The organism is Corynebacterium sp., from assembly GCF_030538285.1.
GTDB lineage: Bacteria > Actinomycetota > Actinomycetes > Mycobacteriales > Mycobacteriaceae > Corynebacterium.
In genome coordinates this window covers 1-86,300 of sequence record NZ_JAUNUG010000006.1, presented here as the reverse complement: position 1 = coordinate 86,300, position 86,300 = coordinate 1, and the positions used below count along the sequence as shown (strand labels likewise).

Annotated in this window: 80 protein-coding genes, 4 tRNA genes, 1 pseudogene and 1 riboswitch; of the genes and pseudogenes, 34 read left to right on the top strand and 51 right to left on the bottom strand. The window is 66.1% G+C overall.

The window, feature by feature from the left end:
- The first annotated feature begins 79 nt into the window (after nucleotides 1-79).
- Nucleotides 80-1,450, top strand: a complete 1,371-nt coding sequence (locus Q4G50_RS03680) for a sensor histidine kinase (RefSeq protein ID WP_303376293.1) — start codon at nucleotides 80-82, stop codon at nucleotides 1,448-1,450.
- Nucleotides 1,447-2,115 (top strand): response regulator transcription factor, encoded by a 669-nt coding sequence (locus tag Q4G50_RS03675; RefSeq protein ID WP_303376289.1) that lies wholly within the window; start codon nucleotides 1,447-1,449, stop codon nucleotides 2,113-2,115. Before Q4G50_RS03680 ends, Q4G50_RS03675 begins: the two co-directional genes overlap by 4 nt.
- Here Q4G50_RS03675 and Q4G50_RS03670 read toward each other — a convergent pair.
- Genes Q4G50_RS03670 through Q4G50_RS03650 form a run of 5 tightly spaced genes read right to left on the bottom strand, consistent with a single transcriptional unit; the run spans nucleotide 2,100 to nucleotide 6,944 of the window.
- Complete coding sequence (locus Q4G50_RS03670; protein ID WP_303376288.1) at nucleotides 2,100-2,957, bottom strand: alkaline phosphatase family protein; 858 nt, start codon at nucleotides 2,955-2,957, stop codon at nucleotides 2,100-2,102. The two genes, Q4G50_RS03675 and Q4G50_RS03670, sit on opposite strands and share 16 nt — an antisense overlap.
- The gene (locus Q4G50_RS03665) at nucleotides 2,954-4,057 is read right to left on the bottom strand and encodes an ABC transporter ATP-binding protein (protein WP_303376287.1); all 1,104 of its coding nucleotides are present in this window, start codon (nucleotides 4,055-4,057) and stop codon (nucleotides 2,954-2,956) included. Before Q4G50_RS03665 ends, Q4G50_RS03670 begins: the two co-directional genes overlap by 4 nt.
- Before the next feature lie 9 nt (nucleotides 4,058-4,066).
- Nucleotides 4,067-4,900 carry an ABC transporter permease gene (locus Q4G50_RS03660; protein WP_303376286.1) on the bottom strand — a complete coding sequence of 278 codons (834 nt, stop codon included), beginning with the start codon at nucleotides 4,898-4,900 and terminating at the stop codon, nucleotides 4,067-4,069.
- A complete protein-coding gene (locus Q4G50_RS03655) occupies nucleotides 4,885-5,802 on the bottom strand; it encodes an ABC transporter permease subunit (RefSeq protein ID WP_303376285.1) in 918 nt (305 codons plus the stop codon). The genes Q4G50_RS03660 and Q4G50_RS03655 overlap by 16 nt, the downstream gene beginning before the upstream one ends.
- 2 nt (nucleotides 5,803-5,804) lie before the next feature.
- The gene (locus Q4G50_RS03650) at nucleotides 5,805-6,944 is read right to left on the bottom strand and encodes an ABC transporter substrate-binding protein (protein WP_303376284.1); all 1,140 of its coding nucleotides are present in this window, start codon (nucleotides 6,942-6,944) and stop codon (nucleotides 5,805-5,807) included.
- Between the two features lie 232 nt (nucleotides 6,945-7,176).
- Here Q4G50_RS03650 and Q4G50_RS03645 point away from each other — a divergent pair, with 232 nt between their 5' ends.
- The gene (locus Q4G50_RS03645) at nucleotides 7,177-7,836 is read left to right on the top strand and encodes an HAD family phosphatase (protein ID WP_303376283.1); all 660 of its coding nucleotides are present in this window, start codon (nucleotides 7,177-7,179) and stop codon (nucleotides 7,834-7,836) included.
- Here Q4G50_RS03645 and Q4G50_RS03640 read toward each other — a convergent pair.
- The 6 genes from Q4G50_RS03640 to Q4G50_RS03615 form a co-directional block, all read right to left on the bottom strand.
- Entirely contained in the window at nucleotides 7,823-8,566 is a 744-nt protein-coding gene (locus Q4G50_RS03640; protein WP_303376282.1) for a GntR family transcriptional regulator, read from the bottom strand. The genes Q4G50_RS03645 and Q4G50_RS03640 overlap by 14 nt on opposite strands.
- 67 nt (nucleotides 8,567-8,633) lie before the next feature.
- A complete protein-coding gene (locus Q4G50_RS03635) occupies nucleotides 8,634-9,833 on the bottom strand; it encodes an alkylhydroperoxidase domain protein (protein WP_303376281.1) in 1,200 nt (399 codons plus the stop codon).
- A gap of 2 nt (nucleotides 9,834-9,835) precedes the next feature.
- Nucleotides 9,836-11,461: an ABC transporter ATP-binding protein gene (locus Q4G50_RS03630; protein WP_303376280.1), complete on the bottom strand. Its 1,626-nt coding sequence runs from the start codon at nucleotides 11,459-11,461 to the stop codon at nucleotides 9,836-9,838.
- 1 nt (nucleotide 11,462) lies between these two features.
- A complete protein-coding gene (locus Q4G50_RS03625) occupies nucleotides 11,463-12,305 on the bottom strand; it encodes an ABC transporter permease (protein ID WP_303376279.1) in 843 nt (280 codons plus the stop codon).
- Nucleotides 12,302-13,243: an ABC transporter permease gene (locus tag Q4G50_RS03620; protein WP_303376278.1), complete on the bottom strand. Its 942-nt coding sequence runs from the start codon at nucleotides 13,241-13,243 to the stop codon at nucleotides 12,302-12,304. The genes Q4G50_RS03625 and Q4G50_RS03620 overlap by 4 nt, the downstream gene beginning before the upstream one ends.
- Nucleotides 13,244-14,878 carry a TIGR04028 family ABC transporter substrate-binding protein gene (locus Q4G50_RS03615; protein ID WP_303376277.1) on the bottom strand — a complete coding sequence of 545 codons (1,635 nt, stop codon included), beginning with the start codon at nucleotides 14,876-14,878 and terminating at the stop codon, nucleotides 13,244-13,246.
- A 122-nt stretch (nucleotides 14,879-15,000) separates the two neighbouring features.
- Between Q4G50_RS03615 and Q4G50_RS03610 the strand changes: the two genes are divergently transcribed.
- Entirely contained in the window at nucleotides 15,001-16,878 is a 1,878-nt protein-coding gene (locus Q4G50_RS03610) for an FAD/NAD(P)-binding domain-containing protein (protein ID WP_303376276.1), read from the top strand.
- Here Q4G50_RS03610 and Q4G50_RS03605 read toward each other — a convergent pair.
- Nucleotides 16,865-17,578 carry an SDR family oxidoreductase gene (locus Q4G50_RS03605; RefSeq protein ID WP_303376275.1) on the bottom strand — a complete coding sequence of 238 codons (714 nt, stop codon included), beginning with the start codon at nucleotides 17,576-17,578 and terminating at the stop codon, nucleotides 16,865-16,867. The two genes, Q4G50_RS03610 and Q4G50_RS03605, sit on opposite strands and share 14 nt — an antisense overlap.
- Nucleotides 17,579-17,625: 47 nt before the next feature.
- Here Q4G50_RS03605 and Q4G50_RS03600 point away from each other — a divergent pair, with 47 nt between their 5' ends.
- Entirely contained in the window at nucleotides 17,626-18,534 is a 909-nt protein-coding gene (locus Q4G50_RS03600) for a DMT family transporter (protein WP_303376274.1), read from the top strand.
- 237 nt (nucleotides 18,535-18,771) lie between these two features.
- Here Q4G50_RS03600 and Q4G50_RS03595 read toward each other — a convergent pair whose 3' ends face one another.
- Nucleotides 18,772-19,956 carry a cystathionine gamma-synthase gene (locus Q4G50_RS03595; protein ID WP_303376273.1) on the bottom strand — a complete coding sequence of 395 codons (1,185 nt, stop codon included), beginning with the start codon at nucleotides 19,954-19,956 and terminating at the stop codon, nucleotides 18,772-18,774.
- 49 nt (nucleotides 19,957-20,005) lie between these two features.
- Nucleotides 20,006-20,779, bottom strand: coding sequence for an ABC transporter ATP-binding protein (locus tag Q4G50_RS03590; RefSeq protein WP_303376272.1), 774 nt, complete (start codon nucleotides 20,777-20,779; stop codon nucleotides 20,006-20,008).
- A 25-nt stretch (nucleotides 20,780-20,804) separates the two neighbouring features.
- Here Q4G50_RS03590 and Q4G50_RS03585 point away from each other — a divergent pair, with 25 nt between their 5' ends.
- Nucleotides 20,805-21,215, top strand: coding sequence for a globin (locus Q4G50_RS03585; protein ID WP_303376271.1), 411 nt, complete (start codon nucleotides 20,805-20,807; stop codon nucleotides 21,213-21,215).
- Here Q4G50_RS03585 and ald read toward each other — a convergent pair.
- Nucleotides 21,172-22,263, bottom strand: coding sequence for an alanine dehydrogenase (ald, locus tag Q4G50_RS03580; protein WP_303376270.1), 1,092 nt, complete (start codon nucleotides 22,261-22,263; stop codon nucleotides 21,172-21,174). The two genes, Q4G50_RS03585 and ald, sit on opposite strands and share 44 nt — an antisense overlap.
- Nucleotides 22,264-22,333: 70 nt before the next feature.
- Between ald and chrA the strand changes: the two genes are divergently transcribed.
- Entirely contained in the window at nucleotides 22,334-23,512 is a 1,179-nt protein-coding gene (chrA, locus tag Q4G50_RS03575; RefSeq protein ID WP_303376269.1) for a chromate efflux transporter, read from the top strand.
- Here chrA and Q4G50_RS03570 read toward each other — a convergent pair.
- The 6 genes from Q4G50_RS03570 to Q4G50_RS03545 form a co-directional block, all read right to left on the bottom strand.
- Nucleotides 23,415-24,239: a tryptophan-rich sensory protein gene (locus Q4G50_RS03570; protein WP_303376268.1), complete on the bottom strand. Its 825-nt coding sequence runs from the start codon at nucleotides 24,237-24,239 to the stop codon at nucleotides 23,415-23,417. The genes chrA and Q4G50_RS03570 overlap by 98 nt on opposite strands.
- 60 nt (nucleotides 24,240-24,299) lie before the next feature.
- On the bottom strand, nucleotides 24,300-24,917 hold the full coding sequence (locus Q4G50_RS03565; RefSeq protein WP_303376267.1) for a hypothetical protein: 618 nt from the start codon (nucleotides 24,915-24,917) through the stop codon (nucleotides 24,300-24,302).
- Nucleotides 24,917-25,366, bottom strand: a complete 450-nt coding sequence (locus Q4G50_RS03560) for a thioesterase family protein (protein ID WP_303376266.1) — start codon at nucleotides 25,364-25,366, stop codon at nucleotides 24,917-24,919. The genes Q4G50_RS03565 and Q4G50_RS03560 overlap by 1 nt, the downstream gene beginning before the upstream one ends.
- A gap of 162 nt (nucleotides 25,367-25,528) precedes the next feature.
- The gene (gene ettA, locus Q4G50_RS03555) at nucleotides 25,529-27,199 is read right to left on the bottom strand and encodes an energy-dependent translational throttle protein EttA (RefSeq protein WP_303376265.1); all 1,671 of its coding nucleotides are present in this window, start codon (nucleotides 27,197-27,199) and stop codon (nucleotides 25,529-25,531) included.
- A 63-nt stretch (nucleotides 27,200-27,262) separates the two neighbouring features.
- Complete coding sequence (locus tag Q4G50_RS03550; protein WP_303376264.1) at nucleotides 27,263-27,799, bottom strand: single-stranded DNA-binding protein; 537 nt, start codon at nucleotides 27,797-27,799, stop codon at nucleotides 27,263-27,265.
- A 133-nt stretch (nucleotides 27,800-27,932) separates the two neighbouring features.
- Nucleotides 27,933-30,101: a cytochrome c oxidase assembly protein gene (locus Q4G50_RS03545; protein WP_303376263.1), complete on the bottom strand. Its 2,169-nt coding sequence runs from the start codon at nucleotides 30,099-30,101 to the stop codon at nucleotides 27,933-27,935.
- Between the two features lie 120 nt (nucleotides 30,102-30,221).
- Here Q4G50_RS03545 and Q4G50_RS03540 point away from each other — a divergent pair.
- Nucleotides 30,222-30,294 (top strand) — tRNA-Arg (locus Q4G50_RS03540).
- A gap of 69 nt (nucleotides 30,295-30,363) precedes the next feature.
- Here the strand turns inward: Q4G50_RS03540 and Q4G50_RS03535 are convergent.
- Nucleotides 30,364-31,719 carry a Na+/H+ antiporter family protein gene (locus tag Q4G50_RS03535; RefSeq protein ID WP_303376262.1) on the bottom strand — a complete coding sequence of 452 codons (1,356 nt, stop codon included), beginning with the start codon at nucleotides 31,717-31,719 and terminating at the stop codon, nucleotides 30,364-30,366.
- A gap of 46 nt (nucleotides 31,720-31,765) precedes the next feature.
- On the opposite strand from Q4G50_RS03535, the gene cmrA reads away from it, so the two are divergent.
- The 3 genes from cmrA (at nucleotide 31,766) to Q4G50_RS03520 (ending at nucleotide 33,323) form a co-directional block, all read left to right on the top strand.
- Nucleotides 31,766-32,569 carry a mycolate reductase gene (cmrA, locus tag Q4G50_RS03530; RefSeq protein WP_303376261.1) on the top strand — a complete coding sequence of 268 codons (804 nt, stop codon included), beginning with the start codon at nucleotides 31,766-31,768 and terminating at the stop codon, nucleotides 32,567-32,569.
- A complete protein-coding gene (gene orn, locus Q4G50_RS03525) occupies nucleotides 32,566-33,201 on the top strand; it encodes an oligoribonuclease (RefSeq protein ID WP_303376260.1) in 636 nt (211 codons plus the stop codon). The genes cmrA and orn overlap by 4 nt, the downstream gene beginning before the upstream one ends.
- Nucleotides 33,202-33,250: 49 nt before the next feature.
- Nucleotides 33,251-33,323 (top strand) — tRNA-His (locus Q4G50_RS03520).
- Nucleotides 33,324-33,437: 114 nt separating this feature from the next.
- Here the strand turns inward: Q4G50_RS03520 and Q4G50_RS03515 are convergent.
- Nucleotides 33,438-36,242, bottom strand: coding sequence for a DNA methyltransferase (locus Q4G50_RS03515; RefSeq protein WP_303376259.1), 2,805 nt, complete (start codon nucleotides 36,240-36,242; stop codon nucleotides 33,438-33,440).
- A gap of 188 nt (nucleotides 36,243-36,430) precedes the next feature.
- Between Q4G50_RS03515 and Q4G50_RS03510 the strand changes: the two genes are divergently transcribed.
- Nucleotides 36,431-37,612, top strand: coding sequence for an acetyl-CoA C-acyltransferase (locus Q4G50_RS03510; protein ID WP_303376258.1), 1,182 nt, complete (start codon nucleotides 36,431-36,433; stop codon nucleotides 37,610-37,612).
- A gap of 6 nt (nucleotides 37,613-37,618) precedes the next feature.
- Here Q4G50_RS03510 and Q4G50_RS03505 read toward each other — a convergent pair whose 3' ends face one another.
- A complete protein-coding gene (locus tag Q4G50_RS03505; protein WP_303376257.1) occupies nucleotides 37,619-38,890 on the bottom strand; it encodes an LLM class flavin-dependent oxidoreductase in 1,272 nt (423 codons plus the stop codon).
- Nucleotides 38,891-38,893: 3 nt separating this feature from the next.
- Nucleotides 38,894-39,670, bottom strand: coding sequence for a 3-oxoacyl-ACP reductase (locus Q4G50_RS03500; RefSeq protein ID WP_303376256.1), 777 nt, complete (start codon nucleotides 39,668-39,670; stop codon nucleotides 38,894-38,896).
- Nucleotides 39,671-39,690: 20 nt separating this feature from the next.
- Nucleotides 39,691-39,789: riboswitch (TPP riboswitch) on the bottom strand.
- 38 nt (nucleotides 39,790-39,827) lie between these two features.
- Here Q4G50_RS03500 and Q4G50_RS03495 point away from each other — a divergent pair.
- On the top strand, nucleotides 39,828-40,457 hold the full coding sequence (locus tag Q4G50_RS03495) for a hypothetical protein (protein ID WP_303376255.1): 630 nt from the start codon (nucleotides 39,828-39,830) through the stop codon (nucleotides 40,455-40,457).
- Here the strand turns inward: Q4G50_RS03495 and Q4G50_RS03490 are convergent.
- Nucleotides 40,454-41,629: a hypothetical protein gene (locus tag Q4G50_RS03490; RefSeq protein ID WP_303376254.1), complete on the bottom strand. Its 1,176-nt coding sequence runs from the start codon at nucleotides 41,627-41,629 to the stop codon at nucleotides 40,454-40,456. The genes Q4G50_RS03495 and Q4G50_RS03490 overlap by 4 nt on opposite strands.
- A 53-nt stretch (nucleotides 41,630-41,682) precedes the next feature.
- On the opposite strand from Q4G50_RS03490, the gene Q4G50_RS03485 reads away from it, so the two are divergent.
- A complete protein-coding gene (locus tag Q4G50_RS03485) occupies nucleotides 41,683-42,594 on the top strand; it encodes a RimK family alpha-L-glutamate ligase (RefSeq protein WP_303376253.1) in 912 nt (303 codons plus the stop codon).
- On the opposite strand, the gene Q4G50_RS03480 is transcribed toward Q4G50_RS03485, so the two are convergent.
- The gene (locus Q4G50_RS03480; protein WP_303376252.1) at nucleotides 42,584-43,537 is read right to left on the bottom strand and encodes an MsnO8 family LLM class oxidoreductase; all 954 of its coding nucleotides are present in this window, start codon (nucleotides 43,535-43,537) and stop codon (nucleotides 42,584-42,586) included. The two genes, Q4G50_RS03485 and Q4G50_RS03480, sit on opposite strands and share 11 nt — an antisense overlap.
- 79 nt (nucleotides 43,538-43,616) lie before the next feature.
- Between Q4G50_RS03480 and Q4G50_RS03475 the strand changes: the two genes are divergently transcribed.
- Nucleotides 43,617-44,501 carry an SDR family oxidoreductase gene (locus Q4G50_RS03475; RefSeq protein ID WP_303376251.1) on the top strand — a complete coding sequence of 295 codons (885 nt, stop codon included), beginning with the start codon at nucleotides 43,617-43,619 and terminating at the stop codon, nucleotides 44,499-44,501.
- On the opposite strand, the gene Q4G50_RS03470 is transcribed toward Q4G50_RS03475, so the two are convergent.
- A complete protein-coding gene (locus tag Q4G50_RS03470; protein WP_303376292.1) occupies nucleotides 44,502-45,656 on the bottom strand; it encodes an Ig-like domain-containing protein in 1,155 nt (384 codons plus the stop codon).
- 251 nt (nucleotides 45,657-45,907) lie between these two features.
- Between Q4G50_RS03470 and Q4G50_RS03465 the strand changes: the two genes are divergently transcribed.
- Nucleotides 45,908-45,983, top strand: a tRNA-Lys gene (locus tag Q4G50_RS03465).
- A 47-nt stretch (nucleotides 45,984-46,030) separates the two neighbouring features.
- Here Q4G50_RS03465 and Q4G50_RS03460 read toward each other — a convergent pair.
- From Q4G50_RS03460 to Q4G50_RS03445, 4 genes are read right to left on the bottom strand one after another with little or no spacing between them, the layout of a single operon-like run.
- Entirely contained in the window at nucleotides 46,031-46,693 is a 663-nt protein-coding gene (locus Q4G50_RS03460) for a hypothetical protein (protein ID WP_303376250.1), read from the bottom strand.
- Nucleotides 46,690-47,013, bottom strand: a complete 324-nt coding sequence (locus tag Q4G50_RS03455) for a hypothetical protein (RefSeq protein ID WP_303376249.1) — start codon at nucleotides 47,011-47,013, stop codon at nucleotides 46,690-46,692. The genes Q4G50_RS03460 and Q4G50_RS03455 overlap by 4 nt, the downstream gene beginning before the upstream one ends.
- Nucleotides 47,013-47,312 carry a hypothetical protein gene (locus Q4G50_RS03450; RefSeq protein ID WP_303376248.1) on the bottom strand — a complete coding sequence of 100 codons (300 nt, stop codon included), beginning with the start codon at nucleotides 47,310-47,312 and terminating at the stop codon, nucleotides 47,013-47,015. Before Q4G50_RS03450 ends, Q4G50_RS03455 begins: the two co-directional genes overlap by 1 nt.
- On the bottom strand, nucleotides 47,312-48,562 hold the full coding sequence (locus tag Q4G50_RS03445; RefSeq protein ID WP_303376247.1) for a glutaminase: 1,251 nt from the start codon (nucleotides 48,560-48,562) through the stop codon (nucleotides 47,312-47,314). Before Q4G50_RS03445 ends, Q4G50_RS03450 begins: the two co-directional genes overlap by 1 nt.
- A 33-nt stretch (nucleotides 48,563-48,595) precedes the next feature.
- On the opposite strand from Q4G50_RS03445, the gene Q4G50_RS03440 reads away from it, so the two are divergent.
- The 4 genes from Q4G50_RS03440 to Q4G50_RS03425 all read left to right on the top strand — a co-directional run bounded on the left by Q4G50_RS03440 (nucleotide 48,596) and on the right by Q4G50_RS03425 (nucleotide 51,389).
- The gene (locus Q4G50_RS03440) at nucleotides 48,596-49,090 is read left to right on the top strand and encodes a gluconokinase (RefSeq protein WP_303376246.1); all 495 of its coding nucleotides are present in this window, start codon (nucleotides 48,596-48,598) and stop codon (nucleotides 49,088-49,090) included.
- 9 nt (nucleotides 49,091-49,099) lie between these two features.
- Nucleotides 49,100-49,654, top strand: coding sequence for a nicotinamidase (locus tag Q4G50_RS03435; RefSeq protein ID WP_303376245.1), 555 nt, complete (start codon nucleotides 49,100-49,102; stop codon nucleotides 49,652-49,654).
- Between the two features lie 4 nt (nucleotides 49,655-49,658).
- The gene (locus tag Q4G50_RS03430; protein ID WP_303376244.1) at nucleotides 49,659-50,150 is read left to right on the top strand and encodes a histidine phosphatase family protein; all 492 of its coding nucleotides are present in this window, start codon (nucleotides 49,659-49,661) and stop codon (nucleotides 50,148-50,150) included.
- Nucleotides 50,151-50,261: 111 nt separating this feature from the next.
- Nucleotides 50,262-51,389, top strand: a complete 1,128-nt coding sequence (locus tag Q4G50_RS03425; RefSeq protein WP_303376243.1) for an HNH endonuclease signature motif containing protein — start codon at nucleotides 50,262-50,264, stop codon at nucleotides 51,387-51,389.
- Here the strand turns inward: Q4G50_RS03425 and Q4G50_RS03420 are convergent.
- Nucleotides 51,386-51,970 (bottom strand): DUF305 domain-containing protein, encoded by a 585-nt coding sequence (locus Q4G50_RS03420; protein ID WP_303376242.1) that lies wholly within the window; start codon nucleotides 51,968-51,970, stop codon nucleotides 51,386-51,388. The genes Q4G50_RS03425 and Q4G50_RS03420 overlap by 4 nt on opposite strands.
- Nucleotides 51,971-52,013: 43 nt before the next feature.
- A complete protein-coding gene (locus Q4G50_RS03415; protein ID WP_303376241.1) occupies nucleotides 52,014-52,292 on the bottom strand; it encodes a DUF3618 domain-containing protein in 279 nt (92 codons plus the stop codon).
- Between the two features lie 88 nt (nucleotides 52,293-52,380).
- On the opposite strand from Q4G50_RS03415, the gene bcp reads away from it, so the two are divergent.
- Genes bcp through Q4G50_RS03385 form a run of 6 tightly spaced genes read left to right on the top strand, consistent with a single transcriptional unit; the run spans nucleotide 52,381 to nucleotide 55,005 of the window.
- Nucleotides 52,381-52,857 (top strand): thioredoxin-dependent thiol peroxidase, encoded by a 477-nt coding sequence (gene bcp, locus Q4G50_RS03410; protein WP_303376240.1) that lies wholly within the window; start codon nucleotides 52,381-52,383, stop codon nucleotides 52,855-52,857.
- Nucleotides 52,857-53,492, top strand: a complete 636-nt coding sequence (locus Q4G50_RS03405; RefSeq protein WP_303376239.1) for a TetR/AcrR family transcriptional regulator — start codon at nucleotides 52,857-52,859, stop codon at nucleotides 53,490-53,492. Before bcp ends, Q4G50_RS03405 begins: the two co-directional genes overlap by 1 nt.
- A 51-nt stretch (nucleotides 53,493-53,543) precedes the next feature.
- The gene (locus Q4G50_RS03400) at nucleotides 53,544-53,984 is read left to right on the top strand and encodes a hypothetical protein (RefSeq protein WP_303376238.1); all 441 of its coding nucleotides are present in this window, start codon (nucleotides 53,544-53,546) and stop codon (nucleotides 53,982-53,984) included.
- Entirely contained in the window at nucleotides 53,948-54,286 is a 339-nt protein-coding gene (locus Q4G50_RS03395; RefSeq protein ID WP_368660623.1) for a winged helix-turn-helix domain-containing protein, read from the top strand. The genes Q4G50_RS03400 and Q4G50_RS03395 overlap by 37 nt, the downstream gene beginning before the upstream one ends.
- A 33-nt stretch (nucleotides 54,287-54,319) precedes the next feature.
- Nucleotides 54,320-54,448 carry a hypothetical protein gene (locus tag Q4G50_RS03390; protein WP_303376236.1) on the top strand — a complete coding sequence of 43 codons (129 nt, stop codon included), beginning with the start codon at nucleotides 54,320-54,322 and terminating at the stop codon, nucleotides 54,446-54,448.
- A gap of 2 nt (nucleotides 54,449-54,450) precedes the next feature.
- Complete coding sequence (locus tag Q4G50_RS03385) at nucleotides 54,451-55,005, top strand: hypothetical protein (RefSeq protein WP_303376235.1); 555 nt, start codon at nucleotides 54,451-54,453, stop codon at nucleotides 55,003-55,005.
- Here the strand turns inward: Q4G50_RS03385 and Q4G50_RS03380 are convergent.
- From Q4G50_RS03380 to Q4G50_RS03365, 4 genes are all read right to left on the bottom strand, one after another.
- A complete protein-coding gene (locus Q4G50_RS03380) occupies nucleotides 54,980-55,399 on the bottom strand; it encodes a holo-ACP synthase (RefSeq protein WP_303376234.1) in 420 nt (139 codons plus the stop codon). The genes Q4G50_RS03385 and Q4G50_RS03380 overlap by 26 nt on opposite strands.
- 62 nt (nucleotides 55,400-55,461) lie before the next feature.
- Complete coding sequence (locus Q4G50_RS03375) at nucleotides 55,462-58,029, bottom strand: Cna B-type domain-containing protein (RefSeq protein WP_303376233.1); 2,568 nt, start codon at nucleotides 58,027-58,029, stop codon at nucleotides 55,462-55,464.
- A 187-nt stretch (nucleotides 58,030-58,216) separates the two neighbouring features.
- Nucleotides 58,217-67,294: a type I polyketide synthase gene (locus tag Q4G50_RS03370; RefSeq protein WP_303376232.1), complete on the bottom strand. Its 9,078-nt coding sequence runs from the start codon at nucleotides 67,292-67,294 to the stop codon at nucleotides 58,217-58,219.
- Between the two features lie 374 nt (nucleotides 67,295-67,668).
- Nucleotides 67,669-67,750, bottom strand: a tRNA-Leu gene (locus Q4G50_RS03365).
- A gap of 79 nt (nucleotides 67,751-67,829) precedes the next feature.
- Between Q4G50_RS03365 and Q4G50_RS03360 the strand changes: the two genes are divergently transcribed.
- On the top strand, nucleotides 67,830-68,261 hold the full coding sequence (locus tag Q4G50_RS03360; protein ID WP_303376231.1) for a hypothetical protein: 432 nt from the start codon (nucleotides 67,830-67,832) through the stop codon (nucleotides 68,259-68,261).
- Nucleotides 68,258-68,611, top strand: a complete 354-nt coding sequence (locus Q4G50_RS03355) for a DUF3817 domain-containing protein (protein ID WP_303376230.1) — start codon at nucleotides 68,258-68,260, stop codon at nucleotides 68,609-68,611. Before Q4G50_RS03360 ends, Q4G50_RS03355 begins: the two co-directional genes overlap by 4 nt.
- Nucleotides 68,612-68,613: 2 nt before the next feature.
- Here the strand turns inward: Q4G50_RS03355 and purU are convergent, their stop codons facing one another.
- Nucleotides 68,614-69,531 (bottom strand): formyltetrahydrofolate deformylase, encoded by a 918-nt coding sequence (gene purU / locus Q4G50_RS03350; protein ID WP_303376229.1) that lies wholly within the window; start codon nucleotides 69,529-69,531, stop codon nucleotides 68,614-68,616.
- Nucleotides 69,532-69,687: 156 nt separating this feature from the next.
- On the opposite strand from purU, the gene Q4G50_RS03345 reads away from it, so the two are divergent.
- Nucleotides 69,688-71,184, top strand: coding sequence for an HNH endonuclease signature motif containing protein (locus tag Q4G50_RS03345; protein WP_303376228.1), 1,497 nt, complete (start codon nucleotides 69,688-69,690; stop codon nucleotides 71,182-71,184).
- Here the strand turns inward: Q4G50_RS03345 and rdgB are convergent.
- The 9 genes from rdgB to clpS all read right to left on the bottom strand — a co-directional run bounded on the left by rdgB (nucleotide 71,159) and on the right by clpS (nucleotide 77,219).
- Nucleotides 71,159-71,773 (bottom strand): RdgB/HAM1 family non-canonical purine NTP pyrophosphatase, encoded by a 615-nt coding sequence (gene rdgB, locus Q4G50_RS03340; protein WP_303376227.1) that lies wholly within the window; start codon nucleotides 71,771-71,773, stop codon nucleotides 71,159-71,161. The genes Q4G50_RS03345 and rdgB overlap by 26 nt on opposite strands.
- A gap of 1 nt (nucleotide 71,774) precedes the next feature.
- On the bottom strand, nucleotides 71,775-72,503 hold the full coding sequence (gene rph, locus Q4G50_RS03335) for a ribonuclease PH (protein ID WP_303376226.1): 729 nt from the start codon (nucleotides 72,501-72,503) through the stop codon (nucleotides 71,775-71,777).
- A 22-nt stretch (nucleotides 72,504-72,525) separates the two neighbouring features.
- Nucleotides 72,526-73,293 (bottom strand): MBL fold metallo-hydrolase, encoded by a 768-nt coding sequence (locus Q4G50_RS03330; RefSeq protein WP_303376225.1) that lies wholly within the window; start codon nucleotides 73,291-73,293, stop codon nucleotides 72,526-72,528.
- A gap of 69 nt (nucleotides 73,294-73,362) precedes the next feature.
- The gene (gene murI / locus Q4G50_RS03325) at nucleotides 73,363-74,175 is read right to left on the bottom strand and encodes a glutamate racemase (RefSeq protein WP_303376224.1); all 813 of its coding nucleotides are present in this window, start codon (nucleotides 74,173-74,175) and stop codon (nucleotides 73,363-73,365) included.
- Nucleotides 74,176-74,185: 10 nt separating this feature from the next.
- Nucleotides 74,186-74,692, bottom strand: a complete 507-nt coding sequence (locus Q4G50_RS03320) for a MarR family winged helix-turn-helix transcriptional regulator (protein WP_303376223.1) — start codon at nucleotides 74,690-74,692, stop codon at nucleotides 74,186-74,188.
- Nucleotides 74,693-74,774: 82 nt separating this feature from the next.
- A complete protein-coding gene (locus Q4G50_RS03315; protein ID WP_303376222.1) occupies nucleotides 74,775-75,434 on the bottom strand; it encodes a rhomboid family intramembrane serine protease in 660 nt (219 codons plus the stop codon).
- A 16-nt stretch (nucleotides 75,435-75,450) separates the two neighbouring features.
- Nucleotides 75,451-76,395 carry a P1 family peptidase gene (locus tag Q4G50_RS03310; protein WP_303376221.1) on the bottom strand — a complete coding sequence of 315 codons (945 nt, stop codon included), beginning with the start codon at nucleotides 76,393-76,395 and terminating at the stop codon, nucleotides 75,451-75,453.
- Nucleotide 76,396: 1 nt separating this feature from the next.
- Nucleotides 76,397-76,921, bottom strand: coding sequence for a DUF2017 domain-containing protein (locus tag Q4G50_RS03305; protein ID WP_303376220.1), 525 nt, complete (start codon nucleotides 76,919-76,921; stop codon nucleotides 76,397-76,399).
- Nucleotides 76,922-76,931: 10 nt separating this feature from the next.
- Nucleotides 76,932-77,219: an ATP-dependent Clp protease adapter ClpS gene (clpS, locus tag Q4G50_RS03300; RefSeq protein WP_303376291.1), complete on the bottom strand. Its 288-nt coding sequence runs from the start codon at nucleotides 77,217-77,219 to the stop codon at nucleotides 76,932-76,934.
- Between the two features lie 184 nt (nucleotides 77,220-77,403).
- Between clpS and Q4G50_RS03295 the strand changes: the two genes are divergently transcribed.
- From Q4G50_RS03295 to Q4G50_RS03285, 3 genes are all read left to right on the top strand, one after another.
- Nucleotides 77,404-77,937, top strand: coding sequence for a CAP domain-containing protein (locus Q4G50_RS03295; protein ID WP_303376219.1), 534 nt, complete (start codon nucleotides 77,404-77,406; stop codon nucleotides 77,935-77,937).
- A 71-nt stretch (nucleotides 77,938-78,008) separates the two neighbouring features.
- Nucleotides 78,009-79,322 (top strand): nicotinate phosphoribosyltransferase, encoded by a 1,314-nt coding sequence (locus Q4G50_RS03290; protein WP_303376290.1) that lies wholly within the window; start codon nucleotides 78,009-78,011, stop codon nucleotides 79,320-79,322.
- Nucleotides 79,319-81,289 carry an ATP-dependent DNA helicase gene (locus Q4G50_RS03285; protein ID WP_303376218.1) on the top strand — a complete coding sequence of 657 codons (1,971 nt, stop codon included), beginning with the start codon at nucleotides 79,319-79,321 and terminating at the stop codon, nucleotides 81,287-81,289. Before Q4G50_RS03290 ends, Q4G50_RS03285 begins: the two co-directional genes overlap by 4 nt.
- Here the strand turns inward: Q4G50_RS03285 and Q4G50_RS03280 are convergent.
- Nucleotides 81,277-82,035: a hypothetical protein gene (locus tag Q4G50_RS03280; protein WP_303376217.1), complete on the bottom strand. Its 759-nt coding sequence runs from the start codon at nucleotides 82,033-82,035 to the stop codon at nucleotides 81,277-81,279. The two genes, Q4G50_RS03285 and Q4G50_RS03280, sit on opposite strands and share 13 nt — an antisense overlap.
- A gap of 160 nt (nucleotides 82,036-82,195) precedes the next feature.
- Here Q4G50_RS03280 and Q4G50_RS03275 point away from each other — a divergent pair, with 160 nt between their 5' ends.
- Both Q4G50_RS03275 and Q4G50_RS03270 read left to right on the top strand, forming a co-directional pair.
- Nucleotides 82,196-82,852: a Crp/Fnr family transcriptional regulator gene (locus tag Q4G50_RS03275; RefSeq protein ID WP_303376216.1), complete on the top strand. Its 657-nt coding sequence runs from the start codon at nucleotides 82,196-82,198 to the stop codon at nucleotides 82,850-82,852.
- Nucleotides 82,853-82,992: 140 nt separating this feature from the next.
- Nucleotides 82,993-84,070: pseudogene (locus tag Q4G50_RS03270) on the top strand (cation-transporting P-type ATPase); the annotation flags it as partial.
- Here the strand turns inward: Q4G50_RS03270 and Q4G50_RS03265 are convergent.
- Together Q4G50_RS03265 and serB are read right to left on the bottom strand one after the other, a co-directional pair.
- Nucleotides 84,025-84,768: an aminoacyl-tRNA hydrolase gene (locus tag Q4G50_RS03265; RefSeq protein WP_303376215.1), complete on the bottom strand. Its 744-nt coding sequence runs from the start codon at nucleotides 84,766-84,768 to the stop codon at nucleotides 84,025-84,027. The pseudogene Q4G50_RS03270 and the gene Q4G50_RS03265 overlap by 46 nt on opposite strands.
- Nucleotides 84,768-86,075 carry a phosphoserine phosphatase SerB gene (serB, locus tag Q4G50_RS03260; protein WP_303376214.1) on the bottom strand — a complete coding sequence of 436 codons (1,308 nt, stop codon included), beginning with the start codon at nucleotides 86,073-86,075 and terminating at the stop codon, nucleotides 84,768-84,770. Before serB ends, Q4G50_RS03265 begins: the two co-directional genes overlap by 1 nt.
- Nucleotides 86,076-86,300 lie beyond the last annotated feature (225 nt).

Genomic DNA, 86,300 nt, shown 5'->3' with positions numbered 1-86,300 from the left:
TGATGACTGGGATGACGACGACGATGATGACTGGGATGACGATTAAGTGAACACTCCCCGTTCGCTGCGGTGGCGCATCATGTTCTGGATCACGGCTGTGGTGGTGGTGGCGTTGACGAGTGTCATTGTCATCACCCGGGCCGTGATGTTGGGGCAGGTCGCTGACGCGGCGAACCTGGCTGTGGAGCAGGAGATCGAGGAGTTCCGGCATTTCGCGGCCGATAGCACCGACCCGGAGACGGCGGAGCCCTTCGATAACCCGGCGCGCCTGGTGGAGGAGTATCTGTCGCGGCAGATCCCGGACCCCCGGGAGTTGCATCTGGGGCTCATTGACGGGCGTCTTCTGCAGATGGATACGTCCAGCCTGAGCGGGGCGTTTCCGGCTCCTTTGGATCCGGCGGCGCCGTTGGTGGGTGAGATCCTGGATAGTCCGGCGCCGGCTGGCATCGCGAATGATCCGGAGCGTGGCACCACGCACTGGGGTCGGGTGGCGGTGGATTTCGGCACGGGTGAGGTGGCGTTGTTTGCGGTCGCGTATTTCACGGACGGTGATCGAGCCCAGGTCACCGAGCAGATCCGCACCCTGTCGCTGTTGGGCCTGGGTGGTGTGGCTGCGAGCATGGTGATCGGTTGGCTGATCGCCGGGCAGATTATCGCGCCGTTGCGCAGGCTCCAGTCGGTGGCGGGCGAGATTGAGGACACGGATCTTCAGCGTCGGGTCCCGGTCGTCGGTCATGATGAGATCGCGGAGTTGGCCACGACGTTCAATGCGATGCTGGATCGCATTGAGGAGGCTTATGACAAGCAGCGTCAGTTCGTCGACGATGCGGGGCATGAGTTGCGCACCCCGATCACGGTGGTGCGTGGCCAGTTGGAGTTGCTGGAGACGTCGCCGCCGGAGGAGCGGCCGCGGTCCATCGCGCTGGCCACGGCCGAGCTCGACCGGATGGCGCGGATGGTCAATGACCTGCTCACACTCGCGGTCGCCGATTCCGGTGAGTTCGTGCGACGGGAGCTTATCGACGTCGCCGAACTCACCATCGACATTGAGGACAAGGCCCGCACCCTCGATGAACGGGTCACGCTCGTGGCTCTGGAGGAAGGCCAGGTCATGGCCGATGAGCATCGGGTCACCGAGGCGATCCTTGAGCTGGTCGGCAATGCTCTGCGTTATAGCGAGGGGCCGGTGGAGTTGGGCTCGGGTTTCGTCGATAAGCAGTGGCGGATCTGGGTGCGCGATGAAGGTCGCGGCGTCCCGGAGGAACAGCAGGCGACGTTGTTTAGCCGTTTCCACCGCGGTGAGCAACGGGCCGGCGGCGCCGGGTTGGGCCTGGCGATCGTGCAGGCCATCGGAGAAGCACACGGAGGCCGGGCCTTCGTGGAGTCACAGGTAGGTGTCGGGTCCGTGTTCGGCCTGGAACTGCCAGCACACAAGGAGAAGGAACAATGAGCCGGATTCTCATCGCCGAGGATGATCGCGGCATCGCTGATTTCATTGATCGTGGGTTGAAGGCCGCGGGTTATGCCTGTGATGTCGTCGACTCCGGCGCCCTCGCCTTCGAGATGGCGCGCAGTGGCGATTTCGACCTGATGATCCTCGATCTGGGGCTGCCACACATGGACGGGGCCGATGTGCTCGAGCAGTTGCGCGCCCTACGGGTGAGCCTGCCGATCATCGTGCTCACCGCTCGCACGAAGCTCGCCGACCGGCTGCGCTCCCTGGAGGGCGGGGCCGATGACTATATGCCGAAACCCTTCCAGTTCGCCGAGCTTCTGGCCCGGGTGCGCCTGCGCTTGAGCGACCGGGCGCCGCAGGAAAGCTCCGAGGCCTCCTTCCTGCTGGTCCGCGGGGACCTTTCCCTCGACCTGCGCACCCAGCGTGTCGACGTGGACGGCAAGCAGAAAGATCTCTCCCGCCGCGAGGTCGGCCTGCTGGAGACCTTCATGCGTCACCCCGCCCAGATCCTCTCCCGCGCCCAGCTGCTCAGCCAGGTGTGGGGCATGGATTTTGATCCCGGATCCAACGTCGTCGACGTCTATGTGCGGACCCTGCGGAAGAAGATCGGGGCGGAGCGGATCGAGACGATCCGGGGTTCGGGTTACCGGTTGGTGTAGCGGGCGTCGAGAAGCATGCCGCACAGCTCGTGCGGGGCGATCTCCGCAGGCCACTCCGGGAGCACACCGGACGGGGACCAGGCCAGAACCCAGGACTCGCGCTCGCGGGGATCGGCGCCACCGTGGCCGCCTTCGTCGAGGTGTCCGTGATCGGTGGTGAGCACCACCAGCCAGTCCTCCCCTGCCGCGGCCCGCTCGGTGACGGTGTCGATGATGCGGGAGACGTGGGCGTCGATACGCAGTAGTGCATCGCTGTAGCCGGTGCCCGCCACCAACCCATAGACGTGACCGGCGTCATCGGCGTCGCAGAAGTACATGAAGCCGACGTCGAAGGCTGCGGCCCGCAGTTTGGCGAGGGTGATGGCGGTGATCTCGGCGTCGATACGCTCGTAGCCGTGGGTTTCGCCGTCACGGACGATGACATTGTGCAGGCCCGCGTACTGCTGCTCAACGCGCGGATGGATGACCGGGCCCAAGCCCTGCGGATCCACCAGCACCGGCCAGCCGGCGGCCGCGAAAGTACGCGTCGACTGGTCGCGGTAAAAGGCCTTGCTCAGCAGGTCCGGGTGCTGCCACAGGCGCGCCCCGATGAGCGAGTTGTCGCGCACCCCGTGCTCGGCGTGGGTGGTACCGGTGAGGATGGACGACCACCCGGGGCCGGAGATCGTCGGAACCTCCATGGTCATGCGGTGCCAGGACCCTGCCGCCGCCAACTCACGGATCCGGCCTTCCCGGGGTATGAGCTCCCAGCGGGCACCGTCGATACCGATGAGCAGGATGTGGCGGGCCGCGGAACGCTCGCCCGGGTAGACGCGATGCTCGGCCCGCTCGATCGAGTTCATCGGTAGGTGCCCACCTGGGACAGCACTGCCGCGGCCGCGGCCTCCGATTCGCTGGCATAATCGACGACCGTGTCCGGGCGCTGCACCAGCATCTGCACACCCATGCCGACCTGGAACTGCTCGGCCGCGCGGGTGGGCAGATCGATGCGCAGCGGCTGCTCGAGAACCTCATCCTGGACCATGACGGCCGTGAAGATGCCGCGCAACTGCTTGTCCATCACCTTGAAGCGGGCGGAGTCATCGTGGCGGATATCAATGTCCTCCGGGCGGATGAGCGCGGTGGCGGCCTTCCCGGCGGCCAGCTTGATGTCGCTGTTGACCACCTCCATCTGGGCGCCCAACACCTGGACATAGCCATCGGCGATGATGCCCGGAATGCGGTTGACGATGCCCACGAAGCTGGAGATGAACGGGGTCTGCGGGTGGCTGTACAGCTCGGCGGGGGTGCCGATCTGCTCGATCTGCCCCTCGCGCATGACGCCGACGCGGTCGGCCATGATGATGGCCTCCTCCTGGTCGTGGGTGACCAGCAGGGTGGCGATGCCCTGGGACAGCTGGATGCGGCGGATCTCGTCGCGCAGCTGGCCACGGACCTTGGCGTCGAGGGCGGAGAGGGGCTCGTCGAGCAGCAGGACGTCCGGCTCGATGGCCAGGGAACGGGCCAGGGCGACGCGCTGCTGCTGGCCGCCGGACATCTGGTTGGGGTACTTGTCCATGTGCTCGTTCAGGCCGACGAGCTCCAGGAGTTCCTCGGCGCGGCGGGTGCGCTCCGCGGCCTTGACCTTGCGGATCTTCAGGCCGTAGGCGACGTTCTCGCGGGCCGTGAGGTGCGGGAACAGGGAGTACGCCTGGAAGACGATGCCCATGTTGCGCTCGCGGGTGGGCTTGCGGGAGACGTCATTGCCGGCGATGAGGACCTCGCCGGCGTCGGCGTTCTCCAGGCCGGCGAGAATGCGCAGCGAGGTGGACTTGCCGCAGCCGGAAGGACCCAGCAGGGCGACCATCTCGGCCTCGCCGATGTGCAGGTTGAGGTTGTTGAGCACGGTCTTATCGCCGTACTGCTTGACGATGTTGCGCAGCTCGACATGCGGATTAGTCATGATGGTTCCTTAAGACTTGCGGACCTTGTCCGTCCGGGACAGCGCTGAGATGGCGACCAGCAGCAGCCAGGTGATGATGATGGTGATGAAACTCAAAGCGGCAATACCGCGCGGGTTGTTGTTGGACACCTGCACCAGGAACACCGGGAAGGTGTAGTGCAGCAGCAGGGAGGCCATGGCGTACTCGGCCAGCGACATCGCGATCGACAGCAGCGAGGCAGAGAGCATGGCCACGCGCATGTTCGGGAGCACCACCTGGGTGAGGGTGGTCCACGTGGAGGCGCCGAGGGAGGAGCTGGCGGCGAACATGGTGCGCAGGTCGAGGGATTTCACGCCGGCGTCGATGGCGCGGTAACACAGCGGCATCGCCAGGATGACGTACAGCGGCACCAGCGACCACAGCGAGTTGATGAACGACGGCGCCACCACCCGGTAGAACTGCGAGACACCCGAGACCAGCGCCACCGCCGGCACCACCATGGGCAGCACGGAGAGCACCTCGGCGACCTTCGCCAGCTGCGGGGCCTTCATGTTGAGGAAGATGATGGTGGGCACGAGGAGCACCAGCATGAGGATGGTGGAGGCGACGGTGAGCATGAGCGTGTCACGGATCGCGGGCCAGGCGCGCGGATTCTGCAGGGACTCCAGCAGCGGTTCCAGCGTGAAACCGACACCGGGCCGGGAGAAACCGAACATCGCAGCTGCGACCCACGGGGCGAAGAAGAACACAAGTGCGACGATGAAGATCGCGATGGTGGTGTTGTTCGCTCCCCAGCGGTTGCGGGGTGTGCTTATCGACGCCGCGGTCGACTGCGGCTTATCCAGGACTAGTTGCTGAGCCACTGGTCACTCTTTCGGGTCAGGTAGAAACGGATGCCCATGGCGGCGAGGATGATGATCATCATCCAGGTGACCAGCGCGGCGGCCAGGCCCGGGTTGAGCAGGACGTTGCCGCTGATCAGGAAGCCGATGACGATGGGCACGAGATTGAGGGAACCACCAGAAAGGGCATAGGCGGTGGCGTAGGCGGCGAAAGCGTTGGCGAACAGGAGCAGCAGGGAGCCGATGATGGAGGGCCACAGCACCGGAATGGCCACGTCCCGCAGGTACTGCGACTTCGTCGCCCCCAGGGAGGAGGCCGCATCGTACCAGGCCTTCTTCAGTCCACCCATGGCGGGCAGCATGAGGATCGCCATGAGGGGGATCTGGAAGTAGAGGTAGACGATGGTCACGCCGAGGAAACCGGTGATGCGGAAATTGGACAGAGCACCCGGAACAAGCCACTCGATCATGCCGGTGAGCACACCCTGCGTGCCCAACAATGCCACGAACGCGAATGCCAGCTGCACGCCACCGGACTGGGAAGCCAGGGCGGAGAAGCTGCTAACCAGGGACTTGAGCCACCGAGGGCGTTCGGCGGAGACAAGGGCCCACGCCAGAATGAGGCCGAAGACACCACCGATGAGGGAGGTGATCAACGACAGTTGCGCGGTGAGCAGGAAGGCCGGACGGTAGATAGGACCAGCAGCCTCGGCCATGGTGGCAAAGCTGAGGTTGCCCTGCGGGTCCTGGAAGGCGCGCACCACGTTGGCGATGATCGGGATGAGCAGGAAGGCGGCGACGAAGGCGAAGAAGGGCAGCGCACCGAGGACGGACCCGGAGGAAAGGGTCCGCCAATTAAAGCGCGTCGACTTCTTCTTCTCCGGCTCCTGCTTGTCCACGAGGACAGGAACGGAGGCGGTCATGGTTAGATGCGCACCTTCTGTGCCCACTCGGCGGCGATGATCTTGTTGGCGGCATCACCCTGCGCGGTGGTGGGCAGCTCGACCTGCTCCACGATGGCCGGATCCGGGAGGTTGGCCAGGGCCTCGTCGGAAAGCTTGCCGGCATCAGCCAGCTCGTTGAAGCGCGCCGGGACGGCACCACCGAGGGCGTACTGCTCGGAGCCCTCGTCAGAGGTGAGCCAGTCCACCCACAGGCGGGCGGCGTTGGGCTGCGGGGAGGAGATGGTGACCGGCTGGGCGTAGTAGTTACCAAACACGCCGTCCTCGAGGACGGTGTATTCGAAGTCGACGCCGTCGGTGACCAGCTGCTCCTCACGGCCGAGCCAGTTGTAGTTCCAGTCGAAGACCACGGCGGCCTGGCCGGTGGTCAGCGCGGAGGACTCATCGGAGATGGTCACCAGGTTACCCAGCTCGGCGAGCTCGGCGAAGTACTCGATACCCGGGGTGATGTCGTCGAGGGAACCACCGTTGGCCAGCGCAGCGGCGAAAACCGTCGCCACCGAGGAGGCACCGGAACGCGGGTCACCCGGCAGGGCGACCATACCCCTGTACTTCGGGTCCTTGAGATCTTCGAAGCTGGTCGGGACATCGGCGCGACGCTTGTCGACGCCCACGGACAGCACGCCGAAGTAGGCGCCGACCCAGTAGCCGTCGGCGTCCTTGAGGTTGTCCGGAATGGAGTCGTAGTTGGAGGGCTTGTACTGCTCGATGAGGCCCTGATCAATGGCCGGCTGGGTGAAGGAGTAGCCGATGTCGAGGACATCCGGCTGGGAGGGCTGGCCCTTGAGGTTCTGCACGGCCTGCAGCTCCTCGGCGGAGGAGGCGTCCGGGGAGTCGACGATAATCTCGACGCCGTACTTCTTGGTGAACTCCTCGAAGTGGCCCTTGTAGTTGGCCCAGGTCTCCGGGTAAGCGATGAGGCGGACGGTGCCCTCTTCCTGGGCGAGGGAGATGATCTCGTCGAGGTCCGCGCCGATCTGGGCGGCCTCGGTGGAGGTTCCACCGTCACCGCAGGCGGCGAGGAGGGGGCCGGCGGCGGCCAGGCTGGCGCCGATACCAAGGGCGCGGAGGAGGGTACGGCGGGAGAGGATGAGGTCGGACATGGTGGTGGGCCTTTCACAACGAGCGCCCCGGGGGGCGCCGGGGAAGAGGGGAAGGATTCACCGACTTTTTGCCGGTATGTCACGTAGATTGCCAGAGCTAAATGGCCTGCAGGTCACCCGAAAATGAACATAAGGAGACAAATTACATAGACCTTTACCTTCAAGTCCCGTACCTTTCCTACCAGGGCTTATAGTGATGGCCTACACACGTTTAACCCGAAGAAGGCTTCCCATGACACCCACTTCCGGCCACCTCCTCGACGGCGTACGCGGCATCCTTTTTGACTTCAACGGCACCCTCTCCGACGACGAGACCGAACTCGAACTCGCCTACGGCCAGGCCCTGGCAGACCTCGGGCTCGACCCGCTGACCCCCGACGAGTACGCCAGTCTCCTGGGAATGAGCGAACCGGATATCGCCGCCGCACTCATCGCCAACCGCGGCGCCGATCCTGCACTGGCGGCCCCGCTTCTCGACGCCGTCTGCCAGCAGTACGTCCGCATCTGCGCCCGCCAGCCCCGCGTCTCCCCCACCACCGTCAACTTCGTCCACTGGCTGCACGACCACGGCTGGCGGGTGGGCATTGTCACCGGCACGCTGCGCCGCCTCATCGAACCGGTGCTGTCTGAGCGGGGACTCAGCGAGCACATCGAGGCGCTGGTCACCGTCGAGGACGTCAGCGAGGGCAAACCTTCACCGGAGGGTTTTCTGCGGGGCGCCGAAATCCTCGGCATCGACCCGAAGGACATCCTCGCCTTCGAGGACTCCCCCGCCGGGGCCCGCGCGGCCCGCGCCGCCGGCATGAGCGTGATCGGGATCGGCCCCGCCGCCGACTGCGAGCTCACCTATCCCACCATGGAAGCGGCGGCCGACGCGCTCAGCGCCCGCTGACCTGCGTGTCTGTCACCACCCGAATGTGCGCGATATCGGAACGCAGCACATCCTCGGAGTATTCGATGGGCTGCCCGTCGGCAGTACTCGCCGTGCGCGAGATACGCAGCAGCGGGAGGTTGCGGGTGATACCAAGAATTTCCTGCTCCCAGCTGGAGGCCACCCCGGGGATGATGGTCTCGGATTTACGGACGGGGCGTAGGTCCCACTCGGCGTCGAGAAGCTCGTACATGGAACGTGAAAGATCGGCATCCAGCATGCCGGGAACCCGAAACGACGGGAAGTAGGAGCTTTCCACGATGAGCGGGACAGCGTTGACCGACCGGACCCGGACAATCTGAAAGACCGGGTCGTTGACCCCGATGCCGAGGGCCTCCGCGACGACCTGCCCGGCGCGGCAGAGGTTGGATTCGAGGATCTCGGAACTGACTTCCAGGCCGTGTTCGCGCAGCTGCGGCATGAGACCTTCCATGCGGGTGAGCTCGACCACCGGTGGGACGGAACGGACAAAGGTGCCGCCGGTGCGGCCGCGACGGCGCTCGATGAGGCCCTCGAGCTGGAGGATGTCCAGGGCGTGACGGACCGTCATGCGCGCGACCCCGAACTCCTGGACGAGCTCGCGCTCGGTGGGCAGTTTGTCGCCGCCTGTGAGCTCGCGTCGCTCGATGCGACTGCGCAGCTCATCGGCGATGGACTGGTATGCCGGGAGGCGACGGGACGAGGAGTTCACACCTCTAGAATAGACATACCTATAGATAATGTCGCATATGGGGCGCTTAACGGGGACTTCATACGTACTACCTGTGACGGTAGCGGGCGGGTACGTCAGCTTCCCCCAGCACCAGCATGAGCCGGTTTGCCCAGTTGAAGAACGCACTGGCATAGAGGTGATCGAGCAACGACGCCTCATCGAGCCCCACGCCCCGCAGCTTCTCGACGTCCCCCGCCCCATACCGGACGGGGGTGGCCGTCAGCGCCAGCGAGGCGTCACGCAGCACGCGGGAACGTTCCGCCGCCAGGTCGGCGTCGACTCCCTCGGCAAGGAGCTTATCGACGTCGCCTTCGTCCCCGCCCTCCTCCACAGCCCGGGCTGCGTGGACGGAAACACAGTATTCGCACCCGTTGTAGCGGGAGGTGACGGTCGCGGCGAACTCCCGGTCCGCCCGACTGAGACCGCCCTCGGTGTTGTAGAAGATATCCAGGTCGGTGAGTGTGCGGGCACGCAGCGCAGCGGGGTCCCGGGCCAGGAGCCGGAAATACGGCATGGCGGCCCGCTCAGGACGGATGAGGGAGTCGATCTGTTCCGGAGTGAGCTCGTCCTGCGCGACCGGCTCCACCCACGGCACCCACCCCAGTGGATGGCGTACGAAATGCTCGGGCGGGGTCGCTGCCGGCCCGGTGACCGGCGGCCACGCCGGGGTGACCCCGGTGAGCCGCGTGCGCTCCTCCACCACCACGTCCCGCCCGGCGAGAACCTGCAGTCCGTGGACCACCCGCAGCTGGAAGCTGAGGAAGGCGACCAGCTGGGTGAGACTGACGATGTCATCCTCCGACCAGCCGGCCCGGCGCAGGTGGGCCATGGCCGCCGGGGAGGCGTCGCGCGGATGAAAGACCATGAGGTGCGCGATGTCGAAGGCAGCGGCCAGGCGCACACCGAGGGCGGCGGCGTCGTGAAGCACAAAGCCGCCATCGGAATAGGGGCCGCGGGAGGAACCGTGACTGATGGCCGCGTCGATGTGGTCGCGGAGGGTGGCGGGGGCGTCGTCGAGAAGCAACTCGCCGTAGAAGGTGCGGGCGTTGACCGCACCGTGGACGCCGGCGACGTAGGTGGCCACGGCATAGCGCTCGCCGTACGTGAAGGAACCGGGGTTGACGGGTTCGAGCAGGGCCTCGAAACTGCGCTCGGCGTTGAGCAGGGCGTCGGGGCGCTGTTCGCGCAGGTGGGTGAGCGGATGGTCGGGGCCGAGGGCGGCCAGGAGGTTGATCACGTTGGTCATGTCTAAAGTCCCAGGTTGAGTGCGCCATCCCGGTAGTTGCCCCCGGGGATGGCGTCGATGAGCTGACGGGTGAAATCGGAGGTGGGGTGGTCGAAGACGTCGGCGGTGGCCCCGTACTCGACCTGTCGCCCGCGGCTCATGACGGAGACGGTGTCGGAGATCTGCCGCACGACAGCCAAATCGTGGGAGATGAACACATACGTCAGTCCGAGCTCGGCCTGCAGCTGGTCGAGGAGCCGGAGGATCTGCGCCTGGACGGTGACATCGAGCGCCGACACCGCCTCATCGAGAACGACGAGCTCCGGTTCGAGGATAAGCGCCCTGGCAATGGCGACGCGCTGGCGCTGGCCGCCGGACAGCTCAGCCGGGCGGCGCTGTGCCGTGGCCCGGTCGAGCGCCACGAGGTCGAGATGACGCTCGACCTGCTCCGTGGCCTCCCGTTGCGAGGCCCCGGTCATATTACGCAGCGGCTCCGCGATAATCGCACCGATGGTCTGGCGTGGATTGAGCGAGGAATAGGGGTTCTGGTAGACGAGCTGGACGTCCCGTCGCAGGGCGCGGCGCTGGCGGTGGTCGGCGGTGGTGATCTCGCGGCCGTCGATACGGATGGACCCGTCGGTGGGCCGGTTGAAGGCCGCGATCGAGCGCCCGAGGGTGGTCTTGCCGGAACCGGATTCACCGACGATGGCGTGGGTGGAGCCGCGGGCGACGGTGAAGGAGACGTCATCGACGGCGGTGAAGTCTCCGTAGCGCTGGGTGAGTGACTCGACCTCGAGGAGCACCGGGGCCTCCGGCGCGACGACGTGCCGACGATCCCCGGCGGCGGTCGCGGTGGCCAGGGAGGGGGCATCGGCCAGCAGCTGGCGGGTGTAGGCGTGCTGCGGGTCGGTGAGCACGGAGGCGGCATAGCCCGATTCCCGGACCTCCCCGCGTTCCATGACGACGATGTGGTCGGCCCGGTCACCGGCCACCGCCAGGTCGTGGGTGATGAACAGGATGCCCAGGTTGAGTTCACGGCGCATCTCGTCGAGGAGGTCGAGGATGACCTTCTGCACCGTGACGTCGAGAGCACTGGTGGGCTCATCGGCGATGATGAGCTCCGGCTCAAGCGCCAGGGCGGCGGCGATGAGGGCGCGCTGCTTCATGCCGCCGGACAGCTCGTGCGGATACTGGTCGTGGCGCTTAGCGGGCTGGTCGATACCGACCTGATCCAGTAGCTCAATGACGCGGGCGCGCCGGGTGGCGGCGGTGCCACGGCCGTGGATGGCCAGCCCCTCCCCCACCGATTCACCGATGGTGCGTACCGGGTTGAGGGAGTTGTTGGGGTCCTGGGGGATGAGGCCGACGCGCGTGCCCCGGAGCGAGCGCCACTGGCGTTCGCTGAGCTCGGCGACGGACGTGCCGGACAGGTGGATGGACCCGGCGTCGATACGCGCATTCGGTGCGAGCAGACCGATAGCGGCCTGCGCCGTCGTCGACTTGCCGGAACCGGACTCACCGACAATCGCGGTGATCTGGCCGGGGTGGACCTTAAGGCTCACACCGTTGACGGCCGGGACAGGCCCGTGGCTGGTGTCGTAGGAGACGACCAAGTCCTCAACTTCGAGGAGGGGTGGTGTGGTGGTCATATCAGGACTCCTTCCGGATCGCGTGGCTGAGATAGTTGGCGGCACAGACCACCGCGACGATGACCACACCGGGCAGCACCGTCAGCCACCAGGAGGTGGCCATGTAGTCGCGCGCGTCGGCGATGATCAGGCCCCATTCCGGGGTCGGCGGCGGGGCGCCGTAACCGAGGAAGCCCAGGGTGGACAGCTGCAGGATGGCGGAGCCGAACTGCAGCGCCGCCAGCGCCAGCACCGGGGTGAGCGAGTTGGGCAGGATGTGGCGGAAGAGCACCTGGGTGCGGGTGCCACCGGAGCCGTAGGCGGCCTCGACAAAGTCGGCTGCCGCGACGGACAGCACCTGGGAGCGGGCCAGGCGGGCGAATGTCGCCACCGAGGTGACACCGACAGCGAGGGCGGCATTCATCGTGCCGAAGCCCAGCAGGATGATCACCGAGAGGCTGAGCAGCAGGGCCGGGATCGATAACAACACGTCGACCAGGCGCATGAGGGCCGAGTCGATCCACCCGCGCTGGGTGCCCGCCAGCAGCCCGATCAGCGTGCCGACGACGAGTCCGACGAGCACCGCGATGAGCGCACCCGCCAGGGATTCCCGGGCGCCCCACACCACGCGGGTGTAGAGGTCGCGGCCCACGGAATCGGTGCCGAACCAGTTCTCCGCGTTCGGCGACAGCAGGGGTGCGAAGGTCCCGGAGTTGGGATCGTGGGTCGTAAACCAGCCCGGTACGAGCGCCCAGGCGATGGCCACGAAGAGGATGAGGGCGGCGAAGGCAGTACCGACGGTGATGCGGCGGTTCCGCCGGGTGCTCACAGCGCGGGGACGGATGAGGGTGGTGAGGGTGGTCATGCTCGGGCCTTCCTGCGCAGGCGGGGGTCGAGGACCGGGTAGAGCAGGTCCACGAGGAGATTGATGAGGACGTAGAGGGTGGCGGCGATGACGACGACGGCCAGCAGCACCGGGGTATCACGGTTGGCCACGGCCTGGACGGTCATCTGACCGATGCCGGCGCGGCCGAAGACGGCCTCGGTGACCACGGCCCCGCCGACGAGCTCACCGAAGAGCAGGCCCGCCATGGTCAGCGCGGGCAGCATGGCGTTGCGCAGGACGTTGTGCCAGAAGATCCACGCTTCACCGGCGCCGCGGGCGCGGACCGCCTGGATGAAGGGCTGGCGCTGGACCTCATCGATGGAACGGATGAGCACCTGGGCCAGCGGCGCGGAGATCGGGACTGCCAGGGTCAGGGTCGGCAGAATGAGCGCCTGGACGGTGGAGGCCCCGATGATGGGCACCCACCCCAGCTGGAAGGAGACGATCTGGATGATGACGATGCCCAACCAGAACGTCGGCAACGAGACCATGAGCGCCGGTAGGGAACGGACGGCGTCGCCGATGAAGCCGAAGGTGCGGGTGGTGGCCAGCACCGCGATACCCAACGCCAGGATCACGGCGAGGATAAACGCGGACACCGAGAGGGCGATGGTGCCGGGCAGGGCTTCGACGATGAGGGTGGACACCGGGGTGCCGGTCTGCACGGAGTACCCGTAGTTGCCGGTGAGGAACCCGCCCAGGGCCCCGAGGTATTGGATCAGCAGCGGGTCATCAGCCCCGTAGGCCTCGCGGATGCGGGCGATCTCCTCGTTCGACAGCGCCAGGTCGGGGCTGGCGTAACGGGCCATGACACCGTCGGAGGGCAGGGCGGTGAGCAGGATGAACGCCAGGGTGTAGGTGATGAACAGGACGAGGACGGCCTGTCCGATGCGGCGTAGGATCTGGTTGCGGGTCACTTAGTTCGCCTCCTGGGTGTCGAGGGAGACGCCGTAGAAGGACGGGCGTCCGATGGACTCGGGCTGGAAGCCGTGGACGTGGGGCTGGACGCCGTAGACGACGGGCTCCTCGAAGAGCGGCAGGATGTAGGCCTGCTCCGTGAGGTAGTCCTGTACCTCGCGGGTCTTCGCGGCGCGATCCTCTTCCGCGGCGAGGGAGGCGATGTCGTGGAGCATGTCGTCGAGGCGCTGGTCGTGGACGGTGTCGTCGGAGCCGTTGAGCAGCTCGTTGCGGTTGGTGGAGTGCCACATCGACTTGATCACGTCGTAATCGGCGCGGCCGACCATGGTGTGGCGGATCTGGATGTTCTCGTAGTCCTTGGAGTCCGCGTTCTGGGTGGCGTTGTCACCGGGGTTGAGGTGGATCTCCACGCCGATGCGGCGCAGCTGCTCCTGGATTTTGGTGATGATCTCCCGGGAGCGCGGCTGGGGAACGGCCTCGTTGATGGTGAAGGCGAGGCGTTCGCCGTCGCGGGTGCGGATGCCGTCCGGTCCCGGGGTCCAGCCCAGGTCGTCGAGAAGCTGCTCGGCGCGCTCGGGATCGTGGTCGTACGCGCCTTCCTGCTCCTGGTAGCCCAGCGCGGTGTGCGCGAGGGCGGAGGTGGCCAGGACATAGGAGTCGGAGAACAGCGTGTGCATGATCTCCCCGCGGTCGATGCCGGCGATAAGCGCCTGCCGCATACGGATGTCCTGCAGGTGCGGGTGCATGAAGCGGAAGCTCAGCGAGTTGTTCACGCCGTTGGTGCCGTGCCAGATGACGTTGATGCCCTGGTCCTGGAGATGCTTCTCGACGGGCGCCTCAATCTGCCGCGCAACATCCGCCTGCCCGGCGACGAGTCCGCCGACCCGGACGGAGTCCTCGGAGGCCAGCACGTAGTCGATGCCGTCGATCTCGGCGCGGCCCTGGTGGGGGTGTGCGGGCGGGGCCCAGTCATAGTCCTCACGCGCGTCGAGGTTTAGGCGGGTGCCCAGCTCCTCTCCGGTGATGACAAAGGGGCCGGAGCCGATGACGCCGGTGGCATTACCCGGGGCGAAGCCATCGTTGGCGAGGTCGAGGGTGGCGTCGGCCAGCAGGCCGGCGTTGAAGGAGCTGGTGGCCTGCGCGAAGCCGGGGGCGGGTGCGGAGAAGTGGAAGCGAACGGTGTCGTCGTCGATGACCTCGCCGCGTTCGTAGTTAGTGATCTGCTCCGAAGAGGTGAGCATGCGCTCGGAGTCGCCGAGGCCGTAGAGATCGAAGTTACGGACCACGTTCTCGGCCGTGAGCGGGGTGCCGTCGGAGTAGGTGACGTCAGTACGGATGTCGAAGGTGTACTCGGTGGCATCGGCGTTGACCTCCGGGAGGCTGGTGGCGATCCACGGGGACAGCTCCAGGGTCTCCGGGTCCTGGTAGAGCAGGCGGTCCGCGATGTTGGTCACCACGGCACCGTTGGGGTAGAAACCGGCGCCCGGTGGGTAGAGGGTGGCAAAGAAGATGGGCTCCAGGTAGGTGAGCCGGTTGTCCTGCGGGGCGCGGGCGCTGGTGCCGCTGACGCAGGCACCGACCAAGCTCAGGCCGGTGACCAGTGCTAGGGCGGCGAGGAGGCGACGGGAAATCACGGGGTAGTGCTCCTGTTTAAGGTGGAAGTATGACTATTGTTGAGCAACGTAGCACACAGTAGACTGTCCAGTACCAAATCACTAGACCGTACTGTCTAAGTACATCTCCGAGGAGACTTCCCTTGCCCACCCCCTCCATCGCCGTTGTCGGCCTCGGCCCCCGCGGCATCTCTGTCGTCGAGCGCCTCGCCGCCGCCCTGGAACCCGGCACCACACTCACCCTCCACCTCATCGACGACGCAGCTCACGGGGCCGGGCGCGTGTGGGATCCCGCCCAGACCCGCACCCTGTGCATGAACACCCTCTCGGCGGCCGTCACCTTGTTCACCGAGCCCGGCGCAAGCGTCACCGGCCCGGTCGTGGAGGGCCCGATTCTCCATGAATGGATTCAGCATCTGCGCGGCGAGGAGATCGACCCGGACCGCGCCCGGCTGCTGCACGAGCACCCGCCGCGCCCGGAGGTGGCCGCCTTATTCGCGGAGGAGATCGCGGTGACCCGCCCGGAGTCCAACCCCTCCCGCGCCCTGTACGGCGCCTACCTGGAGTGGGTCTTTGACGTGGCCCTGGCCCGCCTGCCCGATTCCGTCACGGTGGTGCGGCATCATTCCCGCGCGATCGAACTGCGCGAGGTCGGCGAGCAGGACGCCATCACTCTCGATGACGGCAGCACCCTGCTCGCCGACGCCACCGTCCTTGCTCTGGGATGGCAGCTACCCGGACCCACCCACGAAGAGTCGGAGCTGGCCGCCTCCGGCCTGACGTGGATCCGCCCGGACAACCCCGTAGAGCAGCAGGTGGCGTTGATCCCGGAGCAGGGCGAGGTCCTGGTCCGGGGCCTGGGCATGGGCTTCTTCGACATCATGGCGCTGCTGACCTTCGACCGCGGCGGGCAGTTCCACGCGGATCCGACGACCCGCTCGGGCCTGCGCTACGAGCCTTCCGGCCGCGAGCCGCACCTGGTGCTCACCTCCCACCGCGGCTACCCCTACCTGCCGAAGTCCGATTACGGCGGCCTTCCCCCGCGCGTCAAGGGCCCACGCCTACATCAGGTACTGCGTGATCTCGCCGAGGCCGAGCGCATCGACTATGACACGCAGGTTTTCCCCGCCGTCATCGCCGACGCCTTCGAGGCCTACTACCGCACCCTGGCCCGCGTCCGCCCGGAAGCCGTGGACCTGCCAGCCGATGACTTCGCCGCCCTACTCACGGGCGACCTGGAGGGGGACGAGGGGCTCGTCGATAAGCACACGCGGGAACCGTTCTCCCTGCGTGCGCTCATCGAACCGCTGGCCGGAGTACACGGCTCGCGCGCCGAAGTGACCGAGCACATCGCCCAGCGCATGGCCGGTGACATCGCGGAGGCCGCGCTCGGCACGGAAAGCCCGGTGAAGGCCGCGCTGTGGTCGATCAACGCTTCCCGCAAGCCGACGGCCGTGCTCGGCGCGCAGGACCGCTACACCTACGAATCGCGCCGCAACCTTTTCGCCACCATGTCCGCGCTGGGACAGATGGTCGGTTCCGGCCCGCCGTTGTTCCGTTCCCGGCAACTACTGGCGCTTATCGACGCCCACCTGGTCACCTTCCTCGGCGCCCACCCACAGGTGCGCACCCAGGACGGGCAGTTCATCGCCACCTCCCCCACCACCACGCAGCCGGCCCACTCCCCCGTGCTCGTCGACGCCTGGATGCACAGCCCCGACATCCGCCGCCCGGCCGATCCACTGGCCGTGTCGCTACTGCAGGCCGGCCGCGCCCGCCCCTATCAATTCAGCACCTCGGGCGGGCAGCCCATCGCCAGCGGCTCTCCGGAGATCGACCCGGAGACGAGGTTGCTGGTGGGTGAGGGGGGCGTCGATAAGCGGGTGTCCCTGATTGGCATCCCAACGTGGGCCCAGATGGCCGACACCACCATCTCCCCCATGCCCGGCACCAACCCGCTCATGCTGCAGGAAACCGACCGGGCGGCGCTGACCGCGCTGCGGATCGCTACCGCTCGCTGAGCTCAATGCGCGGGCGTACCGCCACATCCGTGATCTGCGTCGACTCCCCGGCGTCGACCACCAGGCGGATCGCCCGGGCCACCTCCCCCGGCTCGATGTAGTGCTCGGCCCGGTACTCCTTGCCATCCTGCGCGAACAAGCCCTCCAGCATCGGCGTGTCCGTCGGGCCCGGCGCGACGGTGCTCACGCGCACCTGCTCAGTGGATTCCGCCTTGCGCAGGCCATCCGCCAAGGCGTACAGCGCATGCTTCGTGGCGGCGTAGACAATATTGTCGCCATAGGAACCGCGCCCCGCGCCCGAGTTAATGAAAATCACCGTGCCCCGCGCCTGCCGCAGCGCCGGCAACAGCCGCCGACTCAGCTCCGCCGGCACGTGCACGTTGATGTCCATCGCGCGGCGCCAATCCGCCGGGGCCGCGGATTCCACGCTGAACTTGGTGGCGATCGCCGCCGCATGCACCAGCACATCTACCCTGGTCAGCTCCGTCAGGCGGGTCAGGCAGGTCGAGCCGGTGGTCTCCAGCAGATCGGCCACCAGATCCGTGTTGATCGGCGTGACATTCGCTAACGCCCCCAGCTCCGCGAGCGCGGTGTCATTGCGCCCCAGCGCATAGACGTGGTGGGTGCGGGCCAGGTCAGCGACGATCTCGCGACCCATGCCGCCCGTGGCACCCGTGACGATGGCAATCCGTTCGCTCATACCCTGGACTCTAGCCCGCGTTAGTCTCGGGCGTGAAGGAGGTAGGCATGCTGGCTGCAGTTTTCGGAGTCCTCGTCGGATTGGTCATGCCGATCCAGACATCCGCCAACTCGCGCCTCCGGCTCACGCTGGGCTCGCCCTTCCAGGCGTCACTGGTGTCATTCGTTGTCGGGTTGGGCGCTTTGCTCGCCGCCGTCATGGCAATCGACGGCCACCTCCCACCCCTTTCCGCCGCCCTCCACATGCCCGCCTGGATCTGGTCCGGAGGCGTACTCGGCGTGGTCGTGCTGACCGGCAACATCTTCTTATTCCCCCGCCTGGGTTCCGTACAGACCGTCGTCCTGCCCGTGACCGGCCAGGTGATCATGGGCCTGCTCATCGACCATGTCGGACTGTTCGGCGCACCCGTCCACCGCCTGGATGCGCTGCGAGTTCTCGGCGCTGTACTGCTGATAGCCGGCGTGCTGGGCACCATGGTGCGCCCTGGCCAGAGGCTGCTCGGCGGGCACTCCTCCGGGGTGTCCCTGTGGGGCTGGCGGGCTGCGGGGGTGGTGTTCGGGATGTTCTCTGCCGCGCAGACCGCCATTAACGGCCAGCTCGGCGTGGCGTTCGGCTCCGCCGTGGGCGCCGCGCTGGTCTCCTTCGCGTTCGGGGTGGTCACACTGCTGGCGATCAACCTGGCGTTACGCAACCGCCTGGCGCCTGGCGCGCCGGCCGGGCCCTGGTGGATGTGGATCGGCGGGTTCCTCGGCGCGATGTTCGTCTTCGGCAACGCCTTTTTGTCGCCGCTGATCGGCACCGGGCTGACCGTGATGACGATCCTGCTCGGGCTCATGGCCGGCAGCCTGCTCATCGATCACTTCGGGCTGCTCGGGGCGCACCGCAAGCCGGTCACCTGGCTGCAGGCGCTGGGCCTGCTGCTCATGCTGGCGGGCGTGGCGGTCATCCGGTTGTGATCTGACAGCACATTGGAAAATGTGACAAATGACGAGTGCACGTATTTTTATAGGCCCAGTTCGCTGCCGTTTATAACAAATACGTCTGCCAGGAAAAGCCGGCAGGCGTCATTTGTGACCGGGGCGCGCGGAGCGGTGCCCGCAAATACGACCATAAGGCCCGGCGCATGCGGAGATTCACCAGGCCTTATAGTTTTCGATTGATCAATCGGATTAACGCATTTGCGATCGTCGTAATTACGACCGCACGGACACCTCAGCCGCGGCCGTGGAGGCCGCCACGGCCTCGAGCGCGACGTCGATATCAGCGATCAGGTCCTCGACGTCCTCGATGCCGATGGAAATGCGCACCAGTTCACGCGGCACCTCGAGCTGGGAGCCAGCGGCGGACTGGTGGGTCATGGTGGCGGGGTGTTCGAGAAGCGACTCGACACCGCCGAGCGATTCCGCCAGACAGATGAGCTTGGTGTTGAGACAGAACACGCGGGCGGCTTCCTCGGAGTGGAAGCGCACGGAGATCATGCCGCCGAAGCGCTTCATCTGCCGAGCCGCCACCTCGTGCCCCGGGTGAGATGCCAGGCCGGGGTAGAGCACGGTCGCGACCTGGTCGGAGGCATCGAGGTGGGCTGCGATGGCCTCGGCGTTGTCGCAGTGGCGGTCCATGCGCACGGCGAGGGTCTTGATGCCGCGGGCGGTGAGGTAAGCGTCGAAGGGCGAAGGGATCGGCCCGACACCACCCTGGAACCACAGGAGCTGCTCGTCGAATTCGGCGGAGTTAGTCACCACGATGCCACCGACGACGTCGGAGTGCCCGCCGAGATACTTGGTGGCCGAATGCAGGACGTGGTCGGCGCCGAGCGCCAGCGGCTGCTGCAGGTAGGGGGAGGCGAAGGTGTTGTCCACGACGAGCGCGGCCGAGCCCTTGACAGCGGCGATGGCGGCGATGTCAGTGATCGACAGCGCCGGGTTCGTCGGAGTTTCCAGCCAGATGAGTTTGGTGTTCTCACGCAGCGCGGCTTCGACGTCGGCGACGTTGGTGGTATCGACGACGGTGTAGGTGATGCCCCATTGCCCGAAGGCTTCGTCGATAAGCCGCCAGGTGCCGCCATAAGCATCGTGGCCGAGGATGAGGTGATCGCCCGGGCGCAGCAGAATGCGCAGGATGATGTCGGTGGCGGCCATGCCGGAGGAGAAGGCGCGGCCGTACTCGGCGCCCTCTAAAGCGGCGACGGTTTTCTCCAGGGCGGTGATCGTCGGGTTGCCGCACCGGGTGTACTCGAATCCGCCGCGGAGCTCGTTGAGGCCGTCCTGCGCGAAGGTGGTCGACGCGTAGATGGGCGTGTTGATCGGGCCGTACAGGCTGTCGGGCTCGTATCCGGCGTGGATGGATCGAGACGAGAAACCGTTGAGTCCGTGAGTCATGTCGGCCACTATAGACTAAGCGGTCCATAATCCCCGCACGTCCCGGGAATTATATGCAGAGTGCGAACCAGCGTCCGCTGACCTGCTGCAAAGACACCTCCAGCCCATAAAGGGCAGACAGATTCTCGGCGCTCAGCGTCGTACCGATGGGGCCCGCGGCCAAGACCTGGCTGTCTTTCATGAGCAGAACATCGCTTGTCGACGCCGCGATCTCCTCCACATGGTGCGTCACCATCACCGTCGTTAAGTCTTTGCGCTCCCGCAGCTTATCGATGACCCGCAGGAGCGTCTCCCGGCCGGGGAGATCGAGGCCGGTGGTGGGTTCGTCGAGAAGCAGTAGTTCCGGTTGGGCGATGAGCGCCCGGGCGATGAGCGTACGCGCGCGTTCGCCCTGGGAGAGCTGCATCCAGCGGCGCTGCCTTTTGGCCGCCATGCCGGTCAGCTCCAGGAGTTCTTCCAGGCGCTCCAGCTCCGCCGGGGTGGGTGACCAGCGCGGCAGCACTCCGTTGGAGGCGGTGAGCCCGGACAACACCAGCTCCGACACGGAGTAATCGCCGAGACGCTGGCGCGGATCCACGAAACCGATGCGGCGGCGCAGCTGGGCCAGCTCCACCCGGCCCAGGCGCTCGCCGAGGATGTCGACGGTCCCGGTCGTCGGATACCACCAGCCCCCGGCCAGCTTGAGCACCGTCGACTTACCCGCGCCGTTGGGCCCCAGCACCGCCCAGTGCGAACCCGTGGGCACCCGCCACGTGACACCATCGATGAGGTGGGTGGAGGCGCGGCGGACGGTGGCGTCGATAAGCGAAAGGGCGTGGGACATGCCTGCCAGCCTAGACTGGGGTGCCATGAGCAGCCTTTATGACGCAGTGGGCGGCGACGCCACCTTCACCCGCCTCGTCTCCGGGTTTTATGAGCAGGTGAAAACCGATGACATTCTCGGGCCCATGTACCCCGATGATGACTGGGAAGGCGCGGAGAACCGTCTCAAGTGGTTCCTTGCCCAATACTGGGGCGGGCCGAGCACCTTCAATGAGCAGCGCGGCGCGCCGATGCTGCGCCGCCGGCATTTCCAGTTCCCCGTCGACCGGGCCGCCGCGGTCCGCTGGCTGGAGCTGATGAAAGACTCCCTCGACCAGATCGACGAGGAAACGATCCCGCCCGCCTACCGCCACCAGATGTGGGAGCACATGGAAAGGGTGGCGGCGATGCTCATCAACCGGGAAGATCCGGGAACGCCTCCCGGACAGGCTCGCTGAGCAGCTGGCCGCCGCGGGTCATCAGCCCCGGCGCCAGGCCGGGATGCTTATCGACGGCCCCGTCCACCCCGTCCGCGGCAATCGCCCGGACGTAGGGAAGCGTCGCCGAAGTGAGCGCGCGGGTGGAGGTGTTGGCGACGGCACCGGGCATGTTGGGCACACAGTAGAAGAGGGAATCGTGGACCCGGTAGGTCGGCTCCGCGTGGGAGGTCTTGCGGGAGGACTCGAAGCAGCCGCCCTGGTCGATGGCGACGTCGACAAGCACGGATCCGGACTTCATGCGGGAGACCAGCTCGTCGCTGACCAGCGTCGGGGCCTTGGCACCGGCGACGAGGACGGCGCCGATGACGAGGTCGGCGTCGAGAAGCTCAGCCTCAATCGTCATCGGATCGGAGATGAGGGTGCGGACGTTGCCCTGGTAAAGGTCATCGAAACGACCCAGCACCGCCGGATCCAAGTCGAGGACCGTGACCGAGGCGCGCAGGCCCTGCGCGATGGCAACTGCCGAGGCGCCGACCTGGCCGCCGCCCAGCACCACGACCTTCGCCGGGGCAGTACCGGGCACACCACCGAGCAGGACGCCGCGCCCACCCTTGGAACTCATAAGGTGGTGCGCGCCCTCCTGCACCGCGAGACGACCGGCGACCTGGGACATCGGGGTGAGCAGGGGCAGCCCACCGCGGGAGTCCAGGACGGTTTCGTAGGCGAGGGAGGTGGTGCCAGCGTCGATAAGCGCCTGCGTGCACTCACGCGAGGATGCCAGATGCAAGTACGTGAACAGGATCTGATCCGCCCGGAGGAAACCGTATTCCTCCGGCAGCGGCTCCTTGACCTTGAGCACCAGGTCAGCGGACCACGCTTCCCCCGCCGTATCGACGATGCGCGCACCCTGCTCGACGTATTCACTGTCCGCGAGGGAGGAACCCGCACCGGCCCCGGCCTGGACGATGACCTCATGGCCATCCGCCACGAGCGTGCCGGCACTGGTCGGGCCGAGGGCCACGCGGCCCTCCATGTTCATGATTTCCTTCGGGATTCCGATGCGCATGGGCATTGACTCTAGTCGGGCGGCACGGCTCACACAGCGAAAACCCCGGCGCAGGCTTAGCATGTCGAACGTGAGCCAGCGACCGCTACTTGAAGTCATCCGCAGTTTCGGCCTCCTCGGGGTCAGTGCCTTCGGCGGCCCCACCGCCCACCTGGGCTATTTCCGCGAGGAGTTCGTGGCGCGTCGCACATGGCTGTCGGAGCGGGCTTATGCAGACATCGTGGCGGTCGCGCAGTTCCTCCCCGGGCCTGCCTCCTCCCAGGTGGGCATGGCGCTGGGGTATCACCGCGCCGGCTGGCTCGGCATGCTCGCCGCGTGGGTGATGTTCACGGCGCCGTCGGCAGTGTTGTTGACGGTGTTCGGGTTATTCATGGCTTCTGCGGGTATCGACGCCGAGCACGGATGGATCCGCGGCCTGCTCGCCGCGGCCGTCGCTGTGGTGTTCCATGCCGTCGCCGGCATGGCCAAGAACATGGCGAACACGCGCCTGACGGCCACTATCGCGGTGCTTGCCGGGTTGCTCGTGCTCGCGGTGCCCAGCCCTTTCACCCACATCAGCGTGATTATCGCCGCTGGTGTGTTCGGCGTGGTGCTCCTGCGGGGTTCGCTTGACGACGCCGCCGACCCCGACCCCGAGCCCATCCGCGCGGTCAGCGCCCGGGCAGCAATTATCGCCTTGGCTTTGTTTTTCGTGCTGCTTGGTGGGTTGTTACTGGCCGCCACCACGGTGGGTGGCTACCTGCTGACGCGGGTGGCGGCGTATGTCCAGGCCGGTTCCCTGGTGTTCGGCGGCGGGCACGTGGTCCTGCCCCTGCTGGAGCAGCTCACCGTGGCGCCCGGCTGGGTGGAACAGTCCGAGTTCCTCGCCGGTTATTCTGCTGCTCAGGCCGTGCCGGGGCCGCTGTTTACCTTCGCCTCCTACCTGGGGGCGGTCGACGGCGGTTGGGCGGGCGCCTTGGTGGCGACGGTGGCGATCTTTATCCCCTCGGCCCTGCTCATGGTGGCGGGCCTGCATTTCTGGGGGCGCTGGCGCCACTCCCCCACCCTGCGCCGGGCGTTCACGGCGATCAACGCGGCAGTGGTGGGTTTACTTGGCGCGGCGTTCTGGGACCCGGTGCTCAGCCATGGTGTCACCGGCATTGCCTCGCTGGTTATCGCAGCTTTGTGCTGGCTGGGCCTGGCTCAGTGGAAGCTTCCGCCGTGGTCGATTGCCCTGTTCGCGGCGCTCGCCGGCTGGGTAGTGCTCTAAGCACCACGGCCACCAGGATGATGACGGCGGCTGCCGTGGCGGCCGTCCAGACGAGCGCCTCGTTCTCGAAGGCACCGTCCGTGCGGGCGATAGCGATCCAAGCCAGACCCCAGGCGGTGGCCAGGGCCGGGGCGATACGTCCGCCGTTGAGCACGGCGGCAACCACGGCCACCACAGTCGCGACGACGATGCCCACCAGGCCCACCGGGATCTCCTCGAAGGCGCTGAATCCCTCAGCGACGAAGGTGGCCCAGGTGTTGGCGAAGGTGGCGGCCAAGACCCAGCCGAAGTAGAGGCCGAAGGTGCCGTCGGTGAGCGCGAGCTCGACGATGCCGCCGGTACGCGGGCGGCCGAGGATGTAGAGGATGCGGATGAGCACGGCCAGCAGGGCGACGATGACCAGCACCGACAGCCACAAAGCGCCGAGCTGGACGGTGAACAGCCAGGCGGCGTTGAGCAGCGCGGACAGGATCGCCCAGGGGCGCAGCACCCGCTGGCGTTCGGAGGCCCGGGCGGTGGGCGTCAGCTGCCACACGGCGTAGGCAGCCAGGCCGAAGTAGATTACCGCCCAGATGGAAAAGGCCGGGCTACCCGGGGCCAGGGGGGTGGCGTCGGCGGATAGGGCGCCACCGGCGGCCTCAGAAACCTGGTCACCGACGAGCGCGCCACTGCCCAAATAGGCCATCGCGATGGCGGCGGCGACACCGAGGACCGTGATGATGGACATCGGCCAAGGACTGGAATTTTCTCTTATTGTCGACATCTTATACATCGACTATAGCGAAAATCAGAACAACGACAATGAGGTGGAGCGGTAGACGGTGCCGAAGGGGGCGTCGATACGCACCCAACGACCGCTGATGGACACCCGCAGATGACGCGGCACCTCCATCGGCGCGGCGAAGCCCGGGATAAGCCCGAGCGAGGTGCACGTGAAGATCATGCGCATCGGGACCTCAGCGGTGCCGGCCTCACCGGTGACAGTGAGCACGGTCTGATCGAGCAGGCTGGCGGGCGGGCCGAGCGGGCCGGAGAACTGCCGCGCGAGGGCCTGGCCCTGATCAGCCAGGTCACGGACGACGTCCACCGGGACCTCATCGAGAAGCTGGAAACCCGTGGCCGGGGGCAGGGCACCCGGCCAATTCGGGTCGCGGGCCGGGCCGATGTGTGGGGAGCTGGTGCGCAGGGCGTCGAGAAGCGCGGTCGCCGCCACCACCGCACCGTCACGGGAAGCCTCGCCCTCGATGCGGCGTGCGGCGACCACCTGGAAAGGCGTGGTGACAAACACATCCACCTGGTCGCCGAGCTGGCGGAAACGAGCCGAGGCGGAGGCATCCAGATCCACCGCCCGACCCACCAGCGACTGGAGCCCCGGCGCGCCGCCGAGGATCCGCAGAGACTCCATCACTTGTCTGAATCGCCCGGCTCAAGCTCATCGACATCCGCGGCGCGGGTGAGGATCTTGACTTCCTTCTCCGTGATCGAACGCGGACGCTCCGTGTTCAGATCAATCGCCACCTGCACACACTCCACGACGCAGGCGATACGACCCTGGCGGTCCTTGATCTCCTGGCGGGTGGTGAAGGAAGTGTTGCCGATCTCCACGACCTGGGTCTCAATGAGCAGCTCGGTGGTGTCCGGCAGCACCGGGCGCAGGAAATCAGCATCAATGTGGCGGACGAACACCGCGAAGTCATGGCCCCGGGCGGTGAACTCATCCTCCGCGAACTGCAGGCGCGCCTCCTGGGCGACCTCAATGTAGTTCGCGTTCATGATGTGACCGTAGCGGTCGAAATCGGACCAGCGCACCGGGACGGTGGTGACGTGAAGTGCGGTGTTCTGGTCAGCAGTCATGCCGTACATACGGGTGAGTTTCCTTTTCCATGCGGTAACGCGTTCATGCCCCGTCCAATCTATACCGCGCGGGCAGGTTTGGTCAGTTCTCGCGCGGAGCGGGGTAGAAAGCAGCAACGTCCGGCCGCCTCGGGTGAGGCAACCGGACGTCGATAAGCGGGGCTAGCGAGTCAGGCGACGGTGCGTGACACGCGAGGGGCGTGCGGCATCCGCGCCGAGGCGCTCGATCTTGTTCTTCTCGTAGTCACCGAAGTTACCCTCGAACCAGAACCACTGCCCCTCCTCCACATTGCCCTCCCAGGCCAGGATGTGGGTACAGGTGCGGTCCAGGAACCAGCGGTCGTGCGAGATGACCACGGCGCAACCCGGGAACTTCTGCAGGGCGTTCTCGAGGGAACCGAGCGTCTCGACGTCGAGGTCGTTGGTCGGCTCATCGAGAAGCAACAGGTTGCCGCCCTGCTTGAGGGTCAACGCCAGGTTGAGGCGGTTGCGCTCACCACCGGAGAGCACCTTGGACGGCTTCTGCTGGTCCGGGCCCTTGAAACCAAAGGCCGACAGGTAGGCGCGGGACGGCATCTCATTCTGGCCGACCTGGATGTAGTCCAGGCCATCCGAGACGACCTGCCACACCGTGGCCTCCGGGTCGATGTTCTCACGGCCCTGGTCGACGTAGGACAACTTGACGGTCTCACCGACCTCGACGGTGCCGGCATCCGGCTCCTCCAGACCCACGATCGTCTTGAACAGGGTGGTCTTACCCACACCGTTCGGGCCTATGACGCCGACGATGCCGTTACGCGGCAGGGTGAAGGAGAGATCCTTGATCAGGACGCGGCCATCGAAACCCTTGTGCAGGTTGTTGACCTCCACGACCTTGTTGCCCAGGCGCGGCGGGGTCGGGATCTGGATCTCCTCGAAGTCCAGCTTCTTGTACTTCTCGGCCTCGGCGGCCATCTCCTCGTAGCGCTCCAGGCGGGCCTTGTTCTTGGCCTGACGTGCCTTCGGGGAGGAGCGGACCCACGCCAGCTCATCCTTGAGGCGCTTCTGCAGCTTCTGGTCCTTCTTACCGGCGACCTCGAGGCGCTCGGCCTTCTTCTCCAGGTAGGTGGAGTAGTTGCCCTCGTAGGGGTGCAGCTTGCCGCGGTCGACCTCACAGATCCACTCCGCGACGTGGTCGAGGAAGTAACGGTCGTGGGTGACGGCGAGGACGGCGCCCTTGTAGTCGGCGAGGTGCTTCTCCAGCCAGAGGACGGACTCGGCGTCGAGGTGGTTGGTGGGCTCATCGAGGAGCAGCAGGTCCGGCTCGGACAGCAGCAGCTTCGCCAGGGCGACGCGACGACGCTCACCACCGGAGAGGTGGGTGACCGGGGAATCGGACGGCGGGCAGCGCAGCGCCTCCATGGCCTGCTCGATCTTGGAGTCGACCTCCCACGCATCAGCGGCGTCGAGATCCTCCTGGAGACGACCCATCTCCTCCATGAGCTCATCGGTGTAGTTGGTCGCCATTTCCTCGGCGATCTCCTCGAAGCGCTTCTTCTTCTCGAAGATGTCGCCGAGGCCCTCCTCGACGTTCTCGCGGACGGTCTTCTCCTCGTTGAGCGGCGGCTCCTGCAGCAGGATGCCGACGGTGGCGCCCGGATCGAGGAACGCCTCACCGTTGGACGGCTGGTCGATGCCCGCCATCACCTTGAGGACGGAGGACTTGCCGGCACCGTTGGGTCCGACGACGCCGATCTTGGCGCCCGGGTAAAAGGCCATCGTGACATTGTCAAGGATGACCTTGTCGCCGACGACCCTTCGCACATTCTTCATCGTGTAGATGAACTCGGCCATTTTTCCCCTATGTTTCTAGTGCGGTAAAGACACTCCACAGGGTACATGACCGGCCCGGACGAGCTAGAAGGGGACATCCTCCTTCTGCTCGACCACCGGCTCCGGCGGCGGGCCGAATACCGAGGAGTTGTCCTCGTTGCCGTTCTCCTTGTCCGGGTGGATCCGGTCGCACAGGCTCGCCGGATCCACGTGCGCGGGCAGGGCCGCCCCGATGAGGTTCTTCTCCGCGGCCTCAATGCGCTGCGAGGCGATGACGTAGCGGTTGAGGTCCAGGCCCACCGAGTAGCCGCGCAGGCGCACCACCTGACGCTTTTCGTCGGTGCCCTTGACCTCCCACTCATCAGTGAACAGTGAGCCGTGCACGAGGACCGGCATCCCCTTGGTCAGCGACTTCTTGCAGTTGAGCGCGAGCGGACCCCACACCTCAACGTCGATGTAGAGCAGATCCGAATCGTTCCATATTTCCGGGTTGTTCTTATCCCGCGTGCGGCGGGAGGAAGCGATGCGGAACCGCGCCTTGTAGGTCTGGTTCTTCTCGAAGAACTGCAGGCTGGGTTCCTCGGTGAGATTGCCGATGAGTGTCGTAGGTGTCTGGGCCATGTTTTCCCCCTTGTGGTGTGTGGTGTCGTGGTGACACCTCGCAGCCTGGCAGGGGTGTGGGAGGGTGACAAACGCGGCGTCGATAAGCCTGTGGATAACTCGAGTTATCCACAGAAAACGGCCGGTTTCCGCATCAACGTTTGCGGCGCGAGCGAAGATCGAGTACGGGCCCTGCAGGCTCCTCCGGGGAGCCATCAGAGTCCGCAGCTGCGGACTCCGCAGCCTTGGGGAACTCCTTCTCCTCGAACTCCGAACGCGCCGTCCCACCTGCGGAGATACGGGCCAGCATGTCGTTGTAGGCCTCAAAGTCCTGGTCCTCACCGGCGGCCACGCGCTCCTCGTAGGCGGTCTCCGTGGCGCGATCATCGCGACGCCAGCCGATAAACAACAACAGGAACACCAGGCCCATCGGGAAGGAGCCTGACGCCCAGCCGATGCCGCCGCCCACCCGCTGATCCTGCAGGAGATCAAGCTCCCAGGGCAGGCCGAGGCTCATGTAGAAATCCTCGCCCATCACCGTGGTCAGCTGCATGAGGTAAATGCCGGCGAAGAGGTGGAAGGGCATGGAGCCCACCAGCCAGGCCAGGCGGATCGCCGTGGGGCGGCGCACCGGGGTCGGATCCACCCCCACCAGCTCCCAGAAATACAGGTAGCCGGAGATCAGGAACGCCCAGTTCATGGCCAGGTGGCCGGCGTGCTCCGAGATCGCCAGCTCATACAGGGGGATAAACAGGTAGAGGACGTAGAAGACGAAGAGGAACTGCAGCGTATTCACCAGCGGATGCGTGAGGAACTTCAGCAGCGGAGCCTTGGTGATCGCCAGCGCCCAATCATGCGGACCTGGTTGGCCCGGCGCACCCGGCGCATAGGCCGTCATGAGCAGCGTCAACGGGCCGCCGAGCACCAGGAACAGCGGCACCACCATCGACAGGATCATGTGCACGATCATGTGCATCGAGTAGGTGGCCGGCATGTTCATGCCCAGGCCCGAACTGGTGGTGACGAACAGGCTGCCCGTGCCCAGCAGCCACATCGTGGTGTACAGCGGGTTCCACCGGCCGCCCTGGCGGTGCACGCGCCACACGCCGTAGAGGTAGCCGGCGGTGATCAGCAGGGCGATGGCGCCGAACATCACGTCAAAACGCCACATGGTGAACACGTTGGCCAGGGTGGGCTTCTCGTAGAGGTCATAGCCCATCTGGATGGCCATCTGGGAGAGGTTCGGATCGCGCGGCGGGGGCGGCGGCGTACGCCCCATCGTGATGGCCACACCGGTGACCGCCGCCATGAGGATGACCTCCACGAGGGCGAAACGCATAAACATCCCCGGCTTCGAGTCGATCACCGGGATGGTGATCATCCGGTGCACGAAACCCAGGAAACCCAGCAGCACCAGGCCGACCGTCTTGGTCACCAGGATGAAACCGTAGGTGGTGGTCAGCCAGTCCTCCCACTCCACGCGGACCGCGGCGTTGATGAGGCCGGAAACGGTCATGGCGATCAGCGCGAACAACGCCACGCTGGAGTAGCGCCGCAGCCCGATCTCCATGTCGGGGCCCAGTCGGCGGCCGTGCGCGATGAGCGCCATGAGGCCACCGACCCACACCGCCATGGCGATGAGGTGCCACAGGTAGGAGTTCGTGCCGTAGTCGTGCGCGCCACCCGCCGCGGCGTGACCTTCCATGCCCAGCGGCACAATGGTAAGGATCGCACCGACCAGAAGCAGCGGCTGCGCGATCCATTTCCGGAAGATCAGCCCCGCCACGCCCACGACCAGCGAAATTCCCGCCACCACCGACCATGCCAGGGCGGTGGAGACCTGGCTGATCGCCACGCCCCACATGTCGATGGCGAGCGTGTTGCGGAACGGGGTGCCGGAGACATCCGAGAGCGTCAGCGGGATCATGAGCAGGGCGATGAGCCCGAAACTCAAGGTCGCCAGGGCGCCGGTGCGTGCGGCGATATCCCCGTCAACACTCAGCGGGGCCTCCACCAAGCGCGAGTTGTCGCCCCCCGGCACCTTCGGCGAGATGTAGAACGCCGCGAACATGAACGAGCCGATCGCCAGCGCCGCCAGCATCCAGCCCACCGCACGGAAGAATGGTAGCCCCCACGTGGTCACCGGCCCGGGATCCGGAATGCCCAGCGCCACGAGCGAGTCCGTGAGGAACTCGAAGGAGATCGTCGCACCCACCAGGCCCGCGACACCGAAAAACAGCAGGTAGAGCGGCCACGTCGGCCGCACCTTCTTTTCGCTTATCGACGCCCGCGTGACTGTCTCCGTTGCCTGTGGTGCTGACATGCGCTCTACCCTAATCCGCGAAACGCTGAGGTCCTAGCCAGGGTACGTGGGCGTGAATCTGCTCACTACCTGGGAACTTTTCCGGTTCCGCCGGGTTGTGCGTTAGGATTTAGCGCGCATGCCTCCGTAGCTCAGTGGATAGAGCACCGGACTTCTAATCCGTCGGTCGTTGGTTCGAATCCAATCGGGGGCGCCCCTGAGGTAGATCGCCGTGCAGCAGTGGCTTTTTCAGGCCCATTTTTGGGCCCTCCTGCACGGCGATCTACAGCACCATCGCGGCGGCGAAGCCGGCGATGAGTAGCGGGATGTTGAAGTGGATGAAGGTCGGGATGACCGAGTCCCGGATGTGGTCGTGCTGGCCGTCGGCGTTGAGACCCGAGGTGGGGCCCAGGGTGGAGTCGGATGCCGGGGAGCCGGCGTCACCGAGGGCGCCGGCGGTGCCGATGATGGCGACGGTGGCTACCGGGGAGAAGCCCATCGCCAGGCAGAGGGGGACGTAAATGGTGGTGATGATGGGCAGCGTCGAGAAGCTGGAGCCGATGCCCATGGTGACGATGAGCCCGACCACCAGCATCGCCACCGCGGCCGCCGCCTTGGAGCCGGCGAAGAGTTCGGCGGAGGCGGTGACCAGGGAGTCGACCTCGCCGGTGGCGGACATGACGGCGGCGAAGCCCTGAGCGGTGATCATGATGAAGCCGATAAGGGCCATCATCTTCATGCCGGCGGTGAAGATGTCATCGGCCTGATTCCACTTGACTGCACCGGTGGCCAGGAAGATCGCCAGGCCGGTGAGCGCGCCGATGAGCAGGGAGTTGGCTTCCGTACCCAGGGACTGCATGACGACCTGGACCGCAAACGTGGCGACGATCGCGATGAGCGCCACGATGATGCGGTAGCGGGAGATCGGTTCCTCGGCGGCGTCGGTGCCGACGGTGATGGGTTTGTCGGCGTAGGTACGGGGGCGTCGATAAGTGAAGAACACCGCGATGAGCAGACCAACCACCATGCCGAGCGCCGGGATGGTCATCGTGGTGAAGATGTTGATGTTGCTGGTGTCCAGGCCGGCGGTCTCGATGTTGCCCAGCAGGATGTCATTGAGGAAAATGTTGCCGAAGCCGATCGGGATCCACATGTACGTGGTGACCAGGCCGAACGTGAGCACCACCGCGATGAGGCGGCGGTCGATCTGCAGGCGGTTGAACACGGCCAGCAGCGGCGGGATAATCAGCGGAATGAAGGCGATGTGCACCGGAATGAGGTTCTGGCTCATGATCGCCATGGCCAGAATGCCGGCGATCATGCCCCACTTCGTCAGCGCGATCGTCTTCGTGCGCGCCGAGGTCGAATCCACCCCCAACTTCCCGATCAGCCAGTTGGCCAGCAGATTCGGCAACCCCGAGCTGGCCACCGCCATGGCGAAAGCACCGAGCAAGGCGTAGGACAGGGCGATCTGCGCACCCCCGGACAGGCCGTCCTGGAAGGCGACCATGGTGCCGTCGAGGCCGAGGCCACCGAGCAGACCACCGACCAGGGCACCGACGAACAGGGCCAGGACCACGTGGACCCGGGAAACAGCGAGGATGAGCATCACCAGCACGGCGATTAACACGGCGTTCATGGGTTTTAGATTAAAACAGTCAACCCAGGCGACTAGCCTTGACCCCATGACTCTTCCCTCCCCCAGTCCGGACAACTTCGCTCTCGTCACCGGCGCCAGCCAGGGTATCGGCATGGCCATGGCGCGTGATCTCGCGTCGATGGGTCACAATGTGATTGTGGTGGCGCGTCGAGAAGCGGTGTTGCGCGAGCTCGCCGACACCCTCGAAAACGCCCACGGTGTGACCGTGAAGGTGTGTGCAGCGGATTTGAGCAAGCACGACGAGGTCAGCCGGGTGATCGAGCTTATCGACGCCCACCGGGTCAACATCCTCATCAATTCCGCCGGTATTGCCTCGTTCGGGCCACTGATGAAGCAGGACTGGGATTATGAGGTCGATCAGTTCCACCTCAACGCCACCGCCGTGCACCGGCTCACCCGCGCGGCGCTCACCGGGATGCTGGAGCGGAAGTCCGGCGCGATCTGCAACGTCGGTTCCGCGGCGGGCAACGTGCCGATCCCCAATAACGCCACCTATGTATTCACCAAGGCCGGCGTCAATGCTTTTACCGAGGCACTGCACTATGAGCTCAAGGGCACCGGCGTGACCTGCACCTTGCTCGCGCCGGGGCCGGTGCGGGAAGCGGAGATCCCGGAGGCGGAGAAGTCGATCGTGGACAAAGTGGTGCCCGATTTCCTGTGGACCACCTACGAGTCCTGTTCCCGCGAGACACTGGAGGCGATGGCCAGGAACCAGCGCCGCGTGGTGCCCGGCCCGCTGAGCAAGGCGATGAACGCCGTGTCCAAGGTCGCGCCGACGGGCCTGCTGGCTCCCCTTATCGGCCGTTTCTACGCCAAGATGGGGGAATGAGCATGGATATCGCAGCGAAGAATGACCGCCTCGTGTGGGTCGACCTGGAGATGACCGGCCTCGACCTGGAGCGCCACGTCATCGTGGAGGTCGCAGCCCTGATCACCGACGCCGACCTGCAGATCATTGGCGAAGGTGTGGACCTGGTCGTCCACGCCACCGAGGAAGAGCTGGCGCAGATGGATGATTTCGTGACCAACATGCACGGAACGTCCGGCCTCACCGAGCAGATCCGGACTTCCACCGTGTCATTGCAGGAGGCCGAGGACGCGGTGCTGGCGCTCATCGCCGAGCACTGCTCCCCCGATCATCCCGCCCCGCTGGCCGGCAACTCCATCGCCACGGACCGGGCTTTCATCCGCGAGCAGATGCCGCGCCTCGACGCCGCCCTCCACTACCGCATGGTCGACGTCTCCTCCATCAAGGAACTCGCCCGACGCTGGTTCCCCAAGGCCTACTTCAACCAGCCGGAGAAGGGCCTGGCGCACCGCGCGCTGGCGGACATCGTCGAATCAATCCGCGAGCTCGATTACTATCGACGCGCCATCTTCGTCCCCACCCCCGGCCCCCAGTCGTCTGTCGCCGCCGAGTGCGCCACCGCCTCCACCGAGCACTACCAGCGGTTTTTGTAATTTGCGTGCGGTAGGTTAATCTGTAATCCGCTGCAATTAAGCAGCGATGGTGGCTGTAGTTCAGCTGGTAGAGCACCAGGTTGTGATCCTGGGTGTCGCGGGTTCGAGCCCCGTCAGCCACCCCGAAGAATAGCCCCCGACCTTGGGAAACAGGGTCGGGGGCTAAGTCTTTCCCGCAGACTGGATCCCCTGCCTACGCTCTAGACGACGCGGAGGCCTTGGGGTTCCGGGGCAGCTTAGGCCTGGACAGCCTCACCGTAGAGCTGGAACAGGTGCTCCACGATCACCTTCTCCTCGCAACCAGGCTCCAACCCGTAGGCCTTCTCCACGGCAGAGTCGAGGGCTTGGTGGGCGGCCACAAGTTGCGGGAACAGCCAGCCATGATCCGGGTCATAGAAATCCTTCAAGGCAGCATCAGGGTAGGCCGCGCGGGCTTCCAACACTGCTTGTGCTGCAGCCTCGATCTCAGCCCGCTGCTGGTCATCCACCTCGGGCCAGACGAAATTGTTGTAGACGATGGTGTTCGCATAGTTGTAATCGGACTTGAGCCGACCAGCGACTGTCCTCATCCACGCATTGTGAACGCGAGACGCGACAATCCCGAAATCATAGACAGTGGCGTTGGGAACGAAGTAGAGCTTGTTCCCAGGGATCATGCCTTCGGTGACAAATCCAATCGGAATGTACTCGCGACGTTCCGACGAGACCGCCGGAACGGCCAGGTAGTCGCCATCGCCGTCGTATCTAATTTCGTCGAACAACCAGGGGGTTGAGGCCTTCTTCTGCGTCGCCACCTTCTTCGACGACAACCGCATCTCTCTCACCTGCTGAACACGATTAAGCACCATTGGCACTGTCTTCAACTCGTGTGGTGGACAGTCCACCAGCCACAGACAGAACCTCTCGATACCTCTGATGAACTCCGCGCCCATAGAGAACGGACGGATCCACTTCTCGGCAGCAGGCTCCTTCTTCACCAGCTCGTCGCGCTCAGATCGGGACAGGAGCAAGTGCCCACCATCAGTTGGTTTCCCGCCGGCAATCATCTCCGGGACAGCCGAGATCGGTTTGCTCCTCCGCGTCACGTACACATTCGGTGCATCGACCAGATACCCGTTGATGTGCTTCGGGTGATCCACGCGCTCCAGCTCACGCCCCCGGTACGCGAACAGCAGCTTGTCCTTCCGTTCGACGTAGCTGAACCCCACGATGACCACGTGTACTGCGGCGTAGTCCGCTGCTTCGTTGCTCCATGAGAACGTCCGGTGGGCGAAGTTGATGAACAACCCACGGCTCAACAACGGCTCCCATAGAGGCTGTACCTGCTGACCCTGGGTAATCGAGTTGGTGGAGACTAGCGCTGCTTCAATCTTCGTGCCCTTCATGTAGTCAGCGGCCAGCTTGTACCAGCAGGCCACATAGTCGAGGACACCTCCGGACTTCCCGAAGATGACTGCTCGTTCAGCCTTCTGATCGTCACTGAGGTTTGAGTAGCCCAGGAACGGCGGATTACCAATGATGTAGTTGCAACGCTCGGGCTCGAGCACACTCTCCCACTCCACCTGCAGCGCGTTACCGTGGACAATTCCCGGCGCGTCCTTCAGGGGCAGTGCATCCACCCGCCCGGAGGTGACCATCTCGGTCTCCAGATCGGCCTGCAGTTGCGCGATCCACAAGGCAGTCTGGGCCACCGATACGGCAAAGTCATTGATCTCAATGCCATAGAACTGCGACACCTTCACTTTGATCGGCGATTCTTGGCCGACGTCCAGTACTGCCTGGCCGCGCTGGATCTCCGTCAACACCTTGTTCTCCAGGCGGCGCAAGGATATGTAAGTCTCGGTGAGGAAGTTACCGGAACCACAGGCTGGATCGAAGAACGTCAGTCCAGCGAGTTTGTCCTGGAACCGCTTGAGGTTATTCCGGCGCTTGACGTCCCCCCCCCCCCCGTTCGCGATCAGAATGTTCTCCAGCTCTACTGTCAGGTCATCCAGAAACAGCGGGTCAATAACCTTATGGATGTTGTCCGGGCTGGTGTAGTGCATCCCTCCCGAACGGCGCGTCTCCGGGTTAAGTGTGGACTCGAAGACACCGCCGAAGATGGTGGGGCTGATGCGCGACCAGTCATGACTATGGCTGATGTCACGCACCAGGAGAGTCTTGAGGTCCTCGGTGAATACCGGGATCTCTACATTCTGCTCCCGGAATAGACCACCGTTGACGTAAGGAAAGCCACTGAACTGCTCCCGGTCATAGGGCGAGCGCTCCTCCAACGGAGTATCCAGAATGCGAAATAGCTGGTCAAGTGCCATGTGCATGAAATTGGCCGGCAGCGGCTCTAGGTAGTCCCGCAAGGCATTTTTGTTGAAAACACCGGCGTCTTCCGCAAACAGGCAAAACACCAATCGCACGCTCAGCACATTCAACGCATGTTGCACCTGCGGGGAATCGGGGTCAGCATATAAACCAGCTAATCCCTCATAGAGACGCCCCACCAGATCTCCGGCGGCCAGCGAGACTTCCTTTTCCCGGATCGCCCGCTGGGTCTGCGGCGCGACGAGAAAATCCAACAGGTGCAACTGCTCGGGCAGTTCCTCCAACGTAAAGGAGACATAATTCTCCTCCGGGCGTTCAACGTCGAGGTCATGGAGACGGAACTCCCCGAAGTTGCACACGATCACCATGTCGGGCCGCTGAGAATTCGGCTGCGAGTCGACGTAATTCTTGACCTGCTCGAAAGGAGTCACCATGTGCCCTTGACGGGTATCTGGTTTGTCCAGATCGACACCGAGAGACTTCTGTTCAATGAAGGTCTTGGCGTCCGGGATGCGCACGTCAATGAAACCACCGTAGGTGGTGCGCCCCTCGAAGAGGACGGCCGTGGTGATCTCCTTCATGCCGAGCACATTGGTGCACAGGTCCAGCCAGAACTTATGGGTGTCTGATTTCTCGGAACCGATCCCCTGCCATCTCTCCACGAATTCCTTCGCGGCAGATACGCGCTGGTTATGCGTCAGCAACGGGGACGTAGTGGCAACCATCTCGACAACACCTCGGATCAATGAGAACAACTTTCCTCGATTCTAGGCGAGGACCTGTACATTTCCGCTAGGCAAGTCCCCCGGACCTTGACCCCTCCCGGAAGTGACTGCCGTCACTTTTGTCAAGAATCTGCACAAGCTAGCGCCCATCAGTCATCCTGGGTAGACAACAAACCCAAGGAGTGAGAATGTCTACCACCGATATCGTCATCGTCGGCGCCGCGCGCACGCCTTTCGGCCGTTTCCTCGGCGGGCTGGCCCCAATGTCCGCCGTTGATCTCGGCGCCACCGCGATCCGGGGTGCGCTGGAGAGGTCCGGCGTTGATCCTTCGCTTATCGACGCCGCCCTCATCGGCCACGTCCTCCAAGCCGGCGCCGGCCAAAACCCGGCCCGGCAGGCCGCCTTGCAGGCGGGCCTGCCGGTGAATGCCCACGCAATGACGCTGAATAAGGTGTGCCTGTCCGGCTTGAGCGCGATTATCGACGCCGCCCGTCTCCTCCGTTCCGGCGAGGCCCGGGTCGTCGTCGCGGGTGGCATGGAGTCGATGTCGAATGCTCCGCACCTGCTGCCCGGGAGCCGCCAGGGGCATCGTTTCGGCCCCGCCGCCCTGGTTGATCACATGGCTCACGACGGTCTGACGGATGCCGAGAGCGGTGAGTCCATGGGCACGATGACCGAGGGCTATGGCGGGGCTTTCCCCGTGAGCCGGCAAGCCCAGGATGGGTTCGCCGCTGCCTCCCACCAGCGGGCCGCCGCCGCTTGGGATGAGGGCCTGTTTGCCGCCGAGGTGGTGCCGGTGACCATTTCCGGGCGCAAGGGGGAGACCACCGTGGAACGCGATGAGGGGGTCCGCCCCGATTCCACCGCGGAGAGCCTGGCGGGTCTGCGCCCGGCGTTCAGCAAGGACGGCTCCATCACCGCGGGGAACTCTTCCCCGATTTCCGATGGCGCGGCGGCGGTCATCCTCACCACCCGCGAGCTAGCCCAGGAGCAGGGATGGGAAGTGCTGGCGACCGTGCGGGCCGTAGGCCAGGTCGCCGGCCCGGACAGCTCCCTGCAGGCCCAGCCGGCGAACGCGCTGGCCCAGGCCCTGGAACGACAGGAATGGGCGGCCGCGGATCTTGATGTGGTGGAGATCAACGAGGCCTTCGCCGCCGTCGGCCTCGTCTCCACGCAGCAGCTGGGTGTGGACCCCACGGTGGTCAACCCACACGGCGGCGCCATCGCGCTCGGCCACCCCATCGGTGCTTCCGGTGCCCGCCTGGTCGTACACGTCGCACACCTGCTCTCCACGGGGCAGGCCACACGTGTCGGCGTCGCCCTGTGCGGGGGCGGTGGCCAGGGCGAGGCGCTGCTGCTGGAGGGTTAGCCGCGGCTATTCCCCCAGGTGCTCCCGCAGGGTCGTTCCGGAGTACTCGGTACGGAACACCCCGCGCTCCTGGAGGACGGGGATGACGAGGTCAACGAAGTCCTCGATACCCGCGGGCAGGGAGGGCGGCATGAGGTTGAAGCCGTCGGCACCTCCCTCATCAACCCAGCGCTGCATCTCGTCGGCGATCTGCTCGGGCGTGCCCACGAAGGTGGCGTGCCCGCCGCCGGCCGCGAGGTAGCCAAGCAGCTCCCGCACGGTGGGCTGCCTCGACTCGATGATCCGCAGGATGGTGGCATAGCGTCCCTTGGGCCCGGTGAACTCATCGAGCGGAGGCAGCGGGGGCACCGGGGCGTCCAACTCCCAGCTGGAGGTGTCCTGTTGGATGAAGTACTCCAGCCCCCGCAGCGCATCGGCCACCGGCAGCAGCTCATTCATAGCGCGCTGCTTCTCGCGGGCCTCCTCCTCGGTGCGGCCGACATAGGTGACCAGGCCCGGCATGACCACAATCGAATCGGGATCCCGCCCCAGCGACTCAGCCCGACGCCGCACATCAAGGCGATATTCCTGTGCCATCTCCAGATCCCAAGCCACGGCGTAGATACCCTCGGCATACTTCGCCGCCAGGTCGCGGCCCGGTTCGGAGGCCCCGGCCTGGAACAGCACCGGGCGCCCCTGCGGGCCAACGGGGATGTTCAACGGGCCCGCAACTTTGAAGAACTCGCCGGAGTGGGCGGGCGTCGATAAGCGGGAAGCATCGACCCAGGACTCGTCGCACACCACGGCATCGGCCGGAAACGAATCCCACAATTCGCCGATGACCTGGGTGAATTCCTCAGCGCGTGCGTAGCGCTCGGCGTGCGGCGGGAGCGCATCCATGCCGTGGTTGCGGGCCTCGTCATCGCCCATGGAGGTGACCACGTTGATCCCGGCGCGCCCGCCAGAGATGTGGTCCAGGCTGGCCATGAGGCGGGCGGCGTGGAAGGGCGGCCAGAAAGTCGCGGAAATGGTGGTGACCAGCCCGATCCGCGAGGTGGCGCGCGCCAGGGCGGTCAACGTGGTGACGGGTTCGAGGAACCAGGCGGGGCCACCGCCGACGCCTCCGATAGCGGCCGACTGGCCGTCGGCGAGGAAGAAGGCATCGAGCTTGCCGCGCTCGGCGATCTGCGCGAGTTCCTCCCAATAGGTGATGTCGCCGAGGCGGCCCACCGAGGAATCGGGTGCGCGCCACGCGGAGGTGTGGTGCCCGGCCGCGAAAGCGAAGAGGTTGATGTGCATGAACTAGTCCTTGACCAGCCCGCCGTCGACGACCAGGTTCTGCCCGGTGACCGAGCGTGCCCACGGGGAGGCGAAGAACAGGATCGCGTCGGCGAACTCCTCGGGGGTGGTCACGGACTGCAGCGGGGTCCCCTGCGCGATGAAGTCGAAGACTTCGTCCGGGGTGGCGGCGGAGGCGTCGGTCTTGCGCAGCAGGCCGCCGGAGAGCATGTTGACGCTCACGCCGCGCGGGCCCAAGTCAGCGGCCAGGGTGCGGGTGAGGGAAAGGAGGGCGGCCTTGGCGGCGGTGTAGTCGTGGTAGGGCACGACCGGGTACTGGAAGAGGTTGGTGCCGATGGTGATGACACGGCCCGAGCCGAACTCGTCGAAGCCCGGCAGGGCTGCCTGGGTGACGTTGAGGGTGCCCTGGATGGCGCCGGCGAACTGGGACTCGAAACGCTCGTAGACGATCTCCTCGGCCTTGGGGCGGGCATCGCCGTCGAAGGAGAAATCAATCAGGGCGTTGGAAACGACGGTGGTGACGGGGGCGTCGAAAAGCTCCCTGGCCTGGGTGAACAGGGCGTCAACCTGGGTGCGCTCGCGGACATCCGCCTGGATGGCCACGGCCTGACCGGGGTACTTATCCGCGATCTCCTGTGCGGCCTGCCCGGAAGAGAAGTAGTTGATGACCACCTTCGCGCCTTCGCGCAGGAACGCCTCGGTGACTGCCTTGCCGAGGCCGCGGGCGCCGCCGGTGACCAGGACAATCTGCTCATTGATGGGGGTGGGAGCAATGCTCATGTGGGTGCCTTTCACAGGAAAAGGCGAAGGAGAGACATTCCCTTCGCCAGTGTTAACTGGATCAGGTTCGACGGGTGTGTTCTCAGCTGCACTGCTCGGCAGCACCCCGTGTCACGTGAGGGCCACCATAGCAAAACCCGCTGCTACCCTAGCCACCATGAACATCCGGCCGGCCATCATCGTGACGATCGCGTCGCAGGTTCTCGCTGTGTGGTTGGCCTGGGCGGTCGGGGGTGGCGTCGGGCTGCTCATCGGCGTTCTCGTCTCGTTGCTCGGCATCAGTGCGGCTGTGCTGTTGCTCACCCGCTCCCCTGAAGACGCGACCGTCCCGAGTGAGTTCGAGGTGGCTGAGGAACACCACCGTCAGGTGCTCGACGAGTACTCCCGGTGGGAGCTCGACCCGGAAATGCTGCTGCGCTTCCCCGGCCTGTGGGACCGTTCTCGGCCGGAGGTGCACCGCTACTTCGATGCGCTGGCAGCAGCCGGGCAGGCCACTGCCGCGGACTACCCGGACGCCGTCGAGGAGCTGCGGATGGCGTGGGCGGGCGCGCAGCGTTATGCACGTTCGACCGGTACCTCGGCGCTGGCAGAGTCGCGTCGCACCGAGGCCGAGACCGGCCTCAAGCTCTACCGGCACGCCCAGGGCGCGGCGACAGAGCAGGAGCGGGCGACGTACTACCGCCGGGCCCTGGAGACGGTGCGTTCGCTTATCGACGCCGGCCTCCTCCCCTCTTCCCTCCCCGCCGTCGAAAAACTCGAATCGCTGCAGCGCGGGGAATTGACCTAGAGTTCGCGGCGCTGCTCGGCGGCGTGGGGGCCGTCGAGGGCGCGCAGGACCACTCCCGAGTGCTCGGCGCGGATCTGCCAGGCGATGGGGTGATCGCTCGCGGGCACCAGGTCCTGGTCCACCGGGATGTCCGCCAGGGGGTGGAATCCGAGCTGGTCGTCGGGGGTGCGGGGTTCGATGGTGGGGAATTGCCCGATGCCTACCGCGACCTGGAGGTAGTCGCCGTCGACGGTGCCGCGGAACTCGACACCGCCCTCCAGGGGGCGGTTGTCGATGACGGGACCGTGGATGAGCTGGGTGGCGCTGCGGGCGGAGAGGATCTGGAACTCGGCTGTTAAGGGGCGGCGGTCATCGAGTATGAGGGCGTTGATGATCTGCTCGCGGGCGGCGCCCATGTCGGTGACGTCGAAGTAGGTGTCGGGCAGGGTGCCGTCGGCAAGCACCTGGAGACGCAGGTCGCGGCCGCGGGCGCGGGAATTGAACTGCGCGACGGGCAGCGCCTGCGGGTTGGCTGCCTCGAGCGGCTGCTGGTCGGAGTGCCCGGGGTAGAGCCACACTGACTCAAAGTCCGGTGTGGTGCCGATGCCCTGGGCGGCGGCGGTGAGTTCCTCGGTGACCTGGTCATAGGAGAACGTGACCTGGTGGCCGTCGAAGGTGGCGGGGGCGTGTTCGAGCGCTGTCCGTTCCCACTGCCATTCGCGCTGGGGGCGGGTTTCCAGGCGGGCACGGAACTTCCCGCCCTGGTTGTCGGCGACATCGATGTAGCTGCCCGCGGAGAGGTCAGTGAACAGGTTCATCCAGATGAGTTGGGCGGATCCGCCTGCGGCCAGCTGGTCGGCGATGTCGAGAGCCTGGGCGTGCAGCTCGTCGAGGCTGTCCACCGGGTCGGCGGCGATGGCCCCGCTCCGCTTCGCCACGACTCCGCCCTCCGGAAACGGAGTCATCACCACGACGAGCACACCCGTGAGCAGCACCGCGGGCACGGCCGCGACGAGCAGGGTGCGCACCCGCCGGCTTCGTGCCACCGCCCACACCACCGCCGCCGCACCGAGCGCGACAAGCAGCCCACCACCGACGCGTTGTGGCAGGTCAAGCCCGGGCCAGGCGAGGGCCGCCAGCCCCGCGACGAGGGCGAGGGCGCCGAGGACGGCCGACATCGACGATCTATCCATGCGGCCACTGTAATTCAGGTAGTTTGGCGATATCGATACATAAGGCGGTCGCCATGTCACAGCCTCTCCTCGTCGTCCTCGCCGACGACACCGACGCCGAAGACCACTCGGTGCTCTTTCCCCTCCTGCGAGAACGCGGGATCGCGGTTCGGCGCGTGCACCCCCACGAGCTGGTCATCCGCCTCGAAGGCGCACGCGCCCGCCTGACAGTTGGCGGGGAGCAGCTGCGCCCCGACCTGGTCCTCGGCTGGGTGCTAGGTGACCTTCTCCTACCGAGCATGGCCCAACTCGACCTGCTTCAGCGCCTCGGGGTGCGCGTGATCAATGATGCCCTCACCCTGTTCCGGACACAGCACACCTTCCTCGACAGCTCGCAGCTCCTCGCCGCCGGGGTCCTGCGCTATCCCGTCATCACCGGGTGGGACCGCGCCGCGCTGCGTGACTGGGCCGCGGAGATCGACGGCCCCTTGGTGTCCAAGCCATTGTCCGGGTTCGGGGGACGGGGCCTGCGCAAAGTCACGGACGTCGACCAGCTTCCCGACGGCGAGTACTACGTGGTCCCCTACATCGAGAACCCGGGCCGGGACATCCGCGTCTACACCGTCAACCATGCGCCCGTGTTCGCCATGTACCGCTACGCGCCGGAGGGGAAGTGGATCACCAACGTCCGCGCGGGCGGCACCATCGCCCCGTGCCCGCTCACCCCGGAGATCGCCGACCTGGCGGCCCGCGCCTCCCGCGCGGCGGGCACGCTCATCGGCGGGATCGACATCGGGGAGAACACCGCCACCGGTGAGCTCGTGGTCTATGAGGTCAACTCCTGCCCCACCTGCGAGCCACCGGTGCTCCACGCGGTGGCCGATTTCTTGGCCGCCACCATGCGCGGCGACGAGTGGACCCCGGAGCGCGACTACGCCACACTGAAACCGACGTTCCACGCCAGCAAGCAGCACCTCATCCGCTGAGCATCTCCGCCAGGTAACGCTCCGATCGCGCGCGCCCCTCCAGGTCACTCATGCCGCCGGTGATGAGGAGTTCCTGCGTGCCGGCGGCGTCGAGAAGCTGCTGAAATTGCTTATCGACGTCCCCCGGCGTCCCGTATATCGCCAAAGACAGGGTCTGCTCCATGCGGCGCCGTTCTTGGGCGGTAGGTTCCGGCAGTTCGGCGAGGGGGAGCAACGGGCCGAAAGTCCCGGTGCTGCGTGCGCGCGCCTGCGCCCAGGCCTCTGGCAGGAGGAGGTCGCGGGCGGCCTCCCGCGAGGCTGCGACGGCGACGTTGGCGGAGAGGATGACGGCCGGGGCGTCGATACGCCCGGGACGGAAATTCTCCCGGTAGAGCCGCGCGGCGTCGACCTGGTTGGGGCCGCCGAGGATGACGCCGAGGCCGAGTTCGGCCGCCAGCAGTGCGGAGCGGAAGCCCGCGAGCAGCCACACCGGCGCCCCGGCGCTGCGCGGGCGCGCGGTGACGTCCGCCGAAACATCGAGGTAGCCGAGTAGTTCGCGCAGGTCATCCGGGTAGCGGGCCTTAAGCTCGGTGACATCGCCCTGGCGCAGGGCCGCGCGGACGGGGGCGGTGAAACCGAGGGAGGAGCCGATGCCGGCGTCGATACGCTGGGGGTAGAGCGCCTCCAACGTGGCGATCTGCTCGGCGACGATGAGGGGTTGGTGGTCGGGCAGCATGATGCCCGCGGTGCCGATGCGGATGCGTTCCGTGGCCGCGCCGCACGCCACCGCCAGCATGCCCGGCTGCGATCCCGGCAGACCGGGGACCGCGTGGTGTTCGGCGACGAGGAAACGGGTGAAGCCGAGCTCCTCCACCTCGCGCGCGTGATCCACCACCCGCTGCAGGGTCGCGGCATCACTCGCGCCGGCGAGGGCGTTGGCACGGTCGAGGAGGGACAAGCGCATGCCTCCACCATGCCAGCCACGGGCGGGCATAACTTTCCGTATCCTCGGATGCACGACCACTAATGAAAGGAAGGTCACAATGGCCGACATCAACGATCCCCGCACCCTCCACCCCAAGATCGATCCCCCGCTGCAGGAACAGCCCCATCCGGGCCTGGACGCCAAGCTGGAGCCGCAGGCCGACCTCGGTCTCGACAGCTACCAGGGCTCCGGCCGCCTCAAGGGCCGCAAGGCACTGATCACCGGCGGCGATTCCGGTATCGGCGCGGCCGTCGCCATCGCCTATGCACGCGAAGGCGCCGACGTCGCCATCTCCTACCTCCCCGCCGAGCAGGAGGACGCCGACAAGATCATCCAGGCCATCGAGGACGCCGGCCAGAAGGCCCTGGCCCTGCCCGGCGACCTGTGCGAACTCGCCCAGTGCGAGAAGATCGTCGCCGACACCGTCGAAGCCTTCGGCGGTCTGGACATCCTGGTCAACAACGCCTCCCGCCAGATCTGGCACGACGGCATCGAGAACATCCCCGACGAGGATTTCGACGCCACCATGAAGGCCAACATCTACTCCTACTTCCGCGTCACCAAGGCGGCGCTGGCGCACATGAAGGCAGGATCCTCGATCATCTTCACCTCGTCGATCCAGGCCTACAACCCTTCCCCGCACCTGCTCGACTACGCCCTGACCAAGGCGGCGCAGAACAATCTCTCCAAGGGGCTGGCAGAACAGCTGGCACCGGAGGGTATCCGCGTCAACGCCGTCGCGCCGGGCCCGGTGTGGACTCCCCTGCAGCCCTCCCACGGGCAGCCCCCGGAGAAGCTCGAGGGCTTCGGCCAGCATGCACCCGTGGGTCGCGCCGGCCAGCCGGCGGAGCTGGCGGGCGCCTATGTCTTCCTCGCCTCCGATGAGGCGTCTTATGTCATGGGCGAGACGCTCGGTGTGACCGGCGGTACCCCGACCCCGTAGTTACCAGGAGGGCGCGTCGTCGACGTTGCCCTTCTTCCACGTCGACCACGGAATGTTCCAGTCGCCCAGGCCGTCATAACCCGAGAGGGTGCCGCCGACGGTGTTTTTCACCTCGACCGGATCACCGCGCTTAACGGTGTTCATGAACCACTGGGCGGCCTCGTTGGTGACGTTGATGCAGCCGTGGGAGACGTTGCGGCGACCCTGGTCCCCCACGGACCAGGGGGCACCGTGGACATAGATTCCGGACCAGGACATCTGCGTCGCATAGGACACCGGTGTCTTGTATCCGCCCTGGTCATAGGCAAGACCGTAAGTCATCGAGTCCATCACCATCGACGAGTGCTGATCACCCACGATGTACGTTCCGTTCGGCGTTGCCCAACGCTCCGTGTCACGCCCCAGCGACACCGGGATGGTGCGCAGCTTCTCCTCGCCGCGGTAGACGGTCATCGTCTTGGTGGCGTCATCGACGACGGTGCGCACATCATCACCGATGGTGAAGCTCATCTTGTTGTTGTCCGCACCATAGGTACCACCGCCCAGCGCCTGGCCGTAAATATCGGCCTCCACGGTGACCTTGGTGCCCGGCTTCCAGAAATTCTCCGGCCGCCAGCGCAGCTCCGAATTATTCAGCCAGTAGAACGCACCCTCCACCTTCGGCGAGGTGGTGATGGTCACCGCGTCCTGCGCCGCCTGCCGATCACGGATCGCGGTGCCGAAACGAATGGTGATGGTCTGTGCGACGCCGACCTCCGAGCCGTCGAGAGGCGCCAGCGAGACGTTGGACACCATCGCCGGGCTGGGGGTGCTGAACGTCGTGGTCGTCGACTTCCCCGCCTTATCCTCCGCGACGATGGTGTAGGTGCGGTTGTAACCGAGCACCTCATCGCTCGTCCACGACTTCTTATCCGCCGACAGCTTCGACTTGACGAGGTTGCCGTACTGGTTCGTCATGGTCACATCGACCAATTCGGTGCCTGAGGTCACCGTCACCGGCACCGAGGGATCCACCTTCTCAGCGCCGTCCTTGACGGACACCTTGAGCGGGGCGGGAGCCTGCGACGTCGTCGTCTCGGCTGCCGCCTCGCTTTCCGACGCCGTGTCAATCGTGCACGATGCCAGCGTCCCCGACATCACAACCGCCGCCATCATCAACGCCACCAAGCGGCCCCGTCGGGAGAAACTGACCTTCACATCGACCTCATGCGCAATTAATCGCCGGGCGCACGCGGCTACCCCTGAACAACTAGACACCTTACGTCCCGTATCACTCACCGCCCAACCGCAAGTCACCCCCGTTTCATGAACAACACGTAAAGTAGTGCCCTGACCAGGCGATTTTGTAGGTTGCACTATTGCCTGTTATATTTTTCTTCGTTGCCCGGTCAGCCCGGAAGACACCAGCGCCATTAGCTCAATTGGTAGAGCAACTGACTCTTAATCAGTGGGTTCGGGGTTCGAGTCCCTGATGGCGCACCACTAAATAGCACCGTCCGCCCAGCGCAGGCGGTGTTTTTCCTTTGACTCTACAGCAGCTTCACCACGCCGAAGACCGACAGTGCCACGGCGACAATGTAGCCGGCGAGTTTGACCACCGGCTCACGGTTGTCGCGCATCCACTCGAAGGCCCTCCCGAACACGGAGTGCGGGTAGGCGCGGACCAGGCCGACGAAGACCGCCGAGAGGGCGGGCAGGCTCAGCGCCAGGGAGGCGTAGATGACCAGGCCGCCGTAGCGTACCGCCGCGTGGTAGTCCCCCGCGGAGAGGAAGGCCAGGCCGGTGAAGAACGGGATGGATGTCGCCGATTGGGCGAGCCCGAGGATGAAGCCCACCACCACGGTCTTAGAGGACGGTGTCTGCAGGGGTTCGAGGATGCGGCGCACCAAGGGGGAATCGCCCGAGCCATCGCTGCGCCAGGTGGCGAAGAAGGTGAGCACGCCGGTGGCCAGCAAAAGGATGCCGAAGACCGGGGATTCCAGGGCCTGCTGCACGAGGTCGCGGATGCCGTCGAAGATGACCATCGTGATGAAGGACAACAGGAAGACGCCGAACCAGTCACCGGCGATGAGGAGGGTGACGATGCGTCGATAAGAAGCCTTGCGGGGCAACATCACACCGAGCGCCACGATGACGCCGATGAGCAGGGCGTTGAGGGAATCCAACAACCCGAAGGAGACGGCCTGAATCATTCCTCGACACTACCCCGGCGCCAGGTCCACACTGACGCGAGCACTCCGACGATTAACAACGCGGACCACATGATCGGCTCCCAAGGAGAGGGAGTGAGAAAGCCGGAGCCGGGCAACGGCATGTACACGCTCCAGCCGTAGGCGGCGGAGATCGGTGATACCGGGAGGAAGCGATGCAGCAGAAACACTGCCGACAGGCAGGTGAGGGGGAAAGCGACCCAGAAGGAAGGGGAGGTGGGGCGTCGATAAGCGGTGACCGCAACCAGCACAACGATGAGCACGGCGAACAACCCGAGCACAATGAGACCTTCCGCCGCCATCAACGCCACCCCTTACGCCAGGCCCAAAAGGACAAGCCCGCGCCGAGCAGCGCCAGGATCGGCCAGGCGGTGGCGGCGAGGTTCCAGAAGAAGAAGTAGTCATAACCGGGGCCGCCGAAGACGTCGAAGGTCTGCGGCCCGAAGTCAGCCCAGAACATTATCGACGCCCCAATCGCCAACATCGACAGCGGAAACACCACCCAGAACCAGGGGAAACCGCGACCCCCACCGGTGCGCGGCGCCAACGCGAACACGGCCACCACCACGGCGAAGGCCGCGCCGTAAACGATCCAGACCATCAGAAAGCATCCACCGTGTCGGCTGTGGTGCCGTCGGAGAACTCGAGATCGGTGACCACGCCCTCCGGGTCATAGATGGCGCACTCGAAACCACCCTCGCGCAGGCGGCGCAAGCCCTCCTTGACCATCCGGCGGCCCATGCGGTTGAAGGACGTCACACGCGAGACATCGAGGACCAGCTCATCGCCGCCCAGGTTGTGGGTCGTCAACTGGTGGAGGATGTTCTCCGCGGCGGTGAAGTTGATGGTGCCCTGCAGGCGGATGATCGTGGTGTCGCCGTCGCGGGTGATCGAGCGCACGCCCGGCACGGAATGCTGGTCGGAGGACATCAGGTGCAGGCCCATGTCGCGGGAGAGGTGCTCGAAGATCTTCACGCCGCGCACCGAGTTGCCCTGCGAATCCAGGCGCGGGGAGAACGTGGCGATGCCCAACTGCCCGGGCAGGGTACCGATGAGCCCGCCGGCCACACCCGATTTGGCGGGAATGCCCACCCCAGCCATCCAGCGGCCGGCCCCGTCGTACATGCCGGCGGAGCTCATCACCGCCAGCGTCAGACGGCAGGCCTCCTTGCTCAGGATCCGCTCCCCCGTTACCGGCTGCGTACCGCCATTGGCCAAGGTGGCGGACATGACCGACAAGTCGCGGGTAGTGACCAGGATGGAGCACTGGTGGGTGTAGGACAGGACGGCGTCGTGGGCATCGTCTTTGATGATGTCGTAGCTGCGCAGCATGTGCGCGATCGAGAGGTTACGGTCCGCGCCCTCGAGCTCGGAGGCGGACAACTCGGCGTCGATAGTCAGCTTCCGGCCGGCCAGCCGGGAAAAGAGATCCCGGATCTTCTCCACCCGATCCTCCACGGAGGAATCCTCCCCGTTGATCAGCTGATTGACAGCGATGGCGCCGGCATTGATCATCGGGTTAACCGGACGCTTGTCATTGTCATCGAGGGAAAGCTCGTTGAAAGCCTCGCCGGAGGGCTCCAGACCGACAACATCGAGCACCTTCTCCGGGCCCAGTTCCTGCAGCGCCAGGGCGAACACGAAGGGCTTGGAGATCGACTGGATGGTGAACTCCACCTCCGCATCCGGGCCGGCAACATAGATATGGCCCGAGGCGGTGCACAGGGCGATGGCCAGGCGATCCGGGTCGGCATCAGCGAGCTCCGGAATATAGTCGGCGACCTCGCCGCCATCATCGTCGCGGACGTGGTCGAGGATTTCGTTCAGGTAATCCGGGATCGGCATCTGCATGGAGTCGAGCCTACCGACGATAGGATGCGGGGCATGACAGGTCCACACATCATTGTCATGGGGACATCCGGCACCGGCAAAAGCACTGTCGGCAAGCTGCTTGCCGACGCCCTCGATCTCCCCTGGCTCGACGGCGATGACCTGCATCCCCCGCCCAACATCGCCAAGATGACTGTCGGCGAACCCCTCACCGATGAAGATCGCAGGCCATGGCTCCAGGCCGTCGGCCGCTGGCTCGCGCAACGCCCCGCAGGCGGGGTCATCGCCTGCTCCGCTTTGAAACGCCCCTACCGTGACCTGCTGCGCACTGCTGTGCCGGGAGTCCGGTTCGTTCACCTCCAAGGGGAGCAGGCGGTGTTGGCCGAAAGGATGGGGAAACGCCGCGGGCACTTCATGCCCGCCAGCTTGCTCGACTCCCAGTTGGCGGTGTTGGAGCCCTTGGGCGCGGACGAGGCGGGGTGCGAATTCGATGTGGCCCACTCCCCCTCCGTGTTGGTGGCGCAGATCGGGAACTGGCTGGACGCCTAGAGTGGGGGCATGAAAACCGCACTAGTCATCGTTGACGTCCAGAACGACTTCTGCCCCGGTGGGTCGCTCGCTACCGAACGTGGTGCGGAGGTCGCCGCCGCGATCGGTGAGTACCAGGATTCCCACGGTTCCCGCTACGACCATGTGGTGGCCACCCAGGACTGGCATATCGACCCCGGATCGCATTTCTCCGACAACCCCGACTTCGTGGACTCCTGGCCGGTGCACTGCGTCGCCGACTCCAAGGGGGCCGAACTGCACCCCGCGGTGGGCACGGAGCCTATCGAGGCGTACTTCCGCAAGGGCGAGTACACCGCCGCATACTCGGGTTTCGAGGGCGCGGCCGACGGTGTCGGGATGGCGGAGTGGTTGCGGGAACGGGGCGTCGAGAAGCTGGACGTGGTGGGGATCGCCACCGACCATTGCGTGCGAGCGACCACCCTGGATGCGCTGCGCGAGGGTTTCGAGGTGCGCGTGCTCACCGACCTATGCGCCCCCGTCGACGAGGAACGCGGCGAGGCCGCCTTGCAGGAACTCGTCTCCGCCGGCGCGCAGTTAAGCTGATGCCATGAACCGCCTGATCATCATGCGCCACGCGAAGTCCTCGTGGAAGGAACCGCTGCCCGACCACCAGCGCCCGCTGAACAAGCGCGGCCGCCGGGACGCGAAGGCCGCCGGCGAGTGGCTGGCTGAGGAAGTCGGACAGATTGACCGGGTGCTCAGTTCCACCTCGACGCGCACGCGCCTGACGTGGGAGCGCACCGGCCTGTCGGCCGGGCAGGTGAGTTTCCACGATGGTCTCTACGGTGGCAGCACCGAGGACATGTTGCGTTTGCTGCGCCCCCTGCCGGATTCCGTGGGCACGGCGCTGGTGTTGGCGCATTGGCCCGGCGTGGAGGAGGCGGTGCGGGAGTTGGCTGTGCGTGACGACAACCCCGGGTGGGAGGGCATCGACACCAAATTCCCCACCAGCGCCATCGCGTTGCTGTCCGCGCCGTCCTGGAGTGAGCTGGCACCGGATTCCTGCCGCCTGCTCTCCTACGTGGTTCCGCGGGGTTAAGCAACTGGTCGGGTGACCGGAATACGGTTTTCTGTGGATAAGTGGGAATTGTCCACAGGCTGGGGTGGTTGCTTATCGACGCCGCGTAGATTCCGGTTTATCGTCCGGGGCATGAAGATCATTGACGCGCTGCAGGCCCTGCGGGCCATGGAAGTACTGGGGGAACTGGCCTCCGGTGACCTCACGCGCGCCGTGCTGGATAAGTGGGGTTTCCGCGACGCCAAGTTGTGGGAGAAGCTCGCCGCCAAATACTACGGGCCGACCCGCTACCGGAAACTGCAGGCCGCGGCGCGGGAAGCGGCGGCACCGTTGTCGATGGATGCAGTGGTGGTGATCGAGAAGCACCTGCGCAACCTGCTCAAGGGTGCGGATGTCACGGTGGAAGAGCTACGGGTGGAGTTGTGTTCCTTGCGGGGGTCGGTCGCCGAGATAGACCGCGCGGCCGCGGCCCGCGTCTTGGAACACAACCGCACGGTCAAGGACGCGGCCAACAAAGCCCACGGACGCCGGGCCCTACGAGGTGGCAAGAACACCGACGCATTGGGCATGCGCACCCTGACACTGACCCTGCCTGAGCGACAGATCGCCCACATCGTCGCCACGCTCCAGCCGACCGCGGACTCCTACCGCGCCGCGGACCCACGCCTGGGTTGGGAACCGGCGATGGCGGACGCCGCATATGCGCACCTGACATCCGGGGTGCCCGGCAGCCGTCCGGCAGATATCCCCCACGTGGTGATCTCCCTGCCGGATTACGCCAAGGTGCTACGCCATGAGGGCGACGAAACGATCTTCGCCCTCACCGACGGCACCACCATCACCGGCAAACAGTTGGTGGAACAGGAAATGGCCACCCACGGGCTGGTCGGCATCTACGACCCGGTCGAAGGTGGGGTCAACCTCTACCGCGATCAACGCCACGCGAACTGGAAACAACGCATGCTGGCGGCCGCGGAGACCATCCTGTGCCCCTTCCCGGAGTGCACCACCGCGGCGTCCATGTGCCAAGTACACCACCTGCAGGCATGGAAACAGGGCGGAGAAACAAACCTGCTGAATCTCAGCATCGCCTGCCCGGTGCACAACGCCCGCAACGACGACGACCCCAACGCCCCACCACGCAACGGCCGCCTGGAACGAGAACCCGGCGGAGTCGTCCACTACCCACCGGACGGCGGGCCACCACGACGCAACACCCACCCCATCCGGGAGCTGTCAGCGATGGCGCTGATCAGCTAGGGGTTCGGCACGCCACCGTAGAGCTGCTCCATCTCGCGCATCTCCGCGGTCTGCACCTCAATCATCTCCGTTGCCATATCGCGCAGCGGAGCATATCCGCCGTTGTCCACCTGATCCTGGGTCATGGCGATGACCTCCGCGTGATGGAAGTGCATGAGTTCCAGGAAACGGGTCCGCAGCTCCTCGCCCTCCAATTGGGTGAAGGATTCATAGACCCCGGGCGAGACCATGCCATTGGCTATGTGGCGCGAATGCAGCTCCATGTCCTCCTCGATGCCCCATTCCTTCGCCCACTCGTTCATCTGGGCGTTCTCGCGCTCCTGCCCCTCGCGGATTCGCTCCGCCAAGTCGCGGAGCGCCGCGTCATCGACGTCGGAGTCGAGCAGCACCTCGGCCATGTCGATGGCCTGCTGATGGTGCGGCACCATCATGCCGAGGAAGTGGACATCGGTGTCGTTGGCCTCGGCGGGCATGGCATCGGTGCGTTCGGACACCATCTGCTCCGAAGACACCGGCGACTGCGCCGGAGAGCAACCAACCAAGAACAGCAAGGCCGCGAGAACGGCGAACGGGGCGCGCATGGAGAGAGATCCTAGCGGCGCCCCGTCGATAAGCGGAAGGCTTTTATACGCGTGCGGCGAGCAGGCGCTGAATCTCCTTGAGATCCTTGTTGCGCTTGCGGTTACGCAGCACCACGACAGTCACCAGGCCGAGCACGGCGACGCCAACACCGGCGAGGATCTTCTGCACCTGCGGGTCCTGCAGCTTGTTCTGGGCCTCAACCTTGGCGTCGGCGGCCAGGTTCGACGGCTTGGTGCGGGTGGCCAGCTCGTCGAGGGTGCTGGCCAGCTGGCGACGGGTGCGCTCGATGTCTCGCTGGATATCGTTGATGTCTCGTGCCACGTGGAACTCCCGGTTAGTTGATGGTCATCTGTTCTACTTCTAAGTAGTGTAACGCGATCTGTTGACGGAGGGCGGTATGGTGTAGGACATGACTGTTTCCTCACGTCTTGCCGAAGGCGATACCGCCCCCGATTTTACCCTGCCCGACGACACCGGCCAGGAAGTATCGCTCCAGGATTTCGCCGGCCAGCGTGTACTCATCTACTTCTACCCGCGCGCCAACACCCCGGGCTGCACCACCCAGGCCTGCGACTTCCGCGACTCCATCGAGGAACTCAACAACCTCGACGTGACCGTGATCGGCATCTCCCCCGATAAGCCGGAGAAGCTGGCGAAGTTTCGGGAGGATCATGGGTTGAACTTTGTGTTGCTCTCGGACGTCGATAAGCAGGTCATGGAGCGGTGGGGGGCGTTCGGCGAGAAGAAGAACTACGGCAAAATCGTCCAGGGCGTGATCCGGTCGACCTTCCTCGTCGATCCGGACGGCACCATCGGGCTGGCCCGCTACAACGTGCGCGCGTCCGGACACGTCGCCCGCATCCTGCGCGAGGTCCCCGCCAACTAATGGAGGACGTGGAAGACGGCATCCTCGTCCCCCGCCGACGACCCGCCCAGGCCCGCAGCCGCGAGAGGTTCAACCGGATCCTCACGGCCGCTCGTAGCGTGCTTGTCGACGTCGGCTTCGAGTCCTTCACCTTCGACGAAGTCGCCCGGCGTGCGGAGGTGCCGATTGGCACCCTGTACCAGTTCTTTGCCAACAAGTACGTCCTCATCTGCGAACTCGACCGCGTCGACACCGCCGAGAACGTCGCCGAGTTGATGAAGTTCTCGGGCCAGGTGCCGGCCCCGCAGTGGCCCGATATCCTCGATGACTTCATCGACCACCTCGCGCGCCTATGGCGCGATGATCCTTCCCGGCGCGCGGTATGGCACGCCGTCCAGTCGACACCCTCGACGCGCGCGACGGCGGCTGCCACCGAGAAGCAGATGCTGGACATCATTTCCCAGGTGGTGGCCCCACTGGCCCCCGATGCTTCCCACGAGGAGCGCTACCAATTGGCGGGCCTGTTGGTGCATACGGTGTCGTCGCTGCTGAATTTTGCTATCCGTGATGCGGAGCATGAGGCGCATTTTGAGGTGATCGTCAACGAGATCAAGCGGATGCTCGTTGCGTACCTGTTTGCTGTCGCCACCGGCTAAGCCAAAGAAAGTACTTGCCAAAGTGGAAAGTACTTTCCTAGACTTAGTCTCATGGACACTCCCAACGCACACGACGCCCGCGAACTCCTCGATCGCGCTGAGTCCACCTCCCGCCAAGCCGCCGGCTTCGCCCTCGCCTGGCTGTGCTACCTCGCCCTGTGCGCGGGCGGCGCCATCACCGCCGTCGGCCTGGCCTACGCCAACGTCACCAGCACCCCCACCCTTCCTGCCTGGCTGGCCGGTGGGCTCTGGATCCTCGTCGGCGTCGTCTTCACCGCCGGCGCCACCGCCACCTCCCCGCCCACGCGCCGCGGATTCGGTTCCCGCTGGTTCATCATGATGGTCGTCTGGGTCATCCTGTGGGCAGCCACCACCATCCTCAACAGCCACTTCACCCTCGGCCACGGCACCGCCGTGGCCGCCGCCTTCCTTGCCGCCGCCGTCATCGGCCTGGTGTGGGAGGTCACCGCCCTGAAGAAGGGCGTGAAGTAGCCGTGGGCGACCATCCCCGCACACAGCTCAATCCGACATTCACCAACCCGCTACGTTTCTCACTCATGGCCACTCTCGCCGGGGTCTCGGAGATCACGTTCAAGGACGCGAAAGACTACTTGCAGACCACAGACCCAACCTTGTCGAAGCACTCTTCCGCGCTGGAGGAATTGGGATTGGTGAAAGTGAAGAAGTCGTTCGTGGGCAAGCGCCCGCAAACCAGGCTGTCACTGACGAAGGAGGGTGAAGCTGCCTGGCGTGAGCACCTCGCCGCACTGCGGGCGATCACCGAAATCCCGTGACGCCGAACACATGACGCGAGTAGAATAGCCCCCATGACTACCGATCCGAAGAACCCCGCCCCCATCGCCGACTCCGAGGCCCCGCCGCAGCACCCCGAGGACGACCACAAGGTCGCCGAGAACCCGCCGGCTAACGAGCAGGACGAGGACAACGACGAATAGCCATGATCCCCCGCCGCCTGCTGGTGATCGCCTGCACGGCCGTCACCTTAAGCGCATGCGCCACTGCGGAGCCCGCGCCGGAGCCGCCCGTCACCGTGACGGAGGCGGCACCGACGACGGAGATCGTCGTCACTGATTCCGTGCCCGTCGCGCCCGACGGGTTGGTGGACGTCACCGAGCTGACATTGATCGGCAACGGTGACGCCATTTTCCTCACCCCCGATTCCCAGGGCATCTGCTGGTTGTACGGGCCCGAGAAGGATGGGCTGGGACTGTGCACGGTGTCGCTGGCGGATCCGCCGATTATCGATACGGTCGCCGGCCCCACTGCGGAAGCCAATGCCATCGCCTTCGACGAGGGCGGCATCTTCTGGGCGCATAATTTCGCCACCGGCCATGCGCCGCCGAATTCCTATGTCCTCCAAGAGGGCGAGTTCGTTGAGTTCCGTGACGTGCGCTGCGAAGCGCTCAGCGCCAACGAGCTGGAGTGCACGCATGCGGGCGACACAGTCACCTACGTGGAAGGGACTGTCACGCCGGAACCGCGACGTCGATAAGGCAGGTGGCGATGGCGTAGTCACCGTCGTGGCTGATTGACAGGCTGGTGGTGATCTCCCCCAGGCTGTCCGCCACGGCGCGTGCCACCTCGCCCCGCTTCTCGACGCCCACCCGCCCCCACCTATCAGGCTGAATTTCGATTTCCCGGAAGTCGACGAGGTCAGGGCTGATCACGGGTGGTCGCCCGTAAATCGCCTGCGACCAGGCCTTGATGAACGCCTCCTTCGCCGCCCACCGCCCTGCCAGGTGCAGGGCGCGGTCGGGCTTTTGCCCCGCCACGCGCAGCTCCAGGACGGTGAACACGTCCTCGAAGCGCGAGCCGGGCCGCTCCAGTTGCTCGCGGAAACCCGGGACGTGAACGATGTCGACACCGATGTGATGCATGCGCTCCATTGTGCCCGAGCAGGCGAAAGGCCCGCATCCTCTAAGGAGTGCGGGCCTTGCGGCGTCAAAGCCTAAGCGTTACGACGACGCAGGAGAAGTACTCCCGCACCACCGATCACCAGGGCCAGGGCGAGGGCGCCGAGGGCCAAGGTTTCGGCACCCGTGTTGGCCAGAGTGCGCTGCGGCGCCTGTTTGGAGGGAACAGAGGCTGGCTTGGCCGGGGCCGCGGTCTGCTGCTGTTTTATGATGCGCTGCTGCTCAGCCTTCGGATCCGGGGTGTCGGTCTTCGGCTGCTCGGCAGTCGGCGCATCCGGGGTCTGCGGGGTCGGAGTCGGCGCAGAATCCGGGACCGGGGCAGAGCTCGTGCTGGAACCACCGATGAGCGGGATCAGCGGGATGAGGATCAGCGGCCACCACGGGATAGAGCTGCCGGGCACGGGGCCCTCCGACTCGTCGTCCTTCGTGTTGGTGACGGTGATGGTGCCGGCCTCGATGTTGTCGACGTCGGTAACATCTGGGGTGTAGGTACCGCTGTACTCGGTGTCATAGCCGTTCAGGGGGGCTTCGATGACGGAGTACTCGATCGGCTCACCGTCCGCGTCCACAGCAGGGAGGTTATCCCAGGTGTGGGTGGTGGTGCCCGGCTGCAGCGTCACCGGGGCGAGGATGTTGCCCTCCCCGTCGGTTACACGCGAACCGTTGGCCAGCAGGGTAAAGGCGATGGCCGGCGCCACGGCGGCGTCAACACCCTCCCAGATCTTCTCAACGGTCAGTTCCGTCACCGGGGCGCCCGGATCCACCGGGGTGTCCGGGGTTTTGGTGTTGGTGACGATGAATTCACCGTCGACGATTGCCTCCGGGTCCGGGGTGTAACTCTCCGGGAAGACAACGGAAGTGAAGCCCGGAACGGTGACTTCCTCCACCTTGTAGATGATCGCGCGCCCATCCTCCGTCTGCACCGGAAGGTTATCCCAGCGGGCAGTAGTGTTGCCTGGGGTCAGGATCGCCTCGCGGGCCGGGATCGCCACGAAGTCCTCCGGGGCATCCTCGACAGTGGCCAGCAGAGTGAAGGCGACCTCGGGGGCTTCCTCACCAGCAGCGAGTCCCTCCCAGACCTTGGTCACGATAATGGAGGTCATCGGGGCATCCGGGGTCTTGGTGTTCGTTACCGTGATTGCGCCGGCGGGAATGTTTGCCAGATCAGTCAGGTCGGTGGTAAAGGTACCGCTCACCTCGGAGGCATACCCCTCGATGGTGACCTCCTTCACCGAATAGACGATCGGCACGTTCCTCGCGGACTGTGTCGGAAGATTGTCCCACTGCCCCTCGGTAGCACCTTCACCGAGCTGGAGGGCAGGGATGAGTTCACGATGAAGATCACGGGCCGGCTGACCATCGGCCAGCAACTCGAACTGCACAGCCGGGGTAGGCCCAGCGACAGAAGTGTCCCAGTCCACCCATTCCTTTGTCACCTTCAGGGAAGTGGTCGGCTGCTCACCGTAGATCCAACCGGTGGCGTCGACCGTTTGGTACCAACCCGAATCACTGGCCCCGTTCGGATGCTCATCGGAAATCATGGTCGCTGTGTTGGTGACGTTGGCATCGACAGCCGGTACCAGTGTGTAGTAGTTGATCGCGTACTGCGCGGTGTCGGAAGGGGTCACACCGATGGATGCCAGGTACTCAGATACCCGGAACTCAAAGGCATCACCGGTGAAGGTGATGAATGGCAGCGTCTGCCCCAGACTATTAAGCGCCGGATAAGTGGTGGTTTGTCCATTGTCTCGCACAGCGACACTGACAAAATTCTGCAGGTAGTAGCCGTTGAGCTGCTCGTCGAGCTGCGCCTGGGTGAGTGAGCCCTCCTCCTGAGCCTTCACGCCGGGGGTGAACCCCGCCGGCATGCCCGCGATACGGTCAGTGATGACGATATCCTGGCCGATGTTGGCTGGCGGGTTTTCGCCGTGCCAGTTGTTCAACTCGATGAACCAATGGGCGAAGACCTGTCCCTCGACGGGGTTGATCCACTGGTAGTTGTACCTCGGGGTCTGCAGTTTCAGGGAAGTGGCGGTCCGAACATTGGTCGGCGCCGTGCTGTAACCGGACCATTTATTGATGGCCATCGGCGGGGCTGGTGGCGGGCCAGCACCCTTGTGGACCTGTTCATAGAGGGTCTCGTTGCCGAGCGTCACCTTGACGTTGACGTCGGCGTCATCGGTACCAGTGTGGTTGTACTGGGCGATGATCTCGAAGCCGCCGCGGATACCGACCAGACCGCCGATTCCCTCGCCGAAGGTGACAGTCACCTCGTTCGCGTTCACGGTTGCGGCGGTACCACCGCCGAGATCTGTAGCCGAGTTGGATACGACGCTGAACTCGGGTGGCAGCGTCACGGTGAAGTGATCACCGGGCTGAGTTCCGTCGGGGACGGTGAACTCGAAGCGGAACTTGTAGGGGGTGTTCGGAGCGAGGTTTCCTACAGTCTGACCATTGGGGTCGGTTAGAGAGAAGTCGATACCCGTGGGCTGGACAGGAACCGCCTGAGCCTTAGGCGCTTGAGCACCCATGATCCCTAGGACCATAGCGGCAATGACCAGCACTGCGATTAGCGTGCGGGACACCCGGTGATGAATGACCATTACTTTTCCTCATATTTACTTAGGCTGCTAAGGGAACATATGAACTTCCCACCGGAAAAGTGTATACCTATCATCGCCGGTGTACGTTTCAGCCTGCAAAATTCATGACAATTCACCCCCATTTCCCCCCCTAAAACTACAAGGCCCGCACTCCCCCATGGGAAGTGCGGGCCTTCAGCGTTGTCCGCTAGGAGCGGATCTCCTCGCCGGTGCGCAGGACACCGTCGATGAGGCGGGCGTCGTGATCCAGGAGGATCGCGGCCTCGCGGGGCTTGACGGCGTCGCCGGTGCCGCCGAGGTTGCGGTCGGCCGGGCGCTCGTAGAGAGCCTCGCCGCCGTACATCGCGTCGACGATGCGGCGCAGGCCGTTCTCCTCGCGGGCGGTCGCGGTGGCGGCCCAGGAGGCAGCGGCGTCCTGGCCGCGCTCGTTACGCAGGGCCTCGAGGAAGGCACCCGGGTGGACGATGGCGACCAGGGCGGACACGTGGCCGAAGCCGAGGGAGGTGACCAGGCCGGCCTTCGGGGCCTTCGCCGTCAGGTTAAGCGGGCGGCGCAGCCACACGAGGTGCTGGTGCTGGGCGAGAACCGGGTCGACGGTGTCCAGGGACATGTTCGCCGGGACGATGCCGGAGCGCAGGACCTGGGTCAGGCCGATCATCTGGAAGGCGGCGGCACCGCCCTTGGCGTGGCCGGTGAGCGTCTTCTGGGAGATGACGTACAGCGGGTTGCCGTCAGCACGCCCGATGGAGGCGGCGATGCGCTCGTGCAGGTCGGACTCGTTCGGGTCGTTGGCGTTGGTGGAGGTGTCGTGCTTGGAGATGATGGCGACATCATCCGCGGACACACCCACGGCAGCCAGCTGCTGCGCCAGACGCGAGTCCGCGCCACCGCGGGCGGCACCCAGGGCACCAAGGCCCGGAGCCGGGATGGAGGTGTGCGCGCCGTCGGCGAAGGACTCGGCGAAGGCGACGACACCCAGGACCGGCAGGCCGAGGTCGGCGGCGACGGTACCACGGGCCAGCAGCACGGTGCCGCCACCCTCGGACTCGATGAAGCCACCGCGGCGACGGTCGTTGGCACGGGAGAAGTAGCGGTGCTCGATGCCCTTGTTCTCCATCTCGGTGGAGTCGGCGGTGGCCGCCATGTCACCGAAGCCGGTGATGCCCTCAATGGAGAGGTCATCCAGGCCGCCGGCGACGACGAAGTCGGCCTTGCCCAGGGCGATCTTGTCGTAACCCTCCTCGACGGAGACAGCCGCGGTGGCGCAGGCGGCGACCGGGTGGATCATCTGGCCGTAGCCACCGACGTAGGACTGCATGACGTGCGCGGCGACGACGTTGGGCAGGGCCTCCTGCAGGATGTCGTTCGCGCGCGGCTCGGCGAGCAGGCCGTCGATGTAGAGGGAGCGCATGGATTCGACACCACCCATGCCGGTGCCCTGGGTGGAGGACACGCGGGCCGGGTGGACCTCACGCAGCAGTTCCGCCGGGGTGAAGCCGGAGGCGAGGAACGCGTCGATGGTGCAGACGAGGTTCCACAGTGCGAGGCGGTCGAGGTTGTCGATCATGTCGGCGGGGATGCCGTACACGGAGGGGTCGAAGCCCTCCGGGATCTGGCCGCCGACAAAGCGCGACATGGTGGTGCGGCGCGGGACACGGACCGCGGAGCCGGCGTGGCGGACGACGGTCCACTCCCCTGCCTCCTCGTCGAAGTAGGCGGAGGTGTGGTCCGGCTCGGTGTCAACGAAGGTCTTGGCCTCCTCCTTGGAGGCGACGGAGAAGGAGAGGTCCTTGTCCAGGTAGACGGTGGTCAGCTCGGGTGCGAGGTTGTCGACCATGAAGAAGTCGTCGTGGTAGCGGCGGACACCGACCTTGCCCAGCACCTCGTCGTGGAAACGTTCGTAGATCTCCTCCTCGGCGAGTTCCTGGTCGTCGGCGTCGTACCAGGCGCCGCCATCCCAACGGATCAGGCCCATGGTCCAGGCGAGCTCGATGACGCCGGCGGCGGTGAGGTCGCCGGTGAGCTCGGCGTCGAAACGCGTGCGGGCGGAGCCGTAGGGGCCCACCTCGCCGGCGCCGACGATGACGATCATGTCCTCCAGCTTGGTGGTCACACCACTGAAGTCGGGGGCGGTCCACTCGAAGCGGCGGTACGGGGTCGGCAGGGCGGTGAGGGTGCGGGGTTCCTCCACCTCCTGCTTATCGACGTCCGCCGCCTCAGCCGCCGCTTCCGCAGCGAGCTGGGAGATGTTGACGTCGGACTCGCCGAGTCCACCGGTGTAGTCGACGATGACCGGGGTCTGGGCGGCCTCGGCGCGAACGTCGTCGGTGATCTGGGAGACGAGCAGCTGCGCCATCTCCTCGTTGGAGAAGGTCTTCACACCCTTGGCCTCGATGGTCTCGACGAGCGGGTCGTTGCCGCCCATGAGTCCGGTGCCGCGGACCCAGCCGATGAAGGCGTGGACGAGGCTGGTGCGATCGCCCCACACCGGCTCGGCGTGCCAGCGGGTGACCAGGGCGTCCAGGGAGGCCTTGGACTCGCCGTAGGCGCCGTCGCCACCGAAGCGGCCGCGGTTCGGGGAACCCGGGAGCACGACGTGGAGACGCTTGCCCACGTGGGTGTCGGTGCCGATCTCGGACAGGCCCGCGATGAGGCGCTCGACGGCCCACAGCAGCAGGCGCATCTGGGACTCGGCGGCGGGGCCGGCGTCGGCCAGCGAACCCATGACGCGCGGGGCGGCGAAGGGGAACAGCAGGGTCGGGATGAGGGCCTTCTTAAGGACCTTCTTCTGACCATTGACCGTGGCGGTCTGCTCGTTGCCGATCCACTCGATGACGCCGTCGAGGTCCGTGTAGGAGCTCAGGTTGGCGGGCACGACCCACAGGGCGGCGGTGCCGCGGGCGGACGTGGCGTACAGGTTCTTGTAGTACGTCAGGCGGGAGTGGGACAGGCTGGAGGTGGTGACCACGACGGTGGCCCCACCGGCCAGCAGCTCGGCGACGACGCCGGCGGCGATCGAGTTGGGGGAGGCGCCGGTGACCACGGCAACGTCCTCGGAGTAGGCCAGGGCATGGGTGTTACGCGCCTGGGCGGCCAGCTCACTCAGGCCCAGGAACTCGGCCTGCTTGGCGACGTTCTCGCCGGCACCGGTGACATCCACGTGCGCGGCATCCAGCTCGCCCAGGGCGATGCGGGTGAGGTCCTCGCGGGCGGAGGCCCAGCGGTCGTCGAGAAGCACGGCCTTGTTGGCGTCAAAGCTCGGGGCGACCTGGCGCGGCCAATCGGAACCGAGCTCGCGGGAAACCAGGTCGAAGAGGGCGGCGTACTCGTCACCCTCGTCCTCAAGGTTGTGGGACTCCACCTCGGAGATGCCCAGCTGGCTCAGGATGGTGCGGGCGGTCTCCGCCAGCACGCCTTCCTTGCCGGTGACCTGCTCGGCGAACTCACCGAGTGCTGCGGAGTCGACGACTCCACCTGCTCCGCCACCGGCGGACGGCAGACCGACGGCGACGCCGCGGCGGGCGGCGACGGCCTGGACGGCGGCGTCGATGAGCGCATCCAGGTCGGAAGCACTGGACGGGGTGGCCGGGGTGAGGGTGGCCAGATCGCCACCGCGCAGGGAGGCACCCTCGCGGGCGCCGATGACGACCTCGGCGACGACATGGTCGGCCCAGCCGGATCCGAGCTGCCAGGTGCCGGTGACGCGCTCGGCGATGTAGCCAGGCTTCTTGCCGGTCGGGCCGGTGATGCGACGCAGGGCGTCGGCGGCGGAGTCACCGAGCACCGGGCCGAAGGCCTTGTAGCCCTTGGCCATCTTGGTCACGGTCTGCTTGAGCGCCGCCAGCTCGGCGTCGGCGGCACCGTCGATGGCGCCGAGGCCGAACTCCACGCCGAGGTCCAGCAGCAGCTGGTTACGGCGCGAGGATACACCCTCGACGAGGGTCTCAATGGAGTCGGTGGCACCCATCTGATCGGGGCGCACCTTGGTCCAGATGGCGATGAGCATCTCGGTGGCATCCGAGGGGGTGAACTCGATGTCATCCGGGGTGCCGGCACCGGCGGCGGCCACGGGGGCCGGGTTGGTGGCCGGGACGGTGTCACCGGTCGGGGCGTTGGCGGTGACCGGGGCCGGGGCGGCGGTGGACTTCTTCTCAGCCGGCTCCTCGGCCTCCGGGACGACGTCGGCGGCGACCTCGCGGACGATCTCGTCGGTGGCGAAGACGACCGGGCGATCGCGCTCGACGTTGAGGACCTCGATCGGGCTGCCAGCGTACTGCGGCAGGCGCAGGGTCTGGCCGAGCATGTTGGCCAGGGTCGGGGCGGAACCGACACCGACCTCGACGAAACGCTCGATGCCCAGGTCACGCAGGATGAGGTCCTGCGTCTCGATCCACCGGACCGGGGAGGCGAACTGCCAGGCCAGCAGCTCAATGAGCAGGGTGCGGCCGAGCTTGACCGGGTTGGCGGCGGCCGCGTCGAAATCGGCGAGGATCTCGTCGATGTACGGCGAGGCGACGACCTCGGTGATGGACTCGACGAACTCGCGGGTCAGCTCGAAGGGACGGGCCACCAGGTTCGGGATGTAGCGGTTGACCAGGATATCGAGGTTGATCTCCTGCGGGATGAGCGAGTCGAGGTGCTCACGGAAATCGCCCACCCCGTCGCGCAGGTGGCTGGAGTGGAAGGGCACGTCGATGCCCGGGATCATGATGAACGCGCGCTGGCCCGGTGCCTTCTCCTCGGCGTCCGCCTTGAGAGCGGCGAGACCGGCGCGGGTACCGGCGACGGCGTACTGGACGCCGGCGATGTTGTAGTTGACGATCTCCAGGAACTCGCCGGTCTTCTCCGACATTTCCTGCACGTAACCGAAGACGTTGTCCGCGGTCAGGCGCATCTTGTTCGGACGCAGGGCGGCCAGGCCGTAGTTGGAGTTGCCCTCCGCATCGCGCTCGACTAGGCGGTGCATGGTCAGGCCGCGGCGGTAGACGATCTCCACGACGGACTCCAGCGAGAGGACGCCGGAGTAAGCGGCCAGGGCGTTGTACTCACCGACGGAGTGGCCGGCGAAGTAGGCGCGCTGGTTAAGCGCCTCGGCCTCGCGCATCTCGGCGATCTGGGCGCAACCCAGGGTGGCCATGGCGACCTGGGTGAACTGGGTGAGGAAGAGCACGCCGTCCGGGTGGTGGAAGCGCTCGCCTCCGACGACGACCTCGGTCGGGTTGTTCTTGACGATCTCCAGGACAGAGAAGCCGAGCTTGCCGCGGGTGTGCTTGTCGGCGCGGTCCCAGGTCTCGCGTGCAGCGGCGGAGGAGGCACGGGAATCCATGCCCATGCCCTGGGACTGGATGCCCTGGCCCGGGAAGCCGTAGAAGGTGGTCGGGGCGGCCATGACGGCGGTGGCGGTGAGCACCATGTTGCCGTTCACAGTCGCGGTGACGGCGCGCACTTCCCCGTGTCCGGGGCGGTTATCGACGCCCGCGCGCTCCACCGTGAACTCAATCGTCTCGCCCGGCAGGACCGGGGCGAGCATGGTGGCGGTGTACTCCACGACGCGGCCCGGGGCGGTGGTGGCGGAATCATCCTGGTAGCCGGCACCGGCGACGAGCTCGCCGATGGCGGAGGTCCACATGCCGTGGACGATGACACCCGGCAGGCCGGCCAGGCCGGCGGCGGTGTCGGAGACGTGGATCGGGTTGCGGTCGCCGGAGACGACGGCGAAGGGGTGCATGGACTCCGGGGCCACGACACGCGCGTAGGCGCGGAAGGAACGCGGGGTGTCCACGACAGACGGCAACGCCGAGGTGTTGGTGCGGGCGGTCATCTTGCCGTTTCGGCCGCGGATGGCGAAACGCTCAGACAACTTGGCCAGCGGCTCACCGTCGGCGCTGATCTGCGCACGGACGACGACGAGGCGACCCATGTCGGTGTCGGAGACCTCGTCGGCGGTGGCGGTGACGTGCAGCTGGGCGGCGCCTTCCGCGACCGAGGGCAGCTCGCGCAGCATGGTCAGGTGGTGCTCGAGGTGGACGAGCGAGAGCATGCCCTCCACCACGGAGGCCGAGTCGGTGCCCGGGACGACCGCGGAGCGGACGGCGGCGAACACCGCCGGCCAGGCGCGGCCCACGAGGACATCCGGGGCAGTGCCGTGGGCGGCCAGCTCATTCGGCAGGTAGCCGGCGGTGACGTTGTCGTAGTCGGCGAGGTGGGAGGCGTCGAGGGTGGTGGTCCACTGGGCAGCACCGGTGGCGGAGACCTCGGCGAGCTCGCCGCCGGCGGCCACGCGGGTGAGCTCGGCCATGGCGGCCTCGGCGTCCTCCGCGGTGACCTGCGGGTTGGCAGACAGCGGGGCATCAGCCGGGACGGTGAATCGGATGGTGAGGTCCGTGGTGGTGCCCGCAGCAGTGGAGCCGGCCAGCGGGACGGTGAGCACGGCGTGCTCGGCATCCTCGGCCACCAGGCGCGCGCCGGTGGTGGCGTGGGTGGCGGAGGAGCGATCCTCTGCCAGGGTCCACTGCTCGGTGTCGCCGAGGCGCTCGATGTAGGAGGCCTGCTGGCGGCCGGCCCAGTAAGTGCCCGGGGCGGTGAGGACGCGCTCCACGATGGAGTCGGTGACCTCGACGGGCTGCTCGCCGGCGTCGATAAGCACGTCAATGGAGGCCTGGTTGAAGCGGCCGAGCAGTTCGGCGACCGGCTCGTTGGCGCGGGTAATGCCGGCGACGGCGGCGGTGCCCGGGATGATGCAGACCTCGTCGGCACTGTAGCGCTCGTCGTGGGCCTGCCACAGGGAGTCGGAACGCCACCAGCGGCGCACGTCACCGTCGATGACGGGGACGAAGTTGGCGGGCTTACCCGGGTTGAGCAGCAGCTTGTTGAACCAGGAGCGGTCGGCCGGGTGGAGCAGGTCGCGCTCGGCGAAGGGGTAGGCCTCCACGAGCTTATCGACGGCCCGCTGCGGGTTATCCGCGTCCACCTCAATCTGTGCCTCGAACTGGCCGTGGTCCAGGTCGCCGAGGCGGGCCTCGGCGCGCTCGACCATGTCGACGAAGCGGTTGAACCAGGACACATCGGTCCACTCGCCCTGGTAAGGGCCGGACACCTCGAGGTAGCGGTTCAGCCACTGGGCGTAGGTCATGGCCTCGACGTCGCCGAAGTAGGGCTTACAGGTCTTATCGATGGCCGCGATGATCTCCTCGCGGCGGGCGATCGCAGCCGCATCGTCACCGGCGACCTCATCGAGGAGGCGGCCGGCCTTGGCGAAGGAGTTCTCAATCTCGTAGAGATCGGCGCCCAGCTGGGAGCGACCGGAGGCGACACCGCCGGCCTCGCGTCCGGCACCGGCCCACTCGTCGGTGCCGGGGGCGTCGACAAGCGCCTGCTTGACGGCCTCGGAAGCAGTCGACTCGAGGGTGGCCATCGCGGCGGTACCGATGAGGATGCCATCGGTCGGCATGGCCGGCAGGTCGTACTTGCGCGACCAGGAACCGGTGATGTACTCGGCGGCCCGCTCCGGGGTGCCGATGCCACCGCCCACCACGAGGATGACATTGTCACGCTCGCGGATCTCGGCGTAAGTGGCGATGAGCAGCTCATCCAGATCCTCCCAGGAGTGGTGGCCACCGGCCTTACCGCCCTCGACCTGGATGATGATCGGGGTGTCCTCGACATCGTCGGCGATCTTGAGCACCTGGCGGATGTTCTTCACCGCACCCGGCTTGAACACCACCCACGGGAAATTCGCCGCGCGCAGCTCGCGCACGAGGGCGACGGCCTCGTCGTGCGGCGGCATGCCGGCGGTGATGATGATGCCGTCGATGGGGGCGCCGTTGGCGCGGGCGCGCGGCACAAGGCGCTTGCCCTCGACCTGCATGCGCCACAGGTAAGGGTTGAGGAACATGGAGTTGAACTGGGCGTTGACACCCGGCTCCAGCATGTCCTGCAGCTGCTCAAGGTGCTCGTGGAGGACGTCCTCGGTGACCTGGCCGCCACCGGCCAGCTCGGCCCAGTGGCCGGCGTTGGCGGCCGCGGCGACGATCTTCGGGTCCACGGTGGTGGGGGTCATGCCCGGCAGGGTCATCGGGGTGTAGCCCGTGACCTCGGTAAACTTGGTCACCAGGCGGATCTGACCGTTGCGGCTTTCTAGGCGCGGGGCGAACTCGGACCAGTCGCGGGGTAGGGAGGGGGCGAGGCCGGCGTCGAAAAGCTCCGCCTGGCCTTCGGTGTCGGACACGGTGAGCAGGCCGACGCCACGGCCGGCGATAATGCGGCGGGTGAGCGGGGACATGCCGCCCTCCGGGCCGACCTCGAGGATCCAGCGGGCACCGGCGTCGATGGCGGAGTCCAGCTCAGCGGGGAAATCGACCGGGGTGGTCAGCACCAGCTGCGCGGCCTCGCGGGCGATGGCGGTGTCCAGGCCGGACTTCTCGGCCCAGGCGACGGTCTGCTCGACCGCGGCCTGCATCGCCGGGTGGTGGAAGGCGATCTGGATGGGCAGCGGGTTGAAACGCGGGTTGAAGGGCTCGCCGCCGCGCTCCTTGTTCTCGATGGCCTTGGCGTCACGCTTGGCGAACTTGCCCAGCAGCTCCTCCACCGCCTGCAGATCCTGCGGGCGGCCGACCATGACATAGGTGTCGCGGGTGTTACGCAGGCCGATGGCCGGGCGCAGCTCCTCCGGGACCTCTGCGCAGGCGTGATCGATGGCCTGCTGCAGCTGCTCACGGGTAATCCCCATGACCGAGACCATCGGGGATGCCTCACCCTGCTTGAGCAGGCCGGTAATGCGCGCGGTGCGGGTCATCGCGGCACCGATGAGCTGGGCGATGGCCAGCAGATCATCCGACTCGGCCTGCCCCTCCAGCAGGAGGGTGCCCAGCTTGCCCTGGGAGTGGCCGACGGAGGTGACGGCCTTCTCCAGCTCGAGGCCCTGACGGTCGAGGGACTCCAGCACGGCCAGCTGGGCGGCGAAGATGCCGGGGACGCTGAGGGCGGCCTGGGCGGTGTCGAAGGCCGGGTTCTCCTCGGCGCGGGCCCAGGCGATCGGATCGAAGCCGTGGGGACGGGTACCGGCCAGCTCATCTGCGACAGGCGCGAGCTTGGCGGCGGCGCCGTCGACCAGGGAGGTGACGGCGGTGCCGACACCGGCGGCAATTGCCGCGCGCAGGGTCTTCAACCAGTCGAACCCCTGGCCGGAGAAGGCCAGGGCAAAAGGCTCGCGGTCGAAGCGGTTGATCAGTCGATCCGTCCCGAAGGAAGTGCTGTACTCGGTCACGTGGACTCGCTCCTGTGTTTCCTACTTTGTGCATGACGAAACTGGGGGCACCAAAGTGCCCACAAGTTTTGATAGCCAAATATGCCACAAAAACCTGAGGAAAGCGTCATCTTTGTGGCGAGTGTCGCGCCGATTGCTTATCGACGCCCACCCCCCGGCAGCTACGAACCAGTAGGTTTCGGTGGCGTCGGTTCGGGGCCAAAACCACCCGGGTGCTGGGCAGGTGCCAGGCCCGGGGGGCGCCCGCCAGGGGGCTCAGGATGTGATTGCTGCCACTTGCCTGCAATGGAGGGAGGATTATCACACAGGGGGTGGGCGGTGGGGAACGCGAAAGGTGCAATGACAGTTCGCACTGCCATTGCACCTTCACACGGTGCGCCCGGTGGGACTTGAACCCACACATCCGAAGACACTGGAACCTAAATCCAGCGCGTCTGCCAATTCCGCCACGGGCGCCTACCTGGGAGATATTACACTGCCGACCACCCCGCCCCGAACTCCACCTTTCGATGGATAGGGGGTAGGGTGTTATTCCGTGAGCGAGAACAACAGACCCCTCCGGCAGCGCAAGAAGGTCCGCGTCACCCACGTGATCTTCCTGGCTGTGGCAGTGGCCTGCACCATCGCTCTGGCGTGGTGGCAATGGACGCGCTTCCAATCCGGCTCCGGCACGTTCCAGAACTTGGGCTACGCCTTCCAGTGGCCCCTCTTCGGCGCCTTCTTCGTCTACGCGTACCGGAAGTTCCTCGAGTACGAGAACGACATGATCGACGCCGAGAACGCCACCGACGACCCCGAGTTCCTTTACGAGGCCCCCGCCCGGAAGAACGACCACGTCACCGCGATCGATGAGGACTTCCTGCCCTCCCGTCCGACCCTGGACGTCGACACATATAACGAGCTGAATGATCCGCGAAGGCGGCGTCGAGAAGCAACCACCGACCAACCTGGAGACCCCACCCCATGACTGCCACCCAGACGATCCACCCCGAACGCCAGAAGCGCGTCTCCACCGCGCTCCAGATCTTCTCGGTGACCGCCTGGATCACCGGCGTTTTCCTGGTGATCCTGGTCATCCGCATGATCCTGGAGTACATCCTCAAGGTGGACATCCCCGACTGGGCGACCATCATCGCGATCGCCCACGGCTGGGTCTACATGGCTTATGTCCTGGCGGTGCTGAACCTGGGCCTCAAGGCCCGCTGGCAGCCACTGAAGTGGCTGACCACCGCGCTCGCCGGCGTCGTACCCTTCCTCTCCTTCTTCGTCGAAGCTAATCGACGCCGCGAAGTCAAGGAAGAGTTCCAGCTCTCCTAGCGCTAGTCGAAAACGACGGTGCGGTTACCGTAGACGAGGACCCGATCCTCCAGGTGGTAGCGCAGACCGCGGGCCAGCACCGACTTCTCGGCATCTCGACCCAGGCGCTGCATCTCCGCCGGAGTGTCCTTGTGGGTGACCCGGATGACATCCTGCTCAATGATCGGCCCATCATCCAGGTCCGGGGTGGCGAAGTGGCAGGTCGCGCCGATGAGCTTCACGCCCCGCTTATGCGCCTGGTGATACGGGCGGGCACCCATGAATGACGGCAGGAAGCTGTGGTGGATGTTGAGGACACGGCCCTCCCACATCTCACAGAAATCCGGGGGCAGGATCTGCATGAAACGGGCCATGACGATGGCGTCCGGCTCGTAGGAGTTGACGATCTCCCCGACCTCCTCAAAAGCCTTCCGCTTACCGACGGCGTCCTTCGGGAACGGCACGTGATAAAACGGCACGCCATGATTGTCGGCGATGTAGGAGAGGTTGTCATGGTTGCCGACGACCGCGACGACCTCCATGGGATAATCATTCTCCGCGACACGTCCCAGCAGGTCATGCAGGCAATGCCCCTCGCGCGAGACGAGGATGACCGCCTTCTTCAGCTGCGCGGTGTCCCACAGCCGCCACTGCGCCTCGGGGCCGAACTCCGCGGCGACGGGGGCGAACTTCTCCCGCAGCTCGTCGATGCCCATGTCCACCGAATCGGCGCGAATGGCCTGCCGGGTGAAGAACCAATTGTTCTCCGGGTCCGTGAAATAGGCGGCCTCAGTAATCCATCCGCCCTGCTCAGCCAGGAAAGTCGAGAGCTTGGCGACGATACCGGTGGTATCAGGACAACCCAGGGTGAGCACGAACTGACGCTCAGCGGTCGCACCACTCGGACGGTTGCGGGGATCATTGATGTTCTGCGGGGTCATTTCTCGGATAGTAGCCCACTGCGCGGGGTCGCTCACGCGGTGGGGTCTCACTATAAACGGGGGTAGTCGAACGTTTGTTTGAGGCTTGGGGGTTGACATGTTCGCGCCTTGGCCTATTCTCGAACATGTAATCGACTCGCAGAGGGGGTGAGGGACATGACACGACCATCGTTGACAGCTCTGGTTGACCAGATCCAGGCGGCACTGACCGAACTGGCGGCCGCCGTGGCGCATCCCACGTCCCTTGACTTCGACGCAGTCCATGAGGAGTTCGCCCGCCTGGAGAAGGTCTCCGAACTCAAGAGCTTCGCCGACGCCGCTTTCGCCTACGCAGCCGAACAGGCAGACGCCGGCCGACTCGTCGGCGCCGTCCACGCCTCCGAATACCTCACCCGCAAACTGGGATTGTCCAAGGCGGAGGCACGCTCCCGCCTGGACCGCGGCCACCGACTCTTCCACCCGCCGGAACCAGATCCCCTGCCGGACCCCGTTCCCGAACCGGATGAGAGCGAGGAGCAGCGCCGCACCCGGGAAGCAGAAACAGCCCGCATCCGCCAGGCTGAGGAGGAGCGCCGCCGCCGGGCGGCCGAGGCGCAGGAGCGGGCGCGAAAGGAAGCACAGGACGCGGCGGCCACCGCGGAGAAACAGCGGATGATTCAGCGCGAACTTGAACACCTCAACAAGCACGCCGCCCTGAGCCGCGAGGAACTTTTGGCCGAGGCGCTCGCCGAAGCCAAGCGCCGCAGCCTCGAGGATCTGCGTGTGTGGCTGCGGGAGCGCATCCGCCAATCGAACAAGCTGGGCCGCATGCCTAACGGCAAACCCGACCCGTGGGCCGCGCACCGCAAACGCAAGATCGTCATCGGCCCACAGGACGCCGACGGTGGCGCCCGGATCTCGATGTATCTGGCCGGAGCCGAACTGGCGGCGCTCAAAGCGGCGTTGGCCCCGGGGCGCGCCAAGGGCACCAACACCGACGTGCCGGTGGAGGAGGACAAACGGGAAATCTCCGCCCGCATGGCCGACCAGCTCGCGGAAATCATCCGCCACTACCTCACCACCGGCCCCGGCACTGCCCGGCGCCAGGGCATCGGCTCCATCGTGGTCTCCATGACCGCCGAGGAACTGAATAGCCTCTCCCCCACCGACCGCTTCCCCAGCAACACCGGGGACATGCTCAGCACGGCCGACATTCTCCGGCTCGGGGCCGCGGCCTATGACCTCGGGGTTCTGCACGACACCAACGGCCAGGTTCTCAACCTGGGGCGGACGGTCCGCTCGGCCAGCGTCATGCAGCGGCTGGCGCTATTCGCCCAGGAACTGTGCTGCACGCGAGGCCCCTGCCAGACGGGGCTCGCGCAGAGTCACATCCACCACATCACGGCTTGGGCGAAAGGGGGACGGACCGACATCGAGCACCTGACCATCCTGTGCCCCACGCACCACCCCGCCAACCGGGATGAACGCGACGGCGCCTTCGGTCTCGGCCACATGGACAAAGATCCCACCACCGGCCAAACCGGTTGGGTACCTCCCGACGGTCGCCCGATGGAGTTCAACGAATCCGCCTTCCACTCACAGTCCGCCGGGGCGAAAATCCGCAGACGCAGGCCAGCCGGGGCTGGCGTCAGCGAGCCGCCAGCTCCCGGATAACCTCGACCAACTGGGCCAGCGCCTTCCCGCGATGGGACAGGGAGTTCTTCTCCTCCGGGCTCAACTGCGCGGAGGAGCGCCCGGCCGCGATGCCATCGGCGGGCTGGAAGAGGGGGTCGTAGCCGAAACCGTTCTCCCCTACCGGCTCGCGCAGCAGCGTGCCCTCCCAGCGGCCCTCCGCGACATGCTCGGCACCATCCGGGGTGACCAGCGCGCAGACTGAGACGAAGGCGCAGGCGCGGCGGGCTTCCGGCACATGGGACATCTGCCCCAGGAGCAGCCGGTTATTCGCCTCATCATCGCCGTGGGCACCCGACCACCGGGCCGAGAGCACTCCCGGCATGCCGTTGAGCTCCTCCACCGCCAGGCCGGAATCATCGGCGATGCACACCAGGCCGGTTTCCCGGGCCCCGGCGCGGGCCTTGATCAGCGCGTTATCAGCGAAGGTACGACCGTCCTCGACGGGTTCCTCATAAGGGTCGACGTCACGCAGTGGGATGACCTCCACCCCGTCCACGCCAGCCGTGCTCAGGATGCGCTCCAGCTCGGCGAGCTTCTTGGCGTTGTTGGAGGCGACGAGCAGGCGCATGTCAGATACCCAGTGCGCTGCGCTGGGCGGCGATCAGCTCGCGGCAGCCCTTCTCCGCCGAGTCGAGCATGGCGTCGAGCTGGGTGCGGGAGAAATCACCGTGCTCGCCGGTGCCCTGCACCTCGACGAAGTGTCCGCCTTCGGTCATGACGACGTTGAGGTCGACCTCCGCGCGCGAATCCTCCTCGTAGGGAAGATCAAGGCAGACGTGGCCGTCGACCAGGCCGACGGAGACGGCGGCGACGGGCGGCAGCAGCGGCTCGCCGGGGACCACGCCCTGCTCCTTGAGCACCGCAATGGCGTCGGCGAGTGCGACATAGGCGCCGGTGATGGAGGCGGTCCGGGTGCCACCGTCGGCCTGGAGCACATCGCAGTCGATGTTGATGGTGTTCTCACCGAGCTGGCTCAGATCCACGGCGGCGCGCAGGGCGCGGCCGACCAGGCGGGAGATCTCGTGGGTGCGGCCCTTGACCTTGCCGGCCATGGACTCGCGTCGCATGCGCTCGTGGGTGGCGGCGGGCAGCATGGAGTACTCGGCTGTGAGCCAGCCCTCGCCGGAATCGCGCTTGAAGCGCGGCACGCCGAGCTCGACGCTGGCGGTGCACATGACACGGGTGTTGCCGTACTCGATGAGCACGGACCCGGCCGGGTTGGAGGTGAAACCGCGGGTGATGCGGATGGTGCGGAGCTGGTCGAGGTCGCGGCCGTCGGCGCGCTGGAAATCAGTCATGGTCCCAGGCTACCGGGGTGGGCTAGAACTCGAAGACCTGCCCCTGCTCACCGAATTCGACGGGCCCGTCGAATTCTGCGCGGGCGGCGGCGAGAGTGGATTCGACGTCCCCCCACGGTGGGACGTGGACGATGACCAGCTTCTTCACGCCTGCCAGGCGGGCGGCGCGGCCGGCTTCCGCGCCGGAGAGGTGCATGTCCGGCGGGAAATCCCCGTCTCCGGAGCACCAGGTGGCCTCGCAGAGGAAGACGTCAGCGTTGCGGGCGCACTCGATGAGCTGCTCAGTCCAGCCGGTGTCACCCGAGTAGGCGATGGTTTTGCCGGTGGTGTGCTCGGTGATGCGCAGACTGTAGGCCTCGACGGGGTGGACGGCCAGAAACGGGGTGACGCTGAGGCGGTCGATGATGTGGTCTTCGCCGGTGCGCCAGGGAGCGAAGGCGAAGGTGTCGGACATGTCGTCGACTTCGCCGGGGCTGTCGGCGGAGAGCACACCGAGGTGGCCGAGGGTGGTGGACGGTCCGTAGCAGAGGTTGCGTCCCTTCGCGGGGGCGGTGGGGTGGTAGCGCCGCCACACCATGAGCGAGGGGAAGTCGAGGCAGTGGTCTGCGTGCAGGTGGGAGAACACGACATGCGCGTCACAGGGGTCGTGCACCGCCTGGAGCTGCCCGAGGACGCCGGGGCCCATGTCCACGAGGAGGGCCGGGGAGTTGTCGACGTTCACGAGGTACCCGGACGCCGGGTTCGTGGGACCGCCGACGCTGCCGGAACTGCCGAGGATCGTCAACTTCATGGTGCCACTGTGCCATGGGGTGGGCATTTTCTCGAACGCAACGCAGGAAACGTCATCATATTGTGAGGCTTAACCCAGTCCGGCGACCTGATGCACCTGCCCCAGGCCGGGGCCAAGGAAACGTTCGGAGAGCAGGGCGAATTTTTCCGGATCCCCGGTGGATTCGAAGATTCGGGTGGGGGCCGGGTGGTTTGCGGGGTCAGCCAGGAGATCCTCCCGGGTGAGCACGCGCAGCACATCCTTGGCGGTTTCCTCCGCCGAGGACACGAGTGTGACATGGTCGCCGATGGCCAGCTGGATGACGCCGGAGAGCAGCGGGTAGTGGGTGCACCCCAACACGAGCGTATCGACACCGGCTGCCTGCAGCGGCTCGACGTAAGCTTCGGCGACACCGAGTATCTGGCGCCCTGAGGTGATGCCGCGTTCCACGAAGTCGACGAAGCTCGGGCAGGCCTGGGCGTGGGCGTGTACGCCGGGGTTGATGGCGAATAGGTCCTGGTAGGCGCCGGAGTTGACGGTGCCGACGGTGCCGATCACCCCGATGTGGCCGTTGCGGGTGGTGGCCAGTGCGCGCCGGACGGCGGGCTGGATGACCTCCACGACGGGGACGTCATAGCGCTCCCGCGCGTCGTGGAGGAAGGCTGCCGAGGCGGTGTTGCAAGCGATGACGAGCATCTTGCAGCCGCGCTCGACGAGATCATCGGCGATGCGGGTGGCGTGGGCCCGGACGTCGGCGATGGGAAGTGGCCCGTAGGGTCCGTGTGCGGTGTCTCCGATGTAGATGAGCGACTCGTGCGGCAGCTGATCCATGATGGTGCGGGCGACCGTCAGGCCGCCGACACCGGAGTCGAAGATGCCGATCGGGGCGTCAGGTGTTCTCACACCGACCATGCTAGCGCGAGCCGGGGCGCCCGCCGTATCGTCCGGCGTAGTGGTCGGGGTTGCCGATGGCGGCGACGATCTTGCTCATGGCATCGCTGAAGTGGCGCTGCTCCTCGGGCTCGAGGTTGTCGAAGATGAGCTTGCGAACCTCGTTGACGTGCCCCGGGGCTGCCTGTTCGAAGAGGGCGAGGCCACCTTCGGTGAGCTGGGCCAGGGTGGAGCGGCCGTCATCTGGATCGGGCAGACGCTGCACGAGCTCCTGCTTCTCCAGGCGGGTGACCACGCGGGAGAGGTGGGAGAGGGTCATGTCGCAGGCGGAGGCCAGCTCGGTCATGCGCAGGGTATGTTCCGGCGACTGCCACAGTTTCGTCAGTGCGAAGTAGTCATAGTGGCTGATGCCGGCATCTCGCTTCAGCTGCGCCTCTAGGCGGGTCGGCAGCCAGACGTGGAAAGACCAGACATTCGCCCAGGTTTCAGACTCCTGCTCGGACAACCACTCGACGTGTCGATTACTCATAAGTACCTATGCTACTCGTTCCACTCACAGTTACGGAAGAAAGGGTTGTGAGTTTCTTAAAATAAACCGGACCCTATACATTCTAGACCCGCCCGGGCGGTGTCCCACTGTGATTCCCGCCAAGTTCTTTTGCCTGCCTACGGGCCTGCAGCGCAGGGGGATCGTCGGAAGTGATGAATATCCCCGCACCGATGCCCCCGAGTGCCCCAAACAGGTGCGCCTGCCACGACACTCCGGGTACCCCCGGAAGTACCCCCAGCAGTAGCCCTGAGTAGGTGACTCCCAGCAGGATGCCGAGGAGGATTTGCGAAATGCTCCGGTTGAAGATGCCGCGCACGAGAAGGTAGCCGAGCCAACCGTAAACGAGCCCCGAGGCGCCGATGTGGTTGGTGCCGACCCCGCCGAAAAGCCACACCCCGAGACCGCCGACGAGGACCACGATGATGGTTACCTCCCACCACACGCGCGCCCGCGATAAACCTATGAGGAAGCTGAAAATGGCTCCGGGGACGGTGTTGGAAAGGAGGTGTTCCGCATTTGCGTGCAGCAGTGGCGACGTAAGGATGTGCCAAATTGACGAGACATCCAGCGGGTGGATCCCGAAGAAGACCAGCCGCCCTGCGAACAGGAAGGTATTGACAATGTGTACTGCCCAAATGGCGATGACGAACGCCGCCGCGAACATCAATCCGGAGCGCACGGGCCGGCGGCGGGCAGGTGGGGACACAGGTTGTTGACTCATCGTCTTCCACTCTAATTCAGTCGGCCAGGATCGCGGACCAGACGCCGAGCCCGTGGCCCGGTTCGGCCCGCACGATGGCATCGACCATCGCCGCCTGCACCACATCCGCCGCCGCTGTCGACAGCTCCGTGAGCTTCTCGACGCCCACCCCACCCGACTGCGCCGCCGTCGTCACCGCGAACAGCGTGTCACCGTCCAAGGGAGAGTGCGCGGGGCGCACCGCGCGGGCGATACCGTCATGCCCGACCATCGCCAGGCGGGTGACCTGCCCCGGGGTCAGGGGCGCGTCCGTGGCCACCACCCCGATCGTGGTGTTGAGTTTCGCTGCCGGGTGCTGCAGGGCGCCGAAGGCCTCCAGATCAACCGCCGGGCGCTGCGGGTCGCCCCACAGCAGGCCAGTCGCCGGGTCAATGACCGAACCCACCGGGTTGGCCACCACCAAGGCGGAGACCGTGTACTCCCCCACCGGCTGCGAGGCCTGCCCCACCCCGCCGCGCAGCACCCCCGCCATGGCGCCACACCCGGCACCTACGCTGCCACTGCCGTCCCCACCGCCCTCCAGAGCAGCCCGCACCGCCTTTTCACCATCGGCGGCCTGCGGGCGGTGCGTGGGATCACCGACGAAGAGGTCGAAGATGACGGCGGCCGGCACGATCGGCACCCGCGGACCGTCCCGGCCCTCCCCCAGCACCGGGAAGCCCCGCCCGGCGCGCTCCAACTCGCGCATCGCCCCGTCCGCGGCGGCCAGCCCGAAGGCAGAACCGCCCGCCAGGATGATCGCGTGGACGCGTTCGACCGTGTTGTGCGGCGCCAATAGGTCTGTTTCCCGCGTCCCCGGGCCCCCGCCCCGTACATCTACCCCGGCAACCATGCCGCGCGGATCCTGCGACACGATGGCGGTGACGCCCGTGTCCCCGGCCGAATGATGGCCGACGGCGAGACCCGGGACGTCGATAAGCATGTCAGTCCATCAGGGCCGTGAGCAGGCTGTCCTGGTTGAAACCCAGCCACTCGACGAGGGTATCGGCGTCCTCCCCGGCATCCTCGGAGGCGGCCAGATACAGGCGCAGATCATTGAGCCCGGCGAGGAAGGCGTGAGCCTCCTCCTGGCTGAGGGTGATCTCCACGCCACCGTCGGGGCCAACCTTCTCGGCGATGACCTGCAGGTTGGACAGCTTTGCGCGGCAGATGTCGTTCTCGTGGAGGCTACGCAGCAGCGAATTATCGCCGTCGTACTCCTCGTCCCCCTCGCGTTCGAAATCCGGCAGCAGACGCGCCATCCCGGCATCCTCCGGGGCGTCCTTATGCCCGCTGGGAATGCCCGTGAGCTCAGCCAGCTCATCCTTCGGCGCCGACTGCGCCCGCTGCATGATCGCCTCGCTCACCCCCGACACAAGATCGCCCAGCACCTCCCGCTCCATCGGCTCCAGCACCGTCTGGAAACGCGGGGCCCGCATGAGCCCCTTCTTCTTCCGCCACGCCTGCATCCGGCTCTCCTTATCCCGCCTGCTGCATCGTCGCCCACAGGCCCGCGGTGTGCAGCTTCTTCACGTCACCCTCCACCTTGTCCTTCTCACCGGAGGAGACAACGGCCTTGCCCTCCGTGTGGACCTGCATCATCAGCTCATTCGCCCGCTTACGGTCATAGCCCAGCACGGTCTGGAACACATAGGTGACATAGCTCATGAGGTTGACCGGATCGTCCCACACGATGCACATCCACGGGAGGTTCTCCGCGGTCGCGACATCAACCTCGATGGCCTCATCGAGTTCCGGGGTCGCCATGGGGGAACCCATGCCGGGGGCCGTCATCCACACTGCACCACTCATGGGTCACAGCCTAGTCAACGGCGGCCCCGGAAGGCAGCACGGGCGCGCGCCCTGTGGATAAGAGCTCACGCGGGGTGTACCTTTACACACTAGATTCAGCAACCGACCACCCCGCAGGATGTGATCACTGATGCTCCGGATGTCCTCTACCCCATGGCACTCCCCGGAAGGTCTGAAGACTCTCCTGCTCAACACGGGCACTCTCATCACCGTCGTCGGTCTCATCATGACCTTGCTCATGGCGGTGCTGCCCGGCGGCGGTGACATCGTCGATGACATCGACACAGTTGACACCGGTTACGTCCAGCCGGACCCAGATACCCAGGCCGCGCTGGATAAGATCCGTGAGGATGTCGGCCTGGCGCTGCTTCAACTACGTGCCGAGGAAGGGGTGGCCCCGGTCGCCATGACCCCGGGTCTGCAGTTCGCGGCCCAGCGCCAGGCCGAGCGGAACGCCGTCGCCGGCGAGGAACTGCCCTCCCCGCACAACGTCACCATGCTGCAGTACTCCATGCCGCTCGACACCGCCTCCGGCCACGCCGTCGTGGACGCCTGGCTGCATTCCGAGGCCCACGCCGCCCAGATGCTCCACCCGCGCTACACGCTCTACGCCACCGCCGTCACCTTCGGCCACGGCAAGGTGTGGGTGGCACTGCAACTGGCAGAGGTCTAGCCACCGTCCCTGCCCACCGATATACAGTGGGCGATGTGAACCAGAACGCACCTAACCCCGGGGCGGCGTCTGTGCCGCCGAATCGCTCGACGTCCCTGCTGACGGACATGTACGAGCTGACCATGCTGCAGGCCGCGCTGCGTGATGGCACCGCCCACCGGCAGTGCACCTTCGAGGTCTTCGCCCGCCGGCTGCCCAATGAACGCCGTTACGGTGTCGTGGCCGGTACTGCGCGTGTGTTGCGCGCCGTGCGGGACTTCGTTTTCACGGAGGATCAGCTCTCCCACCTGGAGTTCCTCGACGATGAGACCCGTGAGTACCTGCGCAATTATCGTTTCACTGGCCAGATTGATGGCTACCGGGAGGGGGATATTTACTTCCCGTATTCCCCACTGCTGACGGTGCGTGGCAGCTTCGCGGAGTGTGTGATCCTGGAGACGGTCATCCTGTCGATCATGAACGCGGATTCGGCGATCGCCTCCGCCGCGGCCCGTATGGTCACGGCCGCGGATGGTCGTCCGATCATTGAGATGGGATCGCGCCGCACCCACGAGTACGCGGCCGTCACCGCCTCCCGGGCTGCCTACCTGGCGGGTTTCACGGCCACCTCCAACCTGGAGGCCTCGCACCGTTACGGCATCCCGGCCTCGGGCACCGCCGCACACGCCTGGACGCTGCTGCACATCAATGCGGACGGCACCCCCAATGAGGAAGCTGCTTTCCGTTCGCAGATCGATTCCCTGGGCGTGGACACCACCCTGCTGGTGGACACCTACGACATCACCAAGGGCGTGGAGACTGCCATCGAGGTCGCCGGTCCGGAGCTCGGCGGGGTCCGCATCGATTCGGGTGATCTCGCGGCCGTGACCCGCCGGGTACGCAAGCAGCTCGATGAGCTGGGCGCGCATGACACGAAGATTGTTGTGTCCTCCGATCTGGATGAGTTCGCCATCGCCGGTCTGCGCGGTGACCCGGTGGATGTTTATGGCGTGGGCACCTCGGTGGTGACTGGTTCCGGCGCCCCGACGGCGAGCATGGTCTACAAGCTGGTCGCGGTCGACGGGCATCCGGTGGCGAAGCGTTCGCGCGGGAAGGGCATGACGGGCGGTTCGAAGCAGGCGATCCGTACCTACCGTTCTTCCGGCGTCGCCGTCGAGGAGCTGGTGTTCCCCTTCGATGCGCAGGCCCCGGACACCGGTCGCTTGTCCTCTACGCAGTTGACGGTGCCGCTGGTGCGCGATGGCGTAACCGTTGATGGTTTGCCCTCCCTGGAGGAGTCCCGCGCGTACCTGGCGCAGCAGCTGCTCACCCTCCCGTGGGAGGGGTTGGCGTTGTCGCGGGATGAGCCGTCGATCAGCACTCGGTTTGTGGGTTTCCCGGAGTGACGGAAGAGCCACTGTCGCAGTCGACTGACACGCTTCTCGACGCCGCCGTCACCGCCCTCGGCGGTTCCCGTCGGGACGGCCAGGTGGCGATGGCGCGCGCGGTCACTCGCGCCCTTGAAACACAGCGCCACCTGGCGGTGCAGGCGGGCACGGGTACGGGTAAGTCCTTGGCCTACCTGGTGCCCGCAATTCGCCACGCGCAGGCGACGGGCACGGCGGTGATCGTGTCGACAGCGACGATCGCCCTGCAACGTCAGCTGGTTGAACGCGATCTGCCCCGCCTGGTGGAGGCGCTGGAACCGGAGATGGAACGCCGGCCGACTTTCGCGATCCTCAAAGGCCGCTCCAACTACGTGTGCCTCAACCGGATCGGCGCGGCGGAAGATCCCGAGGATGCGCTTATCGACGAAGCCGACGTGTCCTGGCTCGGCCGCCACGTGGCCCGCGTCCACGAGTGGGCGCAGGAGACAGAATCCGGGGACCGGGATGACCTGGAGCCGGGCGTGCCGGATCTGGCCTGGCGGCAGGTCTCGGTCACCGCGCGGGAGTGCCTGGGGGCCACGCGCTGCCCGCACGGGGAGCAGTGCTTTGCGGAGGCCGCGCGGCAGCAGGCTCACGAAGTGGACATCGTGGTGACCAACCACGCGCTGCTGGCCATCGACGCGCTCGCCAACATCGATATCCTCCCGGAGCATGACGTGGTCATCATCGATGAGGCCCACGAGCTCGACGGCCGGATCACCTCCGTCGCCTCGAATGAGCTCTCCCGCACCGCGCTGACCCTGGCGGCGAAACGCGCCGGCAAGCTCGACGCCGACGGGAGCGACGACAAGCTCGTGGAGCTCACCGATGACTGGTTGGCCGCCGCCGCCCTGCTCCCCGATGGCCGTTGGACAGACATCGACGACACCGCCCGCGGCCCCCTGGCCGGGCTGCGGGACGGCCTGTGGTCACTGCGCGAGGCCATCGCCCGCGCCCCCGAGGGGGAGTCCGCCGACGACCCGGAGAAGTACGCCGAACGTCAGAATCTGAGCAATCATCTCCTGGAGTTGCACGACGCCATCGTGCGGGTGTTGACGGTGTTTGATGAGTCCGACCCGGCGTCGCAAAGCGATGTCGTGTGGTTGGCCCGCGATGACCGCCGCGGCGATGTTCTCACGGTGGCGCCTCTGTCGGTCGCCGGGCTGCTGCACGAGCGCCTGTTCGGCGAGCAGACTGTGGTGCTGACCTCAGCGACGCTGGCCATCGGGGGTCGTTTCGACCATATGGCCGCCTTCCTGGGGATTCCCCGGGGCACGTGGGACGGCCTCGACGCTGGCACCCCCTTCGACCCGCAGAAATCCGGCATCCTCTACACCGCCCGGCACCTGCCGGATCCGGGGCGGGATGGCCTGGCGGAGCAGACCCTCGATGAGATCTATGACCTCATCATGGCGGCCGGGGGCCGCACCCTCGGGTTGTTCTCCTCCCGGCGCGCGGCGGAGCAGGCTGCGGAGGCGATGCGGGCGCGCCTGCCCTTCGACGTCTACTGCCAGGGCGAGGACTCCACCGGCGCGCTGGTGGAGAAGTTCGCCCGGGAGGAAAACGCCTGCCTGTTCGGCACGCTCACCCTGTGGCAGGGTGTGGACGTGCCGGGCCCCTCGTGTTCGCTGGTACTCATCGACCGGGTGCCCTTCCCGCGCCCCGATGATCCGCTACTCCAGGCCCGCAAAGAGGCCGCGGAGGCGGAAGGGCGCAATGGTTTCATGGAGGTTGCGGCCACCCACGCGGCGCTGCTCATGGCGCAGGGGGCGGGCCGGTTGCTGCGTTCGGTCACCGACCGCGGTGTCGTCGCCGTGCTGGATAATCGCCTGGTGACCAAGCGCTACGGCTCATTCCTGCGGGCCTCGATGCCGCGTTTCTGGGAGACCACCGACCCCGCGGTGGTGCGTGGGGCGCTGCAGAGGCTGGTGACTCAGGGCCGGTAGACGACGCGGTCGCCGGTCCCCTGCACGGCGGCGTGCGCCATCATCACTGCGGTGAGCGGCTGGGTGATGAACACCCCGATCACCGTCAGGCTGCCGACTGCGCTGAGCAGTAAGGTGAACAGGATGAGCAGCAAGGATGCACCGAGGTTGTTCTTCACGATGTCGAGAGAACCCCTGAAAATCCCCGACAAGCCCGTTTCCGGTCGCGAGAATGCCAGGTAGGGCACGAACATCAGCAGCACGGCCAGCGCGAGCCCCGGCAGGATGAGCAGGACCATTCCGACGGTTACCGCCAGCCCCATGATCAGGTAGGCCACGAAGGGGATACCCAGCTCCCGGAGCTGGAAGAAGCTGCCCAGGGTCACCGTCTCCCCCTGTACCTGGCGCACGGCGTTGCGGTAGACGTTGAGTGTCCACACCATGCCGATGGCGAAGGCGATGAGGTAGGCGATGATGAGCGCCGCCACGGTCGCCGGGGCCAACGCCACGGCCTGGTCCTCCGACACCGTCTCACTGAGGGCGATGGGGATGACACCCACCGCAATGATTATCCCGATCAACGCGAGAAACACGAGCATCGACAACACCCAGGGCAAGAGGTTGGAGGACAGTGCCTTCCACCCCTGCGACAGGGATTCCACGGCGTCGAGGCGCCGCGGCGGGCCCGGCGGGATCATGTGCGGGGTCGGTGGTTGGTGGCCAGAGTATCCGGGGTATCCGGCGTAGGGATCATGGGGCTGGGTCATTGTCATCCCTCTCAGAGAAGTTTCCTGCCCCCAAGTATCCCACTGTTGCGTGATCGGGGTCGCCGCATGCGCGCCTACGATGGGGTTCATGTCGCTTAATCCTGTTCAGCGTGGGTGCGCCAAACCACATCACTGCGCCCCGGAGGTGCGGATGCAGGCCATGGCACGCTCCCCTCTCACCCGCGATCTCACCGCGGGGCAACGGGCGGAGTTAGACACGCACGTGCAGGCCCTGTCCTGGGCAGCGGGCGAGCCGCTTCTGCTGGCGGGTGATTCCCCCGGTGGGGTGTATCTCATCATGGCGGGTCGGGTACGGATCACCCGGGACACCGTCGACGGCGAGGAAATCACCGTTGATCTGGCGGTCCCGGGAGATGTCGTCGGCCCCCTGGACACCACGATGGTTCCCTTCCCCGATTCGGCCTGGGCCATGGACACCACGTGTGCACTGTTCCTGCCTGCGGATTCACTGGCGCAGGTTGTGGCGGAATTCCCGGTGCTGGCGGTGTCGTTGCTACAGCTCCAGCACCAACGGTTGAGCGCCGCCCGGGAACGGGAGGTAGCCCGGAGCACCCGCACGGTCGAGCAGCGCGTGGCCGGGGTGCTCCTCCACTTGGCCGAACGGATCGGTCAGACCCGGGCCGATGGTTCCATCCTGCTGCAGGCCCGGCTGCGCCGCGATGACATCGCCGGCATGGCCGCCACCACCGTGGAATCCGCCTCCCGCGCGATGGCGCGGATGAAGAGGGAGGGAGTGATTGATTCCGGTCGCGAGTGGGTTGCGCTTATCGACGCCGCCTCCCTCGCCGCTTATTGATCCACGCCAAGGAAGTTCCACCGCCTATTTCCTAGGGTCAGGGGTGAACCCCCGGAGACATCCGGCCTACAGAAAGGACTGGCGTTCCGAGGAATTCTCCTGCTCTTCGTGTGTGAGTAAAACCGAGACGAAGCTCAAGCGTGGCTGCAGTCAGTGCGCTGTTCATCGACAACTACTGGGAATCGGCCGCCGTGGCCTTCCTCTTTGCCCTGGGCAAGGCCCTGGAGAGAACGATGCTCAGCCGCTCCCGCCGGGCGTAGGCGGATCTGGTGGAATCCGCCCCGGATACCGCCACGGTGCTGCGTGACGGGGTCCCCGCCACCGTCGGGATCTGGGAGCTGAATCCCGGCGATGTCGTCCTCGTGTGCCACGGTGAGCAGGTGCGGGTGGACGGTCGGGTGATCTCCGGGCACGGCGGGGTCGAGGAGGCGGGTATCACCGGAGAGTCCATTCCGGCCGAGACGGCCGCCGGAGCAGAGGTGTTCGCCGGGACCTGGCTGCGTTCCGGTGTCTTAAGGGTGGAAGCGGTCGCCATCGGCGCAGACTCCACCCTGGCCCGGATCATCCACCGCGTGGAAGACTCCCAGGATGACAAGGCCCGGACGCAGACCTTCCTGGAGACGTTCTCCCGCTGGTACACCCCGGGTGCGATGGTCGCCGCCCTGGCCGTAGGGGTGTTCACCCGCGACGTCGGTCTGGCATTGACACTGCTGATCATCTTTATTCCGGACCACCGGCCGCCCCGAACTCAGCGACGTCCTGGTGCTTGACCACCGCTACGCCGAGTACGAGGTGCTGCGTCTGGCGGCTCGCGCGGAGACCGCCTCGGAGCATCCCCTGGCCGCGGCCATCATGCGCGGTGCGCAGCAACGCGGTCTGCCTGTGGAGGTTGTCGACCACGCTGATCCGGTCGTCGGGCGGGGCATCGTCGCCTGCGTCGAAGGGCACGACATTGCCGTCGGATCCGCTGAGCTCCTGGATGCCGACCCCCGCTCGCCGGAGATGGCGCGGCTCAACCGGGAGGGAAGGCCCGCTATGTATGTCGGGGTGGACGGGTAGCCGGTCGGTATCGTCGCGCTGATACTGGCCGGGGTCTTGTTGGGCGGGGTCACCATGGCACTGGCCATGCTCCTACATGAGGCATCCGTGCTGCTACGCCCCACCCCGCGGGACTACGTAGCGGCCGGCAGCGCCAGCACCGTCAGCGAATCGGCGGCGACCTCCGTGTACCCGGCGTCACGGACGGTGACCACCCCCGGTTCCCGGAGGTAGGAGCAGAACTCGGCGTGCGGGACCTCCCGGACGTCGAGTGCGAAACCGCACGCTGCCCACGCGCGCACCTCGTCCAAGGATAAAGCGGCGGCCAGGAGCATGCTGGCATGGCCCACCTGGGCGGCCGCCTTGCCGGTGCTCATGTGCAGGTCGGCGTCGACGAGGATGAGCGGTTGATGCCGGTCGGCGGGCGCCGGTTCATCGGCCGGGAGCTCGGTGCCCGTGATCTGTAGTTTCCGGACTTCCGGAGGTACCTCTGCCACGGAAGATGGCACGAAGGCCCGCGCCTTGGCCCCGCGGACGTCGATAGTCACGCCCGGTACCGCTTGCACGTCCTCCCAGGCCTTGTTCCGGGCCCGGCGGGCGACTTTGCGGATGAGGTGGTCGTACCAGCCAGTCAGCCCGGCCCGCCACTTCGGGTCCGAAACCACTTGCGGCGCCAGACACACGGCCACCACCGCCCGGGCGGCCGCCTCCAGGAGGTCGCTGCGGGCCGGCGGATCCTGCTTCGGCATGTGCAGCGCGATCTGCATCGCCTGGATCGTCTCCGGACGTTTGGGATCCTCGGAACGGGCGCGGCGATCATCGCTCACCCGGGCGCGCAGCAGATCATGCGCCCGGGCGAGCTCATCGCGGCCCTCCACTAGCGTGCGCTGATCTCAAGCGGGACGCGGTGGAAGGTGCCGTCCTCGCGGTCGGACTCGTCGATCTCCTCGCGCGGCACGCCGAGAATGTGCAGCACCTCATCGAGGAAGGGGTGGTTGACGGAGGTGTCCGCGATCTCGCGCAACGCCGGCTTGGCGTTGAAGGCGATACCCAGTCCGGCGGCAGAGAGCATGTCGATGTCGTTGGCACCATCCCCCACGGCCACGGTCTGGTACATCTGCAGGCCGGAGTCCTCCGCGAATTCACGCAGCAGCTCCGCCTTGCGGGCCCGGTCGACGATGTCACCGGTCACGCGGCCGGTGAGCTTGCCGTCGACGATCTCCAGGGTGTTGGCGCGGACGTAGTCCAGCTCCAGGTCCTCGGCGAGCTCCTCGAGCACCTGGATGAAGCCGCCGGAGACCACTGCGGTGCGGTATCCCATCTTGTGGAGGGTGCGGATGGTGGTGCGGGCCCCCGGGGTGAGGACGATGTCCTTGGCCACTGCATCGATGACGGAAGCATCCAGGCCCGCTAGGGTGGCCACCCGCTCGCGCAGGGACTCCTCGAAGTCGAGTTCGCCGCGCATGGCACGCTCGGTGACCTCGGCGACTTCGGCCTCTTTACCGGCGTGGGCCGCAAGCATCTCGATGACTTCGCCGGTGATGAGCGTGGAGTCGCAGTCGAAGCACACCAGGCGCTTGGAGCGGCGCAGCAGGCCGGCACGTTCGATGGCGATGTCCACCCCGAGGGTGGTGGTCAGCTCGGCGAGTGCCTTACGCATGGCCTGGCCGCCGCCCGGCTCCGGGTTGGCGACGGTGATCATGAGCTCCAGGCCGGTGATCGGGTAGTCGGCGATGCCGCGGATGCGGTCGATGTTGGCGTTGTAGTTCGCCAGGGTTTGGCCGATGGAGGAGACGTCGGCGGCGGTGACCGGGTTACCCAGTACCACGGCGACGTGGGTGGAACGCGGGCGGGAGGACAGGGCGTCGGAAGCCAGGTCCAGGGTGACGGACTGGCCGTGGCCGCGGAGGGTCTCGTTGAGGCCTTCCCGCAGACGCTCGACGCGCTCCGGCTGAACGCCGACATAGGCGGCAAGGTTGAGGTAGCCGCGGAACTGGGATTGCTCGACGTCGAGAAGCTGCACGTTGTGTGCGGAGAGCACGCGGAAGAACGCGGCGGTCACGCCGGGGCGGTCGCGTCCAGTCAGGGTAATCACGGCGGATTCCAATCCCGGCTGCAGGGCTACCTGGAGGGTACCGGTGTGCGGGTCGTCGGCGTCGATGGGGGCGGGGGTCTGATCTGCCACGGGGATCATTCTTTCGTGTGGGAGGAGTAGGTGGGCGGGCATGCCGCAGCCCCCGGCAGAGGTATCTACCGGGGGCTGTGTCAGTCGGAGGTGACTATGTCAGATCCTTGGTCTAGCGGACCTCGGCCGGGGACGGCGACTGAGTCTTCTCAGCGCGCTCGTCGTGGTGGCCGGTGTGTGCCTCGCGGCGCATACGCTCAACCATGTGCGGGTAGTGCAGCTCGA

What these genes read in the sequence shown, in the direction of transcription:
- Q4G50_RS03515 (WP_303376259.1), bottom strand. Translation starts at nt 36,242, where the DNA reads ATGGTTGCCACTACGTCCCCGTTGCTGACGCATAACCAGCGCGTATCT.
- Q4G50_RS03275 (WP_303376216.1), top strand. Translation starts at nt 82,196, where the DNA reads ATGGCACGCTCCCCTCTCACCCGCGATCTCACCGCGGGGCAACGGGCG.
- Q4G50_RS03500 (WP_303376256.1), bottom strand. Translation starts at nt 39,670, where the DNA reads ATGAGCATTGCTCCCACCCCCATCAATGAGCAGATTGTCCTGGTCACC.
- Q4G50_RS03320 (WP_303376223.1), bottom strand. Translation starts at nt 74,692, where the DNA reads ATGAGTAATCGACACGTCGAGTGGTTGTCCGAGCAGGAGTCTGAAACC.
- Q4G50_RS03665 (WP_303376287.1), bottom strand. Translation starts at nt 4,057, where the DNA reads ATGACTAATCCGCATGTCGAGCTGCGCAACATCGTCAAGCAGTACGGC.
- Q4G50_RS03355 (WP_303376230.1), top strand. Translation starts at nt 68,258, where the DNA reads ATGACTGCCACCCAGACGATCCACCCCGAACGCCAGAAGCGCGTCTCC.
- Q4G50_RS03645 (WP_303376283.1), top strand. Translation starts at nt 7,177, where the DNA reads ATGACACCCACTTCCGGCCACCTCCTCGACGGCGTACGCGGCATCCTT.
- Q4G50_RS03450 (WP_303376248.1), bottom strand. Translation starts at nt 47,312, where the DNA reads ATGGTCTGGATCGTTTACGGCGCGGCCTTCGCCGTGGTGGTGGCCGTG.
- Q4G50_RS03595 (WP_303376273.1), bottom strand. Translation starts at nt 19,956, where the DNA reads ATGACTCACGGACTCAACGGTTTCTCGTCTCGATCCATCCACGCCGGA.
- Q4G50_RS03400 (WP_303376238.1), top strand. Translation starts at nt 53,544, where the DNA reads ATGGACACTCCCAACGCACACGACGCCCGCGAACTCCTCGATCGCGCT.
- Q4G50_RS03385 (WP_303376235.1), top strand. Translation starts at nt 54,451, where the DNA reads ATGATCCCCCGCCGCCTGCTGGTGATCGCCTGCACGGCCGTCACCTTA.
- Q4G50_RS03460 (WP_303376250.1), bottom strand. Translation starts at nt 46,693, where the DNA reads ATGATTCAGGCCGTCTCCTTCGGGTTGTTGGATTCCCTCAACGCCCTG.
- Q4G50_RS03435 (WP_303376245.1), top strand. Translation starts at nt 49,100, where the DNA reads ATGAAAACCGCACTAGTCATCGTTGACGTCCAGAACGACTTCTGCCCC.
- Q4G50_RS03390 (WP_303376236.1), top strand. Translation starts at nt 54,320, where the DNA reads ATGACTACCGATCCGAAGAACCCCGCCCCCATCGCCGACTCCGAGGCC.
- Q4G50_RS03535 (WP_303376262.1), bottom strand. Translation starts at nt 31,719, where the DNA reads ATGAACGCCGTGTTAATCGCCGTGCTGGTGATGCTCATCCTCGCTGTT.
- Q4G50_RS03345 (WP_303376228.1), top strand. Translation starts at nt 69,688, where the DNA reads ATGACACGACCATCGTTGACAGCTCTGGTTGACCAGATCCAGGCGGCA.
- Q4G50_RS03330 (WP_303376225.1), bottom strand. Translation starts at nt 73,293, where the DNA reads ATGAAGTTGACGATCCTCGGCAGTTCCGGCAGCGTCGGCGGTCCCACG.
- Q4G50_RS03545 (WP_303376263.1), bottom strand. Translation starts at nt 30,101, where the DNA reads ATGTCAGCACCACAGGCAACGGAGACAGTCACGCGGGCGTCGATAAGC.
- Q4G50_RS03550 (WP_303376264.1), bottom strand. Translation starts at nt 27,799, where the DNA reads ATGGCCCAGACACCTACGACACTCATCGGCAATCTCACCGAGGAACCC.
- Q4G50_RS03380 (WP_303376234.1), bottom strand. Translation starts at nt 55,399, where the DNA reads ATGGAGCGCATGCATCACATCGGTGTCGACATCGTTCACGTCCCGGGT.
- bcp (WP_303376240.1), top strand. Translation starts at nt 52,381, where the DNA reads ATGACTGTTTCCTCACGTCTTGCCGAAGGCGATACCGCCCCCGATTTT.
- Q4G50_RS03505 (WP_303376257.1), bottom strand. Translation starts at nt 38,890, where the DNA reads ATGCACATCAACCTCTTCGCTTTCGCGGCCGGGCACCACACCTCCGCG.
- Q4G50_RS03315 (WP_303376222.1), bottom strand. Translation starts at nt 75,434, where the DNA reads ATGAGTCAACAACCTGTGTCCCCACCTGCCCGCCGCCGGCCCGTGCGC.
- Q4G50_RS03625 (WP_303376279.1), bottom strand. Translation starts at nt 12,305, where the DNA reads ATGACCACCCTCACCACCCTCATCCGTCCCCGCGCTGTGAGCACCCGG.
- clpS (WP_303376291.1), bottom strand. Translation starts at nt 77,219, where the DNA reads ATGGCGACCCCGGAACTCGATGAGGCCATCGAGGTTGATGTCGCGACC.
- Q4G50_RS03295 (WP_303376219.1), top strand. Translation starts at nt 77,404, where the DNA reads ATGTCCTCTACCCCATGGCACTCCCCGGAAGGTCTGAAGACTCTCCTG.
- Q4G50_RS03630 (WP_303376280.1), bottom strand. Translation starts at nt 11,461, where the DNA reads ATGACCACCACACCACCCCTCCTCGAAGTTGAGGACTTGGTCGTCTCC.
- ettA (WP_303376265.1), bottom strand. Translation starts at nt 27,199, where the DNA reads ATGGCCGAGTTCATCTACACGATGAAGAATGTGCGAAGGGTCGTCGGC.
- Q4G50_RS03655 (WP_303376285.1), bottom strand. Translation starts at nt 5,802, where the DNA reads ATGACCGCCTCCGTTCCTGTCCTCGTGGACAAGCAGGAGCCGGAGAAG.
- Q4G50_RS03375 (WP_303376233.1), bottom strand. Translation starts at nt 58,029, where the DNA reads ATGGTCATTCATCACCGGGTGTCCCGCACGCTAATCGCAGTGCTGGTC.
- Q4G50_RS03670 (WP_303376288.1), bottom strand. Translation starts at nt 2,957, where the DNA reads ATGAACTCGATCGAGCGGGCCGAGCATCGCGTCTACCCGGGCGAGCGT.
- cmrA (WP_303376261.1), top strand. Translation starts at nt 31,766, where the DNA reads ATGACTCTTCCCTCCCCCAGTCCGGACAACTTCGCTCTCGTCACCGGC.
- Q4G50_RS03495 (WP_303376255.1), top strand. Translation starts at nt 39,828, where the DNA reads ATGAACATCCGGCCGGCCATCATCGTGACGATCGCGTCGCAGGTTCTC.
- Q4G50_RS03455 (WP_303376249.1), bottom strand. Translation starts at nt 47,013, where the DNA reads ATGGCGGCGGAAGGTCTCATTGTGCTCGGGTTGTTCGCCGTGCTCATC.
- rph (WP_303376226.1), bottom strand. Translation starts at nt 72,503, where the DNA reads ATGACTGATTTCCAGCGCGCCGACGGCCGCGACCTCGACCAGCTCCGC.
- Q4G50_RS03565 (WP_303376267.1), bottom strand. Translation starts at nt 24,917, where the DNA reads ATGGAGTCTCTGCGGATCCTCGGCGGCGCGCCGGGGCTCCAGTCGCTG.
- Q4G50_RS03600 (WP_303376274.1), top strand. Translation starts at nt 17,626, where the DNA reads ATGCTGGCTGCAGTTTTCGGAGTCCTCGTCGGATTGGTCATGCCGATC.
- Q4G50_RS03560 (WP_303376266.1), bottom strand. Translation starts at nt 25,366, where the DNA reads ATGACTGCTGACCAGAACACCGCACTTCACGTCACCACCGTCCCGGTG.
- Q4G50_RS03675 (WP_303376289.1), top strand. Translation starts at nt 1,447, where the DNA reads ATGAGCCGGATTCTCATCGCCGAGGATGATCGCGGCATCGCTGATTTC.
- Q4G50_RS03585 (WP_303376271.1), top strand. Translation starts at nt 20,805, where the DNA reads ATGAGCAGCCTTTATGACGCAGTGGGCGGCGACGCCACCTTCACCCGC.
- Q4G50_RS03490 (WP_303376254.1), bottom strand. Translation starts at nt 41,629, where the DNA reads ATGGATAGATCGTCGATGTCGGCCGTCCTCGGCGCCCTCGCCCTCGTC.
- Q4G50_RS03310 (WP_303376221.1), bottom strand. Translation starts at nt 76,395, where the DNA reads ATGCTTATCGACGTCCCGGGTCTCGCCGTCGGCCATCATTCGGCCGGG.
- Q4G50_RS03475 (WP_303376251.1), top strand. Translation starts at nt 43,617, where the DNA reads ATGGCCGACATCAACGATCCCCGCACCCTCCACCCCAAGATCGATCCC.
- Q4G50_RS03440 (WP_303376246.1), top strand. Translation starts at nt 48,596, where the DNA reads ATGACAGGTCCACACATCATTGTCATGGGGACATCCGGCACCGGCAAA.
- Q4G50_RS03420 (WP_303376242.1), bottom strand. Translation starts at nt 51,970, where the DNA reads ATGCGCGCCCCGTTCGCCGTTCTCGCGGCCTTGCTGTTCTTGGTTGGT.
- ald (WP_303376270.1), bottom strand. Translation starts at nt 22,263, where the DNA reads ATGCGCATCGGAATCCCGAAGGAAATCATGAACATGGAGGGCCGCGTG.
- Q4G50_RS03425 (WP_303376243.1), top strand. Translation starts at nt 50,262, where the DNA reads ATGAAGATCATTGACGCGCTGCAGGCCCTGCGGGCCATGGAAGTACTG.
- rdgB (WP_303376227.1), bottom strand. Translation starts at nt 71,773, where the DNA reads ATGCGCCTGCTCGTCGCCTCCAACAACGCCAAGAAGCTCGCCGAGCTG.
- Q4G50_RS03570 (WP_303376268.1), bottom strand. Translation starts at nt 24,239, where the DNA reads ATGTCCATCATCACGGTCCTCGGTGTCGCCGCCGCCATCGCGATGGCC.
- Q4G50_RS03635 (WP_303376281.1), bottom strand. Translation starts at nt 9,833, where the DNA reads ATGACCAACGTGATCAACCTCCTGGCCGCCCTCGGCCCCGACCATCCG.
- Q4G50_RS03480 (WP_303376252.1), bottom strand. Translation starts at nt 43,537, where the DNA reads ATGCGCTTGTCCCTCCTCGACCGTGCCAACGCCCTCGCCGGCGCGAGT.
- orn (WP_303376260.1), top strand. Translation starts at nt 32,566, where the DNA reads ATGAGCATGGATATCGCAGCGAAGAATGACCGCCTCGTGTGGGTCGAC.
- Q4G50_RS03280 (WP_303376217.1), bottom strand. Translation starts at nt 82,035, where the DNA reads ATGACCCAGCCCCATGATCCCTACGCCGGATACCCCGGATACTCTGGC.
- Q4G50_RS03470 (WP_303376292.1), bottom strand. Translation starts at nt 45,656, where the DNA reads ATGATGGCGGCGGTTGTGATGTCGGGGACGCTGGCATCGTGCACGATT.
- Q4G50_RS03590 (WP_303376272.1), bottom strand. Translation starts at nt 20,779, where the DNA reads ATGTCCCACGCCCTTTCGCTTATCGACGCCACCGTCCGCCGCGCCTCC.
- Q4G50_RS03680 (WP_303376293.1), top strand. Translation starts at nt 80, where the DNA reads ATGTTCTGGATCACGGCTGTGGTGGTGGTGGCGTTGACGAGTGTCATT.
- purU (WP_303376229.1), bottom strand. Translation starts at nt 69,531, where the DNA reads ATGACCCCGCAGAACATCAATGATCCCCGCAACCGTCCGAGTGGTGCG.
- Q4G50_RS03430 (WP_303376244.1), top strand. Translation starts at nt 49,659, where the DNA reads ATGAACCGCCTGATCATCATGCGCCACGCGAAGTCCTCGTGGAAGGAA.
- Q4G50_RS03445 (WP_303376247.1), bottom strand. Translation starts at nt 48,562, where the DNA reads ATGCAGATGCCGATCCCGGATTACCTGAACGAAATCCTCGACCACGTC.
- Q4G50_RS03650 (WP_303376284.1), bottom strand. Translation starts at nt 6,944, where the DNA reads ATGTCCGACCTCATCCTCTCCCGCCGTACCCTCCTCCGCGCCCTTGGT.
- Q4G50_RS03605 (WP_303376275.1), bottom strand. Translation starts at nt 17,578, where the DNA reads ATGAGCGAACGGATTGCCATCGTCACGGGTGCCACGGGCGGCATGGGT.
- Q4G50_RS03485 (WP_303376253.1), top strand. Translation starts at nt 41,683, where the DNA reads ATGTCACAGCCTCTCCTCGTCGTCCTCGCCGACGACACCGACGCCGAA.
- Q4G50_RS03405 (WP_303376239.1), top strand. Translation starts at nt 52,857, where the DNA reads ATGGAGGACGTGGAAGACGGCATCCTCGTCCCCCGCCGACGACCCGCC.
- Q4G50_RS03305 (WP_303376220.1), bottom strand. Translation starts at nt 76,921, where the DNA reads ATGCAGGCGTGGCGGAAGAAGAAGGGGCTCATGCGGGCCCCGCGTTTC.
- Q4G50_RS03510 (WP_303376258.1), top strand. Translation starts at nt 36,431, where the DNA reads ATGTCTACCACCGATATCGTCATCGTCGGCGCCGCGCGCACGCCTTTC.